We start from the raw sequence: 95,867 nt of genomic DNA on the forward strand, positions 1-95,867 counted from the left end.
GCAAAGTCGGATCGCAGCACAATGCACGAGCGATTTCAAGAATCCGCTGCTGTCCCAACGCGAGACTTCCCGCTTCGTCGTACATGTGCTGCTCGAGTCCGACGCGGCGAATCTGGCGAGCGGCCTCCGCCATCAGGCGCGCTTCTTCCACACTGTTCAAACGCACAACGCTCCGCCAGACGCCCGCATGTCCTCGCAAGTGTCCGCCGATTGCGACGTTCTCGAGCACCGTCATGCCCGGCAGTAACTTGACGTGCTGGAACGTGCGGCCGATTCCCCGTTTGACGATTTCACGTGAACTGAGCGCGTCGATGCGCTCCCCGCGAAAAGTGATCTCGCCGCTAGTGGCTTGCAGCACGCCCGTTACGAGATTGAAGGTAGTCGATTTGCCCGCGCCGTTTGGGCCGATCAATCCGATGATCTGCCCGGCTTTCACGTCGAAGCTGACGTCGTTCACGGCGACAAGACCGCCGAATTGCTTGCGGGCCTTGTTAACCGTGAGCAGGTTCTCGCCGGCCGTCGGCTTGCTGCGTTGCGGCAACGCCTCTGCTTGCTCCGGCAAATGCGCGCGCGGTCCACGTGGGAAGAAGCGCGCGACGAACGGCCAAACGCCTTGCCGCGCGTATTGCAGCAACAGCACCATCAGAAGGCCAAAGACGATCACTTCAAAATTGCCGTTCTCGCCCAGCAGCTTCGGCAGCAGCGTTTGCAGATAGTCCTGCAACACCGTCAAGATCGCCGCGCCCAGCACCGCGCCCCAAACGTGCGATACACCGCCGACCACGGCCATAAACAGAAATTCGATGCCGTGATTCAAACCGAACGGCGTCGGATTCACCGCGCGCTGCAAATGCGCGTATAAAAAGCCCGAAACGGATGCCAGCACCGCCGCGTAGACAAAGATGACGACGCGCATCCACGCCGTATTCACGCCCATCGCTTCGGCCATCATGCCGCCGCCGCGCAGCGCGCGAATCGCCCGCCCGGGGCGGCTGTTAAGCAGATTCTGAAGGGAGACCACCGCGCCGAGCACCACCAGCCAGATCAGGTAATAGATATGGCGGCCGGATTCCAACTCAATGCCAAAAACGTTGAGCACCGGAATCCCGTTGATGCCGTCGTACTTGCCCAGCATTTCGAGGTTGCCGAACAGGTAGAACAGCGCGAGCCCCCACGCGATCGTGCCAAGCGGCAGAAAGTGGCCGGACAGACGCATCGTCACGAGGCCGAGCATCAGCGCGACCAATGCCGTCACCAGCACTCCCGCAATCAACGCAAGCCAGGGCGAGACACCGTAGCGCGTCGTCAGATACGCGGTCGCGTATGCGCCGATGCCCACGAACGCCGCCTGCCCGAAACTCGTCATCCCGCCGATGCCCGTCAGCAGCACGAGCCCGATCGCAACGATCGAATAGAGGCCGATGTAGTTGAGCAGCGTCACCCAGTACTCGGGCACGTGAATCGGCTGCGGCAACACCGGCAACGCGAACAGCACGACGAGGAACAGCCAGAAGAACTTGTTTTTCATGATCCGTTTCATCGCGTCACTCCTCGTCCTCTTCAGCGTGCGGGCTGGCGAGACTGCGCCAGAGCAGCACCGGGATGATCAACGTGAACACGATCACTTCCTTATATGCGCTTGCCCAGAACGACGAGTACGACTCCAGCAGGCCGACGAGAATCGAGCCCGCCGCCGCCAGCGGATAGCTGACGAGCCCGCCGATAATCGCCCCCACGAAGCCCTTCAGACCAATCAGGAAGCCCGAGTCGTAGTAGATGGTGGTCAACGGCGCGACCAGGATGCCGCACAGCGCGCCAAGCCCTGCGGCGAGTGTGAACGCGAGGCGCCCCGCTTGCGTCGTGCCGATACCGACGAGCCGCGCACCGAGCCGGTTCACCGAAGTCGCCCGCAACGCCTTGCCCGAAATGGAGCGGTCGAAGTACAGATACAGCGCGCCGATCAACACAACGGCGGTGCCGACGACCCACAGGCTTTGCCCCGAAATCGACAGGCTGCCGACGTTGAACGTCGCGTCCGAAAATGCCGTGGTGCGCGAGCCTTCCGCGCCGAACATCACGAGGCCCAGGCCGACCATCGCGAAGTGCACCGCCACCGCGACGATCAGCAGCAGCAGTGTGGTCGCCTCCGCGATCGGCTCATACGCGAGCCGGTAGACGAACGGCCCCATCGGAATGACGATCAGGAGCGTCAATGCGATCTGCGCGATCATCGGCAGTGGCTGCAGGAATACGCCCTGGGTGAGCGCATAGACCGCGACTGGAAATAACAGGTATTTGCCGACCAGCAAGGCCAGCGTGCGGGCCGCGTGCCGGCGCCGTTCGGCGTGCCGCGCAAGCCCCGCCAGTTCGACGATAAAGCATGTGGCGCCCATCGCCATCAGCAGCCAGCAGGTGGCAGGAAACTTTTGAGTTTGCAGCGCGGCGAGCGTGAGCGCGCCATACGAAACAAACTCCCCCTGCGGGATGAAGATCACCCGCGTCACGGAGAACACCAGCACCAGCGCGAGCGCGAGCAACGCGTAGATCGCGCCCGTGGTGATGCCGTCCTGCGCGAGGATCGCCGCAATTGATAGATCCATACTTCCTCGTCCTGAAGCGTCGAAATCGAAACTGGAAACGGTCGTGGCGGTGGAACCCCCGCCGTCCATCGACCTGCAATGCCTGAAAGGCAACCGCCGCGCCGGAGCACGGCGCGGCGGTCGGTGCAATTGTCATCGAACAGAATGGCAATGCGGCGTCATGCGCCGCAGTTTGCGAGAGGCGCGTACCGCTTTGTATTAGTCGTTTTGCAGTTTCCACTTGCCGTCGACGATCTGCACGATCACGCGTGCGCGCTTGTCGAGGCCGTTGTGCTCGGTCGTGGTCATGTTCATGATGCCGTGCGACACCGGCAACTCCTTGATGTTTTCGAGCGCCCCGCGCAGTGCGACGCGGAATGCCTCGGTGCCCGGCTGCGCGGTCTTCAGCGCTTCAGGAATCGCACGTTGCAGCATCTGACCGGCGTCCCATGCGTGGCCGCCGAACGTCGATACCGAACCGGCCCCATAGGCCTTCTCGTACGCAGCCTTATAAGCCAGCGACGACTTCTTCACTGCGTTCGAATCGGGCAGTTGATCGGCGACGAGGATCGGACCAGCCGGCAGGATTTCGCCTTCGCAGTCCTTCCCGCACACGCGTAGGAAGTCGTTATTCGCGACGCCGTGCGTCTGATAGACCTTCCCCTTATAGCCGCGCTCCTTTAGCGTCTTGGCCGGCAGCGCCGACGGCGTGCCCGAACCGGCGATCAGCACTGCGTCCGGATTCGCGCCCATGGTCTTCAACACCTGGCCAGTCACTGAAGCGTCCGTGCGGTTGAATCGCTCGTTCGAAACGACCTTCAGATTGTGTGCGTTGGCCGCGGCGGTAAACACGTTGTTCCAGCTATCGCCGTAGGCATCCGCGAAACCGATGAAGCCGACGGTCTTCACGCCGTGATGCTCCATGTAATCGGCAATGGCGTCGGCCATCAGGCTGTCGTTTTGCGGCGGTTTGAAGGCCCATGCGCGCTTCGCATCCATCGGCGAAATGATCGCGGCCGACGCGGCCAGCGAGATCATCGGCGTCTTGCCTTCAGAAGCAGGATCGAGCATGGCAAGCGAATTCGGCGTGACGGTCGAACCGATAATCGCGTCGACGTGATCTTCGTCGATCAGCTTGCGCGTGTTCTGCACGGCTTTGCCCGTGTCGGATGCATCGTCGAGGATGATGTACTGCACCGTCTTGCCGCCAATCTCTTTGGGCAACAGTGCAATCGTGTTCTTTTCAGGAATCCCGAGCGATGCAGCCGGCCCCGTGGTGGATAGCGTCACGCCGATTTTCACCTGTGCGAATGCTGCGCCCGCGCCGCACATCAACGCCATCGCGATGCCCGTGCGTACCCATTGCTTTGTCTTTGTCATTGCAAGTCTCCAAACGCTTCGAAGCGCGTATCTGAAATCCGACTCATGGGCCGGGTGTCTGAATCTAGTTATAGGGTCCGGGTGTGCCAAGCATGGTTTTCCCTGCTCAACGCGAATGCCCTCGCCGTTTTTATCTCACTCCCTGCTGCGTGCCGCCACTGCCTGCTGCTGCGATTCCTTGAGACGCCCTCGTGACCGTTCGCCGTCAAAACACTAACATGTTAGTAGTATTGCGTTGTGCATCATTGACGGTCAATAGCCTGCAACCCAAATGCGGGTTTGTCCTGAAGCCGGACAGCCACACTTTTCGTGCAACACGGGCAATAAAAAAGACGCGTCAACTGCACGCGTCTTTTGTGTGAGATCCCCTATCGCTTCGCCTTTGCTCAGTCGCCGGACAATTTCCACTTGCCGCCGACGATCTCCACCATCACGCGCGCCCGCTGGTCGAGGCCAGCATGGTCGTTCGCGCTCATGTTGAAGATGCCGTGCGACGCAGACAAATCCTTGGTTCCTTCAAGTGCTGCGCGCAGCGCCTCGCGGAACGCGGGTGTGCCCGGCTGACCCTTCTTCAGCGCGAGCGGAATCGCGCGTTGCAGCAGCAAGCCGGCGTCCCATGCGTGACCGCCGAAAGTGGACACCGAGCCGGCACCATATGCGCTTTCGAACGCCCGCTTATAGGCGAGCGCGCTCTTCTTCGCCGGATTCGAATCGGGCAGTTGCTCCGCGACGAGTAACGGGCCGGCCGGCAGATACGTGCCCTCGCAATCCTTGCCGCACACGCGCAGGAAATCATTATTCGCGACGCCATGCGTCTGATAGTACTTGCCCTTGTAGCCGCGCTCCTTGAGCGTCTTCTGCGGCAACGCGGACGGCGTGCCTGCGCCAGCGATCAACACCGCGTCCGGATTCTGCGACATGATCTTCAGCACCTGGCCGGTCACGGAAGCGTCATTACGCGCGAAGCGTTCGTTCGCGACGACCTTGATCTTCGCCAGATCAGCTGCCTTGCCGAATTCCTTGAACCAGCTTTCTCCATAACCGTCCGCGAAACCGATGAACGCCACCGTCTTCACGCCATGATTGGCCATGTGTTGAGCGATGGCCGTGGCCATCAGAATGTCGTTCTGCGGCGTCTTGAAGACCCACGCGCGCTTCGCATCCATCGGCTCGACGATGCCTGCAGCAGCGCCCAGCGAGATCACGGGCGTGGCGCTTTCCACCGCGACGTCCATCATGGCAAGCGAATTCGGCACGACGGTTGAGCCGATCAGCGCGTCGACGTGATCTTCGCTCGTAAGCTTGCGTGTGTTTTTGACGGCCTGGGTCGAATCGGTGGCGTCGTCGAGCACGATGTAATCGATTTTCTGGCCGGCCACTTCCTTGGGCAGCAGCGCGATCGTGTTCTTTTCGGGAATTCCGAGCGATGCCGCCGGCCCCGTTGCGGACACCGTGACGCCGATTTTCACGTCCGCGAATGCATGGCCGCTCCACGCTGCGGATACTCCGGTGGCGACCAATGCCGCGCTGATCCAACGCAATGCCGACTTCATCCCGCTCCTCTATGCCCCGTTAAAACAATTCAATTTAAATTCGTGATTTAAATCCCGACCCAGCGGTCGGTGAATAGGGAGTGTAGCGGACGCAAGCCGCGCGCGGCAAGCATTTTGCGGCACTGCGGGGGAAGAACCGGGACAATTCTCGGCGACATAAAAAGGTCGCGGAGTTAGCAAAGAAATTGAATGGCGCATTTTCAAGAGCGCAAATAAAAAGCGCTGTTGGATATCAATCCAACAGCGCTTCCGTGTGGGCACTTAGTGCCTCATGTCTCCTCGTTCTCCACCTGCAAATTCGTGGTTCATCAGAACTGCATGAAGGTTAAACGAGCACCCCGCATGCTACAACTAGCAATTACCCTAGTGGTGCACTGCGGCACTGAATTGGGGCGGGTTTGATCGACGTTCGCCGGGCTCGCGCAAATAAGGGCCTAAGCCCGGTTTAGTCGTCATACTGCATAGCAGCGCAATTACATCGGACGCCGAAGCAATATCCGATGCGGTTAATCATCAAGCGCGTAATGGCCGCACGCGCGCGACGATCTCGCCGACAATGCCGCGCCGGAACGCGAGCACACATGCGATAAAGATCACGCCCGTCACAATGGTCACCGACTCACCCAGCGAGCGGAACCATTCGACGCCGGTCGTTGACGCCAGCGCGCCACCGATATCGCCGAGACGATCCTCGAGCGCGACGATCAGCGCCGCGCCGAGCAGCGGGCCGAACAAGGTGCCCATGCCGCCAACAAGCGTCATCAGCACGACAAGGCCGGACATCGTCCAGTAGGCATCGCTCAACGTTTCGAAGCCCTGCACCACGACCTTCAGCGAACCCGCGAGTCCCGCAAGGCCGGCCGACAGAATGAACGCAAGCAACTTGAAGCGATCGGTATCGTAGCCGAGCGACACGGCGCGCGGCTCGTTCTCCTTGATCGCGACCAGCACCTGCCCAAACGGCGAATGCACGATCCGCACGATCAACAGGAAGGCCAGCACCATGACCGCCAGCACGACAAAGTACAAGGCGACATCCGACGAAAGGTCCAGCACGCCGAACAGCTTGCCGCGCGGCACGCCTTGGAGCCCGTCTTCGCCATGCGTGAAGGGCGCTTGCAGGAACACGAAATAGACCATCTGCGCGAGTGCGAGCGTGACCATCGCGAAGTAGATGCCCTGGCGTCGAATCGCGAAGATGCCGACAATAAAACCAAGCAGTGTGGCTGCAACGGTGCCCGCAAGCACACCGAGCTCGGGCGAGAAGCCGAGCGTCTGCATCGCATAGCCGGTAACGTAGCCGGCCGAGGCGAGGAACATTGCGTGTCCGAACGAGAGCAGCCCCGTGTAGCCGATCAACAGATTGAACGCTGCGGCGAAGAGCGCGAAGCACATCACTTTCATCACGAAGAGCGGATAGATGCCGAGCACGGGCACCGCAAGGAGCACGAGCAGCAACAAACCGTAGAGCACTTTTCTCTGCATCATTTTTCCTTGCCGAAGAGACCCGCCGGTCGCACGAGCAACACGAGCGCCATGATCACGAACACGACGGTCGCCGACGCTTCGGGATAGAACACGCGCGTCAGTCCCTCAATCACGCCGAGCATCAGCCCGGTGAGAATCGAGCCCATGATCGAACCCATCCCGCCGATCACGACCACCGCGAACACGGTGATGATCATCGGCTGACCCATCAGCGGGGACACCTGGATGACCGGCGCGGCGAGCACGCCGGCGAACGCGGCGAGCGCCACGCCGAAACCGTAAGTGAGCGTGATCATCAGCGGCACGTTGATGCCGAACGCTTCAACGAGCTTCGGATTTTCGGTTCCTGCACGCAGATAGGCACCGAGCCGCGTCTTCTCGATCACGAACCACGTCGCAAAACAAACGACGAGCGAAGCCACTACGACCCACGCGCGATAGTTCGGCAGGAACATGAAGCCGAGATTGGTCGCGCCAGAGAGCGCCGACGGCACGTCGTATGGCTGGCCGGAAGAGCCGTAGATCGAACGGAACACGCCCTCGACGACGAGCGTGAGCCCGAACGTGAGCAACAGCCCGTACAGATGGTCGAGCTTGTAGAGCCAACGCAGCATCGAGCGTTCGATTGCGACGCCGAACAGGCCGACGATCAGCGGCGCGAGCGCCAACATCGCCCAATACGGCACGCCGAAATACGACAGGCCCATCCACGCGAGCATCGCGCCGAGCATGAACAACGCGCCGTGCGCGAAGTTGATCACGTTGAGCAAGCCGAAGATCACAGCAAGACCCAGGCTCAGAATTGCGTAAAACGAGCCGTTCACGAGCCCCAGCAGCAACTGGCTCAGCATCGCGGGAAGCGGAATGCCAAAGATGTCCATTGAAGCCTTAACCCATTGCCAAGGTGAGATCGGTTATGCACGATCCGGCCGGCACGCGACGAGCGCTCATGACGCCTGTCGCGCGCAGCATATGAAACGCCCGGCTGTCCGCCCGCGCGCGGACAGCCAGCCGTCAGGCGTTCAGGCCGCGCTTATTTCCACAGCGCGCAGCGCGTTTCGGCCTTGGTCGTAAACGCCTGGTCGCCGGGGATCGTCGCGGTAATCTTGTAGTAGTCCCACGGCTCTTTCGATTCCGCCGGCGTCTTCACCTGCATCAGGTACATGTCGTGGATCATGCTGCCGTCCTGACGGATGTAGCCCTTCGCGTAGAAGTCGTCGATCTTCGTCTTCTTCAGTTGCGCCATGACCTTGTCGGCGTCCGTGGAGCCGACCGCCTGCACCGCCTTCAGATAATTCATGGTCGCCGAGTAGTCGGCGGCCTGCAGGCTCGACGGCATTTTGCGCATCTTGTCGAAGTAGCGCTGTGCCCACTTGCGCGTGTTCGCGTCCTTGTTCCAGTACCAGCTATCCGTCAGCACGAGGCCTTGCGTCGTTTCGAGACCCAGGCTGTGCACGTCGTTGATGAACATCAGCAACGCGGCGAGCTTCATGCTCTTGGTGATGCCGAATTCTTTCGCGGCCTTGATCGAGTTGATCGTGTCGCCGCCTGCATTGGCAAGACCGAGAACCTGCGCCTTCGACGACTGCGCCTGCAACAGGAATGACGAGAAGTCCGACGCCGACAGCGGATGACGCACTTCGCCCAGCACCTGGCCGCCGCTTGCTTTCACGACGTCCGCCGTGTTCTTTTCGAGCGCCTTGCCGAACGCGTAGTCGGCAGTCAGGAAGTACCACGTCTTGCCGCCCTGCTTCACCACCGCCGAGCCCGTGCCCTTCGCGAGCGCCGTGGTGTCGTACGCATAGTGAATCGTGTACGGCGTGCATTGCTCGTTGGTCAATGTGTCGGCGCCCGCGCCGATACTGATGTACACCTTGTGCTTTTCACCGGCGACGGTGTTCATCGACAGACCAGTTGCCGAGTTCGTACCGCCGATCAGCAGATCGAGGCCCTCGCGATCGAACCATTCGCGTGCGCGCGACGCCGCGATATCCGCCTTGTTCTGGTGATCCGCATACAGCACCGTGATCGGCTTGCCGTTCACCTTGCCGCCGAAATCGGCAACGGCCATGCGGATCGCTTCGAGGCCGCCCTGGCCGTCGATGTCCGCATACAACCCCGACATGTCAGTAACGAAGCCGATCTTTACGGCATCGTCAGCCGCTTGCGCGCTACCCATTGTGACGGCGGCGCCGGCGGCGACCGCGAAACAAATTGAAGCAAGCCGCGCGAGTGGGTTCTTTTTCATTCGTGTCTCCTGGTTCTTCGCTTGTGGTTATCAGAGGCAATCGGGCGCGCGCTCTCTCTATACGCCCAGCAGATCGTGCAACACCGGCATCTTGCTTTCGAGTTCACTTGCCCCGAAGTGCTCGACGATCGTACCGTGCTCCATCACATAGAAGCGATCGGCAAGTGGCGCGGCAAAGCGGAAATTCTGTTCGACCATCACGATCGTGTAGCCGCGCGCCTTCAACGTGATGATCATGCGCGCAAGTGCCTGCACGATGACAGGCGCAAGCCCTTCCGAGATTTCGTCGAGCAGCAGCAAGCTCGCGCCCGTGCGCAGGATACGCGCTACCGCGAGCATCTGCTGTTCGCCGCCCGAAAGCCGCGTGCCCTGGCTCATGCGGCGTTCCTGCAGATTCGGGAACATCGAATAGATTTCTTCGAGCGACATCATGTGCGCCTTGTCGCCGACGGGCGGCGGCAGCAGCAGATTTTCCTCGCATGAGAGGCTCGAAAAAATACCGCGTTCTTCCGGGCAATAACCAATGCCGCAATGCGCGATGCGATGCGTGGCCAGATTGATCGTTTCACGTCCGCCGATGCGGATGGAACCCGTGCGCCGCCCAGTGAGGCCCATGATCGCGCGCAATGTCGTGGTGCGCCCAGCGCCGTTGCGGCCAAGCAGCGTGACGACCTCGCCGCGGTCCACCGTCAGATCGACGCCGTGCAGAATATGGGATTCTCCGTACCAGGCTTGCAGACCCGCAATCTCCAGCGCAGGGGCGCCACTGCCCGTGCCGCTCACTTCGAGGCTTTCGCGCTCGGCAATTGTATTCATGCGTGGGCTCCGGCGAGCGCCGCATCGGCGCTGCCCATGTAGGCTTGCATCACGAGCGGATTCTTCGACACTTCGGCGTAGCTGCCTTCGGCGAGCACCTCGCCACGTTGCAGCACGGTGATGGTGTCCGAGATGCCGGCGATCACATTCATGTTGTGTTCGACCATCAGGATGGTGCGGCCGCTCGATACTTTTTTGATCAATGCCGTGACGCGGTCTACGTCTTCGTGGCCCATGCCCTGCGTCGGTTCGTCGAGCAGCATCAACTCGGGCTCCATCGCGAGTGTGGTGGCAATTTCCAGCGCGCGCTTGCGACCGTATGAGAGTTCGACGGTCAACACATCGGCGAAATCAGTCAGGCCGACTTGCGTGAGCAGGTCCATTGCGCGGTCGTCGAGTTGGCGCAAGGTGCGCTCGCTCTTCCAGAAATGAAAGGCCGTGCCGAGCGAGCGCTGCAAACCGACGCGCACATTCTGCAATGCCGTCAGATGCGGGAATACAGCAGAAATCTGGAATGAGCGGATGATGCCGCGCCGCGCGATCTGCGCCGGCCGCTCATTCGTGATGTCGACGCCATTGAAGACAATCTGGCCCGCGCTCGGTTCAAGGAATTTGGTGAGCAGGTTGAAGCAGGTGGTCTTGCCCGCTCCATTGGGGCCGATCAGCGCATGGATCGAGCCACGGCGCACGCGCAGGTTCACGCCGTTCACAGCAATGAAGCCTTTGAACTCACGAGTGAGGCCGCGCGTTTCGAGAATCGTATCGCCGAGAATCATGTTCCCTTCCATACGGAGTAAGGCGAAGCACTACGATCTTACGCGCGAAGCTCTGCGCGACTTATTTGGACGGCGGCACCCCGTGCACGCTCGTTGGCGTGCTGCACCAATCCGGACGGTAATCCTTGGGGCAACACGCAGCATGGCTGCCATTGTCGCGCCAATGATGCAGCGCATTCATTGGGATTTGCACTTAGTGGAAGATGCCCGTCACATGTCGCATGTCCAAGTCTCGGAATGTAGACATGCATGCACGGGCGGCAGGCGGCGTGTATCGTGCCGCCCGTGCATGTGTCATACGGCCGACATCGAGAGCACCGTGCCAGCTTGCGCGGCCATGCTGCCGGCCACGCGCGCCCGGCGATCCTCGCGGATCATGTCGCTGGCGCGCTCGGCGATCATCAGCGTGGGCGAGTTTGTATTGCCCGACGTGATAGTAGGCATGACCGATGCGTCGACTACGCGCAGTCCGTCAACCCCGATAACTCGTAGCCTGTTGTCGACCACCGCGCCGGGATCGTCGGCGGTGCCCATCCGGCATGTGCCGACCGGATGAAAGATCGTGGTGCCGACGAGGCCCGCGGCGCGTTGCAGTTCTTCCTCGCTCTGATACTCGATGCCCGGCAAAATTTCCCGCGGCCGATAACGCGCCAGTGCGGGCGCCGCCGCAATGCGGCGCGTGAGACGCAATGCGTTTGCGGCGACGTGGCGGTCGTAATCGGTCGAGAGATAGTTGGGCGCGATCAGTGGCGGCGCCGAAGCATCCGCCGATTCGATATGGATGCTGCCGCGCGAAGTGGGCCGCAACTGACACACCGACGCCGTAAAGGCATTGAAGCGATGCAGCGGTTCACCAAAGCGATCCAGCGAAAGCGGCTGCACGTGATACTCAAGGTCCGGGCGCGTGAGCGAGCGATCGTCGGGGTCCGACTTTGCAAATGCGCCGAGTTGCGACGGCGACATCGACATCGGACCACTTTGAAAGAGCGCGTACTGCACGCCGATCATCAGCTTGCCCCACCAATGCGCGGACGCAGTGTTGAGCGTGCGAACTCCGTCAACTTGATAAGCCATTCGCAATTGCAAATGGTCCTGAAGATTTTCACCGACGCCGCGCAGATCGTTGACCACGCCGATACCGAGATTCTGTAGACGCGCACCATTGCCGATGCCGGACAGTTCGAGCAGTTGCGGCGAGTTGACTGCGCCCGAGCTCAGGATCACTTCGCAGCGCGCTTTGGCGATGTAGTCCGTATCGTTGCCGCGATATTCGACGCCTGTGCAGCGGCGTCCTTCGAATACGACACGCTGTGTGTGTGCGCCCGTGATGATGGTGAGATTCGGGCGCTTCATCGCGGGGCGCAAGAATGCCTTGGAAGCATTCCAGCGGATGCCGCGTTTCTGATTGACGTCGAAGTAGCCGACGCCTGTGTTATCACCGCGATTGAAGTCTTCAGTGGCGGGGATGCCGGTCTCTTGCGCGGCCTTTGAAAATTCTTCGAGAACTTTCCATTTGAGGCGTTGTTTTTCGACGCGCCATGGACCGCCCGCGCCATGCGATTCGCTCGCGCCCGCATGGTGATCTTCGCTGCGTTTGAAAATCGGCAGCACCGAGTCCCACGACCACGACGCGTCGTTGGTGACGCGTGCCCATTCGTCGTAATCTTCGCGTTGTCCGCGCATATAGATCATGCCGTTGATCGACGAGCTACCGCCCAATACGCGCCCGCGTGGATATGCAAGCGCTCGGCCGTTCAAGCCTGGCTCCGCCTGCGTTTTATAAAGCCAGTCAGTGCGAGGATTGCCGATGCAGTAGAGGTAACCAACCGGCACGTGAATCCAGTGATAATCGTCCTTGCCGCCGGCTTCGAGTAACAGGACCTGCACGTCCGGATCTTCGGTCAGGCGATTGGCGAGCACGCAGCCCGCCGTTCCGGCACCGACAACGATATAGTCGAATTCGCCTTCGAGACGCCGCCCCGAAGAGGTGGCTTGCGCGTGGCTCATCGTTCAGTCTCCTAATCATTTTTTTCGGCCTATGCACGACCGATTTTTATCGATGCCTTCGGCGCGTCGTGAGGCAAACAGGCAGACACCGCCGAAGGCCAACTCCCCAACTACTTCGCTACCGGCATGGTGAACTCGGCGCCCTTCGCGATACTGTCGGGCCAGCGCTGCATGATGCTCTTGTAGCGCGTGTAAAACCGCACGCCTTCCTCGCCATATGCGTGATGATCGCCGAAAAGCGACTTCTTCCATCCGCCGAACGAATGCCACGCCATGGGCACCGGAATCGGCACGTTGATGCCGACCATGCCGATCTGAATCTGCCGCGAGAAAGCGCGCGCGATGCCGCCGTCGGAAGTGAATAACGACACGCCGTTGGCCAATTCATTGGCGTTGATCAGTTCCACCGCGGACGCGAAGTCCGGCACGCGGACCACGCACAACACCGGCCCAAAAATTTCCTCGCGATAGATCTTCATATCGGTCGAGACATTGTCGAACAACGTACCGCCGAGAAAGAAGCCCTTCTCATGCCCATCCACCTGATGACCCCGACCGTCGACAACCAGCTTCGCGCCCGCCGCGACGCCAGCATCGATATAGCCCACCACTTTCTCGCGATGCGCGGCCGTCACCAACGGTCCCATCTCGGCGGCGGATTCCATGCCGTTCAGAATCTTCAGGCTCTTCACGCGAGGCGTAAGCCGCTCGATCAATTCATCGGCGATATGCCCGACTGCCACAGCGACAGAAATCGCCATGCAGCGCTCGCCGGCCGAACCGTACGCGGCGCCGATCAGGGCGTCAACGGCCTGATCGAGATCGGCGTCGGGCATCACCACGAGGTGATTCTTGGCCCCGCCCAGCGCCTGCACGCGCTTGCCGTGCTTCGTGCCTTCCGCATGGATGTACTCGGCGATCGGCGTAGAACCGACAAACGAAACGGCACTTACGTCGGAATGAACAAGCAGTGCGTCCACCGCGACCTTGTCACCGTGCACGACGTTGAACACGCCGTCGGGCAAGCCCGCTTCCTTCAACAGTTCCGCGAGACGGTTCGATGCCGACGGGTCGCGCTCCGACGGCTTTAGCACGAACGTGTTGCCGCACGCGATCGCGACGGGGAACATCCAGCATGGCACCATCATCGGGAAATTGAATGGCGTAATGCCGGCGACCACGCCGAGCGGCTGGCGCAAATTCCAGTTATCGATGCCGCCGCCGATCTGATCGGTGAAGTCGGTCTTCAACAGGTTCGGAATGCCGCACGCGAACTCGACCACTTCTATGCCGCGCATCACCTCGCCCTTGGCGTCGGAAAACACCTTGCCGTGCTCGCGCGTGATCAGCTCCGCGAGTTCGTCGTGGTGGCGGTCCAGCAATTCCTTAAATTTGAACAGCACGCGCGCCCGCTTGATCGGTGCGGTTTCGCTCCACGCGGGAAACGCGGCATAAGCGGCGGCAACCGCCGCATCCACTTCGGCGACGCTTGCCAGCGGCACGCGCGCGGCGACGTGACCCAATGCGGGATTGAAGACGTCGCCGAAACGGCCGCTCGTTCCGTCAATCTTCTTGCCGTTGATGAAATGGGTCAGCGCCCGGATGCCGGTATCGTTGCGGACGGTGTCGTCCTGATATGTCTCGCTCATGTTCTGCCTCTGCAGTGGGAATCTTCCGCCGACGCAACGGCGTGTTGCCAGCGTACGGCGCTTAGCCCGCTCAGATCAAATGAGTAATGCTCAACTGCACCATAAGGCGCGTTAATATCAGCGGATGGACTTCACTCTGCTGCGCGCGTTCGTCACCGTTGCACGCGAGGGCAACCTCACTCGCGCTGCGGTGCAACTGCATCTGACCCAACCGGCCGTCAGTCTGCAAATCAAGCATTTGCAGGAGACGCTGGGCGTGACGCTGTTCACGCGGACGTCGCACGGGCTCTCGCTCACCCGCGACGGCCAGGCGCTGCTGCCGCACGCGGAACGCGCGCTGGCCGCGGCGAGCGACGTGCAGCGGGCGGCGCAATCACTGCGTCACGAGGTGCGCGGACGCTTGCGCATCGGCACGATTCTCGATCCCGAGTTTCTGCGCCTGGGCGGCTTTCTCAAGCAACTGGTGGAAACGTGGCCGCATATCGAGACGGCTTTGCGGCACGGCATGTCGGGCTGGGTGCTCGACCAAGTCCGCGCGGGCGAGCTGGATGTCGGCTACTACATCGGCGTCCCGTCCGACGACGATACACGCGAAGGGCCCGCTTTCCATACGCTGACGCTCACGCACTTTCAATACCGCGTGCTGGCGCCGGCCGGCTGGAAAGACCGCGTCAAAGGCGCGCGCGACTGGCGCTCGCTCGCCGCGTTTCCCTGGATCTGGACGCCGCCCGCTTCCGCGCATAACCGGCTGTTGTCGCGCTGCTTCAGCGAGGCGGGCGTGAAGCCGGTCAAGGTCGCGGAAGTGGACCAGGAGCCGTCGATGCTTGATCTGGTCAAATCGGGCGTGGGCCTCACGCTCGCGCGCGATGCGATTGCGATTGCCGAGGCGCACGCACATGCATTGACCATCGTCGAAGGCATTACGGTGCCCACGCAACTGAGCTTCATAACGCTCGCCGAACGCAAGGACGATCCCGCGATAGCCGCCGCGTTGAAGTTGATCGAACAGCAGTGGACCACGTGAACACCACGCGCGGCCGCGATATGAGCCGCTCTCATGACAGGCTTCGGGTAATCGCAGCCGAATCCGCACCGACTGAAACCGCACCGTCGCACAGTTTTTGTTAGATTGGCGGTTCGCGCCATGCGCCCAGGCTCATGCGCCGCGCTCACCCGCTTTCCGTTCCAACTGACTCTGTCCTTCCCGGCAGCTTCGCCCCGGTCACGCCGGAAGCCGCCGACCACTCCATTCCTCGACAGGAGCCTGACATGGCACGCAACATCGAAATCAAAGCCCGCGCGCAGCATTTCGAGCAACTGCGCGAACGCGCGGCGCAACTCGCACCGGACACGCCGCTGATCTTTCGCCAGCAGGATTTTTTCTACGATGTGCCGCGCGGACGTCTCAAGCTGCGCCAGTTCGACGACGGCACGCCCGCCGAACTGATCTTCTATCAGCGCGACGACCGTGATGGCCCAAAGGCGTCGTATTACACGCGCAGCCCCGTCACGAACCCGGAAGCCATGCATGCGCTGCTCGCCACGGCGCTGACCACACGCGGCATCGTGACCAAGGAACGGCATGTGTATTTAAGCGGGCGCACGCGCATTCATCTTGATCGCGTCGACGGCTTGGGCGATTTCGTCGAACTCGAAGTGGTGCTCGCGCAAGACGACGACGAACAGGACGGTCACGCGGAAGCTCATGCGATGTTCGCGAGCCTCGGCGTGCCGGAATCGGATCTGGTGGCCGTGGCCTATGTCGATCTGTTGAGCCCGGACAGCGAGCCCAAGCAGGCTGCATAAGCCTGCTCGTTATAACTGGGCGTGCGTCAAACAGCAGCCGTTCCCGGCGACAGATGGCCAAGCGGCAACGGGCCATTGCGCTTGAACGTAGTGAGCACGATGTTCGAGCGCACGCTATCGACGCCCGGCACACGCATCAGTTTCTTCATCACGAACGCGGAAAGGTAATTCAGATCGGGCGCAACGATGCGCAGCAGATAGTCGGCGTCGCCCACCACCGCATGGCATTCCAGCACTTCCGCCAATAGGTCGATCTGTTGCTGGAACTGTTCGATGATCGAATCGCCGTGATGCTTGAGCTTGAGGCTCGTGAAAGCTGTCACGCTCAAGCCGAGCTTCTCCGGCCGCAGCACGACGCGATAGCCGTCCACCACGCCCACCTGCTCGAGCCGCTGCAATCGCCGTCCAATCTGCGAGGGCGACAGCGGCACCTGCTCCGCCAATTGCTGATGCGTTGCGCGCCCGAAACGCTGAAGCACGTCGAGCAGCGCGAGATCGAAGTGATCGAGTTCTAGCATGTAGGATCGAGTGAAGTATTACCGGGCGTTAAAGAATTCGTCGTATCTGAAAGGGCTTTGCAGGCAACGCGGGACTGAAACCTTCAGTTCTACAGGCTATTCTTAAGGTGCACGTAAGAATCCCACGCTTGCCTGGCAACCGCGTCCAAACGATCCCGCGATAGCGTGTTCTGACGCTGTACAATCAGCAACGCATACGGCTTGGAGAGCGCGCTTGCCTCCTTGCACAGAACGAGTTCGTCTCCGCTCGAAGGTGAGCGGGCGCGCCAGAAGTTGATCGCGGCTTCCAGTTCGTGAATGCTTATCTCGGACATGGCTTCGATTACCCGGTGGGCGCAAGCAGGCTACTCGATGATCGCTTCGTGGCCGGTTACGCCAATTCGGCACAGCCACGCCACGCGCGGTCTGAGTAGCAGGTCTGTGCAGCAGGCGCCCCGGCGAACCGCTTGCCCAAACGCCTAAACCCATTGTACTTGAGCGAAATCCATGCGACTCCTTCTGATCGAAGATGACCGTCCCATCGCACGCGGCATCCAAAGCAGTCTCGAACAAGCCGGCTTCACCGTCGACATGGTCCACGACGGCATTTTCGCCGAACAGGCCCTTACGCAAAATCGCCACGAACTGGTGATTCTCGACCTGGGCCTGCCGGGCATCGACGGTATGACGCTGCTCTCGCGCTTCCGTCAGAGCAATCGCCATACGCCGGTAATCATTCTCACCGCGCGCGACGAACTGAACGACCGTGTGCAAGGCCTGAATTCCGGTGCCGACGACTACATGCTGAAGCCATTCGAGCCGACCGAGCTCGAAGCGCGTATTCGCGCGGTGATGCGCCGCAGCGGCCCGCACGGCGATATACCGCGTCCGGAAGTGTCGCTAGGCGGTGTGCGTTTGTCGGGCGTCGATCGCCGCATCTTCAACGACGACAAGCCGCTCGAACTCTCGCCGCGCGAATTCGCCGTGCTCGAAATGCTGCTGCTGCGCCATGGCCGCGTGGTCAGCAAGGCGCAACTGCAAGACCATCTGACGCATTTTGGCGGCGATCTCGGCGACACCGCAATCGAAGTCTATGTGCACCGTGTGCGCAAAAAGCTCGAGAGCTGCCGTGTCGAGATCGTCACCGTGCGCGGCTTCGGTTACCTGTTGCAGGAAATCCGCCAGGCCGCATAATCGTCGTGAGGGCCGCGATTCGCTTGCGGCCCGACGGCGCCGGGCCGGCGCAGCGCACCGCGTGTGCGAATCGCCGGCATCCGGCGAAATCTCACGGCGCGTTGCGCCTGCCTTTTTCCCGCGCGTTCGATCATGCCCCAGCCGGCCGCCAATAGTCTGCGCCGCACGCTGCTGCGGCGCCTAGCTGCTCCCCTTTCGCTGCTCGCGCTGATGAGCGGCCTGATCGCCTACTGGCTCGCGTGGCAGTACACGCAGCATGTGGTCGACCGCTCTCTGGCCGATCTCGCGACCGCCATCTCCAAGCAGATCCAGATTGCGGGCCCTGAAGCACCGATCACCGTGCCGCCGCTCGCCCAAGCCATGTTCTCGGATCCAATGGAGCATCTGGTCTACCGGATCAGCAATGGCGAAACCGAAATCGCCGGCGATAAAACTCTTCCGCTGCAAGGTAACAGCGTGCGGCGCATGCATTACGCGTATGTGTTCGAAACGCAGCACCAGGGCGTGACCGTGCGCGTCGCGCAAGTGCGGGTCGATCAGCCTGTCGGCAACCCTATCGTCGTTGAGGTCGGTCAGCCGGTGCATCACCGCTTTCGCATCGCCGCCGAGTTTCTGGTCGCGATCATGATGCCGCTGCTGTTGCTGCTGCTCGCCGGCTGGGTGATCGTCTGGCGCGTGGTCAATCAGCAACTCAATCCGTTGACCGATCTTGCGGATTCGTTGAACCGGCAAACTCATACGTCGCTCGAACCGGTCGACGAAACCTATGTGCCCGTCGAAATCCGGCCGCTGACCGGTGCGGTGAACGCGCTGCTCGGCCGCCTGAAGACCGCGCTCGACGGACAACGCAAATTTATCGCCGATGCCGCGCATCAATTGCGCACGCCGCTCACGGCCGTCAAGCTGCACGCGGAACAGGCGGCTGTGGCGCGCGATCCCCAGCAGACGCTCGCCGCGGTACGTGAACTGCGCGCAGCGGCCGACCGCGCGGTGCGTCTGTCGAATCAGTTGCTGTCGCTCGCGCGTGCGGAACCGGGCGAGCAGGCCGCACGCTTCGTCAATGTGGATATGGCTGCGCTCGCGTTCGATACCGGCGCGGAATGGGTACCGCGTGCGTTGACTTCGCACATCGACCTGGGCTTTCAGCGACTCGACGATCCGGCCAACGATCAACCGTTGATCGCGCGTGGCAATCCCGTGCTGCTGCACGAAGTGATCGCGAATCTGCTGGATAACGCGCTGAAATATGTGCCGCCGTCGCGCCTCGATGGCGGGCGCATCACGGTCACGGTGTCGCAAACCGTAGTCGACGATGTGCGCATGGCGGAGATCGCGGTGGAAGACAATGGAGCGGGCGTGCCCCACACGCAGCAAGCCGATCTCTTCAAGCGGTTCTTCCGCGGCGACGGTCAAAGCGATGACGGCGTGGATGGCGGCGCCGGTCTCGGCCTCGCGATCGTTCACGACATCATGGCGCTGCATCACGGCAGCGTGCATTACGAAGACGCACCGGAAGGCGGAGCGCGTTTCATTGTGCGCATTCCGCTCGTGCCGGCTGCCGTTCGAAACGACGCGCGCGACGAAGTGCAACGTCACGAAAAAAAACCGGCGCACTCGGCGCCGGTCGATCTATAGCAGTAGTCCTCGTTCGACGGACGCTGCCTGAGCGCCATTCACATGACGAACCCAGGCAGCACGCGCGTTACTTCTTCTTCGCTTTCTTCGCCGTTTTCACAGACCTGGCGGATTTAGCGGACTTCGCTGACTTCGCGGATTTAGCCGCGCCCTTCTCTTTCTCGGGCCGAGCCAGCATCGTGCCGCGGCACTTGCGCGAGCCGCAGCGGCATTCGTATTCCTTCTGAAGCTTCTTCGTCTGTCGCGCGTCGATCACGAGGCCGTAATCGTAAAAAATTTCCTCGCCCTCGGCGATGTCGCGCAGAGCATGCACATACACGTGACCGTCGATCTCTTCAGCTTCGCAGTTCGGCGCGCACGAGTGGTTGATCCAGCGCGCGCTGTTTCCGCCCACCTTGCCGTCGATCACCTTGCCGCTATCCAGCGCGAAGTAGAACGTGTGATTCGGTTCGTCCGGATTATGCGGATGACGGCGCAATGCTTCTTTCCAGGAGATCCGCTCGCCCTTGTATTCGATTAGCCGCTCGCCGGCCGCTATCGGTTCAAGCGCAAACACGCCTTTGCCGTGCACACCTGAACGACGCACGGCGATCCTGCGTGAACTCATTGAATGAATCCTTGTGAAGAACTGGAGATGAAGTCCGGCAGCCGTCGGAAACGCCCGCGTTTGACGCGCTGGGTTTTTCTGGCGCTGATAGCAAACGCGGCGCCCTTCGAGCGCCGCGTCGACCTGTGACGCTCATGCGCCACAACCGGCATCCTACACGCTCAAGACGGCTTCGTTCAACCGTCAAAGACGCGTGCTCGCATGGGGCGCATGCGTCGCTTCATCTTTGCCCGAACGAAATTTCGCCGAACAGCGCCTTCTGCTCGCGCGGTTGCGAACGCCAGTACTGCGGAGGCGCTTCGACCGTCGCGCCAAGTTGCGCGGCGGCGTGCCACGGCCAGCGCGGGTTGTACAACAGCGCTCGAGCCAGCGCGATCAGATCGGCATCGCCCTGTTCGATCAGTTGTTCAGCATGAAGCGGATCGGTGATGAGTCCGACGCCGATAGTTGTGATGCCCGTCGCTTTCTTCACTGCCTTGGCGAACGGAATCTGATAGCCGGGTTCGAGCGGAATTTTCTGCAACGGTGACACACCGCCAGACGATACGTCGATCCAGTCGCAGCCGCGCTTTTTCAACTCGTGCGAGAACGCGATCGTGTCTTCGAGCGTCCAGCCGCCTTCGACCCAATCGGTTGCGGACACGCGCACGCCAACGGGTTTGTCGGCGGGAAACGAAGCACGCACGATGTCGAAAATTTCCAGCGGAAAGCGCATCCGGTTTTCGAGCGAACCACCGTAGTCGTCGTCGCGTTGATTGGCGAGCGGCGAAAGAAACTGATGCAACAAGTAGCCGTGAGCGGCATGCACTTCCAATGCATCCATACCGAGGCGTGCGGCGCGGCGCGCGGAAGCCGCGAACGCTTCGCGAATGCGGTTCAGGCCCGGCGTGTCGATCGCCAACGGCGGTTCTTCGCCCGCCTTGTGCGGCAACGCCGACGGCGCGTGTGGCAGCCAGCCGCCTTGCGATACAGGAATCAATTGCCCGCCTTCCCAGGGCGCATGACTCGACGCCTTGCGACCCGCATGCGCCAATTGCATCGTCACGTTGATAGGCGAGTGCTTGCGAATCGCGGCGAGCACCGGCACGAGCGCGGCTTCGGTGACGTCGTCCCACAAGCCCAGATCGCCTGGCGTAATGCGGCCATCTGGCTCGACGGCCGTCGCTTCGATGCACAACATGCCCGCACCAGATAACGCAAGACCGCCGAGGTGAATCATGTGCCACGCGGTCGCCTCGCCGCGTTCAGCGGAATACTGGCACATCGGTGACACAACGATGCGATTCGGAAGCGTCACGCCACGCAGCGTGAGTGGAGAAAATAGCGCGCTCATGGATCACCGCCCAGAAAAAGCAAGGAGCGAACGAGGATAGCACCGCAGTTCATTTACTGCAGGCAGCCCGCTGTCGACAGCATTGCTGTCAGGGCTTGGCGTCGACCTGATCGAGCCATTCGCCGAACATGCGGCGAGCGGCGGCTTCGAGAGCGGGAGCGAATTGCGCGGTCTCGGCACGCAGCTGACGCGCATCGATGCCGTGGCCGGCGAGCTCGCCGGCATTGCCGATCAGCCAGGGCTCGAAGCGATCGGTGCGAATCTCGGGATGACATTGCAGCGCGAGCACATGGCCGCCCCACGCAAAAGCCTGGTTTTCGCACGCGGGCGTCGATGCAAGACGCGTGGCGTTCGCGGGCAGATCGAAGGTGTCGCCATGCCAATGCAGCATGGATGTCTGCGCACCATCGAGATGACGCACCGGCGATGCGCGGCCGGCATCGGTCAGTGTGAGCGGTGTCCAGCCGAGTTCGGTATGGCCTGCGGGATAGACCCGCGCGCCGAGGGCACGCGCGATGAGTTGTGCGCCGAGACAGATGCCGAGTGTAGGGAGACCCGCCTCGATGCGCTTTTCGATCATCGAGAGCAGCGGCACGAGCGTGGGATACAGCGCGTCGTCGGTTGCGCTGATCGGACCGCCTAGCACGACCATCAACGATGGCGTGACCGGATTCGGCGCCTCGATGCGGGCAAAACCGACATCGAGATAACGGACCGGACGTCCGCGCTCGCCGAGCACCAGTTCGAGACTGCCCAGATCCTCGAAGTGCACGTGGCGAATGGCCAGAACTTCCTGATTCATCAGCCTGTCACCTTCAGATTGACTGGAGACCTGCCGCCAGGCGGCGCGAAACGGCTGACGGGCAGCGAAGGCCGCCTGTCGAAGCCGGTTTGCAGTGTAGCGGATTGTCCGGGAAGCGGCCGCTTTATTGGGCGAAGATCTTCCAGGTCTTCTTCTGGGTGGCGACGTCCGCAGTTTCATGGACCGCGCAATCCAGACGCAGATCCGTATCCGCCATGTTCATGTCGAGCAGCGCGCAATGATGCAGCGTCTTCTTCGGATTCTTGCTCGGCTCAAAGTGCGTGCAGCTCAGGCACATACGGTGCGGCGGAATCTGGCCCTGCGCTTCGAGTTGGCGAACGGTCTTGAGCAGCGTGCGATAGAACATGGCCTGCTCGTCATCGCGCAAGGTACCGACTGCCTTGGCCAGAAAGTCCGGCCACTGCGCGGCACGCTTCGCGGCCGTGCGGCCGCGGGCGGTCAGGCGGACGGCGAGCGCGCGGCCATCGTCGAGAGCGCGGCGCTTTTCGACCAGTCCTTTGGTTTCGAGCGTGCTGACGGCGTCGCTGGTGGTGGCGGCGGTCAACGCCGTTTCACGTGCGATTTCCCCGAGCCGCATCGGGCCCTTCCGCTGCATCAACAACACCAGGATTTCGCCCTGCGTAGGCGTGAGGCCCGCACCCTCCGCCCATTCCCAAGCCTGGCTTCGCATCGCCGTGCTCAGTCGCAAGAGGCTGTGGGTGACTCGCCCGGTTGCCTGTTCTCCGTATACGCCTTCGCTCATAATCTTCGATTGGTTTATTTACAGCTTTTGTGCGGTGCCGGCCGATTGCTTGCCAGGAACGCCCGTAGCCTGTGTGGGGTAGCCCCGCCCAAAACAGGACGAGACGGTTTCAACTATCTCAAAAATCCACCGCCTTGTAAGCCAAAGCGGTTAAGACGACATTCTATGCGAGAGCGGCGAATCGTACAGCTAACTTATCCAACGCAAGCTGTGGATAACCTTGGGACAACACGGGGGAAGACAGGTGCACCGATTCTTGATAAGTATCGACGGCGCCTCGGCACTCCTTAAGTTGTCCTCGTTTACCGTGGCCGGCGCACCCGTCACCGGCCCGCTTATGGTTTACGCAGTGCCTTGACTTTGCAGGGAATTATTCAGTTGTCCACAGCCGGGGCCAATGCTTGTTAACTACTACTACGTGTGTATACGTAAATATTGGAAGAACCTTAAGGGCCCCGAATTGGAAATTTTGATTACGAAAAAAAACCCGCTCGAAGCGGGTTTTCTTACGGCTCAACACAAAGCGGACTCCGTGCTCGCTACGCTCGCCACTTCAGACACTGTTGCCGGACCGCCTCATGCAGCGACTTTTCCTGTTCGACGACGCCCCTTAGCCAGGTCGCATCATTGATCTGACCGCGCGCGATAGCGCCGATTTCCGCGAGCGCATGACCCGAACCCAACGCATCGCCGTGCGGCGCGATCAGATCGAGTGTTTCCAGAATGTCTTCCGAAATGGTCTTGCGTTCGCCCGTCTGCGGATTGATGCAGGTGCCCGCAAGCCCAAAGCGGCATGCTTCGAAGCGGTTGAACGTGTAGACGAGGTAATCGTCTTCGTGCGGCGTGATCGGTTTGTCGAGCAGCAGATGGCGCGCCAGCGTCTGGATATAGCAGGCGATCGCCGCGGCGCGGTCCACGGACAACGGCGTATCCATCACGCGCACTTCGATGGTGCCGAAGCCTGGCTTCGGCCGGATGTCCCAGTAGAAATCTTTCATGCTGTTCACGACGCCGGTATGGACCATCTTCGAGAAATATTCCTCGAAGCTGTCCCACGTCAGCACGAACGGCGCGCGGCCCGACAGCGGAAACGCGAAAACGGAATTCAGGCGTGCCGAATGAAAACCGGTGTCTACGCCTTGAACGAACGGCGACGATGCGGACAACGCAATGAAATGCGGGATGAAGCGCGACATCGAATGCAGCAGGAATAGCGCGCTGTCCGGATCGGGGCAGCCGATATGCACATGCTGGCCGAATACCGTGAACTGCTTCGCGAGATAGCCGTACAACTCGGAAAGATACTGAAAGCGCGGCGTGTCCACGATCTGCCGCTCGCTCCATTGCTGGAACGCGTGCGTGCCGCCGCCGCACAGGCCCACATTCAAGTGATCGGCCGCGGCCACGAGCGTGTCGCGGATCTTGCGCAAATCGGCGACCGCCTGTTCGTGCGATGTACAAATGCCGGTGGACAGCTCGATCATGCTCTCGGTGATTTCAGGCGTGATGTTGCCGGGGATCTTCTGATCCTTGACGAGGCGCAGCAGATCCGAGCCGGCTTTGGTCAGATCATAGTCATGCGTATTGACGATCTGCATCTCGAGTTCGACACCGAAAGTAAACGGCTTCGAATCGATGAAGGGTTCGAGTGACATAGCGTCCCCTGAGTGAGCTCGACCGGGCAGTTATCGGATGCCCGGCCGCTGTTGAAACCAACAAGTGGGATGAAGCGTGCCGTTGAAGCCGAAGCGCTTATTCTTCTCGCCGTTCGGCGACCAGCGCGAGGCTGCGATAAACGAGCCACGGCCCGAGAATCTGCAACACGACGATTGAACACATCATGATCGCGCGGAGTTGCGGATCGAAATTCGGATAGAGGTTGTAGGTATCGTCGACCAGCAGGTAAGCCAGCGCCGACATGGGCGACAACGATAGACCGAGCGCCATGCCCTGCTTCCAGTTCAGACCGCTCGGCTTCGCGAACGCGAGCACGCCCACGAGTTTCGCGACGAGACGCGCAACAATCAGGCCCAGCGCCGCAACGCCGCCAAGCGCGATGTCTTTCCATTCGAACGACGTCAGCGTGAGCACGAACAGAATCACCGTCAACAGCCAGCCAGCGGTGCCGAAATGCTGCGGCCACAACTGCGGCCGTGCTTCGAGATTTTTCACGATGATGCCGGCGGCGAGCAACGCGAGAATCGTCGACAGCTTGAACAGATGCGCGAGCGCGATTGCCAGCAGCACGAGGCCGAACAGCGCGACGAACGAGTGCTCATCCTGCATGTTCAACCGGCGATAAAAGAGCGTGCAGGTGCGCGCAAGCAGATACGCCAGCACCAGCGAGCCGACCAGCAGATAAAGCGGCTGCAAAATCGTCGCAAAAACGTTGCCGTACGCTTCCTGATGCAACCAGCTCGACACGAGCTTTTCGATCACGACCGCATACATGCTGTTCAGCGCAGTCAGTGTCAACAGACGCTGCGTGACCTGGCCTTCCGCGCGCAATTCGGTCTTGAGTTGAATCACCATCGCCGGTGAGGTCGCCATGGCAATCGCGGCGAGCACCGTTGCGACCATCAGCGGCACGTTCAGGAACAGCAGCACCGGCAGGACTAGCGCAAAAGTCAGCGTGGCTTCGGCGACGCTCGACATCACCAGCCACGGATTGCGGCGGATCCAGCGCAAATCGAGCCGGCTGCCGAGTTCGAACAACAGCAAACCGAGCGCGACATCGAGCAAGGGCCGCGCCGCGCTCGCGGCCTGCGCGTCGATCACGCCCGAGCCGGCCGCGCCCGCTATCAGGCCAATGACCGCATATCCGGAAATGCGCGGCAAACGCCACGCGCGATAGCACAGCTCGCCGCACAAGCCTGCGGCAAGCAATGCGAGACCAGCCCAAAAGATGGCGTCGGGCGCGAGCGGCCAGGCTGGAAAAAATGAAAACGCCGAATTCATCGTTATGGGTTCTCCTTTGCAGCAACGGCAGATGACACAAACCAGCGCGTACCGGCGCGGACACCGGCGAGCGGGTGAGCGCACGAAGCGCTCACTGTCGCGATCGCTTCGCGTGACCTGCGTTGCGAGTTTTCAACGATCGGATGATTCGAACGCGCCGTGGTCGTAGCAAACCGGGCGCATTCAAGAGTGCGGCCGTAGCAGCCACCACGGCACGGTGAAAGAACGCCGTCGACGTGGAATCAGATTCTGATTGAACGGCACCGTTCCGTTGCAGCGGGTACCGCTGGAGGCAGGGCACCACGCGGAAAAGAACGGCGATTGTGCCATAGGTTTTTCGGCTTCAAGCGAAAAGACACGAACATGCAGGCAAAACGGTAAAAACATACTTTATCTCCGCGACATGAGGAAAAAGCGACCGTTTTATCGGGCCTTGGTGGGCTCATCTTAGGGACGTTCGCTGTGCGCTCGCCGACTCAGTCTGCACTTGTTCGGTGTGCTTTTCAGGACAGCGCTTCGCCAGTTGGCATCCGCGTTCGGGCAGTGCCAGATCGCAGCGACAGCGCATCGTCTCGCGTTGGCCTTGCTGTTTACAGGTTTGCTGTATGTATACGTAGTAGCAGTTAACAAGCTGCCTCGGTTTCTGTGGATAACAGATGTTTACCGTGGCGAATCAGAGTTTTGCAGACTTCATAACCGGATGCACAGCGTGTGCGGCACCGGCGCGTATACGCTGGCAACTTTTCGTGAATTTCGATGGCGCACAAGTTACCCCGTTTACGTCCACAACGGTTCCACACCAGTTGCGCCAGTAAACAGTGCGGTTATCCACAATTTTCGGTGGATAAGTCCCGCGGCACGCGCAGCGCGTTAACCGACGACGCTCCCCCGCCGCAATGCCTTTAGCAGAAAACGCGCAGGGTCGATGTCTGCGGCGAGGTCGCGTTCCAGTGGCCAAGGCTCGCCTTCTATTTGCGAAGCGATCAGTTCGGCGCCGAGCGCGGCCCACACCAGGCCACGCGAACCGTATGCGAACGCGCTGTACAAGCCTTCGCTGCGCGGTAGATCGAGCGGCCATGCGCCCGCCAGGCGCTGGGCGTCGCGCGCGGCGAGGATTTCGTCGGCGAGATTGCCGATCATCGGCATACGGTCGCTCGTGACGCAGCGGAACGCGACTCGGCCGGCGTACGCTGCCGGGTCCCGGCCTGCCGGATCTGTGCGGGCGGCAACGCGCGCGAAGGCGGGTACCATCTGCGCAACCCGCTCAATATTTTCCAGATGACCATCTGCACGAAGCGACGTGTCCGTGTCGTCGAGTTCATAAGTCGCGCCGGTCAGCGTCACGCCGTCAGGCAGCGGTATCGCATAACCTTCGCCGATCACAGGCAGGCTGAGCGACGGCACTGAGCCCGGCGGCAGCACAGTGAGCTGGCCGCGGATGCTGCGAATCGGCGCATGCTGCAAGCCGGCCATGCGCGCCGCATCGTGAGCGCTTGCGACGATCACGACGGGCGCGCGCGCGAGCGCTGCCCCCGCCGTATCGAACACGGTCCACTGATCGCCCGAACGTTCGATGCGCGCGGCTTCCACGCCGAAGCGCCGTTCGAGCAGATCACCGGCAGCCGCGCACTGCGCGGCACAAAGCGATGCCGGGTCGATCCAGCCGCCGTGCGGGAACAACCAGCCGCCGCGTGCGAGCGGCATGCCGGCGAGCTTTTGCGAGTCGTCGGCGGAAACGGGCGTCACGAATTCCGGCGGATAGCGCAACGCCGCGATGGCTTCGCTCATCGCGCGGGCTTCCTCGTCGTTGTCGGCGATCTGCAGCAGGCCTGGCGCGCCGCGTAACGGCGCGTGGCCAAGCCGTTCCAGCGCGGCCCAGCGCTTGAGCGCATACAGAAAGCCGGCGCGCGTGACGCGTGAGGCGACGCTATCGTCGCGCGAGATCATCGGATGGAATACGCCGGCCGGATTGCCCGACGCGTCTTGCGCGACCGAAGCATGCCGTTCCAGCGACGTTACCCGCCAGCCGCGCGCGCTCAGCCGTTCGATCACCGCGCATCCCGCGAGTCCGGCGCCGATCACTACCGCATGCCGTTCGTCGGGCGCGAGCGGGCCGAGCGGTGCGGGCGGCTCATGACGACGCACACGCCAGCGCGGCGCGAAGTGGCCGACCAGCATCGCGCGCTTCCAGCCGAAGCCTTCCACCTTGCGGTACTCGAAGCCGCACTGCGTCAGCGCGCGCTTGATGTCGCCAGCGCTGCTGTAGGTGGCGAAGGTGGCGCCCTCGCCCGCTAACCGCGCGAGCGACTTGAAGATCGCCGGGGTCCACAGTTCGGGGTTTTTGGCCGGCGCGAAGCCGTCGAGATAAAACGCGTCGGCGCGCAGCCTCAAGGCGGGCAAGCTCTGCAACGCGTCCCCGAAAACCAGCGTGAGCACCACGCGTCCGTTGTCGAACTCGAGCCGGTGCGTGCCGGGCACGAGCATTGGCCATTCGTTGGCGAGGGTTTCAGCGAGCGCCGCGATCGCCGACGCCGAGGGATCGGCAATGCTAACGGCGTACGCCTGGCGCAAATCGGCGAGCGTGAATGGATGTTTTTCGGTCGAGACGAAATGCAGGCGCTCGCAACGCGATGGATCCGCGCGCCATGCGGCCCAGGTCATCAGAAAGTTGATGCCCATGCCGAAGCCGGTTTCCAGCACAGTGAAAATGCGCCGGCCCTGCCAGCGTTCGGGGAGCGCATTGCCGCGCAGAAAAACGTAGTTGGCCTGTTCCAGACCGCCGACAGCGCTGTGATAGATGTCGTCGTAGAAAGGCGAAAAAGGCGTGCCGTTGTCTCGGAATGCGAGGACGGCTGGAATCAATGGATCGGTCATGCGCGACGGAAGTGACGCCCCGAGGAGCGGGTCGAACGTTACCGCCAGCGCGCGCGGCTCGCCGGGCGGCGAAAAAGACGCGCTGAACGTTGGCAAAAGCCAACGTCAAAGCCCCGTCCCTACTGGGTTTCAGGCTTGTGTCGCAAGCCCGACAAGCAAAATGTACCGTTTCCTTGCTGTATCTGTTCTAAAACCGCGTAATTCTTCGAAACCCTTGTCCTGATTGGGTTTGCGCTGCGCTATCATAGCAAGCGCCGCGAAGGGAGCGGCAGCACGGCCGACGGACACTCGCTGTCCGGCGCTTTCGATCCGGAGGGGCTCCGGAGCCGCAGCTGCTCGACGGCGCGGCGCGCGCACGTATAATCGGCGCGTTCGCGCTGTTCGTGTCAACCTAAACTCAGAAAGGAACCTTAATGAACAAACAGGAACTGATCGACGCTGTCGCAGGACAGACGGGCGCCAGCAAGGCTCAAACCGGTGAAACGCTGGACACGTTGCTTGAAGTGATCAAGAAGTCTGTGTCGAAGGGCGATGCGGTCCAGTTGATCGGCTTCGGCAGCTTCGGTTCGGGCAAGCGCGCAGCACGTACGGGTCGTAACCCCAAGACGGGCGAAACCATCAAGATTCCGGCCGCAAAGACCGTCAAGTTTACGGCTGGCAAGGCGTTCAAAGACGCAGTCAACAAGCGCTAAGCAGATTACTGCCTGGCAGTTGACACCCGCCAACGGCGGGTTTTTTTTCGCCCGCGATTTGTGCTCGCGAGCGTTGCGGGCGGTATGCCGCAACGGGTGTCGCGGCTACAACACCGGCAGACGGCGAAGCCGGCTCAGTCGTGACGATGCACGATCTCGCCGTGACCATGACCATGACCATGACCGTGGCCGTCATGGTCATGGTGGTGATGGTCGTGGTCGTCTTCGTCGAAATCCCACGCCGGGAACGGATCGGCAAACTGTTGCCAAGCTGGCGGTCCCAGCGCGTATTCGTCGTCGGTGAGCAGACACGCGTCGAACTTCGCTTTCCATACCAACGGGTCCATGCCCACGCCGATCATCACCAGCTCCTGGCGACGGTCGCCGATACTCGGATCGTCCGGCGCACCGTACCAGTCGGCAGCAATTTCGGCGGCCAGTTCGTCGTCGCCGTCTGGCCACTCGCTGCGATCCTGGGCGGCCCACCACATGCCCGCCGGACCGTGGCGGCAAGCGCCGCCCGCCTGCGACAGCGAACCGGCGATATCGTTACGCGTCGCGAGCCAGAAAAAACCCTTGCTGCGCAAGACGCCCTTCCATTCCTCGTGCAACAGCGCCCACAGACGTTCCGGATGAAACGGCCGGCGCGCGCGGTAAATGAAGTTGCCGATGCCGGACTCGTCCGCTTCGCCTTGATGGCTATGGCCATGCTCGTGGTCGTGCGCATGTTCGTCATTCAGCGACGCGAGCCAGCCGGGCGCACTCGACGCCTCGTCGAAATCGAAGCGCCCCGTGTTCAACACTTGCGCAAGCGGCACGTCGCCGAAGCGGCTCACCACCTGCACCGCGCGCGGATTGATGCGCGCGAGGATGCGTTGCAGGCGCGTGAGTTCGTCGGCGCTCACGAGATCGGCTTTGTTCACCACCAGCACGTCGCAAAATTCAATTTGCTCGATCAGCAGCTCGACCAGCGTGCGGTCGTCTTCGTCGGTCGCGGCGATGCCGCGCTCGGCGAGCGCATCCGCGGAACCGTAATCGCGCAGGAAGTTGAACGCGTCGACCACGGTCACCATCGTATCGAGCCGCGCGACGTCGGACAGCGACGCGCCGTCGTCGTCGACGAACATGAAGGTCTCGGCGATCGGCATTGGCTCGGCGACGCCGGTGGACTCGATCAGAATCGCGTCGAAGCGCCTTTCGGCGGCCAGCCGTTTGATTTCGACCAGCAAGTCGTCGCGCAGCGTGCAGCAGATGCAGCCGTTCGACAACTCGACGAGATCCTCTTCGACATGCGAGAGCGCAGCGGCGTCGCGCACGAGCGTCGCGTCGATATTGACGGCGGCCAGATCGTTGACGATCACGGCCACGCGCAACCCGGCGCGATTCGCGAGGATGTGATTGAGGAGCGTGGTCTTGCCGGCGCCCAGAAAACCGGAGAGCACGGTGACGGGCAATAGCGGCTGGTTCATCGCAGTACGGAAAACGAGAGAATTGGAAGGCGTGCCGGGCTTTACGTCGGACGATTGCGCAAGTGGAACGACGCTCGAGACGGTCGCGCCTCGGCGGCAGCACGAAGCCGCATTGTGCATCAAAACGGAAAGCGACCGGGCGACGCGCCTGTTAGCGCGCGGCCGGCATCAGGTTCCACTTGCGTAGAATGGCGGCGATCTGCTGCGCGTACTTGTCGCGCAACGCGGGCGTTTCGGAGTGGTAAGAGCCGATGGCTTGCCACGTGTTGCCGTACTTGTTCATCTGACGGCGCAGGTGCCATGCAGCGATGTAGACGTTCTTGCACGGCTCCATTAGTGTGCCTTGCGAGATGCCGTATTGAGCGAGCGTGGGCAGGTGGATGGAGTTGATCTGCATCACGCCGTAGTCGGTCGAACCGTTCGCGTTCCTGTGCTGCGCGTCCGGCCGGTTATGCGATTCCTGCCAGGCGATAGCACGCAGAATCAGCGGATTGACCTTCTGATACTTCGCCGCTTCGTCAAAGCAATCGGCGCGCGCCGACCCGGCTGCAGCCAATACGGTAAATCCTGCCAGAACGGTGACGAAGGTTCGTTTCATCGGTCAAGACGACTAAGCAAACCGCAAGGGTAAGGGTTAGTAAGGCCTCGTATCGGCCATTGTTCAGCCGCAGGGAGCCGCGAAGTGCACTCTCGCCGGGGCGTTGACGGATCATCGGGGAAAACCCGCGTCGGCAACATCGAACCGGCGGCTTGAACGGCTCGTATGATACCGGCAGGCCGACACCCGTCAAGTTGGCTAACAGACATAAGCGCGACATTAGCCCCGCATAAGTGCGCGAAAACGTGAGGCTATGCGTGCGTCGCCGCCCTCTGCATCGGCTTTCAATTGCTTGACGGTCGGGCCAGTTCCTCGAGGAATCGCACAAAGCCTTTCCTTTTGTGACAAATCAGACATGAAAAACTGTTACTGTTCATTTTTTTCGGACATCGGACGGCCAGCACTTTTGGGCGGTCTTCGCCCACCTGGCCCGCCGGCAGACCGACAGAACGGCGGCCTGCTCCGCTGTCCGGATTGCATGACCGCTGGCGGCTGGGGCTGCCGGCATCGACATTACATTCCATGAGAAGAAATCGTATGGCTTTGCGTCGCGTCGCAACGGCGTTGCTGGTGGCTGGATTGATCACCGCACAGACGGCACAGGCACAGGTGACCCTCAACTTCGTCAACGCCGATATTGATCAGGTGGCCAAGGCGATCGGCGCGGCGACCGGCAAGACGATCATCGTCGACCCGCGCGTGAAAGGTCAGTTGAATCTCGTGTCGGAAAATGCAGTGCCTGAGGACCAGGCGCTGAAGACGTTGCAATCCGCGCTGCGCATGCAGGGCTTTGCCCTGGTCCAGGATCACGGCGTACTGAAAGTCGTGCCCGAAGCCGACGCCAAATTGCAGGGCGTGCCGACCTACGTCGGCAACACGCCGACCGCCCGGGGTGACCAGGTGGTCACACAGGTGTTCGTGCTGAAGAACGAATCGGCGAACAATCTGTTGCCGGTGCTGCGCCCGCTGATCTCGCCGAACAATACCGTGGCCGCCTACCCGGCCAACAACACGATCGTCGTGACTGACTACGCGGACAATGTGCGGCGTATCGCGCAGATCATCGCCGGCGTGGATACGGCGGCGGGTCAGTCGGTGTCGGTCGTGCAACTGAAAAATGCGAACGCGCTCGACATCGCCACGCAACTGAACAAGATGCTGGACCCCGGCGCGATCGGCAGCACCGACGCCACGCTGAAAGTGTCGATCACCGCCGACCCGCGCACCAATTCGCTGCTGATCCGCGCGTCGAACGGCGCGCGTCTCGCCGCCGCAAGGACGCTCGCGCGCGAACTGGACGCGCCGACCAACATGCCTGGCAACATGCACGTTGTGCCGCTGCGCAACGCCGAGGCGACGAAGCTCGCGAAGACCTTGCGCGGCATGCTCGGCAAAGGCGGCGAAACGGGCTCGTCGGGTGGCTCGAACGAAGCGAACTCGTTCAACCAGACCGGCGCCGGTGCGCTCGGCGGCAACAACTCGACCGGCACATCCGGTACGCCGCCGCTGCCGTCGGGCGGAATGAGCAGCAGTTCGATGTCCTCGCCGATGGGCGGCGCCGGCGCCGGCGCGGGCGGATACGGTTCGAACAACGCGGCTTCTTCGGGCGGCCTGCTCGGCAGCGACAAGGAGAAGACCGACGAAAATCAGCCGGGCGGCATGATCCAGGCGGACTCCGCGACCAACTCCCTGATCATCACGGCGTCCGAGCCGGTGTACCGCAATCTGCGTGCAGTCATCGACCAGCTCGACGCGCGCCGCGCGCAGGTTTATATCGAGGCGCTGATCGTCGAGCTGAATTCGAACACGAGCGGCAACTTGGGCATTCAGTGGCAGGTCGCGAACAATTCGCTGTTTGCCGGCACCAATCTCGCCACCGGTTCCAGCAACAGCATCATCAACCTGACGGCGGCGGCCGCGGCGGCCGGCACCACCGGCGGTCTCGCCACGGCGCTCGGCTCGGGTCTCCAGCAGGGGCTGAACGTCGGCTGGATTCACAACATTTTCGGCGTGCAGGGACTCGGCGCGCTGCTGCAGGCGCTCTCGCAGAGTGCCGACGCGAACGTGCTGTCCACGCCTAACCTGATCACGCTCGACAATGAGGAAGCGAAGATCGTCGTCGGTACGAACGTGCCTATCCAGACGGGCTCGTATTCGAATCTGACGAGCGGCACGGCGAGCGCGGCGTTCAACACGTACGACCGCGTCGACGTGGGCTTGACGCTGCACGTCAAACCGCAGATCACCGACGGCGGCATCCTGAAGCTGCAGCTTTACACAGAAGACTCCGCGATCGTGAACGGCACGACCAACGCGACGACCAACCCAGCCGGCCCGCAGTTCACCAAGCGTTCGATTCAGTCGACAGTGCTCGCCGATAACGGCGAGATCATCGTGCTTGGCGGCCTGATGCAGGACAACTACCAGGTCAGCAACAGCAAGGTGCCGCTGCTAGGCGACATCCCGTGGATAGGTCAGTTGTTCCGTTCCGAACAGAAGAACCGCAACAAGACCAACCTGATGGTGTTTCTGCGCCCTGTGATCATTAACGACCGCGATACCGCGCAGGCTGTCACGTCGAATCGTTACGACTATATTCAAGGTGTGCAGGGGGCGTACCGGCAGGACAACAACCTGATGAAGGACAAGGACGATCCGGTGGTTCCGCCGATGCCCGTCGGCCCGAGCCAGGGCGGTTCGCCGTTGAATCTGTTCGATCTCGATCAGATGCGTCGTCAGCAGATGCAGCCGCCTCAGGCTCAGCCGCGCTCGTCCACCCCGCAACCGAACGGAGCGCCGACGATGACGCCCGGTACAGTGCCCGCCGCGCCCGCGGTGAACGGCGGCGTCCAGAGCAATCCGGTGCCGGCCGCGCCGTCTACCGCATCACGAGGAGTTCAGCCGTGAATACGCCGTCCATGCCGCCGTCAGCCTCAACGTCGCCGGCATCCGCGCGGGCTGCCGGGCTCCCGCCGGCGGCAATGGCAGAGCACGCGCAGCAGGCCGAACGCGCAGCGCCGTCGGCCATCGCCGCCCGGCTCGTGCCGTATGGCTTTGCGCGCAGCGGCCAGATTCTGGTCGCGCACCAGCACGTCGACAGCCTTGAAGTCTGGATCAGCGAGCGCACCAGTGAAGCCGCGCTCGCCGAAGTCACGCGCAACTTCGGCGCGGTGTCGGTGGTGCGTTTGCCCGCCGACGAGCTCGCCCAGGCCATCAACCAGGCGTATGCGCGCCACGATGGCAGCGCGGCGCAAGTGGTCGGCGAAGTGGAAGGCGAAGTCGATCTGTCGCGTTTGATGCAGGACATTCCCGAAGTCGAAGACCTGCTGGAATCGGAAGACGACGCGCCGATTATCCGCATGATCAACGCGCTGCTCACCCAAGCGGCACGCGAACAGGCGTCGGACATTCACATCGAGCCATTCGAAACATCGTCGGTGGTGCGGTTTCGGGTCGACGGTACGCTGCGCGACGTCGTGCGTCCAAAGAAAGCGCTGCACGGCGCGCTGATTTCGCGGATCAAGATCATGGCGCAGCTCGATATCGCCGAGAAGCGTCTGCCGCAAGACGGCCGTATCACGCTGCGCGTGGGCGGGCGTCCGGTCGACGTGCGCGTATCGACGCTGCCGACCGGCCACGGCGAGCGCGCGGTGTTGCGTCTGCTGGAAAAGGATGCAACGCGCCTGAACCTCGAAGCGCTCGGCATGGGTTCGGACACGCTTGCCAGGTTCGACAAGCTGATCGGCAGGCCGCACGGCATCGTGCTGGTGACGGGTCCGACCGGCTCGGGCAAGACGACCACGCTGTACGCATCGATGTCGCGGCTCGAAACGGCGACCACCAACATCATGACGGTGGAAGACCCGATCGAATACGACCTGTCGGGCATTGGTCAGACCCAGGTCAACGAGCGGATCGGCATGAGCTTTGCGCGCGCGCTACGTTCGATTCTGCGGCAGGATCCGGACATCATCATGATCGGTGAAATCCGCGACCTCGAAACCGCGCAGATCGCGGTGCAGGCTTCGCTCACCGGCCACCTCGTGCTGGCCACGCTGCATACCAACGACGCGGCATCCGCCGTCACGCGTTTGACCGACATGGGCGTCGAGCCGTATCTGCTCGCGTCGTCGTTGCTCGGCGTGCTGGCGCAACGGCTCGTGCGGCGCCTGTGTCCGGTGTGCCGCGAACAGCGTGTCGAAGAAGACGGCCGCGTGCATTGGCATCCGGTAGGTTGCGACAAGTGCGGTCAGTCCGGCTATGCGGGCCGGCGCGGCGTGTACGAACTGCTGCTTATCGACGACGAAATCCGCACGCTGATTCACCGCAATGCGTCCGATGCGGAAATCCTCACGGCAGGCCGTGCGCAAGGCATGCTCACGCTGCGTGAAGACGCGGAGCGCTGGCTCGCGTCGGGGCTGACGTCGCTTGAAGAAGTGATCCGCGTGACGGGCGGAGCATAAGCGCATGCCGGCATTTCGTTTTGAAGCGATCGACGCAGCGGGCAAGGCGCAGAAAGGCGTGCTCGATGCCGACAGCGCGCGCGGCGCCCGCACCAATCTGCGTTCGCAGGGGCTTACGCCGCTCGTCGTCGAACCGGCGGCCACGCGCACGCGCGGCGAGCGCAATCAACGGCTGTCGTTGGGGCGGCGGTTGTCACAGCGCGAGCAGGCGATTCTCACGCGTCAGCTGGCCAGCCTGCTGATTGCCGGCCTGCCGCTCGACGAAGCGCTCTCCGTGCTCACCGAGCAATCGGAACGCGACTACATTCGCGAGCTGATGGCCTCGATTCGCGCGGAAGTGCTCGGCGGTCATTCGCTCGCGAATGCACTGACGCAGCATCCGAAAGACTTCCCCGAGATTTATCGCGCGCTGGTTGCGGCTGGGGAACATACCGGCAAGCTAGGACTCGTGCTGTCGCGTCTTGCCGACTACATCGAGCAACGCAACGCGCTCAAGCAGAAGATCGTGCTCGCGTTCACGTACCCAACCATCGTCACGATCATCGCGCTCGGCATCGTCACATTTCTGTTGAGCTATGTGGTGCCGCAAGTGGTCAACGTATTCGCGAGCACCAAGCAGCAACTGCCCTTTCTCACGATCATGATGATGGCGCTGTCCGGTTTCGTGCGGAATTGGTGGTGGGCGGTGCTGATCGCAGTGGCGATACTTTCTTATGCGGTGCGCTCGACGCTAAGACAAACCGGCCCGCGCCTCGCCTTCGACCGCTGGCTTCTCACCGCCCCGCTGCTCGGCAAACTCGTGCGCGGCTACAACACCGTGCGCTTTGCAAGCACGCTCGGCATTCTGACGGCGGCCGGCGTGCCGATTCTGCGCGCGCTGCAGGCCGCAGCCGAAACACTCAGCAACACGGCGATGCGCGGCAACATCGACGATGCGATCGTGCGCGTGCGCGAAGGCACGTCGCTGTCGCGCGCGCTCGGCAATACGAAGACGTTCCCGCCGGTGCTGGTTCACCTGATCCGTTCCGGCGAAGCGACGGGCGACGTGACGACCATGCTCGACCGCGCGGCCGACGGCGAAGCGCGCGAACTCGAGCGCCGCACGATGTTCCTGACGAGTCTGCTGGAGCCGCTGCTGATTCTGGCGATGGGCGGCGTGGTGCTGGTGATCGTGCTGGCGGTGATGCTGCCGATCATCGAATTGAACAACCTGGTGCAGTGACGCGAGATTACGCGGGAGCCGCGCTGTCGGCCGACAGCGAAGCAACATGCACTTGGCTTGGCTTGGCTTGGCTTGGCTTCAGCGAACGTAGATCGTAGGACCCGCGGCGTTGGCCGGCAGGAACACTTCGGAATGCGCGCCATTGCGATCGATGACGATCGAGCGCGCACGAACTTCGGAGAGTTTGGCGCCTTGCATCAGCGCGCTGCCGAGCGACACCGCACGCGGCGGTTCGCCGCCCACGCTGACGATGGCCGCCGCGCCTTTACGCAGAGCGAGGATGCCGAACAGATGCACGTCCTGGTTGGCGCTGCGCGTGAGCTGCCCGCCGAACAGCGTCGCGGCCTGATCGGTCGAGACTTGCGCGTGCGCGGCCGCTGCGGGCAACGGGGCGCCGGACATCGTGGTGAGCGTGATGATCCAGTAGGTCAGCGTCGCGCAGAACACGGCGAAAAGCGCTAGCGACAGAAGGCGGATTTGGATGGCGTTCATGCGCATCATTGTACGGACTATTGTGAAAATTGCGTTGAGTTCAAAGCCTTCAACTGCATGACATTAAAATGACCGGCCGGGCGCGTTTCATGGCACCGAAAGTGTCAGGCGCGAATCCCGCCCAGTCGAAAATTCACCCGAAAAGAGGTAGCAAGCTATGCAACTGTCGACCACTCGCCGCACAGAAATCGCGGGTCCGCGCAGCCGTCGTCAACGCGGCTTCACGCTGATCGAAATCATGGTCGTGATTGCGATTCTCGGCATTCTGGCCGCGTTGATCGTGCCGAAAATCATGAGCCGTCCAGACGAAGCGCGGCGCGTTGCCGCGAAGCAGGACATCGGCACCGTGATGCAAGCGCTCAAGCTTTATCGTCTGGACAACGGCCGTTATCCGACTCAGGAGCAAGGCCTGCGCGCGTTGATCGAAAAACCGGCGACCGATCCGGTGCCGAACAACTGGAAGGACGGCGGCTACCTCGAACGTCTGCCGAACGATCCGTGGGGCAACGGCTATCAGTATCTGAATCCAGGCGTGCATGGAGAGATCGACGTGTTCAGTTATGGCGCAGACGGCAAGGCGGGCGGCGAAGGCAATGACGCCGATGTGGGCTCGTGGCAATAGACGATAGGAATGTGTGGGCAAGTACGAACCCGCCGCCGCGTGCGGCGGCCGCGGCTGCGCGCGTGCGTGGCCGCGGCAGCCTGAGCACAAGCAAGGGCCGTCGACGTGCGGCGGGCTTCACGCTGCTGGAGATGATGGTGGTGCTGGTGATTGCGGGCTTGCTCGTATCCCTGACCGCATTGACGATGACGCGCAATCCACGCACCGATCTGAACGAGGAAGCGCAGCGTCTCGCGCTGCTGTTCGAATCGGCCGGCGACGAAGCGCAGGTGCGCGCGCGTCCAATCGCGTGGCAACCGACCGAAGGCGGCTTTCGTTTCGACATGCGTACAGAAGACGGCTGGCGTCCGTTGCGCGACGATCTGCTCAAGCCTCGTCCATGGGAAGGCGGCGTAACGGGCGTGACGATCGACTATCCCGGTTCGAACTCACAGGCGAGCCGCGTCGTATTCGGCACAGAAGCGATCGACGTGCCGGTGCGCATCACGCTGTTCTCCACTGCGGGGCGCGCGACCATCGTTGGCACCGGCAATGGCCGCTACGAGGTGCACTGACATGCGTCGTTGCAGCAGCACGGTGGTTCGCGAAACCGCCAGCCGCGGCGAGCGCGGTTTTACGATGATCGAAGTGCTCGTCGCGCTGGCGATCATCGCGGTGGCGTTGGCCGCATCGTTGCGCGCGGTCGGCAGTCTCGCGAGCGGCGAGGCCGATCTTCATCGGCGCTTGCTGGCCGGCTGGAGCGCTGACAACACACTCGCGCAATTGCGTCTGACGCACGCGTGGCCCAACGTCGGCTCCACGAGTTTTGATTGTTCGCAAGGCAATTTGCAGTTGATCTGTACCGAGCATGTGACGGCGACCCCGAACCCGGTGTTTCGTCGAGTGGAAGTGATGGTGACGATGCCGGGCCGTTCCGGCAATCTCGCCCAGATGGTTACGGTGGTCGCGAATGAAAACAACCGTTCGCTCTAAGCGCCGGCGCCGCGCGGGCGTGCACGGCTTCACGCTGATCGAACTGCTGGTCGCGATTGCGATCATGGCGGTAATCGCGGTGCTGTCGTGGCGCGGACTCGACCAGATCATTCGCGGCCGGCAGACCATCACGAACGCGATGGAAGACGAGCGTGTCTTCGCGCAATTGTTCGACCAGATGCGCATCGACGTGCGTCAGGCGGCGTCGGACGACGAATCCGGCCAAGCCGCCGTATCGCTATTGGGCGGCGCCCTGCAGATTGTGCGTCAGATGAGGTTGCCGGGGTCCGCGCCGCGCTTGCAGGTGGTGCGTTACCGCGTGTCCGAAGGGCGCGTGGTTCGCTATGCGTCGCCGCCGCTCGCCAATCTCGGCGATTTGCGCGCGGCATTGCGCGGCGGCGAAGGCGAAGGATGGTCCGCGTTGCCGTTGATGGGCGGCGTCGGTGCCATTTCGGCGCGCCTCTATGTGCCGAGAGTCGGCTGGACCGCGCAGATGAAAGACGTGCAAGGCGCGATCACGGAGGCGGACAATAACCTGAAGGTGCCGCAGCTTGGCAATGGGCCGCTGCCGCGGTCGGTGACCGGACTCGAGGTGAGCGTCGGCGCGACGTCGCTGGCGCGGCCGGTCACGCGGGTTTTTCTCGTCGGAGAATGAAATGAGAAAGGCGCAACGCAAAGCCGGGCGCGGCGCACAGCGAGGCGCGGCCATCATCAGCGCGTTGCTGGTGGTCGCGCTGTCGGCGATTCTCGTGTCCGGCATGCTGTGGCGTCAGCAGGTGCAAATTCGCCGGATCGAGAACCAGCGCCTGCTTGCCCAGGCGCAATGGGTCGCACGCGGCGCATTGGACTGGACCCGTCTGATTCTTCGCTCGGAAGGCGATACGTCGGCGGGCATCACGTATCTTGGCGGCGTGTGGGGCGTGCCGATCGCGAAAACACGTCTATCGGATTTTCTCGGCCAGATCGGCGAGGTGCGAGCGCAGCAAGGCGCGGCAACCTATCTGTCGGGATCGATTGAAGACGCTCAGGCCAAATTCAATCTTCGCAATCTGGTGGCGAGCCCCGCGCCCGGCGTCATGCAACTCGACATGGAGCAGATCGGCGCCTATCAGCGCCTGCTCGTGTCGCTTGGCGTGAACAGCCAGCTCGCGAAGAACACGGCGGTTCAGGTGCGCGCGAGCCTCGCGCAATCGGCAACGCGTTTTCAGACCGTCACGTCGACCTCCGGCACGACTTCGACGCCGGCCATCCAGGGCGGCGCAACCGGCGGCGGCTTTACTGACAAACCCGGCATCGAAGACGGCGACGACAGCGCCGCCCACGCGCCCTTGCAAATGACAAGCGTGGATTCGCTGCTCGACGTTCCCGGCTATACGCCGGAGATGGTCGCGCGCTTGCGGCCCTTCGTCACCGTGTTACCGACGGTCTCGGCGGTCAACATGAATACGGCTTCCGCCGAAGTGATCGCCGCCGTCGTGCCGGGCATGAGTTTGTCCTCCGCACAGGCGTTCGTCGCGCGCCGGCAGACGGTGTTTTTCCATAACGTCAGCGATGTGCAGCTCGCGTTGCGCGGCGCGGGCGTGCAGTCCGTTTCGATCGATCCGAACGAGCTCGACGTCAACACGAACTACTTTTTGATCCACGGCCGCGTGCAGCACGAACGCGCCGAAGTGGACCGCACGACGCTCGTCTATCGCGATGCTTTGACTCACACTACACGTATCGTGCGGGTGCAAGACCAACTATGAATAACGCCTTTCCCAGAGAGAGTGGCCTTTGAGCACGCTGATCGTCTTATTGCCGCCGCGTGATCCGGCGGTGCCGTCGCAGGAATGGCAACTGCCCGACTTGCCGTTCGTGCTGCTCGACAAGTCGGGACGCACGCAGCGCGCCGGGCGCTCCGCGCTTGCGCTGCTGCCTCGCGCCGCGTCGACGGTGCTGATGGTCGCCGCGCGGGACCTGCTGATGATGCCCGCCACGCTGCCGCCGCTGCGCGGGCCGAAGCTGCGCCAGGCGCTGCCCAACATCGTCGAGGATCAACTGATCCAGGACCCGCAAACCTGCCATATCGCCGTCGATCCGCAACCGGTCGGGGCAGGGCGGCAGGTGCTGGCGATCATCGATCGCGGCTGGTTCCGCTTTATCTGCGAAGCCTTTTCCGCGGCCGGTCACCGTAGCCTGCGTGCGGTGCCGGTCACGCGCTGCCTGCCGGACGCCGCTGTGCCCGAGGCGCCGGTTGAAGTCGCCGAGACGGTGAGCGCGGGCGAGCCGGCGCTGGCGGGCGCAGGCGCGTCGCCGCGGGACGCCGCTCGCGCGGACAGCGCGGCCAATGTTTTAGCGGGCGCTGCGCCGGAAGTCGTGCCGATGGTTGCGGCGGTGCTCGGCGCCGTCGTGCAGACCGCGCCCGCGATGCTGCTCGAAGGCGCTGTCGGGAGCGGCATGCCGCGTGTCGAGCTGGCGATTGCGCGAGGCGCGCAAGGTGAAGGGCTGGCAGTGCCCGCCAATGCGGTGAACGCGACGCTCGGCGCGCTCGCCGGCGCGGCGCGGGTTTCCTTGTACATGCTGACCGAGGTGCCGGGCAACGAGCCGAGTCTCGGCGCGAGCAGCCCAGCCGGGCTCGCGGCGCATGTGCACGGCGCAAGTCCGCTGCCCTTCGAGCAACTCGCGCGCCGCGCGCTGGCGTGCCGCTTCGATCTCTGCCAGTTCGAGTTCGCGTCGCAGCCGTGGCGGCTCGACCGAGCGACGCTGCGCCGCTTGCGCTTGCCGGTGCTGCTGGCGGTCGGCGCGCTGGTGGTCGCGACCATCGGCGCGAATGTGCAGTGGTTGATGCTTTCGCGCCAGCGCGACGCAATCAGCACGCAGATGACCGAACTGCTGCTGAACGCCTTCCCGAAGACGACGGTCGTGCTGGATGCGCCCGATCAGATGTCGCGTCAATTGCAGCAGTTGCGCGTGGCTGCCGGTGAGCTTTCGCCCGACGACTTCCTTTCGCTCGCCGATGGCCTTGCACGGTCGCTCCCGCCTGTGCCGGTCAACGGCATCGCCGCGCTCGATTATCACGACCGGCGGCTCGACGTCACCTTCAAGCCCGAGGTCAAGCTCGATCCCGATTTCGCCAAGCGCCTCGCGCGCAACGGACTCACGGGCGCAATCGACAGCAATACCGGCAAGTGGACCATCAGGAACGGACAATGAAAGCTGAACTCGCTCAAACCTGGGCAGGCTTCTGGGACCAGCGAACCGACCGCGAAAAGGCGTTGCTGACGTGGGGCGGCGGTGTGCTCGCCGTGGTGATCGCGTGGTCGGTGCTATGGGCGCCGGCGCAGGAGGGGCGCGCGCGTCTGCATGAATCGCTGCCCACCTTGCAGCGGCAACTCGCGCAGATGACCGCGCAAGCCAACGAAGCGCGCCAACTGTCGGCGGCGGTTCAAGGCGTCGCGCCGACCGGCGCCGCGCTGAAGGACGCCCTCTCCGCGTCGCTCAGCGACCATGGCCTCGCGGCGACGCAGGTCCAGGTGATCGGCAACGCGGTGCAGGTGCAACTGAAGAACGCGTCGTTTCCCGCATGGACGGCCTGGGTCGACGACGTGCGCCGCCAGTTCAAGGTGCAGGTGGCCGAAGCGCACGTGACCGCGCTCAAGGACGATGGCCAGGTGGATCTCACTGCGTCGTTGCAGCCATCCACGGTCAAGTAACCGCGCTGTCACGGGATCTCGCATGACTTACTGGATGCGGCGCCTGCGCGCCGCGCTGCCCTGGCTGCTTGTCGCGCTGTTTGCGAGCGCGGCCGTGCTGCTCGCGTTGTTGCCGGCCGCGTGGATCACGCCGCAATTCGCCCGTCAAAGCGGCGGTCACGTGAACCTCGTCGACCCGGCCGGTTCTCTGTGGCACGGCTCCGCGACACTGATGCTGGCCGCCGGCTCCGACATGAGCGCCGCGACGCTGCTGCCGGGACGGATCGAATGGCGCACCGCGTTCTGGCCGCTCTTCACCGGCCGTGTGCGCATGACCATGCGGCATAGCGAGGCAATGCCGGACCCCATCACCATCGACGCGACGCCGCGCAGCGCCAACGTCACGCCCGGCACGATCGCCGTACCGGCCTCGCTGCTGAGCGGTCTCGGTGCGCCTTTCAACACCCTCGACCTTCAGGGCGATGTGCGGCTGTCGTGGTCCGACTGGCGCAGTTTCAACCGCGAAGCGTTCGGTCAGTTGACGGTGGCGCTGAACGACGTCAGTTCGCGCGTCTCGCCGGTGAAGCCGCTCGGCTCGTATCAACTCGTGTTTCAGGCCCAGGGCGTCTCGTCCACGCTCGATCTGCGGACCGTCAAGGGTCCACTGATGCTGAACGGCCGCGGCATCGTATCCGAGGCTTCCACGTCGTTTCGCGGAACGGCCAGTGCCGCGCCCGAGGCGCGGGACAATCTCGCGGGACTGTTAAACCTGTTGGGACGGCCAAGCGGACCGGACACCGTTACCTTGTCGTTTGCGCATTGAGCGCAGCGCGTACGCCGAAAAGCGCGTTCATGCGCCATGAAAAAGAGGCATGACCGGTGCGATTGCCCGGTCATGCCTCTTTTGTTTTTGGAACGCAGCGGCTGTCGGGTCCGCTGCGCGCCCTACTTGCCTTGCAACTGCGCGTCCAACGGCGGCGTCGCTGCGCTCTGTGAGACTGCCGTGGGCGATGCCGCCGGCAACGGGGCGGGCGCGACCACGTCTCCGGTTTCGCGGTTCATCTGCGACACGTCCCAGCCGCCGCCGAGCGCCTTCACCAGCCCGACTGACGACACCATCCGCTGTCCCGCGATGGTCTGAAGTTTCTGCTCGGCCGTGAAGGCCGTGGTCTGCGCGGTCAGCACGTTGACATAGCCGACCGTGCCCGCCTTGTATTCGTTCGTCACGATGGCGAGCGCCTGGCGCGCCGAGTCTACCGCCTGCTGCTGCACCACGATCTCCCGTTCGAGGATGCGCTGCGAAGCGAGGTTGTCCTCGACGTCCTGGAACGCGGCGAGCACCGTTTGGCGGTAAGTCGCGACGTTCTGGTCGTAGGCGGCGCGAGCGGCTTCGGTTTGCGCGCGGCGCAGGCCGGCGTCGAACAAGGTGGCCGCGAGTTGCGGGCCGAGCGTCCAGAAGCGCGACGGCGCGCTCAGCAATTGCGAAAGCACCGAATTTTCAAAACCGCCGCTCGCCGACAAAGTGAGCGACGGGAAGAACGCGGCAATCGCGACGCCGATCTGCTCATTGGCAGCCGCGGCCTTGCGTTCCGCCGACGCGATGTCCGGCCGCCGCTCCAGCAGCGCCGATGGCATTTGCGCGGGCACGGCGGGCGGCGTCGCGGTGAGCGGCATCGGCGGGATGGAGAAGGTCGACGCCGGTTCGCCCACGAGCACCGCGATGGCGTGTTCGTCCTGAGCGCGCTGTACGCCGTTATCGATCGCGGATGCCTGCGCCGATTGCAACTGCGTTTGCGCCTGAATGACGTCGGAACGCGCGGCGACGCCCGCGGCGTACTGGTTTTGCGTGAGTTGCAGCGAGCGCGCGTAAGCGGCAACGGTTTCGTCGAGCAGCTTCTGGTTCGCATCGAGCGCGCGCAGTGCGAAATAGGTCTGGGCGAGCGTGGCTTGCGCGGACAGCCGCGCGTTGGCCAGGTCCGCCGCGGCGCCTTGCTCGCCGGCTTTCCGCGAGTTGACCGAGCGGGTGACCGAGCCCCACAGGTCGGGCTCCCAGCTCGCGTCGAGTTGAACATTGAAACTGTTGCTGATGAGCGAGCGGCTGCTGCCGGTCGTCAATGTCCTACTCGACGAAGCACCATTGCCCGAGCGCGTAGCGCCCGCCGACAAGCCGACGGTCGGAAAATACGCTGCCCGTGCCTCGCCGACTAGCGCCCGAGCCTGGCGATACGCGGCAGCGTATTGGGCGACGGTCTGATTCGCCGTGTTCAGCTTGTCTTCCAGCGCGTTGAGCTGGGGGTCCTGATAGACGGTCCACCACGGGCCGCGGTCCTGCTGATCCGCCGGTTGCGCGACTTTCCAGCCGGGCGCGGCTTCCTTGTAGGAGGCGGGAATCTCGGCGGCGGGGCGCTTGTAGTCGGGGCCGACGGCGCAAGCAGCGACGAGCGCCGCGACGCATGCCGCAACCGCGATGGTCAGGACGCGAGGCGCAAAGGTCCGCGCGGACGAGATTCGATCACACTGCATGCATTGAATTCCTTCTGGACGCCCGCGTGCCGCTGATGACGGCGCTGCCGGCCGGTATGGTTTGCCGGCATGTTAGCGTATGAGCCCGCTGGGCGCGGGAAACAGAAAGGTTAATGCGGTATGCGATGGAGGTGTGTTACCGACGGTGTCGCGAAGGTTACGCGCTGTTACCGGCGGAGCATCGGGGCATCAGGCCCGCGGCTCGACCCGCGACTCGGAAGTCGTCTTGCGAGCCAGTCTGCCGGCCGCCGCGCGGCACGGCGCTTCGCCACGCGACTGGCAGGCGCTTGCGGCGCCTTCCACCGCCGCCGCGCTTTGCGCCGCCTTCACGCTCTTGCGCCCTCGCCGATGTTCGGCCCACGCCAATACCGCGACACCCACCGACCCGCCGGGCACTACGAATAGCGCGGCAAACAACGCGAGTTTCCACCAGCGATGCGGACCCCGGAAGCTGTGCAGAGCGGAATCGGTCAGGGAGCGGCTCAGGCCGCCGAGGGTATTTTTCAGGTACAGCATGAGAGGGACATCCTTGGGTGACGCCGGGTCGGCGGCGTACAGAAGCGGTCAGAACATGGTCTCGGGCGGCGCGGATCGCGTAACTCGTTGCTGAATATAATATTGACTATGCAAGTAAATTTCAAGATACTGTCGCAGCGCGTGGGGGCGCCGTTGTTTTTAGGCGGCTCACACGACAAGAACTTGCAATTGGACCTTCCCGCTCAGCAGCTAAAATTCGCCTGCTTGCGATGTCCCCGGATACAAGATGACTGACGGTCCCTACAAAGCGGATGAGATCCGGCTCGATTCGAGCCTTGGCTACTATCTGTCGAAAGCCCGCAATGTGCTGGTCGAGCGCACCGACCGCGCGGTCAAGCCGTTGGGGCTGACCGCTCAGCAGATCGGCGTGATTCTGATGTTGGCCGCAGGTCGCGCAAGTACGCCGTTCGAGTTGTCGCGGGTGATGTCTTATGACAGCGGTTCGATGACGCGTCTGCTGGACCGCCTTGAAAAGAAAGGCTTTGTATTGCGCACGCGCAGCGACGCCGATCGCCGGATGGTCAAGCTTGAGTTGACGCCGCAAGGCCATGAAGCGGCGCGCCAGTTGCCGGCCATCGGCGCGGCCGTGTTGAATCAACAGTTGCGCGGCTTCTCGACCGCCGAGCTGGCGACGTTGATCGCACTGCTCGATCGCTTTATTGCCAACGGTATGGACCCCGGTTCTAACGTTGGATGCGGGCTGAGTGAGCAAGGCGAATCATTGGACGAAATGCCCGACGCGTCATCGCCGGAAGGCGGCGAGCAATAAGCACGACGCGCATTTTTAAGGCGCCGTTCTATCCCGATATCTGTCTGGGCAGAGTGTGACGGAACATGTATGCGTGCAGTAGGAGCGACGCGGCAAACCTGGCACGACAACTTTCCCGCTGAGGAGAAAAACACATGGACGCTACGGCTTCCCTCGCTGCTGAACCGGCGGCCCTACCTGCGACGCCACCAGCCGCGGAACCGGCGCCGCTCAAAGGCGGCGCGCTCGCCTTGCTTACGGTCGGTCTCGCGCTCGGCACCTTCATGGAGGTGCTGGATACGTCGATTGCGAACGTCGCCGTGCCGACGATCTCCGGCAGTCTCGGCGTGGCGACCAGCCAGGGCACATGGGTGATTTCGTCGTATTCGGTCGCGTCGGCGATTGCGGTGCCCCTGACGGGCTGGCTCGCGCGGCGCGTCGGCGAAGTCCGGCTCTTCACGCTGTCCGTGCTGCTCTTCACGATCGCCTCCGCGCTGTGCGGTTTCGCGCACAACTTTGAGTCGCTGATCTTCTTTCGTCTCGTTCAAGGGCTCGTGTCCGGGCCGATGGTGCCGCTGTCGCAGACGATTCTGATGCGCTCGTATCCGGCCGAGAAACGTGGGCTCGCGCTCGGCCTATGGGCGATGACCGTGATTTGCGCGCCGATCTTCGGGCCAGTGATGGGCGGCTACATCACCGACAACTACACGTGGCCGTGGATCTTCTATATCAACGTGCCGATCGGGCTCTTCTCCGCGGCGTGCGCATTCGTGCTGCTGCGTGGACGCGAAACAAAAACGACGCAGCAGCGTATCGATGCCGTCGGTCTGACGTTGCTCGTGATCGGCGTGGCGTGCCTGCAGATGGTGCTCGACCTCGGCAAGGATCGCGACTGGTTCAACTCGACGTTTATCGTGACGCTCGCGGTGATCGCGGTGGTGTCGATCGCGTTCATGCTGGTGTGGGAGATGACCGAGACAGAGCCGGTCGTCGACCTTTCGCTGTTCAAGGACCGCAACTTTGCGCTCGGCGTCGTTATCGTCTCGTTCGGCTTCATGGCCTTCTTCGGCTCAGTGGTGATCTTCCCGTTGTGGCTGCAAACCGTGATGGGTTACACCGCCGGCCTCGCGGGTCTCGCGACCGCGCCGGTCGGCTTGCTTGCGCTTTTCCTCTCGCCGATGATCGGCAAGAACATGCATCGGCTGAACCTGCGCGTAATCGCGAGCTTCGCGTTCATCGTGTTCGCGTTCGTGTCGTTCTGGAACTCCACTTTCACGCTCGACGTGCCGTTCAATCACGTGATCTGGCCGCGTCTGGTGCAAGGTATCGGCGTGGCCTGCTTCTTCGTGCCGATGACGACGATCACGCTGTCGAGCGTATCCGACGAACGGCTGGCGAGTGCGTCCGGCCTGTCGAATTTCTTCCGCACGTTGTCGGGGGCGATCGGCACCGCGATCAGTACGACTTATTGGGAGAACGATACGATCCGCCATCACGCGATGCTGGTCGACAATGTCAGCGTCTATGCCGCGAACACCAACGCATACACCAATGCGCTCGCCGGCGTCGGCCTGTCCGGCGACAGCATTACCGCACAGCTCAATCAGGTGGTGACCGCGCAGGCTTATATGCTGGCCACGAACGATTTCTTCCGAATTTCGTGCGCGGGGTTCCTGGTGCTCGCGGTGCTGGTGTGGGTCACCAAACCGCGCAAAGGCGTCGGGCCTTCGATGGGGCACTGAACGGCGCGTCACACTCCGCTCATTGACTCACGGCTTCGCCGTTCGACCGGGGGACCGACTGCCCTTGCAGCGCGTCCCGATGCATCGCCGTGGACGCGGGTTGCGGCGGCTTCAGGTCGGTTCTTTGTGCGCCTGGCGCCGCGCCTCGCACGTATTCCTTGAAGTCGGCGCCCGCTTCCCATGGATTCGGCGTGCAGCCAAGCGACCCGTCGCAATGCGCGGCAAAGCCGATTGTCGCGGTGCCGTCGGGATTTGCCGTGCGGGTGATCTGATACGCCAGCGCGCGCTTGCCGCCATCGGGGCCGGCGGTCTGGATCAGCGTGTCGGTCGCGGATTCCACCTGGTAGGTCGAGTTGTTCGTCACCCATGTTTGCGCACGTTGCCACCAGAGGTCGCATTCGGCTTTGTTCGAACACGTCAACGGCGTGGTTGCAATCTGCATCACGTCGGGATCGACTTGCCCTTGCGTCGAACATGCCGCCGCGGCAACGCACAATACGGCCAACAGACCTTTCTTCATCACGTTGATCCTCCCTCTTGCGAGCGTGTCGTATCAGTTTGGACCGCGACGTGAAGAGCGTGTTTCATCTGCATCGGAGAAACGTGAAGCCCGCGAACAATTTGCCGATGAGCTCATGCGCGGCGGGTTTTGTGTAGCCATTACTTGCGCGCGAAAAAAAGCGGCCACGTGGGCCGCTTTCCGTGCTGCGCGCTCTGTACCGCTGTTTCTTCGTTAAACGCTGAAGCGGTTCAACGTGTACGCCCGATAAGCCGCGACGAACGCATCGAACGAGCCGACTTCCTCGCGCTCGAGCTTCGCCTGTTCCTGGAGCGATTGCTCGGCCAGTTCGGCAAACGCTTTTGCCTCGCTTGCGTCCAGCGGACGGGCGCGGAAATGCGCGGCGTGCGCTTCGCTTTGTTCCAGGCCGAATTTGAGGAAGCTCTGCCGCTTGTCGCGCATTGTCTGCAATACGCGCGCCGACGGCGTCAGCGATGCATCGGTGAGCTTCGCGCGCTGAACCGCGACCGAGCGCGCGTGCGCGTCGCCACCTTGCAAGGCGTCGAGTGTCGCGGCCGCCGCGTCGATCTTGACGAACAGCTCGTCGGCCCATTCGGTCATCGCGATCGGCTGGCCGTCGCGCGTGAGTTGCAGGCCGGGCTTGCGCCCTTCCGTCGTCACGCGCGCGAAATTCTGATTGGCCTCGGCATAAGCGTCCGGCGGCAACGGCGCGCTGTCGTCGAGCGCGCAAACCAGCAGATAAGCGTCGAGAAAGCGCGACGTTTCGAGCGAAATACCGGTGGGCTCGAACGGATCGATGTCCATGCAGCGCACTTCGACGTATTGCACGCCGCGCGCGGCCAGCGCATGCAGCGGCCGCTCGCCCGGATGCGTGACGCGCTTCGGACGGATCGTCGAGTAAAACTCGTTTTCGATCTGCAGCACGTTCGTGTTGATCTGCACCCACTCGCCGTCGCGCTGCGTGCCGATTGCCTCGTACGCGGGATACGGCTGGCTCACGGCCTTCGCGAGCGCGTCGAGATAACCGGGCAGCGTGTCGTAGTCGGCGTGCAGCGCGGCCTGCGCGGTCGTGTTCGAGTAGCCGAGATCGCTCATGCGCAGACTTGTCGCGTACGGACGGTACAGCGTGTCGGCGTCCAACGTTTCCAGGGTATGTTTGCGATCACGCAGAAAGCGGCGATCGAGCGCTGGCGACGCGCCGAACAGATACATCAGCAGCCAGTTGGTGCGGCGGAAATTGCGGATCAGCGCGAGATAACGATCGGACTGGAAATCCACAGCGGTCGCGGTGGATCGCTGGTCGACCTGCAACAGCCGCCACACTTCTTCGTTCAGCGAATAGTTGTAGTGGATGCCCGCAATGCACTGCATTGTGCGGCCGTAGCGCAGCGCAAGGCCGATGCGGTACACGTACTTCAGCTTGCCGATGTTCGACGCGCCGTAGTTCGCGATCGGAATGCCTTCGTCGGTGTCGGGAAGCAGGCCCGGCATCGACTGGTTCCAGAGAATTTCGTCGCCGAGTTCCGCGTAGACAAAACGGTGCAGTCTATCGAGCTTGTCGAGGGTGACGGCGACGTCCTGCTCGGCCGGCGTAATCAATTCCAGCAGCGCTTCGGAATAATCGGTAGTCAGCGACGGATGCGTGAGCGCCGAACCGAGTGCGCGCGGATGCGGCGTCAAGGCGAGCTGGCCGTCGCGCGTCACGCGCAGGCTTTCCTTTTCGATGCCGCGCAGGCCGCGTATCAGCGCGTCGCGCTGCGGGCCTGAACTCAGCACGGACAGGCGGTGCAGGAACGCGTCGGTCGTGCGGGATGTTGTCGTGTTTGGCATTGATGCGAGTCGGGCGTTGTCGGCCGCCATGTGCCGCTTCGCTGCTCGCTGGCAGCGTGGTGCGGTCGACAACGTTCGGCGGAATTTTCAGTAGCGGGCACTTTAACATCTCGCCACGGCGGCTGCTTGAGGCCGCCCCGGCGGGCGGTTTTCGCCTGCCGGCCCGTCTGTTTTCACGCCGAATCTGCGAGTTTAGCCACTCGCCTTCAGGGTTATCGCGGAGGTTTTGCAGAGGAGCGTTGGCGTGTGCGGGTTAGCCCGCGCCGGACCGCGGACCTACCACCCGACTTCCGGGTGATGGCGGGGACGGACAGCGCGACGCCCGCTCATGCAGCCAAGCCGCGGGAGTTCAGCCGCCGCGCGCCGCGCCTGCCCGGTCCGCCACCTCGTTCCACAGATGCATCGCCGCGTAAGCGCGCCAGGGCCGCCATGCGTCGGTGCGCGTGCGCTGCTGCGTGGGCCGCACGAGCGAGGGATCGCGCGCGCAAATCGACTGCATCAACACGAGGTCCCATGCGGGCCACGCGTCGGGGTCACGCCACGCGCGCATCGCGACATACTCGACGGTCCACGGACCGATGCCCGGCAACGCGAGCAATGCGGCACGCAAACTGGCGGCGTCGGCGGCCGCGTTGTCGAGCGGTACATCGCCGCTCGCAACGGCACGCGCGAAACCCTGCAACGCTGCTACCCGTTTGCCCGGCATGCCGATTTGCACGAGATCGACGTTGGCCAACGCGTCGGGCGTGGGAAAACGCCACGCCGTGTTTTCATGCGGATGCCCTTCGATGCGTTCGCCCGCGCGCTGCACCAATCGTCCGATGATGGTGGTCGCCGCCTTCACGCTGACCTGTTGGCCAACGATTGCGCGCACCACCAGTTCGAAGCCCGACCACGCGCCCGGCACGCGCAAACCTGGCGCCGCGTCGATCAGCGGCGCAAGCCACGGGTCCGTGGCCAGATCGGCGCCGATCTTCTTCGGATCGGCGTGCAGGTCGAAAATCCTGGCAATCGGAGCGGCGAGCGCGTCGGCGTGACGGCCCACCGGCCCTTCGATGTTCGCGACAAGACAGCGCTTGCGCGGATGCTGGCGCACGCTAAGCGTGCCGCTGTCACCGGCCCATTCGATTGCACGGCGATAGGCGCCGTCCTCTACGGTCTCCACGCCGGGCGTCGCGCGTCCGCCGAAAAAGCGCAGCAGGCGCGGCCAGTCGAACGGCGTTTTATACGGCAATTCCAGGGTTACGACGTCGTCAAGCGTGCTCACGCGGCGTGGTCCAGTTTGGTGGTGATGTTTTGGGCAAGCGCGGTCGGTTCGCGGCGAGGTTCGTCGGGTGAAACGTGGCGGGCATACTGCGCCTCGTTGTCGAGCAGCGCGGCCTTGCGCGGCAAACCCCAACGATAGCCGGCAAGCGCTCCGCCCTTTTGCACGACGCGATGACACGGAATGGCCAGCGCAACGGGATTCGTCGCGCAGGCGCTCGCCACCGCGCGCACGGCACGCGGCGCGCCGACCGCTTCGGCGATGTCCGTATAGCTGCGAGTCTCGCCATACGGAATGCGCCGCAGCGCGTCCCACACACGTTGGCGGAAGGCTGTCGCGGCAATGTCCAGCGGCAGATCGAAATCCTGACGAGTGCCGTGCAAGTACGCGTCGATCTGAGCGATGAACGGAGCGAGCCGCTTCGCGTCTTCAATCACGTCGGCGTTGGCGAATTCGCTGTGCAGTTCGTCGACGAGGAAAGCGGCGTCATCGCCGAAACCGAGCTTGCAGATGCCTTTGTCCGTCGCCGCCACGAGCACGAAGCCGAGTGAGGTCGGCGCGCTGGCGTAGCGCACCGTGAGCCCGGCGCCCTTGCGGCGGTACACGGACGGCGCCATGCCCAGTTCCGCCGATGCGCTGTCGTACATCCGCGACGGCGAGCCGAAGCCGGCGTCGAGCGTGGCGCGCGTGACGTCGGAGCCGCTCTGAAGCGCGTCGCGCAACGCGGCGCCACGCTGCGCGGCCTGGTATTGACGCGGCGAAACCCCCACCACGCGCTTGAACAGGCGCTGGAGATGGAACGGGCTGACATGCACGACGTCGCTCAACTGCGCGAGGGTGAGACGCTGTTGCGGATCGGCGTCGAGCGCGGCGCATGCGCGGTTCACGATCTCGAGCTCGCGCGGCAGGCCGCCCGGCTGGCAGCGCTTGCAATCGCGAAAGCCGGCGGCGCGCGCGGCATCAGCGTCGGCGAAAAAGGCAATGTTCTCACGACGCGGTTGGCGCGACGGGCAGGACGGGCGGCAGAACACGCCCGTCGTCTTCACGCCGTAGAAGAATGCGCCGTCGGCGAGCGGGTCGCGGCGGGTGACGGCTTCCCAGCGTTCGTCGTCGGAATTCCAGACGGCGGTATCGGTGGTATCGGTGGTGTCGGCGGTGAGGTCGGTGTCTGCCGGACGGATGGCGCGGTTCATGATGGTTCCGGATAGGTGCTGTCGATGCTCACCAATGTAGGCCGCATGCCGACACAGTACGCTCCGGTTCTTGCTCTGTCATTGCGGTTCCTCGTAGACCGCCGGCGGCGAAAGCCCCGCCAGGCGCTCGTTTTGCCTTCAAGGTGCGACAATTTCGCCCGATATCGGGTTTTCCCTTAAAAAGTTATTGCGTCGCACCAACCCGATGTGTATATTAGTACCTGTCTCCTCCATGTCTCCTCCTGATATGGATTCAGCCCGCTCCACATAGAGCGGGCTTTTTTTCGCCTTTTTTTCGCGTATATATTCCGCATCTGGCCCTCCAAGGGCCTGCTCCCGCTCTCGCAACGCCGTCGCTTTCTTCTAAACTGGCTGTCTAATCTGCTGTGCAAGCCGGGCCAAAAGGAGGCGTTCAATATGAAGATTCATATTCGCGAAATCGACCATGTGGTGATCCGGGCGTCGAACGTGGAGGCGATGGCGCGCTTTTACTGTGACGTACTTGGTTGCAGTCTGGAGAAGGAACAGCGTGAACTCGGTCTCACGCAATTGCGGGCGGGACGCTCGCTGATCGACCTGCTGCAGGTGGGCGCGGGCCTCGATCACGCCGAAAACGGCGTGCCCGGCACGGGCCGCAACATGGACCACGTGTGTTTGCGCGTCGAACCGTTCGACGCCGAAGCGCTCAAGGCGCATCTGAGCGAACATGGCGCGCGGCTTGGCGAGCAAGCGTTGCGCTATGGCGCGGACGGCTACGGGCCGTCGCTGTATCTGTTCGACCCGGAGGGCAACATGGTCGAACTCAAGGGACCGCCGGAAGCGGCGCGGATTACGTCGATCTGAGCGCCTGCCGTCAGCCGCCCCAGATTTCAGGCGTTGGCGGGCGCTTTCAACACCGTCCACTCGATTTTCACCGCGTCGGCTTCGGCGCTGCCGAGCCATGCTTCGCCATCCTGGACGGTGCATTGCAGGCGCATCGTGCGCTCCGCGAGGGAGCCGAGCTGCGCCGCGACGTCTTCGCCGAGCGACCAGACCGTCACATTGCGCATGCGCTCGACCTTGTTGCGCACGCCTTGCCACCAGATGTCTGAAGTACGGCCGCCGTAAGCAATCACGATGACTTCGTTCGACCGGCCGCTCGCCTTCGCGATGCGCCGCTCGTCCGGCTGGCCGACTTCAATCCACGTTTCGATCGCGCCCGTCAGATCTTTTTGCCAGAGATCCGGTTCGTCGACATCTGATAAACCTTTGCAGAATTCGAGCCGTTCCTGCGCGAACAGCGCGAAAGCCGCGACGCGGACCATCATCCGCTCGTCCGTTTCCGACGGATGGCGCGCAATGGTGAGCGAGTGATCGGCGTAGTAATGCCGGTCCATATTGGCGATCTGCAACTCCGCCTTGTAAATCGTAGATTTGAGAGCCATGCCGTTGCTAAACCAGACGCTCGCCCCAGCGGAGCGAACGGAAAATGAATCGTCGACGGCGCGTTGCCGTCTTCCGTGTTTGTTGTACATGTTGTGTCCTCCCGCGCCGTCATCCGGCTACCTCATGAACGGGAAGAAGCATTTATCGAGCCACAGCTTGGTCCGCGGGGGCGCCGTAGACTTCGCCCGCCGCCTCGCGTAACGCCTCAAGCACCACTGCGGCCGCCGGCGACAGCAGATGCGACTGGCGCGTGATGATACCGAATGTATCCATCCTGCACGGCAAATCGATCGGCAGGCGCTTCAGTACGCCGTACTGTTGGTACTGACGCGCCACCTCATCGGGCAATACCGCCAACATGTCGCTCTGGAGCAGCAGGCTCGAAATTGCCAGAAAGTTGTTGGTGTTGACGACGTTTTGCGGCGGATTCAGCCCGATCTGCGAAAACATCAGATCGAAGCGATGCCGCAAAACGCTGCCCGGCGGGTGCAGTACCCAGCTCGCGTTGACGATGCCTCGCAGCGTCAAACCTGTCTCATTTTCGAGAGGATGACCGGGGCGCGCGACCACGCAAAGCGGCTCGTCGGCGAGCGGTTCATAGCGCACTTCGGTCTTGAACTGGTTTTGCCGCTCGAGTACGCGGCCAATCATGATGTCGAGTTCGCCTTCAGCGAGTCGCGGCAGCATCACGTCAGACGTTTCGACTTCCGCCCAGATTTGCAACTGCGGATAGCGTTCTTTCACGCTCGCAATGGCGCGGGGCACCATCGTCGCTGCGGCCGCTGCAATCACGCCGATGCGCACCTGCCCCGCGAGACCTGCGCGCAACGCCGAGATCTCGTCGTGCGCATGGCTCAGATTCGACAGTACCATCCGCGCGTGACGGATCATCACCTCACCGTACAGCGTGGCGTGCATGCCGTGCGGCGTGCGGTCGAACAGGCTCACGCCCAGCATGTCTTCGAGTTCTTTCAGGAGACGTGAAGCCGCCGGCTGCGTCATGCCGAGCACGTCGGCTGCGCGCCGCACGTTGCCCTCTTCCTCCATCGCCGCGAGCAGCAGCAACTGCCGCGTTTTCAGCCGCGCACGCACGAACCAGTTCGAGTAGCTACGCGTCATGGCTTGTCTCCAGATTTGGCCCGTGCAAGATGGCGCTTGCCGGTTTTGTCAGTGGCCTCAATAATGCCATACCGAAATTGTTATCGGGATAGCCCAAAAAGGGATTGGAAAGTTATTGGGCAGGCTCATACCATTCGTGGACTTTCCAGCTTCTCATGTGGCGCCATTCCGTCGATGAACCGCGATCCGCTCGTCCCACTCGTTGCCAGCCCGCTGCGCCATTACATCAATGGCGGTTGGGAGACGGGCGCGACCACGGGCGTCTCGCTGAATCCGTCGGATCTGGACGACCCCGTCGGCGAATATGTCCGCGCCGATGTCCGGCAGACGGATAGCGCGATCGAGGCAGCAAGCGCCGCCTTCCGCGAATGGTCGCTCAGTTCGGCGCAACGGCGCGCGGACGCGCTCGATGCGATCGGCAGCGAAATGCTTGCGCGCCGCGATGAACTCAGCCGGCTGCTCGCGCGTGAAGTCGGCAAGACCTTGCCCGAGGCGTTGGCCGAAACCATGCGCGCGGGCCAGATTTTCAAGCTGCTCGCCGCGGATGCGCAGCGCGCGTACGCCGAGCCCGTCGCGTCGGCGCGTGCCGGCGTCGAAATCGACATGACGCGCGAGCCGCTCGGCGTGGTCGGCATCATCTCGCCGTGGAGCGCGCCGCTCGCGATCGCCGCGGCCAAAATCGGCGCGGCGCTGGCGCATGGCAATTGCGTCGTCTACAAGCCGGCCGAATCTACACCGGCTTGCGCGGCGGCGCTGGCGTCGATCGTCAGCCGCGCGGGTCTGCCCGCGGGCGTTTTCAATCTCGTGATGGGCAGCGGCCGGCAGGTCGGCGCGCGGATCGTCGCCCATCCGCTCGTTGCGGCGATCAGCTTCAGCGGCTCGGCGGAAACCGGCACCCGCGTGCTGCGAGCCGCTGCGGCCCGCCAGGCGCGCGTGCAACTGGAGATGGGCGGCAAGAACCCGTTTGTCGTGCTGGCGGACGCCGATCTCGACAGCGCCGTCGATGCCGCGTTGACCGGCGCGTACGGCTCGACCGGCCAGCGCAGCACGGCGGCGGCCAGGCTAATCGTGGAACGCGCGATGTTCGAGCCGTTTGTCGATGCATTGCAGGTGAAGTTGGCCAAACTCACCATCGACCACGCGCTGAAGCATGGCACGGACATGGGTCCCGTCGCGAACGCCGCGCAACTCGAACGCAATCTCGATTACGTGCGCATCGGTCAGCAGGAAGGCGCGCAATTGCTGCATGGCGGCCGGCGACTGGAGCGCGCGACGCGCGGCTACTTTTTCGAGCCGGCGCTTTTCGCCGGCGAGGCCGAGCATCGTATTGCGCGCGAAGAGATTTTCGGCCCACTTGCGGTGGTGCTGCGCGCCGACGATTACGACGACGCGCTGCATCTAGCGAACGACACCGCTTATGGTCTGTGCGCCGGCATCTGCACGCGCTCGCTGAGCCGCGCGCGGCATTTTCGCCGTCACGTGCATAGCGGCCTCGTCACGATCAATCTGCCGACGACGGCAGTCGAGCATCACGCGCCTGGCGGCGGCCGCAAGGCGTCCGCGTACGGCTCGACCGATGCAGCGTTCTGGACGGCCGTGAAAACGGCCTACGTCGCGGGCTGATCGTGATGACGCACACGCATCTTCACTTCGCCGACCGCGGGCCCGCGATTGCGACCGTAGTTGCGACCGTATTTGCCCCCGGAATCGCCCAGATAGATTTACGCCCCGGCTAACGCCGCTGTGTATCGCCTCGCTGCACATAAACGAAATCAATGCAGCTTTTTAAACCCCAGGAGACAGACATGACCAGCAAGCTTCGCCGTTTGACCCTCACCGCAATCGCCGCCGCCGCGATCGCCGCACCCTTTGCCGCACAACTCTCCGCGCACGCGGATCAGCCGCTGAAAGTCGGCTTCCTCGTGAAGATGCCGGAGCAGGCATGGTTCATCAACGAGCAGAAAGCCGCGACCGCGCTCGGCCAGAAGGACGGCTTTTCGGTGGTGAACATTGGCACGCCGGACGGCGAAAAAGTGCTGTCCGCAATCGACAACCTCGGCGCGCAAGGCGCGAAGGGCTTCGTGATCTGCGCGCCCGACGTGCGTCTCGGACCGGCGATTCAGGCGCGTGCGAAGCGCTACAACATGAAGTTCGTCACCGTCGACGATCAGTTGGTCGACTCGACCGGCAAGCCGCTGCCGAACGTGCCGCATCTGGGCATGTCCGCATTCAAGATCGGCAATCAGGTCGGTCAGGCCATCTCCGAAGAAATGAAGCGCCGCGGCTGGAAGCCCGAGGAAGTCGGCGCGCTGCGCATCACGAACTATGAACTGCCGACCGCGAAGCTGCGCACCGACGGCGCGACAGAGTCGCTGCTCGCCGGCGGCTTCAAGAAGGAAAACATTTTTGACGCCCCGCAAAAGACGACCGATGACGAAGGCGGCTTCAACGCGTCCTCGCCGGTGCTCGCGAAGCATCCGAATATCAAGAAGTGGGTGATCTTCGCGCTCAACGAAGAAAGCGTGCTGGGCGGCGTGCGCGCCACCGAGCAGTTGCATATTCCGGCGGCGGATGTGATCGGCGTGGGCATCAACGGTGCGGGCGAGGCCTTTGCCGAATTCCAGAAGAAAGAGCCGACCGGCTTCTACGGCACGATCGCCGTCAGCTCGACGATGCACGGCAAGGAAAGCACGGAGAACCTCGTGGAGTGGATCAAGGACGGCAAACAGCCGCCCGCCGATACCCAGACCACCGGCAAGCTGATGGTCCGCGGCAATTGGCAGGACGTGCGTAAAGAACTCGGCATTTAAGCCGGGTTCGAGTTTGCACGCAGCGGGCCGCGCTTTTCGCGTCCGGCATTGCGCTTGATGCGCGAGCGGCCCGCACAGGTTGTCCACCATTGAGGTTTTTTCGATGACGTCCTCACACACTGCGTCTTCCATCGGCGCTGCAGCCGCGCCGGTGGCAGTGCCCTCGCCCGCGCTCGCTTCGACTGAGCCCTATCTGCAACTCGACGGCATCACCGTGCGCTTTCCCGGCGTGCTCGCGCTCGATCAGGTCTCGCTCGAAGTACGGCGCGGCGAAGTGCACGGCCTGATGGGCGAAAACGGCGCCGGCAAGTCGACGTTGCTGAAGGTGCTGTCCGGCGTCAATCAGCCGGCGGCGGGCACGTTGTCGCTCGATGGCGCCGAGCAGCAGTTCACCACGACGAAGGCGGCGATCGCGGCGGGCGTCGCGATCATTTATCAGGAACTGCATCTGGTGCCGGAGCTGACGGTCGCCGAAAACCTGATGCTCGGCGCGCTGCCCAATCGCTTCGGTGTGCTGGACGAAAAGGCGCTGGTTGCGCGCGCGGTGCGTGAGCTCGAACGGCTTGGTGAAAAAATCGACCCGTCGCAGCAGGTGAAGAATCTGTCGATCGGTCAGCGCCAGATGATCGAAATCGGCAAGGCGTTGATGCGCGACGCGCGCGTGATTGCGTTCGACGAACCGACCAGTTCGTTGTCGTCGCGCGAGACGACGCAGCTGTTCCGGATCATTCGCGCGTTGCGGGCTGAAGGCCGCGCGATTATCTACGTGACGCATCGGATGGATGAGGTGTACGAGCTATGCGATCGCGTGACCGTGTTTCGCGACGGTCGCCGCATCGATACGTTCGACGCCGGCGAAGGACTCGACCGCGATCGTCTGATTAGCTGCATGGTCGGCCGCTCGATCGCCGACGTGTACGGCTATCGCACGCGCGAAGTCGGTGACGTGCAGCTCGACGTCAAAGGATTGATGGGCCCCGGGCTGCGTGAGCCCGCTTCTTTCTCGGCGCGCAAAGGCGAGATCGTCGGCTTCTTCGGACTCGTCGGCGCGGGGCGCTCCGAGTTGATGAAGCTGATCTACGGCGCGGTCAAACCCACGGCCGGCGAGATCACGCTCAAAGGCAAGCAGGTGCGCTTCGCCACGCCGCGCGATGCGGTTCGCGCGGGCGTCGCGCTATGCCCCGAAGATCGCAAGCAGGAAGGCATCGTCGCTATCGCTTCGGTTTCGGACAACCTCAACATCAGCTGCCGCCGGCACTTCAGCCGCTTCAACGTGCTCAACGGCCGCAAGGAAGCGCAGACCGCGAAGGAGTTCATCGGCAAGCTCGCGATCAAGACGCGCAACGGCGAGACGCCGATCGGCACGCTCTCCGGCGGCAATCAGCAGAAGGTGATCCTGTCGCGCTGGCTCGCCGAAGACATCGACGTGTTTCTGATGGACGAGCCTACGCGCGGCATCGACGTCGGCGCGCGCAGCGAAATTTACGGACTGCTGTACGGGCTTGCGGACGCGGGCCGCACGGTGATCGTCGTCTCGAGCGATCTGGCCGAAGTGATCGGCGTGACGGATCGCGTGATCGTGATGAAGGAAGGCCGCCTGGTTGGCAATCTGCCGAAAGCTGAGGCCACGCCCGATGCGCTCATCAAGCTTGCCCTGCCTCGTTAGGCTTGCATGCTCACCGCGCTCATCACATTTAACAGACAAACGAAGGCAACTGAATCGCGCCGCTGAAGCAGCATTGAAAACGGCACTGAAACGGCATTAAAACGGAACACACATCATGCATACACCTTCAACCGACTCCTCCACGCCGGCCGTCGCTTCCGCGGGCTTGAGCGCGCGCGCCGCGCGCACCTGGGATCTGATCAACAAGTCCGGCATCGTGATGGTGTTCGTCATTCTGTTCGCGGCGCTGTCGTTCACCGTGCCCGACTTTTTGAGTTCGCGAAACATTCAGGGCTTGCTGCTCTCCGTCACGCTGATCGGTTCAATTTCGGTGACGATGATGTTCGTTCTCGCGCTCGGCGAAGTCGATCTGTCGGTCGCGTCGATCGTGGCGTTCGCGGGCGTCGTGGCCTCCACGTTGATCACGGTGACGCATAGCGTGCTGCTCGGCGTCGCTGCCGGCGTGCTTGCGGGCGGCGCGGTTGGCCTCGTCAACGGTGTGCTGGTCGCGCGCTACAAGATCAACTCGCTAATCGTCACGCTCGCAATGATGGAAGTGGTGCGTGGCCTCGCGTTCATCACGTCGAACGGCGACGCGGTGATGATCTCCGAAGAGAGCTTCTTCGACTTGGGCGGCGGCTCGTTCCTCGGCATTTCGTATCCGATCTGGAGCAACATCATTGGCTTCGTGCTGTTCGGTTTCCTGCTGAAGAAGACCGTGTTCGGCAAGAACGTGCTGGCCGTCGGCGGCAATGGCGAGGCGGCGTTGCTGGCGGGTCTGCCCGTCATGCGTATCAAGATTACGGTGTTCGTGCTGCAAGGGCTCGTCACCGGCTTTGCGGGCGTCATGCTGGCGTCCCGTATGAGTCTCGGCGATCCGAAAACGTCGGTTGGTCTCGAACTCGGCGTGATCTCCGCGTGCGTGCTCGGCGGCGTGTCGCTCACGGGCGGCGTCGCGACGATTTCCGGCGTGCTCGTGGGCGTGCTGATCATGGGTTCCGTGCAGGACGCAATGAGCCTGATGAACGTGCCGACTTTCTATCAATACCTGATTCGCGGCGGGATTTTGCTGCTCGCGGTGCTGTTCGATCAGTTCCGCCGCAGCAAGCGCGTGCATTAAGCGTGCGCTGACACGCGCCCTACCCTACATGTTTGCCAACAGGAGATTTCATGGCTGATTCGAACGAGACTAAAAAGCCGCTGCGCAGCCAGGCGTGGTTCGGCCTCAAGGACCGCGACGGTTTTCTGCATCGATCGTGGATGAAGAACCAGGGCATTCCGCACGATGAATTCGACGGACGTCCCGTCATTGGCATCTGTAATACGTGGTCGGAACTCACGCCCTGCAACGCGCACTTCCGCGAACTCGCTGAGTACGTGAAAAAAGGCGTGCACGAAGCCGGCGGCTTGCCGCTCGAGTTTCCGGTGATGTCGCTTGGCGAAACGAATTTGCGGCCCACGGCGATGCTGTTCCGCAACCTCGCTTCGATGGACGTCGAGGAATCGATCCGCGGTAATCCGATGGATGGCGTGATCCTGCTCGTCGGCTGCGACAAGACGACGCCGGCGCTGCTGATGGGCGCGGCGTCGTGCAATCTGCCGTCGCTCGCGGTGTCGGGTGGACCGATGCTCAACGGCCGGTTCCGCGGCAAGCATATCGGCTCGGGCACGGGTGTCTGGCAGATGTCCGAGGAAGTGCGCGCCGGTTCGATGACGCAGGAGGAATTCACCGAAGCCGAGTCGTGCATGAACCGCTCGCGTGGCCATTGCATGACGATGGGCACGGCGTCGACGATGGCTTCGATGGTCGAATCGCTCGGCATGGGCTTGCCGCAGAACGCGGCGATTCCCGCAGTCGACGCGCGCCGTCAGGTGCTCGCGCATCTGGCGGGCCGGCGCATCGTCGACATGGTTCGCGAAGACCTGACGATGGACAAAATTCTCACCCGCCAGGCGTTCGAAAACGCGATTCGCACGAATGCGGCGATTGGTGGCTCGACCAACGCGGTCGTACATCTGATCGCGCTTGCGAAGCGTATTGGCGTGGAGCTTTCGCTAGAGGACTGGGAGCTGGGCTCGAATGTGCCGTGTCTCGTGAATCTGCAACCGTCAGGCGAATACCTGATGGAAGATTTTTACTACGCGGGCGGTTTGCCGGCGGTGCTCAAGCAACTCGGTGAGCAAGGGCTGCTGCATCGCGAGGCGCTCACGGTGAACGGCAAGACGATCTGGGACAACGTGCGCAACGCGCCGAATCACGACGAGAAGGTCATTACCACGTTCGCCGAGCCGTTCAAGCCGAAGGCGGGCATCGCGGTTCTCAAGGGCAATCTCGCGCCGAATGGCGCGGTGATCAAACCGTCGGCGGCTACTGCGGAACTGCTCAAGCATCGCGGCCGCGCGGTCGTGTTCGAAAACATCGAGGAACTGCACGCGAAGATCGACGACGAGGCGCTCGACATCGACGAGAACTGCATCATGGTGCTCAAGGGCGCGGGGCCGAAGGGTTATCCGGGCTTTGCCGAGGTGGGCAACATGCCGTTGCCGAAAAAGGTGCTGCAAAAAGGCATTACGGACATGGTGCGCATTTCGGATGGACGCATGAGCGGCACGGCGTACGGCGCGGTGGTGCTCCACGTGTCGCCGGAAGCGGCCGCGGGCGGTCCGCTCGCGTTCGTGCAGACCGGCGACATGATCGAGCTGGATGTCGAAGCGCGGCGCCTGCATCTCGACGTCACCGACGAAGAACTCGCGCGCCGGCGCGCCACATGGCAGGCGCCCGAGGCGCCGAAGCGTGGCTACTACAAGCTCTATGTCGAGCACGTGCTGCAAGCGGATCAGGGCGCGGATCTCGACTTCCTGGTCGGATCGAGCGGCGCGCCGGTGCCGCGCGATTCTCACTAACCGGCGCGTGTCGCGCTAACGAGTCAAACGGTTGTTCCCTGCGCTTTGCGAGAAGGCGTACTGCCGATGCGGATAGACATACCGCATCGGCTTTTTTTTCGCCGGTTCTTTAAACGCACCGCACGCCGTGCGCCGAATAATAAAAAACCGGCTCGACATTCAAGATGTCCAGCCGGTTTTTTTCAATCACAAGTTCACCGTCTCCGGCTTTTAAAGTCAGAGAGTCCGCATATGCGCACTCCGTTCCGGCGCATTGCCGGAACGCCCGCGCATTCAGCGTTTTACTGCGTTATTGCTTGATGAATCGATCGTTCGCCCAAAGGCCTTGCGTGTCGCTATTGCCGGAATTCACGAATTCGATGTCATGACCGACCACCCGCACCACGCGGAAGCTCGAATTCTCGGGCGTCGAAACGCATTGATATCCGGAGAAGAACTCCTGCATTTTTTGCTGTTCGCCGGCTTGCGCGTGCAGGTCGACGGCGTCGAGTTTGTCCTTTGACAGACAGCCATACGCGTTGGCCTTGAACTGGATGGTTTGCTGCGGCTTGATCATGACGTCTTGCGCCTGAACGGTCGCGGCAGCCAAACTTGCAATAGCGAAAACAAGGGCGATTCGAGTTTTCATGTATTCCTCCGGTGCGGGCCGATTGCTCAGGTTAGCTATGTATTTAACTCCCACGTCTGACCCGCACCTTGCACTTTAGGAGAACGCGGTAGAACAACAAGCACATCTTGTGTGCGGTCGCAACAGCGGCGAATTGTCGCACCATGCGCGGCACCTGCTTAAAGCTTCGGCAGCGCCCGAAACGGTGGAAATTGCAAGGGATAACAAGAAAAGGAACTGCACGCGCGGCTTTAACCCGTAATGCTTTGGGGTGGTGGGTTGGCGTAAACGCGATATCCGTTTTAAGCGATTTACTACAATCTAAGATCGGTTTGGTGCATTGCACACAAAGTCATTCGGCCGACTGGGTAAAACGAGATAAATAACGGTGTAGATGCAGAAGATAAAAGATGCCAGGTAGCGCTCCCCCTTATACGTCGGAGTTAACCGCACGATGGCCGCAAGTACGGGTACGAGCGGTGCTCTACAATAAAAACCATGCTTGTGCGAACGGAGGCCGCCGTGGTCGAGAATTTGATATTGGGCGTTTTCCTGGTCCTTCCGCTGCTTATCGTCGCGTTTCTTTTCTCCGACGAATTGTGGCAAGAACACCGGCATCTGCACGACATGCGTCCCATGCATGCGAAACCCCGGCGTCACGACTGGCGCCATCCGCTGCGCCGCTCGCGGGATCGGGTATAAAGCGCGGCTCATGCAGATTCGCTAGCACTCGAGCGGGCTTAGTAACTCAATCCGCTCGCCAATGCGCGCGAATGCGCTTGGCGAGTGCTTCGAGCGTGTCGGCATCCGCCACGTCGCGGGCATGCATGCGCAACGGTTGACCTTCCCAGCGCGGAATGACGTGAAAGTGCACATGCGGCACGGTTTGGCCGGCAGCCGCGCCGTTGAATTGCCCGATGAACACGCCGTCCGGACGCAAGGCCGCGCGCACAGCGATGGCGAGCTTCTGCGTCATACGCATGCAAGCCACCGTCGCTGCATCCGACAAGTCGAAAATTTCAGCCACCGCTTCTTTCGGCACGACCAGCAAGTGCCCGTCGGCTTGCGGCATCAGGTCCATGAAGGCCAGTGCCGCGTCGGTTTCCGCCACTTTGATGCAGGGTAATTCGCCACGCAGAATTTTTGCGAAGGGATTGTGGTCGTCGTAGGTCATCGCGTTGTTTCTCCTGATTGCAAGCTCGTCATGGGAAGCGGTTGCCGCTTTACGGCGATTGTCCATCACATCTATCACAGCGCGCGGCGCGCGAATGCGCAGACACGCCTCGGCGCGAGCGGGCCGCGACGCCGTTCGGGTCGGTCAGCGTCAATCGCGACGCGCGCAGACGTCGGCGGTCAGTTCCGGAGTTTTTCCGCGAACGACGGCGCGTGCAACCCGGAACGCTTGTTCCGACAGAAGCTGGAACTGGCGGCGCTCGCCACGCAATTGAGCGACGAGTATATCGACCGTCTGCGCCGCGGCGGCCACGACGAGGGGCTTCTCTCCCGCCGATGTCCTCCCGGGCCATTTCACGCTCGGCTCCGACCACGTGCATTGAGAACTGCCGGTGGCCGTTACACAGGTAATCTGTCGTTACCACTTGCAGCATCTATTTCCGCGCGCGTGGTCGACAATTCGTTCCATGCCTTAACGGCGGGAGCGCAAAATGAAAAAGTTAGCAGTGGCGTTGGTGATGGTGGGCAGCTTGAGCGTCGCGGGACAAGCGTCGGCTCATGGTCATGGTGGCGGCAATGGCGGCGAGGTGATCGGTGCGCTGATCGGCGGGGCATTGTTGGGCGCCGTGGTGACATCGGCATTGAATCCGGCGCCGGTCGTGGCTTATCAGCAGCCCGTTTATGCGCAGCCGGTGTATCAGCCGGCGCCGGCGTACGCGGGTCCGCCGCCGGGATACTGCTACGACCAATACCAGCGCGCGTATGTGGCGTGCGGAGCGCCGCAGCAGGAATACGGGTATCCGGAACCTGCGCCGAGGTGGTAAGCCCAGGGCGCGCGGGAGAACGGCGGGCTACAGACAGCAAGGCCGTCGCTGACCGCGACGGCCTTTTCTTTTTTGCGCACCGCTTAATGCCTGTGATGCAGCCACTCGGCGTAATGCGTGTCGAGCCAACGCTCGAGCTTTTGCGGTCCCGTCTTGTGGTGATAGCGGGACGCCGCCCAGATTGCCGCGCCGACCAGCAGCATCACGGTCGGCCCGAGCAGGTAAGCCAGCAACGATTCGGACATGGCAGCCTCCCTGAAAAAGGTTGCATCGTTGCTCCAGTGTAGGCGATCCATTGCAGGAGAAAAGCGCCGCGTGAAGCTTTGTTCTGGCTCTGCGCGTCGGTTGAAAATGCACTGTTTCGTAACCTATCGGATGTGCAGGTTTTCTGTTGTTCTGCAGTGACTTGTGGCGTTGAAGTGTGGTGTTGTGTACCAACGAGGTTGGCGTGTGGATGCTCCGCCTTGCGGCTCGTTCACTACTGCGAAGTCAGGCTGCGCCGCCCGCTCTCTTGCGTGCTGCGTCGAGCTGCGCTTCGACGAAGTCCGCCCAACGCTGTGCGATTCGGCGCCGTGCCGCCGCATCGTTTGCGGGCTCGTCTCGTGATGCGTTTTGTCGCGATTGCGCTGAAGTTTTGTCCCGTTCCGCATGCTCTGTTATCTCGCGCAGATGCGCCGAGGCGGTTCGCCGGAAGTCGTGAAGGACGAAATGCTCGACCTGGAGGCCGAGCGCCTTGACGGCCTGATTGAGCGTGCTTTTCGCGATCGGCTGATCGTTGCCCCTGACACTCGGAAAGACAAACGTCCGGCTCGCTCTCGTGCGATGCAGCTCGCGCAACATTGTCACCGCCTGCTGCGGCAGGTGCACGAGCTGATCCGCGTCCTTCTTCAAACGCGCAGCGGATATGCGCCACAACGCGTTGTCGAGATCGAATTCACCCCACGTCGATTCGACCAGGTCGGATTTGCGCACCATCGTCAGCACGAGCAGATGCAGCGCCAGCTTGAGCGGCCGACGGATACTCGATGCTTCGATTGAATACAGCATCTCGCCCATCTCGTCGCCGGAAAGCACACGAGTGCGGCTGTCAAACGTGGCGATGGAGCGCGCCGGCACTACTTCGGCTGGATTGCTGGCCGCGAGTTGGCGGGCGATCAGGTACTCGTAGAGGCGCTTTATCACGTTGCGCGTGTGCAGCGCCATTTTTGGCGAGCCGCGGCTTTTGATTCGCTCGCAGATATCGACGACGTCTTGCGCGGTGACCGCCTTGATGGCCATGCCGCCGATAGCGGGCAACACGTCCTTGTGGAGCGCGCGCCGCGTCGTGCGTCGATACTCGTCCGATTTGCCGGCCATTTCGGTCGCCATATACAGTTCGGCGGCTTCGCGCAGCACGTCCGCCTTGACTTCCGCGCCGCGGTCGCGCCGCGCGGTGGCGACCGGCGAAATGCCTTGTGCGACCATTTCCGCGTACTTCTGCGCCTTGGCCCGCGCGACTCGCAGCGAAATCATCCGGTAATCGCCGATGGTGGCGAGCGGCTGCCGCTTGCCGTTCAGCGAGTAGCGAAAGCGCCAGACCTTGGTGCCGGTCGTCATGACTTCGATCACGAGACCGTTGCCGTCGGCGACGCTATAACGGGTGGCGCGCGGTTCGAGCGCGCGAATCTGCGATTCGGTGAGGGGAGCGGCCAGGCGGGGCATGCTTGAATTGCTTGGAACGGGACAGCGCGAGTTTAAACTGTTTGCCGTTGTGTACCAAACAATTGCGGCGGGTTTGGTCTACAGACCCGGTTTGAACGGTTAGGACAGAAAGCGCGAAATTCGGCTATAAGCTGTGCAGAATGGACGATTTGGCGCATCCCTCGGGCGTTCCTCTACTTGCCGATGCAGAACCTGCTAAAAATCACTCCCAGCAGGTCGTCCGAACTGAATTCGCCGGTGATCGAGTTGAGTTGATCCTGTGCGAGCCGCAGTTCTTCGGCGAAAAGATCCAGTGCCTGCGAATTCTGATCGGCATGCGCGGCGGCCGTCGCGAGATGCTCCTGCGCCGCGCGCAGCGCTATCAGATGACGCTCGCGTGCGAGATAGACGCTCTCCGCACCCGCTTGCCAGCCGGCGATGCGCAGCAACTCGTCGCGCAACAGGCTTACGCCGTCGCCCTGTTTCGCCGAGAGCCGCACTTCACTGAGATCGAGGTCTGCGTCGAGTGCTTTGGTCTCCGGCGCGAGGCCGACCAGGTCCGTCTTGTTCAGCACCCGCACGACCGGCACGCCGGCCGGAAAGCGCCTCGCGATAATTTCGTCTTGAGCCGTCATGCCGGTGCGCGCATCCAGCAGATGCAGCACCACGTCCGCGCGTTCGATCTCGTTCCACGTGCGCGCAATGCCGATCTTTTCGACTTCGTCCTCGGTATCGCGCAAACCGGCCGTGTCGATCACGTGCAGCGGAATGCCTTCGATCTGGATGGTTTGCGCGACCTTGTCGCGTGTCGTGCCGGCAATCGGTGTGACGATGGCGAGTTCCGCGCCCGCGAGCGCATTCAGCAGCGACGATTTGCCGACGTTCGGCTGTCCCGCCAGCACGACCGACAGACCCTCGCGCAACAGCGCGCCTTGCCGCGCTTCGCTCAGCACATGCGCGAGGCGCTCCAGAATCCGCGCGAGCTTGCCGAGGGCGTCGGCGGCTTCGAGAAAGTCGATCTCTTCTTCGGGGAAATCGAGCGTCGCTTCAACCAGCATGCGCAGCGTGATGACGTCTTCGACCAAAGCGTGGATGTCGCGCGAAAACGCGCCGTCGAGCGAACGGCTCGCCGAGCGCGCGGCGGCTTCGGTGCTCGCCTCGATCAGATCGGCGACCGCTTCGGCTTGCGCGAGATCCAGCTTGTCGTTGAGAAACGCGCGGCGCGTGAATTCGCCCGGTTCGGCCAGTCGCAAGCCAAATGGGCGGCCCGCGTCGATGCAACGTTGCAGCACGAGTTGGAGGACAACCGGACCGCCGTGGCCTTGCAGTTCGAGCACATGTTCGCCGGTGTACGAATGCGGCGCAGGAAAGTACAGCGTGATGCCGCGATCGAGCGCGTTACCGCTATCGTCGAGAAATGGCACGTAGCTCGCATGACGAGGGGCGAGGAGCGCCTGGCCGGTGAGCGTCTGCATCAACGGTTGCGCCGCGGCTTCGCCCGCGCGTCCAAACGAAATCCGCACGACCCCGATGCCTCCTCGGCCGGGCGCGGTGGCAATAGCGACGATCGGATCGGAATCGGTGGTCAGCATGAGAGAGGCGGCAAAAAACGGAAGAGAAGGGCAGGGCGGCGCTGACGTGTGCGCGGCGCGGGCATTGTAACGCGGGGTCATGTGCGGGCCGGCCGATGACGCCCGTCGCGATCGTTGCACACGTTTTCGCATCCCAAACAAGATTGATCTTAATCAAGCGAGGATTGTTACTGCGTCGCTAAGACAAACCGAGACTCGACAAGACGCATGGGTTCTTGAAAACGCGTGCCGGGCATAGAAAAGTCACAAAAATTGACATCCCGCTGAATCGCCGCGTCACCGCGGAGTTCAGGCTAAATTTATCTCAAATACGCTAAACACGAGCTTGGCCAGTTGTCAATTGGGAGGACGCTGAATTGCACAATCTGGCCCATGCCGACCCCCAAAGAAAAAGCCGCCTTCGCCAAAAGGCTGAAGGACACACTGGAGCCGCTGAAGATTCGCGGCGGGACCAAGCTTGCCGAGCAGTTCAATCTTCGCTATCGCGGCGACCGTCCGGTCACGCCGCAAACCGCGCACAAGTGGCTCACGGGTACGACGATTCCCAAGCCCGACAAGTTGCGCACGTTAGCCGAATGGTTGAACGTCAAGGAGCACTGGCTCCACTATGGACCCTCGCCCGGTGCCAGCGCCAGACCCATGGCGCGGGGTGAGAAATATCCGCCGTCGCAGGAGACGATTGAACTCGCTTCGAAGATCGAGTCGTTAACGCCGAAGGACCGCTTTCTCGTCGAAGAAATGATTGTGCGCTTCTACGGTGAGGATGCCGAAGAAGAGTAATGGACGTGCCGTCCCGGCGCGCAACGGTCACAAAAAAAGCCGCCCGGTTCGTTTGAACCGGGCGGCTTCGTTTTACGGCTGGGTTTGCCACGCGCAACAAGCGCTGGAGCTGCGTGCGGCGCAAAGGCTCGCACGCCTTTTCAGACCAGCATCAGCCCGACATCAGGCCGGCTTCGCCTTCGACTGACCCATCATGCGCGTGATGTAGTACTGCTGCGCGATCGACAGCACGTTGTTCACCACGTAGTACAGCACGAGACCGGCGGGGAAGAAGAAGAACATGACCGAGAACGCGATCGGCATGAACATCATCATCTTGGCTTGAACCGGGTCCGGCGGCGTCGGGTTGAGCTTCGTCTGCAGGAACATCGAAACAGCCATCAGCACCGGCAGGATGAAGAACGGGTCCTGTTGCGACAGATCGTGAATCCACAGAATCCACGGCGCGCCGCGCATTTCGACCGACGACAGCAGCACCCAGTACAGCGAGATGAACACTGGAATCTGGATCACGACCGGCAGACAGCCGCCGAACGGATTCACCTTCTCGGTTTTGTACAACTCCATCAGCGCGGCGTTCATTTTCTGCGGATCGCCCTTGAAGCGTTCGCGCAACGCCTGCATGCGCGGCGTGATCGCCTTCATGCGCGCCATCGACTTGTAGCTCGCGGCCGACAGCGGGAAGAACACCGCCTTGATCAGCAGCGTGAGCAGCACGATCGCCCAGCCCCAGTTGCCGACATAGCCGTGGATCTTCTCCAGCAGCCAGAAGAGCGGCTTGGCGATGATCGTCACATAGCCGTAGTCCTTCACCAGCTCCAGACCCGGCGCGATGCCTTCGAGCATGCGCTCTTCTTCGGGACCGGCGAACAGACGCGATGACACGTCGACCGTTTGGCCCGGCGCAATGGCGCCGACCGGTTGCTGCACGCCGACGCGATACAGCTTCGGATCGATTTTCTCGACGTAGATCTTGCGCTTCGCGCCTTGCTGCGGAAGCCATGCCGACGCGAAGTAGTGCTGCACCATTGCGATCCAGCCGTTGTCGGCCGAGTCCGCGAAGCTCGCCTTGTTCTTGTCGATGTCGCTGAAGTCGATTTTCTGGAAGTGGTGCTGCTCGGTGTAGACAGCCGGCCCGATGAACGTGTGCGAGAAGCGCGGCGTTTCCACCGGCTGGTCGTCACGCACCAGTTCCATATAAACCGACGGGCTCACCGGCGTGGTGCCGACGTTCTGGATCTTCGTATCGACGCCGATCACATAGCTGCCGCGCGTGAACGTATAGGTCTTGATGACCTTCACGCCACCCTTGACCGGCGACTCGAAGCTGAGCTGGAACGACTTGGCGTCGCCCGTCAGATCGTGCGGCTGGTTCGGCACCGGCGTGTAGATGTCGTTGTGATTCGGGAAATCGCCGCCGAGCAGACCCGTGCGCGCCAGATACGTGTGATTGGCGGTGCGGTCGAACAGCGTGATCATAAGATCCGGCTGCTTGCCGTCGCCTTGCTTGACGAGCGACAGCTTCGACAGTGTGCCGCCGCGGGTGTCGATTTCGCCGTTATAGACGTCGGTGCTGAACTTGACGAGTTGCGATTGCGTGGCCGCCGGCGTGTTGGCCGGCGCCGCTGCGTTGGTGGCCGGCAAATCGGCGGGCTGGGTTCCCGGCGTCGTGGTTCCCGGTGCCGCGCTGCCGACGGTCTTGGTCGGTGTGGCGCTCGGGAAGAACATCGACGGGCGTCCGTGGTCGCGTTGCCAGTTGTCGAACAGCATGACCGCTGACATGAAGAAAATGACCCATAGGACGGTGCGTTTGATATCCATGCGTTGTCTCAGTGTCGATGGAACGGCGCGTCAGCGCTTTTCAGAAGTGGGAGGCGGGACGAGATCGATGCCGCCCGCGGAAAACGGGTGGCAGCGGCAAATACGCCTGGCCGCGAGATAAGTCCCGCGCGCGGCGCCATGATACTGGATTGCTTCGCGCGCGTAATCAGAGCAGGAAGGGAAAAAACGGCACCGGCTGCCGAGCATTGGGCTCACGGCAAGCTTGTAAAAACGCAATAAAGCGATGAGTACCGTTTGCATGGCTGATGCGGCCGGACGGCGCCGCGCAACGTAGAGTACCGGACGACGCCCGCGGGCCAAGGCTGCCGAAGCTACGGCGGCCCGAACGAAAAAGCGGGCGGTCACTTGAGCGTCATTCCGTCGCGGGCGCTTCCGCAGGCGGCGCCTGACGACGGGCAATTTCGCGCGCTGCCTTGTCGAGCAGCGCCTCGATTTCACTGCGGCACAGCGCCTTCAACGGCGGCGACGAAGCGCTCGGCAAAGCCTTTTTGTCGAAACGCTTGTGCAAACGCAGCAGCACATCCCAACCGCCGAATTCCGCACGACGCAGCCGGAAGGCTTCACGCGCGATTCGACGTACCAGATTACGCGTGGCCGCGCGCGGCGCATACTTCTTGCCGATGACGAGGCCGAGGCGCGCGTCATTGCCGGTAGGCCGGCCGTACACCACGAAGTGTGCGGTGCGGCGCCACGGGCGCAAACGAAAAACGGATGAAAATTCATCCGTTTTCAGTAGCCTTGCGGCTTTCGGGAAGGCGGCTTGCGCTCGCAACGGTATCGAGCCCTGCTGCGGCGCCTCTGCCGGTCCCGCTTCACCACGGCTGTCGCCTGCTGGCACAGATAGGCCTGGCACGGACAGAACGCGCAATCCGCTTGCCTGCCTTAGATGGCGAGGCGCTTGCGGCCCTTCGCGCGACGTGCGTTGATGACCTTGCGGCCACCAGCGGTCTTCATGCGAACGCGAAAGCCGTGGGTGCGCTTGCGACGGGTAACGGAAGGTTGGTAAGTACGTTTCATGTTGCTCTCACTTGATCGAAAAATAACCGCGCGATCATCGCTGAAAGCGCAATGGCCGGAGGTTTGCTGAATTGGTTTTCGCGGAACCCGCTATTTAAACCGGTTTTCCGTTGACCGTCAATAGTTTAGCCGGTGCCGTTCGTGGTCGCCGTCCGTCTCGCGAGATGATCGGTCCCTGTGGATAACTCCCCTTGCGCCTCCGATTTGGCGTTAGAATCTCGCCTTACTTCCCAAAAATGATGCACGCCGCTCCGGCTCGCTTGCCCCGCAAACCCTTGTGGCACAGGCGCCTGGGGCTGTTACGCCTGGCTGCTCCGGGCCTTGTTGCGTGCGCGCGACGGGGGCAGCGGCGAGCCCGTGCACACCATAACGACAGCAACTCGATGAACGAATTCTGGCAACACTGTTCCGCATTGCTGGAGCGTGAGCTCACGCCCCAGCAATACGTGACGTGGATCAAACCGTTGGCCCCGGTCGCCTTCGACGCCGCTGCGAACACGCTCAGCATTGCTGCGCCCAACCGCTTCAAGCTCGACTGGGTCAAGAGCCAGTTCTCCGGCCGCATCGCGGATATGGCCCGCGATTTCTGGCAGACCCCGGTCGACGTGCAATTCGTCCTGGACCCGAAAGCCGGCATGCGCGCTCCCGCCGCAGCCGCGCCGGCTCCGGCGCGTCCCGCTTCCGCGCCTCATTCGATGGGCGGTAGCGCGGGCAATGGCGCTGCCGTGGACGCGGCCGTTGGCGCGGTGCAAGCGGCGCAGGCCGCGCGCGCGAACGGCGCCAACAGCGCCAACAGCGCGATGGCAAACCTCAACGCGAACGCCCGCGCGGCAGCTGAGCACAACGCAAACGCCCGCGCCGCGGCTGAAGATGCCGCCGACCTCGATCTGCCCAGCCTCGACGCGAACGAAGCAGCGGCGGCGCGCCGCACGTGGCGGCCGGGCCAGAGCGCCAGCTCGAACGGCAACGGCGACAACGACTCGATGTACGAGCGCTCCAAGCTGAACCCGGTCTTGACGTTCGACAATTTCGTGACCGGTAAGGCCAACCAGTTGGCGCGCGCCGCGGCGATCCAGGTCGCGGACAACCCCGGCATTTCCTACAACCCGCTGTTCCTGTATGGCGGCGTAGGTCTCGGCAAGACTCACCTGATCCACGCAATCGGCAACCAGCTTTTGATGGACAAGGCCCGCGCGCGGATTCGCTACATCCACGCGGAACAGTACGTGTCCGACGTGGTGAAGGCGTACCAGCGCAAGGCATTCGACGACTTCAAGCGCTACTACCACTCGCTTGATCTACTGCTGATCGACGATATTCAGTTCTTTTCCGGCAAGTCCCGCACGCAGGAAGAGTTCTTCTACGCGTTCGAGGCGCTGGTCGCGAACAAGGCGCAGGTGATCATTACCAGCGACACGTATCCGAAGGAGATTTCGGGTATCGACGATCGTCTGATCTCGCGCTTCGACTCCGGCCTGACGGTGGCGATCGAGCCGCCCGAACTCGAGATGCGTGTCGCCATTCTGATGCGCAAGGCCCAGTCGGAATTCGTGAGTCTGAGTGAAGACGTCGCATTCTTCGTCGCCAAGCACTTGCGCTCGAACGTGCGTGAACTTGAAGGCGCGCTGCGCAAGATTCTTGCGTATTCCAAGTTCCATGGACGCGAGATCACGATTGAACTGACGAAAGAAGCGCTGAAAGATCTGCTGACGGTGCAGAACCGGCAGATCTCCGTGGAGAACATTCAGAAGACCGTGGCTGACTTTTACAGCATCAAGGTCGCGGACATGTATTCGAAGAAACGTCCGGCGAACATTGCGCGGCCGCGGCAGATCGCGATGTATCTCGCGAAGGAACTCACGCAGAAAAGTCTGCCGGAAATCGGCGAGCTATTCGGCGGCCGCGACCACACCACGGTGCTGCACGCAGTGCGAAAAATCGCCGACGAACGCAGCAAGGACGCGCAGCTGAACCACGAATTGCACGTGCTGGAGCAGACGCTGAAGGGTTGAGCGGCCGGAACAGGGAAGCGGCGGAAAAATCGACCTGTTTATTTCCAGACTCGCCCCCATTTTAGTGAGGCGGTTCCGTTTTCAGGCACAATACAGGTTTAACCGCCCGGCGCGGCCGCGGGCGGATTTCACGCCGTGACGGGCGCTGCGTGGCGCCGGCGGGGAGCCACGGCTGCGTGCTGGAAAGGCCGCAAAGGCTGAAAGGCGCACAGGCCGTTATATCAACGAAGGAACTCTATGCAACTGGTCAAGACCGAACGCGATAACCTCCTCAGGCCGCTGCAAACCGTGAGCGGCATCGTCGAACGCCGCCATACGTTGCCGATCCTCGCCAATTTGCTGATTACCAAGAACGGCCCGGACGTGTCGTTCCTGTCGACCGACCTCGAGTTGCAGATCACCACGCGCGCCGATTTCGGCGTGGGCGGCGATTCGGTGGCGACCACGGTGGCAGCGAGAAAGCTCCTCGATATCCTGCGCGCCATGCCCGACGGCCAGGTCACGCTCACGCTGAATGACAAGCGCTTGACAGTGCAATCCGGCAAGAGCCGCTTCGCACTGCAAACGCTCGCCGCGGACGAGTTCCCGACGGTCGCGCAAGCTAAAGACTACGGCGCGAGCCTGGTGGTTCCGCAAAAGACGTTCCGCCAGTTGCTTGGCATGGTCCATTTTTCGATGGCCCAGCAGGACATCCGCTACTACCTGAACGGCATGCTGCTGGTAGTGGACGGCGACCAGTTGATGGCGGTCGCAACGGACGGCCACCGCCTCGCGTTTTCGTCGATGAAGATCGAGGGCTCGTTCGCGCGCCAGGAAGTGATCATTCCGCGTAAGACGATTCTGGAATTGCAGCGCCTGCTGGAAGACATTGACGACACGCTGAAGATTGACATCGCGCAAACGCAGGTCAAGTTCACGTTCGGTCAGGTCGAACTGGTGTCGAAGCTGGTGGAAGGAAAATTCCCCGACTTCCAGCGCGTGATTCCGAAGTCGCATAAGAATCAGTTCGTGATCGGCCGTGAAGAACTGCAGCGTTCGCTGCAACGCGCCGCGATTCTGACATCCGACAAATTCAAGGGCGTGCGCTGCATCATCGAGCCGGGCCAGTTGAAGATCATGTCGACCAACGCCGATCAGGAAGAGGCGCAAGAAGAACTGGAAATCGCGTACGACGGCGACAGCGTCGATATCGGGTTCAACGTCACGTATCTGCTCGACGTGCTCGCGAACCTGAAGGTCGACATGTTGCAAGTGAGCCTTGGCGACGCCAGCTCCAGCGCGTTGATCACGATTCCCGAGAACGACGAATTCAAATACGTCGTGATGCCGATGCGCATCTAACGCGTCCAAAAACCAGGAACACACCAAGGGGCGCAGCGCCCCTTTGGCGTTTTTATGGCATTTTGAAAAGTCCCGAGCAGCAACCCAGCAGTAATGCAGAACCGGAAAAAATCCATGACTGAAACGAACAATACGCAACCCGACAACAGCTACGGCGCCTCGTCCATTCAGATCCTCGAAGGTCTGGAGGCGGTGCGCAAGCGGCCGGGGATGTACATCGGGGATACATCGGATGGCACCGGTTTGCACCACCTCGTGTTCGAAGTGCTCGACAACTCGATCGACGAAGCGTTGGCCGGGTACTGCAACGACATCCAGGTGATCATTCACGCCGACAACTCCATCTCGATCACCGACAACGGCCGCGGCGTGCCGACCGGTCTGAAGATGGACGACAAGCACGAGCCGAAGCGCAGCGCCGCCGAAATCGTGATGACCGAGCTGCATGCCGGCGGCAAGTTCGACCAGAACAGCTACAAGGTATCGGGCGGCCTGCACGGCGTGGGCGTGTCTTGCGTGAACGCGCTGTCGGCATGGCTGCGCCTCACGGTTCGCCGCGACGGCAAGAAGCACTTCATGGAATTCCACCGTGGCGTGCCGCAGAACCGCGTGATCGAAGAGATCGGCGGCGTGGCAGTTTCGCCGATTCAAGTTGTGGGCGAGACCGAAAATCGCGGCACCGAAGTGCATTTCATGGCTGACGAGACGATCTTCGGCAATGTCGAATATCACTACGACATTCTGGCCAAGCGGATTCGCGAACTGTCGTTCCTGAATAACGGCGTGCGGATTCGCCTGACAGATCAGCGCTCGGGCAAGGAAGACGATTTCGCGTTTGTCGGCGGGGTAAAGGGTTTTGTCGAGTACATCAACAAGACCAAGAGCGTGCTGCACCCGACCATTTTCCACGTCAACGGCGAGAAAGATGGCGTGGGTGTGGAAGTGGCGATGCAGTGGAACGACAGCTACAACGAAAACGTGCTGTGCTTCACGAACAACATTCCGCAGCGCGACGGCGGCACGCACTTGACCGGCTTGCGTGCGGCAATGACGCGTGTGTTGAACAAGTACATTGCCGATCACGAAGTCGCGAAGAAGGCAAAAGTCGAGACGTCCGGCGACGACATGCGCGAAGGGCTTTCGTGCGTGCTGTCGGTGAAGGTGCCGGAGCCGAAGTTCAGCGCGCAGACGAAGGACAAGCTGGTGTCGTCGGAAGTGCGCGCGCCGGTGGAGGATGTGGTCGCGAAGGCGCTCGAAGAATTCCTGCTGGAAACGCCGAACGACGCGAAGATCATTTGCAGCAAGATCGTCGATGCAGCGCGCGCGCGTGATGCGGCTCGCAAGGCGCGCGAGATGACGCGGCGTAAGGGCGTGCTCGATGGCGTTGGTCTGCCTGGGAAGCTGGCGGATTGCCAGGAGAAGGATCCGGCGAAGTCGGAGATTTACATCGTCGAGGGTGATTCGGCAGGCGGGTCGGCAAAGCAGGGGCGCGATCGGAAGTTTCAGGCGATCTTGCCGCTGCGCGGCAAGGTGCTGAATGTGGAGAAGGCACGCTATGACAAGCTGCTTTCTTCGGAACAGATCGTGACGCTGATTACCGCGTTGGGTTGCGGTATTGGCAAGGAAGATTACAACCTCGACAAGCTGCGTTATCACCGCATCATCATCATGACCGATGCTGACGTGGACGGTGCTCACATTCGGACGCTACTGCTGACGTTCTTCTATCGGCAAATGCCGGAGATGATCGAGCGCGGGTATATCTATATCGCGCAGCCGCCGCTGTACAAGATCAAGGCGGGTAAGGACGAGCGGTATTTGAAGGACGAGAATGAGGTCAATGCTCACATTCTGAAGCTGGCGTTGCAGGGCTCGGAATTGTTGCCTTCTGAGAATGGGACGGCGATTACCGGCGATGCGTTGGGTGAATTGGCTCGGGCTTATTTGCTTGCGCAGGCGGTGGTTAATCGGTTGAGCCGGTTGTATGACGCTGGCGCGCTCGAGGCTGTGATGGATGGGGTTGTTATTGATCTCTCTAGCGAAGATGCGGCTGAGGCTTCGGCTAAAGCGCTTGAGGCTAAGCTGCGGGATGATGCTTTGAAGCCGGAGGTCACCGTCACGACGATGTATGACCCCGTGCGTGAGCTACGCTCGCTGCGCGTTGCACGGACGCATCATGGCAATCAGAAGGTTTCGGTGCTGGATGAAGAGTTTCAGCTGACGGCTGACTACCAACAGTTGGTTAATACCGCTAATACCTTTAAAGGATTGATTGGTGCGGGTGCTGTAATCAAGCGTGGCGAGCGGAGTATGGCTGTTAACGACTTCAAGTCTGCGATGAAGTGGTTGCTGGCCGATGCTGAGCGGAATGTTTCCAAGCAGCGATATAAGGGACTGGGGGAGATGAATCCTGGACAGCTTTGGGAAACGACTATGGATCCGACTGTGCGTCGTTTGCTGAGAGTGCAGATTGAGGATGCGATTGCGGCTGATGGAATCTTTACTACGCTTATGGGGGATGACGTGGAGCCGCGTAGGGCTTTCATTGAGTCTAATGCTTTGAGGGCGGGGAATATTGATGTTTGATTTTTTGTCACGTGCGTAGGGCGCCAGAGTAAGTGCGACTGGCGCCGCAGTTTTGCGACTGTGGGACAGAGTTACTGTGACTGGCCTACCGCGATGAGGCAGAAGAAAGGTGCAGGGAAACGGAAATCATTGGATTTAACGTTCAGTGCTGTCTGATTACAAGCGCGAAAATCTAATCATTTCCGTACATTCGAGTTCAGCTAACCTAGCGTCAGGTCCGCGTCGCATGTTTTGACGGTTTTGAGGCGGCCGTGGTTGGCTGGAATTGCTCGAAGGGTTGGTGAATGGCCTGTAACCCTTTTCGCACTTGGGTGTGGCCATCACTATGGAGGAGGGTTTCATGACTTCTTCATGTGCGATTGTCGCGCCCGGATCGTCAATCACCTCCCGCACCTGCGCACCCTACCATCAGTTGTAGGTGGCGGCACTCGCATGCGTGACCTTCAGTGCCTGGGCGCGGTCAGGCTGGCTTGGCCGCCCACAGCGAACTTTGCCCCGCCGCCGGGCTTCGAGCGAAGACCGGCCAGTCGGCGGGCGAGTTCGCGAATCACCTCCAGCGCCGTGGCCGGGTTGCGAAGGCCTGTGGACGCCGGTTGTTCGACGTCACGAGCACCGCCACACCCGCCGTGTGGGTTTCCAGTTCGTTGTAAAGGCGCTATCTTCGGCCTTCAGGATGGCGGAGGACGCCACCTGCCTAGGCAGCGGCGGTCGCCCGGGAAACGTCGAGCTTTTCATGGGATGACCTATAAGTGATCTAGGCACGGTTAACGATGTATCGTGGCTGGATCATTTGTCGATCGTGACGGCCATTTGACGTAACGCCCCGTCGCGCCTCGACACGCATCGGAACGCTGCGTTGAGCGCCTTACTAAAGTTTTAAAAGACGCTGCCGAAATATAGGACATCAATTATTGGAGCTATATTTTTAGTCCAGCGCCAGCAGCTTTGCGGTATGGCACAGCAACCACGGCGACTGTCATGGCAACTGTACGGGTGGCTTGGTGCGAGAGTTTCATGGTGGAGAAGGGGAGGATCGAACTCCCGACCTTCGCATTGCGAATGATAGATGCCGTCGATAAACTCGTGTTTGATCTTAGAGTTCAGTGAATAAAGGCAGCAAATCCTGATCGACCAGTCGCTCTTCAATAGCATTGGCGACCTTTACGTGTTCCGGATTCGAAGCAGAGAAAGGTTCACCGATAACACTGACGATGAGGGTGCCTATCCGCTGCTTACAATCCATGACGGGGACCAACGCGCGAGCCTCTGGCACTTGTTGCGCGGTGAGAACTCTCGGCAAATAAAGCATCCAACCGGCGCCGGGCCGTTTTTCGAAGACCTGCTGCCGCGAAAAATACTTGAATGGCCCGACCTGAACGCTCGACGCGGACCAGATGCGCGCCGCTTCCGAAACAACGTCCGTCACCAGTGTTGCGTGCTGAAATCCGACAATGCCTTCCACCTGGAAGGTCACCGAGCACACACTATCAATGCCTTGGGAGTCGGAAAAAGCAGCGCCACCGTCTCCCTCTAAGCCATTCCATACCCCGAGCGACCTGACGCTAGTGCCATTGGATAGAGCGGAACTCTTCGCCATGGTAATCGCCGCGCTGGTCGGTCCCTTGGCATCGAAAGCAGCGTCTAACCGTGACGCCTTTTCGGAATCCGCAGCTGGATACCATTTGTCGACGGGTAAGCCGGCTCGCGTCAGGACGTTCGCAAACTGCCAAAGTCGGTTGTATTCCGACTCGATGGTCGGCAATTGCGGGTAAGCTACGCGATAGGTGACATCAATGTTCAAATGAAAGCCCATTCGACAGAGGTTTCCCAAATTCGCCGATAGTCTCGCTTAAAGTTCCGGATACAGCGGAAGCAGATCCTGATCGACAAGTCTCTTTTCGATAGCGTTCGCGACGGCCACGTGTTCCTTGTTCGTCGCAGAGAACGGCTCATCAATCACACTGACGATGATGGTGCCCCTCTGTCGCTTGCCGTCCATCACAGGAATAAGATCACGTGCCTCCGGAATTTGCGCGGCGGTGAGGACGCGCGGCAAATAGAGCATCCATCCAGCGCCCGGGCGCTTTTCAAAAACTCTGTATTGCGATGAATATCGGAACGATCCGACTTCAACACTCAGCGCCGGCCAGATATGGGTCGCTTCAGTCACGATATCTGCCACGACATCACATTTTGCAAGAGACATGACACCTTTAGTCTGCAGGCTTAAGACGCACAAACCATTCACAGAGAGTTGGTCCGTGAAAGCCGCGCCCCCATTGCCCTCGATCCCGTTCCACGCGCCAAACGAGCGTACGTGCGGATACGCCTGCCTTTCGGCCTTTGCCATCGCTATGGCAGCTGTCGTCGGTCCGCTGGAATCGAAAGCCCGGTTGAGAAGTGACGCTTTCACGTTGTCCGCTGGCGGAAACCAGCCATCGATCGGAAAACCCGCGACTTGCAATGCGCTCGCAAATTGCCACAGCCGGTGATACTCGGTTTCGATCGTCGGCAATTCGGGCGCAGACAGACGGAAAGTCAATTCGAGGTTCAGACTGTAATTCATGATGTCGTCAATTCCAGTTCACAGAAGCGGGCGCAGCTCAGTTCGAATAAGTGGAGCGGCGAGCGTGAAAGCTCGCGTGAAATACCGGTAACTCAATCGCTGCATGAAATACCAGTGAAGCTGGGTGGGTGGATTGCCAACCACGATGTCGTTCTGGGTAGACGCCTGGTCGACTATTTTTCGGACCCCGGAAACTCTGAAAAAGAATTTCGGCTCACCCGTCTCCGGATCAAAAAACTGATCATAATTTGCCTTAGCCTCTTCCAGTTGACACAGCGAAGCACGAAACCCATCGAAGTCGAGCCCGCTAAAACTCCACTCCGTATTCGGCGCGAAGCCCGTCACCTGCGCCTGATACGTGCGCGAGGTGTCCGACATATTCCAGTTACGCGTCACGAGGTTACCCGCATCCGGTGGACACTTCTTGCACGCTTCGTCCGTCTTCGGCATGGTCCGCGCGACCGGTTGAGTCTTGCTCTTATCCTGCGCCTGATCGCCGGATAGCGACAGGATTCCCGCCGCGGCGGTCCCGCCTAACAAAGCGGGGAATGCTTCGGCGAGCAACGCGCCCGCTCCTTCGACGAGCGGAATTGCCAACACAGCCATCACCGCTTCTCCCTATCCCGATCAATCAACTTCCGCCGCGTCACCGCCAGCAGATCTTCAAACCGCTCTTCGACCGGTCGTCCCGGCTTGGCGAGCCAGGCCGCGATCCCCGGCTTGCGATAAAACTCCGGGACATCCGCCTCGATATAAAGAAACTCCACCAACTTCTTGTCCTGCTGAAACCCCATGCGCTTCGCGTCTCGATACGCCCGCACCAGCCGGTCGAGCAAGGTCGGATCGTCGGCGTAACGCGGGGCGTCGCGCACGATATCGTCACGAATCGTCGCGACAAAATTGCGTTCGTCGCTCGCGCACAAAGCGGCCCATTGTTCTGCGGTCAGTTCAAGCATGGTGAGAGACGTGAAAGCGTTTGCCGTCCGCGAGGCCGTGCCACTCCTCCACATCGCCGAAATAAGCGCGACGTCCTTCGGTGTCGAGCGCATTGAAGAGCGGCACGAAAACACGCGGATCCCAGAACCGGAGCAACGCAATCTTGCCATTCGGCAGTTTGCTGTTGAGCTTGCGCTGCAGTGTCCGCACGAGCGACTCGATATCCTGCGTGCTGAACAACCACATCACACCAGGCCGCGCTGTTTCCAGTTCATTGAGTGAAGCCACCACGTCGGCATCGGGTTGCGCGATGTCGACAAGCCATGGTCCAGCGGATGCCAATGGCTCGTCTTCTGTTCCGGCGAAAAGCGTGTGCACAGTGCCCCAGCGGCGCCGCAAGCTGCGGCCGAAATGCTGTTCGTACTGCAGGCCATCGATCAGCGCATACGCACGCAGTGCCGGCGCTTCCGCACGCAAAAGCTCCAGCCGCTCCGCGAGACTCGTCGGGATCATGAGCGCACGACAGTGGAAGCGCCCGTTTCTGCGGCATGAGCGAGGCACTCGCGACACAAGGTCGGCGCGACTGTGGACTCCGCCGCCCCGGCCGTCGTGCCCTGCATCGACGCAGGTACATTGCCGGTGGTCTCGGATTGCTCGGCGATTAACACCGCACCGCACGAGGTCTTGTCGCCATGAAAAGCGAGCGGCACGCCTTCCACGGTCATTGCCGGATTCTGCGAGGTCACAATCGGAAACGTGCCGTCGCATTTCGGACAATGGACGAGGTCACCGAGCCGGGCGGCGCGCCGTCCGCTGTCGCCGACGCCGATGGTCGCCGAAGCGGAAACGATCTTGCCGCCGTGCGACGTGCTATCGCCTTCACATGCGATCGAAGTCATAAGTCACCTGCCATCAATCTCGAATGTCGAATCACGTTCAAAGCTAGGTCCGTTTGCTGCGGCGCCCACCGCTGAAGTCGACGGTGCTGATAAAGAACACACCAACGGCGAAGAACGGCAAGCCGATGACAACGAGGATGGCAGGCAGTCCCCAGTGCTCCCAGAAGCTGTCGATCATCGCGCGATCGGGCGTGTTCGCGTCGTAGAGAACCCTGACCTCGTCACCGCTGCCGAGATCGTTATGCGATGACGACGACCCCTGCGCAAAGGTGACTTCTTTCCCCGTCGCGGTTTTGAACGCGACAATCGCCGAGTACATGTGTGAGCGCGGCTGATAAGGCCGCTCGGCTTCCTGCACTTCGACGACTTTGCCAGTCGTGCGCGTATAGCTTCCAATGATCTGCCGTTCGCGCATTGCCGAAGCGGCAGCGCCCAGCAGAAATCCCGCACCGATGACAATCGGAATCAGGCAGATCAGTAGATTCTGTCGGCCGCGTTTGCGCCTCGCCTGCGAGTACGACGAAGGCGCGACATGTTTAACCTTGCCGAGCTCGATTATGAACATCACCGCGCCAATCGCTGAAAACACCACGCTGAGCAACATCACTACACCGACAGGAAACCAGCGCTGCCCAAAATCGTCGATGATCGCCGAGAGTGCGGGGTTCGCAGGGTCGTAGAACACGCGCAACGTTTGGCCGATATTGTAGGCCGGCTGCGTCGACGACGTCTGGCCCGTGATCTGTTCGCGCTCGCCGCGTGCGGTCGTGAAGACGATCACGGGTTGATACGAACGCCAGTTCCGGCCGCCCTGGTCGTAACTCACCACGGTTCCTTCGGCGACCGTCATGCGATGCGTGGCGATCAGCGAAGACACGAGCCAGCACAGCGAAAAAAGCAGCGCGCCGAGACTGAGCGTCAGGATGACGAGCGTGCTCCGACTGTGTGGCGACGGGGCGGCGGGTGAATTCATCATGAGCGGGCGGTCACAGCATGCATGCGCATCTCATTGTTGTCGTGGATCACTCATTGCAAAACCGGTTCGCTCCGGTTGAGTACGCAGCGAAAGCCCACGTCGGATTTCGCGCTGTCAGGCGCCACGCCGACCCGGTCGATCACGAGATGAATTCGACTATCCGTTGCATAACGAACGCTGCGGAGGGTACCCGTCGTCGGACCGTGCGGATTGCGAGATGGACTGTGACTGTAGTAGTTCGCATCGAACCAGTCATAGGTCCACTCCTTGCCATAGCCGAACACGTCCGACATGCCTAGTTTGTTGTCGCCGTAAGTCCCCACGGGTCGGCTGAATTCCGGCGCCGGGCTAGTTCCTTTGCCCTTCGCCGTGATCAGCTGGTCCATCTGGGTCACGTCATATTTGCCGTCAACGACCGGCACTTCCGTGCTCGGAATCACCCACTTCTCGCCACGTGAGCGCGCCGCGTATTCCCATTGCGCTTCCGTGGGGAGATCCAGCGGCAAGCCGGCGACATCGCCCGCCCATTTGCAGAAGTCGCGCGACTGCTGCCACGTCACGAACGCCGCGGGGAAGTCCGGAAAGCGATACTGCAGATCTAAGGCCTCGCGAATTCCAACCGGCGGCAAATGTTTGGCACGTGTATAGAGATCGAAATCGGCGAACGTCACCCGATGTTTCAGGATCGAGTAACTATCCAGACCCACGTCGTGTGCTGGTGCGGCACCGTCATTGGCGGAGTAGGGGAGTTTTTCGGGAGAAGACTGAGGGCCGAAGTCGCCCATCACGAACTCACCCCCTTTCACATAGAGGAGTTCCTTGCGAAGGCGGTCCTTCAAGGCGGTCAGTTCGTCGGCGTTGGGTGGCGGCAAGGTTTTGAAATAGTCCTGCAGGATGCGCACCGTGTCGTCGTACGGTTTTCCATGAGCCCAGCTCAACACGACATTGATATGTTCCCATACGCTTTTGGGCGGCGATGACGTCGTAATTTCGCGAATCAGGCGGTTCCTGTCGGCCGGCGCATTCGCGTCGATCTTGTCTGCAAGAGCGGCGCGTGACAGAAGTAGCATGGCCACGGCCGCCACTAGTTTCAATGGCTTCACCGACACGCGGTAAGACAGATGACTCATGAAACGCAACTCCTCTTGTTCGTTATTTCGACTGTCACCGACTGTCAAGCTGTCTGGGTATCAGTGCCCGCGGTGCGAGTCGGATCGAGCCATGCGACATTCGTTCCTTCCTGCATGGCATACCTGGGCGTATCGTTGAATGCAAAGCGAAAGCCGGGGGCGGGTGCGTCGCGAGGCTGGCTCTCGAGCATCGCCAACTGATCCATGCCGATGAACCGACCGATCTCGGCACGCGCAAACTGCGCATCGCCCTGTCGACTGAAGTCAGGCGAGGTCGATTGATAAACATTCTTGACTTCGTTCTTCACCTGCGCGGCCGCGATGATACGGCTGATCGCCGACGCGGCTTCGAGGCGAAGCTCTTCGAATTCATCGCCGATCGCCTTTAGTGCGTAGACCAGATAGCCCTTCACTTCCGCGAGACTGTTGAGCAACGCATCGTTCGCGTTGTGAATGGCCTCGATAAATTGCCTCGGCTTGGTTCGGACGAATTCCTGCAATGCCGACATGAGTTCGCGCTCCTGCTGGCCGACGTAGTTGCCGATTTCACGGCCGGTGACGATGGCCAGCGTGCACATGGCACAGAACGTCTTGAACGCGGTGTCGGCAAAGTACTTGAGATTCCGGTCTCCGGCGTAGGCAACCTGCGTCTTGGCCCACCACACGAATTCGCCCATATAGACGACATCGACCACCGCTTCGATATCGCCTTTCAAACCGACGCCGGCGCAGAGTCCCGCTTTCATCAGGATGCGGAACTTGCCGTCGTATGTGATATGGAATGCGGCCTGCGCGCCCGCGCCGGCTTGTGCGCTGGCGCCGGGCTTGATGGACGCGAAGGCGGTCCATTTATCCCTTTTCTCCTCGGGGCGCCGCCACTGAAACGCGCCTTCGATCGATGCTTCGGCCTCGACGCCTACAAACGCCTTGAGGTCTCCGCCGGCGTCGGTTTTATCCTCGACCTTCGTGACGTCGACCTTGGCGGTCTTCATTTGCGCCAGGTCTCGCTTGGCACGCGTGCCTCGCACTTGCTGGGTCTTGCCGTCACGACCCAGCTTGAATTCAATGCCGCCCTCAGCAAGCAGACTGGCGCCGCACGAAGCGCCGGCCTTCAGCGTGGCGGCCAGACGAAAGAAGCCCAGATCGGTATCCGGTGTGTGGGTCCACGAGTATGCGCCGGAAGCCTCTTGCGTCGGCGCGGGAATCCAGAGTTGCAGGCCCGCTTTCGATGGCAGGAAGAACTTGGCCTGAAGATTGCCGTCGGCGAGGACCGCGCCAATTTCACCTTTCCCTTTGGCAGACACGGCAATTTCGCCGCGCAGGTGCAATGCGTCGTCGAACGATTTGACTGTGCTCTCGACCTTCGCGCTCGCACCGGCTCCCGCGAAAAGCCGCAACATTTGCGCACCACCGGAAAACTCGCTCATCGCGTCGGGATCGTCCGGCGACTTGAAATTGGCGTTCTTATTGAACGCAGCCGTCATTTGCAATGTCCAGTCGCAACCTAACGGATCCGTCTTCCACTCGTGATACTTCGTCTTCTTCAACGCCGAGTTGATCTTGTCATTCATCTTGTCGTGGTCGAGTTCGTACTTTCCGGTCGACGGGTCTTTCTTGAGAAATGACTTGAGCTGCGGCTTATCCGAATCCAGCTTGTAGCGGCGGAAATGACTCGCGACCTTCGACGAGCGAACATAAGTCAAGCGTTGACCCACATAGGCTTCATTGCCGGATTTGAATTTCTTGAGCGGCATGAGTTCCCATACGCCATCCTTATTGAATGCCGGCGTATCGGTCAATTCCTTATGGACGGCCTGGGTTGCGGCTTCTTCCTTTTGCATCGCGGCCTTGAGGCTCGCTTCGAGTTGCGGCCGGAGGGCGGCGTTGCCTTGCTGATCGAGCCAGTTGGCATGGGCCGCACCAAGTTGCTGACGAGCTTCGATGAGGTCTTCGGACAATTTACTCATCAACGCGATTTCGTTCGCGACGGGCTCGATCGATTCGACCGGACATTCGAAAAGCTCGGCCGTCTCGGGGTAGAAGAAGTAAAGCGGTACCTGTTGCGCTTTGGCATCCGCAACGCTCCCCGTCTGGTCGTTGGTGCAACTCTGCCCCGCGACTTTCTGTTCACTCATGGTCTCTACTCGCCCGTTATGTGGATGTGTTCCTAGACCCAGTCGTCCTCATGGAACATCTTCAACTCCTGTTCCTGAGTACCGGTGAAGACCCGCACGGTTTTGCCCTCGGCGTCGGTAATGCCCCGAGCCAGCACCTGACCATCGCCGCTTTCGATGCGGTAAGGCGCGAGCGGCATCACGTTGCCGGTGGTCTCGTCCTTCAGGATGAATTGCTGGTCGTTGACCACACTCTTGGGCAATGCCGCGGGTTGCCCGTCGTAGCGCGTCGGGCCGGTGAACGAATGTTCGGAGCCTTTGATATCCACTTGGCCCGGCGCGTGAACCTGAATGTTTCCGCCGCTGATGCGGATATAGGCGCCGCCCGACGTGAGCAGAATTTCTTTTTCCGCGCTCAACTGGATGGCATCGGTGGAAGATGAAATCTTGATGCCTTTGCTTGCAAGAACGTCGATGCCGTCGGTCTGCGCCTGAATCTCGAGCTTGCCGCGCGCGGCGATCAGTTTCATGCCGAGCTTGTATGCGAACAGGCTGATCTTATCGACTGCATTTGCGACGAGACTCTTGCCGATCGCAACGTTGATATCGGTGTTCGCGGATATCGTCGCGTTCTCGCCCGCGTGAATATGGACGCTTTCCGGCGTGGTGATCCCTACGCCTTTGGGAGAAGCGAGCAACAGCACGGGATCGCTGAAGCCGTTGGCTTGGCCAGTGCCGCCCGACGTCTCCTGTCTCTGCGCGGAGGAAGCCGACGAGGCAGGCGAAGCGCTTCCGCCGTAGCTGGATTGGGTGGCATTTGTGAACGTCTTCAGCGAGTCGATCGCTTGCATATCGGCTGCACCGTGTTGTTGCGCAGTGTCCGCCGTTGCGCTCAACAACTGCTGACCTGCGGCTAACTGACCGCGCGCCTCGGTGGCGTCGAGTTGCTCACCGCTCGCAGCCGGACGGCCAAACGTGCTGATGTAGAGCCCTTTCTGGGAGCGGATCGCGCCGTAGGCGTCGGTGGCAAGTTCGAAGCCGGTGCCGCGGAATGCGCCACGCGTGTTGTCGGTTTGCGAGACCAGATAGCCGAGATTCAGCTGTGCTGCGGTTTGCGTGCTGTAAAGCTGCGCGCGATTCTGACCGGTGGAATCGTCGAGTACTAGCTGGTTATACCCCGAGCCTTTATGTTCCTTTGACTTATAGCCGGACAACTGACCTTGGGTGTGCCACTGCGGCGAGCTTGCGGAGTTATAGACGCGGCCTGTAATGAGCGGCCGGTCAGGATCGCCGTCAATGTAAGTGACGATGACTTCCTGACCGATACGCGGCACGAAGACCCCGCCCCAGTTGCTGCCGGCATTCGGGTATGACACGCGCACCCAGCAGGATGCCTTTTCGTCGCCGCTATTGACCCGGTCCCAGTGCATGCGGACCTTCACGCGATTCAACGAGTCCGTAAAGACTTCTTCACCCGGGGGACCGACGACCGTTGCGGTCTGCGTCGGCATGACGGGTTTGTGATGCTCCAACGGGCTGCGGAACGGAATGCTGCGCCGCTGAGCCTCAATGGTCGCCATGAAAAAGCCGGTGCTGCCGTCACCACTCGGAATCAGCGCGGACGGCTGCGCAGGGCCGAAATTGGCGCGCGTCGTGTTGACCTTGGTCTGGAGACTATGGGGAAAATCGGCACCGCTACGTGATACCGGCAGATTGTTCTCGATCACCCACTCCACTGCTAGCACAGCGAACTGCCGCTCCTGCTCGTTGCCGTCTGAATGATTCGGATGATCGCGGAGTTCAAACCACTGCCCCGCATCGAGTCGCCGCACTGCGCCTACGCCATAGAAACGCTTGGCGCGCGACTCCCACTCCTCCATGCGGATCTTGGAAAGCGCATCGCCACGGTCCTGCTCGCGATACGTGTACGCACCGGAATATTCGTAGACTTCCGCTTGCGAAGGTAACGAACCCTGATTGGCGACCGTCGGGATATTGGTGCCTTTCGCATATTGCGGCGATTTATAATCGAACGTACTCGTGACAAGCGAGGTGCTTTGCAGCGTTCGGGTACCGGACCATTGAACGAGCGCGTCGGTTTCGCTGTTAGTGCCCGCCCGATAGAACGCCACGCTTTGCGGCGACGCGGGGTTGAACGAATCCAGATTGTCCGTCACCACCAACTTGTGCGATTGTCCGTCGTCGGCCTGTTCAAAATAGGTGTACCAGCCTTCAGCTTCCATCAAACGATTGACGAAATTCCAGTCGTCTTCGTATTGAACACAGAATGACCGCGGCTGCAGCGGCTTATTCAGCGCAAAACGAAATGCGCCTTGGGCTTGAGGATGCTGATTGAATACGTTGGTAATGATTTCATCAACCGTGACGTCCTGCCAGATGCGCGCATCACGCCTGAAGCGCAGAAAATGCAACCAGCATGCAAATGCGATTTGATAGCTGGTCAGCCCGCCATCCGAGCCGAGCCGGCGAGCGGTGTGAACAAAGCCGTGCACTGGCCGATACGATTTGTCGATTTGCTGGATCCATAGCGTAACGGGCTGCGCGATAAGCCTTTTGAGTTCGATGTTTTCGTCTGTAGACGCGATGTCGACGGTAAATGCGTATTCGCGACCTATGCGACTCGTTCCCACTACCCGCTGGACGAGCAACGCATTCGCACCGATAGGTGTATCCAGTTTGAGCAAACGCTCATTCTGGAAGATTCCCGAACGAATTTGTTCGATCAGGTCAGCTGCGCCCATTTTTTGTACCCCGTCTTGTCACGTATTGTTTCCCGCCGGCAGATTTTAAGTCTGATGATAGAGGATAGTAAACGTTCTTTATTCGTTTCTCGTAAAGGCGGCGGCGACGAGAAATGCGTCGGGATCAAATTGTTAAATCCCGCAAATCGGAAATATTTTCCTTGACATGTGCGCGTTCCTGTAATTGGCTTCCAATTGGAAGAATGGGATTCGTGACAATGAGTTTGCCTTGGAAAACGAATCCTTTGCCGAGCAGAGATACACAAGCAAGGGAGCAGAAGATAACCGCTCGATTTATAAGTGGTTACGGGTGGCACTTGCGATGCGATTCATGGGGTTGCGCTTGCTGGCGGTTGCGAACGCGATAGCTTACCGTGGGCGAATATGTGCCGTCTCCCGTTCGCGCTCGGGAAAACAGCGTCATCCGTCCAACGAACATCATCGACATCTAGCCTGTCGCTCACCGATAAAACAACGGGCGGATGCTTCCGAAAGTCATACATGGACACCGATGCGGGGTCGGAAGAACCGCCATTAAAGTCCTCAATAATGATCCGGCCGACAGGCTTACCCCTCACAGCGGAATCAGCGTAGTAAGCGTAGCGAGAGCCATAGCATTGATCAAAGTGCGCGCCATTCAACGCAACGTTAAACGTGACGCCGTCTGTTTGCACCGGCGTCACGTTGGCGATCGATAGCGCGCCGGCGAGAGTTCGAACGACTACTTGATCTGCTCCGGACGTCTGTGCCTGAGAGTGCACAGCAGCGCATGCCACAAAAACGGAAAAGATAGATGACAACTTGAGCAAACGAAGTCACGATGCCATCGCATACAATCCGGCATCCCTGCAATTGCGTGAGTCGGCGGAATCGCTAGTAGAGTGCTTGGCTATACGCCGAGGCTTTCAAAGTAGAATGACCAACCCTAATGCGTTGTTGATGATAAAGGTATGTTGTTGGAGTTGGTGCTGGATGAATTCGTAACGTTGGCGATCTGAATTATTGCTGCGGATGGGAATCTTTGCCTTTCTTTCAACGGAGCCTAGCCATTCCATGCTGCCGGGATCAGGCCCGTGTCCCTGCCCATCCGAGATATCAAAATAATGTTGACTCAGGTATGACAGCCACTCATCGCTGCCGTGCCTCGATTCAGGTGGGTTCGGAATATTCGTATTGATGGCCAGCCATGCAGCTACGATCAAGGCAACAACGTAAAAAGTCTTCTTCATCGAAAATTTGTCTCTACAAGGACTTTGCCGAACTTGATGCGCTACTCCGTAGCTAGGAATTCACGCATTGGGTATATACGATTCTCTTTGGGGATGCGGATGATGTGGGCAATAGACAGAGAATATTATCGACAACGGAGCGAACTTTTCAACACTAACTCACAGCACACTGAACTGCTGTTGATCGAGCGAAATCGTTTCAACAATCGTTTAGAACTCTGCGAGAAGGTCCGGCTGCCGCTGCCGCAGATATTGAGTTATCCGTTCGTTCCCCAGGAGCCTGGCGAGGTAGCCCTTTGCCAGCACCAGATTCAACACGTCCTGTCCGTATGTCTGCTCTACCAGTTTGTATTGGCTCTGGAGGTTACTCATCTCCCGCTCCATCTTCGCCATCTGTTCCGGTGTGACGCCGGTCAGCTTGCGTAGTTTTTGCCTTCTACCAGGTGCGCAGCAGGTGTCGCAACCAGCAGCGCTTCGGCGTACCGCACTGTCACGTTGTTTGCCGCGATCATCGGTTCGACGCATGCGACCTGTCGCGTCGGTTTCATTTTCCGGAGTGCGCGAGCGAGCGCCACCGAGAACTGGCGATCTCCCAGGAGTTCGGGGCCTCAAGACATATGCCGTCCAGCAGTGACAGCTTCTTGAGAATGTGCGACACGTCCATCGCCAAGGCCTTAGCCAGCCTCTCCGGCGATACACCCCGTTGGACGACGCGCCGGATCATGTAGTGTTCCTGGATCGTGGACAGCCGGTTGACACGGTTGTTGCAGGCGTATCGCGAATATTGAGGATGTGGCGGCTAGTTTCCCCTTTTAGGCGCTCGCGCTCGAAGCCCCATTTCTCTGTTCTTCAGCTTCTACGGACTGCAAAGCGACCGCCGAATGGCCGGCTTGGGCACCGACGAATGACGGCACCGTGTCAGTTCATGCCTTTTGCATGCGCACACGGCCGAGATGAGCGTCGCGTTCGGTCATGGGACGCTGATCGGCCACTTCCCGACATTGTGTCGGCGGTACTCACTTGACGACAATCTGGCAAACTTCGCGAAACACCGACACATGGAGCGCGCTGGTGTCCATCAATGTAAGCGGCACGGAAGGTTATGCGGAGAATGCACAATCCCTCATCGGGCAATGGCAAGACATATCGTTTGCGGAACACCATGAGCCCATCATGCATCTCGTTCCGACGTCCCCATCCTGCATTCTCGACGTTGGAGCCGGTATCGGAACCGACGCTGCTGCGTTTGCGGCGATGGGACATACAGTCGTAGCCGTCGAACCGGTGGACCCGTTGCGCGTTGCAGGAATCAGGCAGCATCAGTCTCCTCGGATCGAATGGCTGGACGATAGCCTGCCGGATCTCGCGATCCTGCGTTCGAGACGAAAAGAATTTGACTTCGTGATGCTGTCGGCCGTTTGGATGCACCTTGACGAACATGAGCGTTGTCGGGCGATCCCGAACGTCAGCGCTCTCCTGTGCGACGGGGCCATGCTGGTCATGTCCTTGCGTCACGGCCCGGTTCCGCGAGGACGACGGATGTTCGACGTTTCGGCGGAAGAGACAATTCAACTCGCAAATGCTCATGGCTTGCGAACTGTACTGAACGCCCAGACCGAATCCTTCCAGCGCGGAAATCGGCGTATGGGCGTGACGTGGAGCCGACTAGCTTTCGTAAAAGACGCCGCACAGGGCTAGCTTCGGACGAAGCTCGGGACAAGGGAACTTCGAGCGAGCGCGCGTATGGATCGACTAGCGTTCGTTCTCGGAGAAAGCAAGATCCACGCGGCGTTAGCCTCGGCCGCCCGCATCAGGCGGCAGTCGGCCAATTCCGGCCGCTCGACGCCGGTGCGTATATCGTCAACAATCCATGCACAACTGTTAGGGTGCGTGGCGCCCAAAACCGCGGAGCCACTGCGTGAGGAAGTCAAGGGGAGTCATTTCAATGGTATTCAAGGGGGAGCCGGCGCGTTTTCAAAGTCCCTTGTTAGCGTGAACGCACTTGCCCAGCTGCAGGAGCTCAGCAATTGGCGCGCGGGACGGCTCTGCCTGGTCGAAGCAGTCAGGGCGGACAATATCGTGTTGCGGGTCGCGCATGACGTTAGGCGTGGAAATGGCACGCGGTTTCAAGGGCGTTTGCTAATAGACGCCGGGGGGGCGTCACTCGTTGGAACGTTCAAGTCCTCCGCAGTCAGCCGCATTTTTGCGGCAATATCCTTGCTCTTCCTCGGCGTCATGCTGTGCGGCGGAGTGCTCGGAGGTATTCGCCTAGCGTTCACTCCGGGACCGGACCTGCTTGATCCGCTGCGATACATCGCATTCCTGTCGTTATGGTCGGGAGCAGTTTGTCTGATTGGCTGGCTGGTGATTTGGAATGCTTCCCCGGTGCGTAGCGACGTTATAGCGATCTCTGCAGTTATCCGGCAGGCGCTACTGCGGCAGGAACGCGAAAGCTAATTCATCCACGACACCATCAGGCGCAACGGTTCGCTTCCCGTCAACGGTAGCGGGCGACGAAAGTCAGCATCGGATCGATGTATCGGGCGAATGTCGGCCAGTTTCTCACATTCGACATTGCTGGCTGGATCGTCGACAATTCCATCGAATTCTTTCAATCCGACCGCGCCGCGGCGACAGCTACGACAATGCACTGTCAAATATCTTGGCCGTCATCAAAAGCCTCTCGGGGGACGAAAATGATTTGCAGGCGAAACCTGATGCGACTGGCCATCCTGCCGGTGTTATGCGCGTTCGCTGGTTCGGTGCACGCTGGTCGTGTGACGGAGTCATTTCGCGAACGTAGCGAAGGCCCTCAGAATCGAGGCATCGACAGACCCAGCATAAACCCGACTCCGCACAAGACGCTATTGCTGGTTGGCCACAAGGATCCTCGCATAGAAGTCTGGTTCAAGGTAACGTATATCACCCGAAACGAGGCGTGTCGGAGTCAGACGGTTGTTGGTCGCCTTGCTGGTGCGCCCGAGGTCCCGCAGTCGATAAATGACTCGGTCCGGGTACCAGCCGGGCAATCGAAGTTCGCTATCCCTCTGTTTCTGGATCGATATATTCCGGGCCGATGCGGGTGGTACCCTGTTGGGGTGCTTCACGCAGAATTCGAACCGGGCGTTAATATTGGACCCGCCGATACCAGCGGCGTCGCTCCGATCCGGGCCGAGGGAAAACGCAGTGTCGGATTGACATGGATTTGTCGACAAACAATGGAGTCCCCGCAATCACAAGAAAAGCCGCAACTCCGTTGTGATGCAGTGGATTATTCCGTCAGTGATACGATCGTCTCGGCCGAAGGTGGAACTATTACAGTCGATTTTTCGATGACTTCCGCAAGCGGCGAATAATGACGACGGCTCGTCGATACGTACGGGCGGCTCGCCAAATTTTTTCCTGCGCAAGCGATGTCAACGGACCCGGTCGACGGCGTCGCTTGAATCGCTGACAATTTGAGCAAACAACTTCCGGGGCGATGATGAGCGCCAACCAGAAAGAGAAGAAACGCAGCGACTTACGCGAGGCATTGGGTCGCGTTGTCGATGAACGGTCCTTTGTTAATTTTCTGCAGATGCTTGCATGCGACTGGTCGGCGGCGTCTGACCCGTCAGGCTGGGAAAATGGATCGATTGGCGCATTCCTCGATGCGGCTGCTGGGTGGCCAGAAGCATCCAAAAAGGGACTCCGGTTTTACGATGTCCCATCGAACCCGTGGCGCCGTGGCGCGGACATGCTTATCGCCGGCAAGGAATACGAGGAAGGTAGCCACTATGAAACTGCCGTGCTCGCTGCCACTGCGGCTGATGCTGCCGGCAGCGGATGCGATTTTTGAATCAAGGCGAACAATGGTTGACGGCAAATCGCGTGCCGGAAGCGTGGCAATTGGCGTTTTGAAGGCGCTTCACCTTCTAGACGCCGAGAATCACCCGACGACGCTCGATGCGATCTGTGATTGGCTCGCCACATCCGAAAATTTTTACTACGACGACTGGTTGACCTTCGGTGGGCGCAGCGCCAAGGAATATATCGCCGACATTCTTGAGGACCTGCGCGAACTCGGCGTCGTTTGCACAGTCAGGCACCGGCCGGGAGTTCACGCCCCAAGCGTCTATTGAATGGCGTCCGTGCCTTCAGCCGTCTGCCTAAGCAGTGCACAGGTGACGTCATTCATTCACCGGTCCCACTGACTGAACGTCTGCTTTGGAGAGAACTGGATGCCCGCTTCACGCCCTGAGGCGGTCAGTCAAGGTTTTTCCGAGGGCATGCGCAGCCCACATCCTTGACCTTGTAGCCTCGGGCGTCGCTCATTCATGAAACGGCGGATGTCGAAGAAACGTCGTGCGCT

At 61.4% G+C, this 95,867-nt stretch carries 86 protein-coding genes and 1 pseudogene (1 of these 87 only partly in view); 34 read left to right on the forward strand and 53 right to left on the reverse strand.

Features of this window, described 5'->3' with window-relative positions; translation table 11 throughout:
* The 11 genes from C0Z16_RS22625 to C0Z16_RS22675 form a co-directional block, all read right to left on the reverse strand.
* Positions 1-1,540, reverse strand: the 5' portion of a protein-coding gene (locus C0Z16_RS22625) for a branched-chain amino acid ABC transporter ATP-binding protein/permease (RefSeq protein ID WP_102634314.1). Its footprint begins 245 nt before the window's first position; the window shows 1,540 of its 1,785 coding nt (coding positions 1-1,540); the start codon lies at positions 1,538-1,540; the stop codon falls past the left edge of the window.
* A gap of 4 nt (positions 1,541-1,544) precedes the next feature.
* A complete protein-coding gene (locus tag C0Z16_RS22630; RefSeq protein WP_102634315.1) occupies positions 1,545-2,600 on the reverse strand; it encodes a branched-chain amino acid ABC transporter permease in 1,056 nt (351 codons plus the stop codon).
* Positions 2,601-2,798: 198 nt separating this feature from the next.
* A complete protein-coding gene (locus tag C0Z16_RS22635; RefSeq protein ID WP_102634316.1) occupies positions 2,799-3,959 on the reverse strand; it encodes an ABC transporter substrate-binding protein in 1,161 nt (386 codons plus the stop codon).
* Positions 3,960-4,345: 386 nt separating this feature from the next.
* Positions 4,346-5,512, reverse strand: coding sequence for an ABC transporter substrate-binding protein (locus C0Z16_RS22640; RefSeq protein WP_102634317.1), 1,167 nt, complete (start codon positions 5,510-5,512; stop codon positions 4,346-4,348).
* Between the two features lie 513 nt (positions 5,513-6,025).
* Positions 6,026-6,997, reverse strand: coding sequence for a branched-chain amino acid ABC transporter permease (locus C0Z16_RS22645; protein WP_167403554.1), 972 nt, complete (start codon positions 6,995-6,997; stop codon positions 6,026-6,028).
* Positions 6,997-7,881, reverse strand: coding sequence for a branched-chain amino acid ABC transporter permease (locus C0Z16_RS22650; protein ID WP_102634319.1), 885 nt, complete (start codon positions 7,879-7,881; stop codon positions 6,997-6,999). Before C0Z16_RS22650 ends, C0Z16_RS22645 begins: the two co-directional genes overlap by 1 nt.
* Before the next feature lie 152 nt (positions 7,882-8,033).
* Positions 8,034-9,248 carry an ABC transporter substrate-binding protein gene (locus tag C0Z16_RS22655; protein ID WP_102634320.1) on the reverse strand — a complete coding sequence of 405 codons (1,215 nt, stop codon included), beginning with the start codon at positions 9,246-9,248 and terminating at the stop codon, positions 8,034-8,036.
* Positions 9,249-9,305: 57 nt separating this feature from the next.
* The gene (locus C0Z16_RS22660; protein WP_102634321.1) at positions 9,306-10,064 is read right to left on the reverse strand and encodes an ABC transporter ATP-binding protein; all 759 of its coding nucleotides are present in this window, start codon (positions 10,062-10,064) and stop codon (positions 9,306-9,308) included.
* A complete protein-coding gene (locus C0Z16_RS22665) occupies positions 10,061-10,840 on the reverse strand; it encodes an ABC transporter ATP-binding protein (RefSeq protein ID WP_102634322.1) in 780 nt (259 codons plus the stop codon). Before C0Z16_RS22665 ends, C0Z16_RS22660 begins: the two co-directional genes overlap by 4 nt.
* A gap of 294 nt (positions 10,841-11,134) precedes the next feature.
* Complete coding sequence (locus tag C0Z16_RS22670) at positions 11,135-12,847, reverse strand: GMC family oxidoreductase (RefSeq protein ID WP_102634323.1); 1,713 nt, start codon at positions 12,845-12,847, stop codon at positions 11,135-11,137.
* Between the two features lie 110 nt (positions 12,848-12,957).
* Positions 12,958-14,496, reverse strand: coding sequence for a CoA-acylating methylmalonate-semialdehyde dehydrogenase (locus C0Z16_RS22675; RefSeq protein ID WP_102634324.1), 1,539 nt, complete (start codon positions 14,494-14,496; stop codon positions 12,958-12,960).
* Between the two features lie 124 nt (positions 14,497-14,620).
* On the opposite strand from C0Z16_RS22675, the gene C0Z16_RS22680 reads away from it, so the two are divergent.
* Together C0Z16_RS22680 and C0Z16_RS22685 are read left to right on the forward strand one after the other, a co-directional pair.
* The gene (locus tag C0Z16_RS22680; protein WP_102634325.1) at positions 14,621-15,520 is read left to right on the forward strand and encodes a LysR family transcriptional regulator; all 900 of its coding nucleotides are present in this window, start codon (positions 14,621-14,623) and stop codon (positions 15,518-15,520) included.
* A gap of 245 nt (positions 15,521-15,765) precedes the next feature.
* Positions 15,766-16,302, forward strand: a complete 537-nt coding sequence (locus tag C0Z16_RS22685; RefSeq protein WP_102634326.1) for a class IV adenylate cyclase — start codon at positions 15,766-15,768, stop codon at positions 16,300-16,302.
* A gap of 26 nt (positions 16,303-16,328) precedes the next feature.
* Here C0Z16_RS22685 and C0Z16_RS22690 read toward each other — a convergent pair whose 3' ends face one another.
* Together C0Z16_RS22690 and C0Z16_RS22695 are read right to left on the reverse strand one after the other, a co-directional pair.
* A complete protein-coding gene (locus C0Z16_RS22690) occupies positions 16,329-16,820 on the reverse strand; it encodes an Lrp/AsnC family transcriptional regulator (RefSeq protein ID WP_102634327.1) in 492 nt (163 codons plus the stop codon).
* A gap of 89 nt (positions 16,821-16,909) precedes the next feature.
* On the reverse strand, positions 16,910-17,134 hold the full coding sequence (locus tag C0Z16_RS22695) for a DUF3717 domain-containing protein (RefSeq protein WP_102634328.1): 225 nt from the start codon (positions 17,132-17,134) through the stop codon (positions 16,910-16,912).
* Positions 17,135-17,306: 172 nt separating this feature from the next.
* On the opposite strand from C0Z16_RS22695, the gene C0Z16_RS22700 reads away from it, so the two are divergent.
* Entirely contained in the window at positions 17,307-17,993 is a 687-nt protein-coding gene (locus tag C0Z16_RS22700; RefSeq protein ID WP_102634329.1) for a response regulator, read from the forward strand.
* 132 nt (positions 17,994-18,125) lie between these two features.
* Complete coding sequence (locus tag C0Z16_RS22705) at positions 18,126-19,628, forward strand: sensor histidine kinase (protein WP_102634386.1); 1,503 nt, start codon at positions 18,126-18,128, stop codon at positions 19,626-19,628.
* A 67-nt stretch (positions 19,629-19,695) separates the two neighbouring features.
* On the opposite strand, the gene C0Z16_RS22710 is transcribed toward C0Z16_RS22705, so the two are convergent.
* The 7 genes from C0Z16_RS22710 to mnmC form a co-directional block, all read right to left on the reverse strand.
* Complete coding sequence (locus tag C0Z16_RS22710) at positions 19,696-20,235, reverse strand: SET domain-containing protein (protein WP_102634330.1); 540 nt, start codon at positions 20,233-20,235, stop codon at positions 19,696-19,698.
* Positions 20,236-20,455: 220 nt separating this feature from the next.
* A complete protein-coding gene (locus C0Z16_RS22715; RefSeq protein WP_102634331.1) occupies positions 20,456-21,568 on the reverse strand; it encodes an NADH:flavin oxidoreductase/NADH oxidase in 1,113 nt (370 codons plus the stop codon).
* 88 nt (positions 21,569-21,656) lie between these two features.
* Positions 21,657-22,370, reverse strand: a complete 714-nt coding sequence (locus C0Z16_RS22720) for a glutamine amidotransferase (protein WP_102634332.1) — start codon at positions 22,368-22,370, stop codon at positions 21,657-21,659.
* Positions 22,371-22,494: 124 nt separating this feature from the next.
* Positions 22,495-23,133 (reverse strand): MarR family winged helix-turn-helix transcriptional regulator, encoded by a 639-nt coding sequence (locus tag C0Z16_RS22725; RefSeq protein WP_102634333.1) that lies wholly within the window; start codon positions 23,131-23,133, stop codon positions 22,495-22,497.
* Between the two features lie 539 nt (positions 23,134-23,672).
* The gene (locus C0Z16_RS22730; RefSeq protein ID WP_102634334.1) at positions 23,673-24,788 is read right to left on the reverse strand and encodes a YbdK family carboxylate-amine ligase; all 1,116 of its coding nucleotides are present in this window, start codon (positions 24,786-24,788) and stop codon (positions 23,673-23,675) included.
* 97 nt (positions 24,789-24,885) lie between these two features.
* Positions 24,886-26,091, reverse strand: coding sequence for a cation:proton antiporter (locus C0Z16_RS22735; RefSeq protein ID WP_102634335.1), 1,206 nt, complete (start codon positions 26,089-26,091; stop codon positions 24,886-24,888).
* Positions 26,092-26,961: 870 nt separating this feature from the next.
* Positions 26,962-28,965 (reverse strand): bifunctional tRNA (5-methylaminomethyl-2-thiouridine)(34)-methyltransferase MnmD/FAD-dependent 5-carboxymethylaminomethyl-2-thiouridine(34) oxidoreductase MnmC, encoded by a 2,004-nt coding sequence (gene mnmC / locus C0Z16_RS22740; protein WP_102634387.1) that lies wholly within the window; start codon positions 28,963-28,965, stop codon positions 26,962-26,964.
* 413 nt (positions 28,966-29,378) lie between these two features.
* Between mnmC and C0Z16_RS22745 the strand changes: the two genes are divergently transcribed.
* Positions 29,379-29,657: an HU family DNA-binding protein gene (locus C0Z16_RS22745; protein ID WP_006050811.1), complete on the forward strand. Its 279-nt coding sequence runs from the start codon at positions 29,379-29,381 to the stop codon at positions 29,655-29,657.
* Between the two features lie 134 nt (positions 29,658-29,791).
* Here the strand turns inward: C0Z16_RS22745 and C0Z16_RS22750 are convergent, their stop codons facing one another.
* Both C0Z16_RS22750 and C0Z16_RS22755 read right to left on the reverse strand, forming a co-directional pair.
* The gene (locus tag C0Z16_RS22750) at positions 29,792-31,126 is read right to left on the reverse strand and encodes a GTP-binding protein (protein ID WP_102634388.1); all 1,335 of its coding nucleotides are present in this window, start codon (positions 31,124-31,126) and stop codon (positions 29,792-29,794) included.
* A gap of 151 nt (positions 31,127-31,277) precedes the next feature.
* Complete coding sequence (locus C0Z16_RS22755) at positions 31,278-31,724, reverse strand: lytic transglycosylase domain-containing protein (RefSeq protein ID WP_102634336.1); 447 nt, start codon at positions 31,722-31,724, stop codon at positions 31,278-31,280.
* Positions 31,725-32,261: 537 nt separating this feature from the next.
* Between C0Z16_RS22755 and gspD the strand changes: the two genes are divergently transcribed.
* Genes gspD through gspF form a run of 3 tightly spaced genes read left to right on the forward strand, consistent with a single transcriptional unit; the run spans position 32,262 to position 37,409 of the window.
* Positions 32,262-34,631, forward strand: a complete 2,370-nt coding sequence (gene gspD / locus C0Z16_RS22760; protein WP_102634337.1) for a type II secretion system secretin GspD — start codon at positions 32,262-32,264, stop codon at positions 34,629-34,631.
* Entirely contained in the window at positions 34,628-36,187 is a 1,560-nt protein-coding gene (gspE, locus tag C0Z16_RS22765; RefSeq protein WP_102634338.1) for a type II secretion system ATPase GspE, read from the forward strand. Before gspD ends, gspE begins: the two co-directional genes overlap by 4 nt.
* 4 nt (positions 36,188-36,191) lie before the next feature.
* Complete coding sequence (gene gspF, locus C0Z16_RS22770; RefSeq protein WP_102634339.1) at positions 36,192-37,409, forward strand: type II secretion system inner membrane protein GspF; 1,218 nt, start codon at positions 36,192-36,194, stop codon at positions 37,407-37,409.
* A gap of 78 nt (positions 37,410-37,487) precedes the next feature.
* On the opposite strand, the gene C0Z16_RS22775 is transcribed toward gspF, so the two are convergent.
* Positions 37,488-37,901 (reverse strand): type II secretion system protein N, encoded by a 414-nt coding sequence (locus tag C0Z16_RS22775; protein ID WP_102634389.1) that lies wholly within the window; start codon positions 37,899-37,901, stop codon positions 37,488-37,490.
* A 157-nt stretch (positions 37,902-38,058) separates the two neighbouring features.
* On the opposite strand from C0Z16_RS22775, the gene gspG reads away from it, so the two are divergent.
* The 8 genes from gspG to C0Z16_RS22815 are packed head-to-tail and all read left to right on the forward strand — an operon-like array spanning position 38,059 to position 43,992.
* A complete protein-coding gene (gspG, locus tag C0Z16_RS22780) occupies positions 38,059-38,523 on the forward strand; it encodes a type II secretion system major pseudopilin GspG (protein ID WP_102634340.1) in 465 nt (154 codons plus the stop codon).
* The gene (locus C0Z16_RS22785) at positions 38,514-39,077 is read left to right on the forward strand and encodes a GspH/FimT family pseudopilin (RefSeq protein WP_102634341.1); all 564 of its coding nucleotides are present in this window, start codon (positions 38,514-38,516) and stop codon (positions 39,075-39,077) included. Before gspG ends, C0Z16_RS22785 begins: the two co-directional genes overlap by 10 nt.
* Position 39,078: 1 nt before the next feature.
* Entirely contained in the window at positions 39,079-39,495 is a 417-nt protein-coding gene (gene gspI / locus C0Z16_RS22790) for a type II secretion system minor pseudopilin GspI (protein WP_102634342.1), read from the forward strand.
* A complete protein-coding gene (locus tag C0Z16_RS22795) occupies positions 39,473-40,150 on the forward strand; it encodes a PulJ/GspJ family protein (protein ID WP_102634343.1) in 678 nt (225 codons plus the stop codon). Before gspI ends, C0Z16_RS22795 begins: the two co-directional genes overlap by 23 nt.
* A gap of 1 nt (position 40,151) precedes the next feature.
* Entirely contained in the window at positions 40,152-41,243 is a 1,092-nt protein-coding gene (gene gspK / locus C0Z16_RS22800) for a type II secretion system minor pseudopilin GspK (protein WP_102634344.1), read from the forward strand.
* Positions 41,244-41,271: 28 nt separating this feature from the next.
* On the forward strand, positions 41,272-42,690 hold the full coding sequence (gspL, locus tag C0Z16_RS22805) for a type II secretion system protein GspL (protein ID WP_102634345.1): 1,419 nt from the start codon (positions 41,272-41,274) through the stop codon (positions 42,688-42,690).
* Positions 42,687-43,190 (forward strand): type II secretion system protein M, encoded by a 504-nt coding sequence (locus tag C0Z16_RS22810; RefSeq protein ID WP_102634346.1) that lies wholly within the window; start codon positions 42,687-42,689, stop codon positions 43,188-43,190. Before gspL ends, C0Z16_RS22810 begins: the two co-directional genes overlap by 4 nt.
* Before the next feature lie 22 nt (positions 43,191-43,212).
* Positions 43,213-43,992 carry a type II secretion system protein N gene (locus tag C0Z16_RS22815; protein WP_102634347.1) on the forward strand — a complete coding sequence of 260 codons (780 nt, stop codon included), beginning with the start codon at positions 43,213-43,215 and terminating at the stop codon, positions 43,990-43,992.
* 122 nt (positions 43,993-44,114) lie between these two features.
* On the opposite strand, the gene C0Z16_RS22820 is transcribed toward C0Z16_RS22815, so the two are convergent.
* Both C0Z16_RS22820 and C0Z16_RS22825 read right to left on the reverse strand, forming a co-directional pair.
* Positions 44,115-45,692, reverse strand: a complete 1,578-nt coding sequence (locus C0Z16_RS22820; protein WP_102634348.1) for an efflux transporter outer membrane subunit — start codon at positions 45,690-45,692, stop codon at positions 44,115-44,117.
* A 189-nt stretch (positions 45,693-45,881) separates the two neighbouring features.
* The gene (locus C0Z16_RS22825) at positions 45,882-46,208 is read right to left on the reverse strand and encodes a hypothetical protein (RefSeq protein WP_102634349.1); all 327 of its coding nucleotides are present in this window, start codon (positions 46,206-46,208) and stop codon (positions 45,882-45,884) included.
* A gap of 247 nt (positions 46,209-46,455) precedes the next feature.
* Here C0Z16_RS22825 and C0Z16_RS22830 point away from each other — a divergent pair, with 247 nt between their 5' ends.
* Positions 46,456-46,998, forward strand: coding sequence for a MarR family winged helix-turn-helix transcriptional regulator (locus tag C0Z16_RS22830; protein WP_102634350.1), 543 nt, complete (start codon positions 46,456-46,458; stop codon positions 46,996-46,998).
* Between the two features lie 134 nt (positions 46,999-47,132).
* Positions 47,133-48,719, forward strand: coding sequence for a DHA2 family efflux MFS transporter permease subunit (locus C0Z16_RS22835; RefSeq protein WP_102634351.1), 1,587 nt, complete (start codon positions 47,133-47,135; stop codon positions 48,717-48,719).
* A 19-nt stretch (positions 48,720-48,738) separates the two neighbouring features.
* Here the strand turns inward: C0Z16_RS22835 and C0Z16_RS22840 are convergent, their stop codons facing one another.
* From C0Z16_RS22840 to ada, 4 genes are all read right to left on the reverse strand, one after another.
* Positions 48,739-49,239 (reverse strand): hypothetical protein, encoded by a 501-nt coding sequence (locus C0Z16_RS22840; protein ID WP_175130701.1) that lies wholly within the window; start codon positions 49,237-49,239, stop codon positions 48,739-48,741.
* Positions 49,240-49,452: 213 nt separating this feature from the next.
* Positions 49,453-51,069, reverse strand: coding sequence for a glutamate--cysteine ligase (gshA, locus tag C0Z16_RS22845; RefSeq protein WP_102634390.1), 1,617 nt, complete (start codon positions 51,067-51,069; stop codon positions 49,453-49,455).
* A gap of 349 nt (positions 51,070-51,418) precedes the next feature.
* Positions 51,419-52,336, reverse strand: a complete 918-nt coding sequence (locus tag C0Z16_RS22850) for a DNA-3-methyladenine glycosylase family protein (protein ID WP_102634353.1) — start codon at positions 52,334-52,336, stop codon at positions 51,419-51,421.
* Positions 52,333-53,526 (reverse strand): bifunctional DNA-binding transcriptional regulator/O6-methylguanine-DNA methyltransferase Ada, encoded by a 1,194-nt coding sequence (ada, locus tag C0Z16_RS22855; RefSeq protein WP_102634354.1) that lies wholly within the window; start codon positions 53,524-53,526, stop codon positions 52,333-52,335. The genes C0Z16_RS22850 and ada overlap by 4 nt, the downstream gene beginning before the upstream one ends.
* 417 nt (positions 53,527-53,943) lie before the next feature.
* Between ada and C0Z16_RS22860 the strand changes: the two genes are divergently transcribed.
* The gene (locus tag C0Z16_RS22860; protein WP_102634355.1) at positions 53,944-54,369 is read left to right on the forward strand and encodes a VOC family protein; all 426 of its coding nucleotides are present in this window, start codon (positions 53,944-53,946) and stop codon (positions 54,367-54,369) included.
* 26 nt (positions 54,370-54,395) lie between these two features.
* Here the strand turns inward: C0Z16_RS22860 and C0Z16_RS22865 are convergent, their stop codons facing one another.
* Both C0Z16_RS22865 and C0Z16_RS22870 read right to left on the reverse strand, forming a co-directional pair.
* Positions 54,396-54,950 carry a YaeQ family protein gene (locus tag C0Z16_RS22865; protein ID WP_102634391.1) on the reverse strand — a complete coding sequence of 185 codons (555 nt, stop codon included), beginning with the start codon at positions 54,948-54,950 and terminating at the stop codon, positions 54,396-54,398.
* A 142-nt stretch (positions 54,951-55,092) separates the two neighbouring features.
* Positions 55,093-56,070: a LysR family transcriptional regulator gene (locus C0Z16_RS22870; protein ID WP_102634356.1), complete on the reverse strand. Its 978-nt coding sequence runs from the start codon at positions 56,068-56,070 to the stop codon at positions 55,093-55,095.
* 174 nt (positions 56,071-56,244) lie between these two features.
* Between C0Z16_RS22870 and C0Z16_RS22875 the strand changes: the two genes are divergently transcribed.
* The 5 genes from C0Z16_RS22875 (at position 56,245) to C0Z16_RS22895 (ending at position 63,450) form a co-directional block, all read left to right on the forward strand.
* The gene (locus C0Z16_RS22875) at positions 56,245-57,693 is read left to right on the forward strand and encodes an aldehyde dehydrogenase family protein (protein ID WP_102634357.1); all 1,449 of its coding nucleotides are present in this window, start codon (positions 56,245-56,247) and stop codon (positions 57,691-57,693) included.
* 182 nt (positions 57,694-57,875) lie between these two features.
* Positions 57,876-58,880, forward strand: coding sequence for an arabinose ABC transporter substrate-binding protein (locus tag C0Z16_RS22880; RefSeq protein ID WP_102634358.1), 1,005 nt, complete (start codon positions 57,876-57,878; stop codon positions 58,878-58,880).
* A 103-nt stretch (positions 58,881-58,983) separates the two neighbouring features.
* Positions 58,984-60,546 (forward strand): L-arabinose ABC transporter ATP-binding protein AraG, encoded by a 1,563-nt coding sequence (gene araG / locus C0Z16_RS22885; protein WP_102634359.1) that lies wholly within the window; start codon positions 58,984-58,986, stop codon positions 60,544-60,546.
* A 115-nt stretch (positions 60,547-60,661) separates the two neighbouring features.
* A complete protein-coding gene (gene araH / locus C0Z16_RS22890; protein ID WP_102634360.1) occupies positions 60,662-61,666 on the forward strand; it encodes an L-arabinose ABC transporter permease AraH in 1,005 nt (334 codons plus the stop codon).
* Positions 61,667-61,716: 50 nt separating this feature from the next.
* On the forward strand, positions 61,717-63,450 hold the full coding sequence (locus tag C0Z16_RS22895) for an IlvD/Edd family dehydratase (RefSeq protein ID WP_102634361.1): 1,734 nt from the start codon (positions 61,717-61,719) through the stop codon (positions 63,448-63,450).
* 289 nt (positions 63,451-63,739) lie between these two features.
* Here C0Z16_RS22895 and sap1 read toward each other — a convergent pair whose 3' ends face one another.
* Positions 63,740-64,078 carry a surface attachment protein Sap1 gene (gene sap1 / locus C0Z16_RS22900; protein WP_102634362.1) on the reverse strand — a complete coding sequence of 113 codons (339 nt, stop codon included), beginning with the start codon at positions 64,076-64,078 and terminating at the stop codon, positions 63,740-63,742.
* 501 nt (positions 64,079-64,579) lie between these two features.
* On the opposite strand from sap1, the gene C0Z16_RS38900 reads away from it, so the two are divergent.
* A complete protein-coding gene (locus C0Z16_RS38900; RefSeq protein WP_102634392.1) occupies positions 64,580-64,759 on the forward strand; it encodes a hypothetical protein in 180 nt (59 codons plus the stop codon).
* 46 nt (positions 64,760-64,805) lie between these two features.
* Here C0Z16_RS38900 and C0Z16_RS22910 read toward each other — a convergent pair whose 3' ends face one another.
* Entirely contained in the window at positions 64,806-65,231 is a 426-nt protein-coding gene (locus C0Z16_RS22910; RefSeq protein ID WP_102634363.1) for an HIT family protein, read from the reverse strand.
* A 150-nt stretch (positions 65,232-65,381) separates the two neighbouring features.
* Positions 65,382-65,588 (reverse strand): hypothetical protein, encoded by a 207-nt coding sequence (locus C0Z16_RS37475; RefSeq protein ID WP_146014337.1) that lies wholly within the window; start codon positions 65,586-65,588, stop codon positions 65,382-65,384.
* Between the two features lie 133 nt (positions 65,589-65,721).
* On the opposite strand from C0Z16_RS37475, the gene C0Z16_RS22915 reads away from it, so the two are divergent.
* Positions 65,722-66,054, forward strand: a complete 333-nt coding sequence (locus tag C0Z16_RS22915; RefSeq protein WP_102634364.1) for an ecotin precursor — start codon at positions 65,722-65,724, stop codon at positions 66,052-66,054.
* Between the two features lie 83 nt (positions 66,055-66,137).
* On the opposite strand, the gene C0Z16_RS38240 is transcribed toward C0Z16_RS22915, so the two are convergent.
* The 3 genes from C0Z16_RS38240 to mnmE form a co-directional block, all read right to left on the reverse strand.
* On the reverse strand, positions 66,138-66,299 hold the full coding sequence (locus C0Z16_RS38240; RefSeq protein ID WP_167403553.1) for a hypothetical protein: 162 nt from the start codon (positions 66,297-66,299) through the stop codon (positions 66,138-66,140).
* Between the two features lie 244 nt (positions 66,300-66,543).
* On the reverse strand, positions 66,544-67,755 hold the full coding sequence (locus tag C0Z16_RS22920; RefSeq protein WP_102634365.1) for a tyrosine-type recombinase/integrase: 1,212 nt from the start codon (positions 67,753-67,755) through the stop codon (positions 66,544-66,546).
* Between the two features lie 173 nt (positions 67,756-67,928).
* Entirely contained in the window at positions 67,929-69,326 is a 1,398-nt protein-coding gene (gene mnmE, locus C0Z16_RS22925; protein ID WP_102634366.1) for a tRNA uridine-5-carboxymethylaminomethyl(34) synthesis GTPase MnmE, read from the reverse strand.
* Positions 69,327-69,698: 372 nt separating this feature from the next.
* Here mnmE and C0Z16_RS22930 point away from each other — a divergent pair, with 372 nt between their 5' ends.
* Positions 69,699-70,106, forward strand: coding sequence for a transcriptional regulator (locus tag C0Z16_RS22930; RefSeq protein ID WP_102634367.1), 408 nt, complete (start codon positions 69,699-69,701; stop codon positions 70,104-70,106).
* A 162-nt stretch (positions 70,107-70,268) separates the two neighbouring features.
* Here C0Z16_RS22930 and yidC read toward each other — a convergent pair whose 3' ends face one another.
* The 4 genes from yidC to rpmH form a co-directional block, all read right to left on the reverse strand.
* Complete coding sequence (gene yidC / locus C0Z16_RS22935; protein WP_102634368.1) at positions 70,269-71,927, reverse strand: membrane protein insertase YidC; 1,659 nt, start codon at positions 71,925-71,927, stop codon at positions 70,269-70,271.
* A 30-nt stretch (positions 71,928-71,957) separates the two neighbouring features.
* Complete coding sequence (gene yidD, locus C0Z16_RS22940) at positions 71,958-72,188, reverse strand: membrane protein insertion efficiency factor YidD (RefSeq protein WP_102634369.1); 231 nt, start codon at positions 72,186-72,188, stop codon at positions 71,958-71,960.
* A 112-nt stretch (positions 72,189-72,300) separates the two neighbouring features.
* Complete coding sequence (locus C0Z16_RS22945) at positions 72,301-72,816, reverse strand: ribonuclease P protein component (protein WP_407070695.1); 516 nt, start codon at positions 72,814-72,816, stop codon at positions 72,301-72,303.
* Between the two features lie 14 nt (positions 72,817-72,830).
* Positions 72,831-72,965, reverse strand: coding sequence for a 50S ribosomal protein L34 (rpmH, locus tag C0Z16_RS22950; protein WP_004198824.1), 135 nt, complete (start codon positions 72,963-72,965; stop codon positions 72,831-72,833).
* Positions 72,966-73,348: 383 nt separating this feature from the next.
* On the opposite strand from rpmH, the gene dnaA reads away from it, so the two are divergent.
* The 3 genes from dnaA (at position 73,349) to gyrB (ending at position 78,904) form a co-directional block, all read left to right on the forward strand.
* Positions 73,349-74,977 carry a chromosomal replication initiator protein DnaA gene (gene dnaA, locus C0Z16_RS22955; protein WP_102634370.1) on the forward strand — a complete coding sequence of 543 codons (1,629 nt, stop codon included), beginning with the start codon at positions 73,349-73,351 and terminating at the stop codon, positions 74,975-74,977.
* Between the two features lie 237 nt (positions 74,978-75,214).
* On the forward strand, positions 75,215-76,318 hold the full coding sequence (gene dnaN / locus C0Z16_RS22960; RefSeq protein WP_102634371.1) for a DNA polymerase III subunit beta: 1,104 nt from the start codon (positions 75,215-75,217) through the stop codon (positions 76,316-76,318).
* 114 nt (positions 76,319-76,432) lie between these two features.
* Complete coding sequence (gene gyrB / locus C0Z16_RS22965) at positions 76,433-78,904, forward strand: DNA topoisomerase (ATP-hydrolyzing) subunit B (protein ID WP_102634372.1); 2,472 nt, start codon at positions 76,433-76,435, stop codon at positions 78,902-78,904.
* A gap of 1,093 nt (positions 78,905-79,997) precedes the next feature.
* On the opposite strand, the gene C0Z16_RS22975 is transcribed toward gyrB, so the two are convergent.
* The 12 genes and pseudogenes from C0Z16_RS22975 to C0Z16_RS23035 form a co-directional block, all read right to left on the reverse strand.
* Complete coding sequence (locus C0Z16_RS22975) at positions 79,998-80,717, reverse strand: immunity 52 family protein (protein WP_102634373.1); 720 nt, start codon at positions 80,715-80,717, stop codon at positions 79,998-80,000.
* 36 nt (positions 80,718-80,753) lie between these two features.
* Positions 80,754-81,470 carry an Imm52 family immunity protein gene (locus C0Z16_RS22980; RefSeq protein ID WP_102634374.1) on the reverse strand — a complete coding sequence of 239 codons (717 nt, stop codon included), beginning with the start codon at positions 81,468-81,470 and terminating at the stop codon, positions 80,754-80,756.
* Between the two features lie 18 nt (positions 81,471-81,488).
* Positions 81,489-82,067, reverse strand: coding sequence for a restriction endonuclease fold toxin 5 domain-containing protein (locus tag C0Z16_RS22985; RefSeq protein ID WP_455430267.1), 579 nt, complete (start codon positions 82,065-82,067; stop codon positions 81,489-81,491).
* 8 nt (positions 82,068-82,075) lie between these two features.
* Complete coding sequence (locus C0Z16_RS22990; protein ID WP_102634376.1) at positions 82,076-82,426, reverse strand: hypothetical protein; 351 nt, start codon at positions 82,424-82,426, stop codon at positions 82,076-82,078.
* On the reverse strand, positions 82,419-82,919 hold the full coding sequence (locus C0Z16_RS22995) for a DUF4123 domain-containing protein (protein ID WP_158244514.1): 501 nt from the start codon (positions 82,917-82,919) through the stop codon (positions 82,419-82,421). Before C0Z16_RS22995 ends, C0Z16_RS22990 begins: the two co-directional genes overlap by 8 nt.
* Positions 82,916-83,305, reverse strand: a complete 390-nt coding sequence (locus tag C0Z16_RS23000; RefSeq protein ID WP_102634377.1) for a PAAR domain-containing protein — start codon at positions 83,303-83,305, stop codon at positions 82,916-82,918. The genes C0Z16_RS22995 and C0Z16_RS23000 overlap by 4 nt, the downstream gene beginning before the upstream one ends.
* Before the next feature lie 43 nt (positions 83,306-83,348).
* Positions 83,349-84,281 carry a DUF3592 domain-containing protein gene (locus C0Z16_RS23005; protein WP_102634378.1) on the reverse strand — a complete coding sequence of 311 codons (933 nt, stop codon included), beginning with the start codon at positions 84,279-84,281 and terminating at the stop codon, positions 83,349-83,351.
* Between the two features lie 50 nt (positions 84,282-84,331).
* Positions 84,332-85,459, reverse strand: coding sequence for a formylglycine-generating enzyme family protein (locus C0Z16_RS23010; RefSeq protein ID WP_146014338.1), 1,128 nt, complete (start codon positions 85,457-85,459; stop codon positions 84,332-84,334).
* Entirely contained in the window at positions 85,456-87,546 is a 2,091-nt protein-coding gene (locus C0Z16_RS23015) for a hypothetical protein (RefSeq protein ID WP_102634380.1), read from the reverse strand. The genes C0Z16_RS23010 and C0Z16_RS23015 overlap by 4 nt, the downstream gene beginning before the upstream one ends.
* Positions 87,547-87,578: 32 nt before the next feature.
* Positions 87,579-90,287, reverse strand: a complete 2,709-nt coding sequence (locus tag C0Z16_RS23020) for a type VI secretion system Vgr family protein (RefSeq protein WP_102634381.1) — start codon at positions 90,285-90,287, stop codon at positions 87,579-87,581.
* 905 nt (positions 90,288-91,192) lie between these two features.
* Positions 91,193-91,516, reverse strand: a complete 324-nt coding sequence (locus C0Z16_RS23030) for a hypothetical protein (protein WP_102634382.1) — start codon at positions 91,514-91,516, stop codon at positions 91,193-91,195.
* Between the two features lie 210 nt (positions 91,517-91,726).
* Positions 91,727-92,291 (reverse strand): annotated as a pseudogene (locus tag C0Z16_RS23035) (plasmid partitioning protein RepB C-terminal domain-containing protein); the annotation flags it as partial.
* Between the two features lie 296 nt (positions 92,292-92,587).
* Here C0Z16_RS23035 and C0Z16_RS23040 point away from each other — a divergent pair.
* The 4 genes from C0Z16_RS23040 (at position 92,588) to C0Z16_RS23055 (ending at position 95,637) form a co-directional block, all read left to right on the forward strand.
* Complete coding sequence (locus tag C0Z16_RS23040; protein ID WP_102634383.1) at positions 92,588-93,214, forward strand: class I SAM-dependent methyltransferase; 627 nt, start codon at positions 92,588-92,590, stop codon at positions 93,212-93,214.
* A 45-nt stretch (positions 93,215-93,259) separates the two neighbouring features.
* A complete protein-coding gene (locus C0Z16_RS23045; RefSeq protein WP_102634384.1) occupies positions 93,260-93,973 on the forward strand; it encodes a hypothetical protein in 714 nt (237 codons plus the stop codon).
* 1,027 nt (positions 93,974-95,000) lie between these two features.
* Positions 95,001-95,354 carry a DUF7660 family protein gene (locus tag C0Z16_RS23050; RefSeq protein ID WP_244201324.1) on the forward strand — a complete coding sequence of 118 codons (354 nt, stop codon included), beginning with the start codon at positions 95,001-95,003 and terminating at the stop codon, positions 95,352-95,354.
* A 13-nt stretch (positions 95,355-95,367) separates the two neighbouring features.
* A complete protein-coding gene (locus C0Z16_RS23055; RefSeq protein WP_244201325.1) occupies positions 95,368-95,637 on the forward strand; it encodes a hypothetical protein in 270 nt (89 codons plus the stop codon).
* The last annotated feature ends 230 nt before the right edge of the window (positions 95,638-95,867 follow it).

It is taken from the genome of Paraburkholderia rhynchosiae, assembly GCF_002879865.1.
Lineage (GTDB): Bacteria > Pseudomonadota > Gammaproteobacteria > Burkholderiales > Burkholderiaceae > Paraburkholderia > Paraburkholderia rhynchosiae.

Excerpts from the sequence above, each read along its gene's own strand:
- C0Z16_RS22820 (WP_102634348.1), bottom strand. The coding sequence starts at position 45,692 with ATGCAGTGTGATCGAATCTCGTCCGCGCGGACCTTTGCGCCTCGCGTC.
- C0Z16_RS22810 (WP_102634346.1), top strand. The coding sequence starts at position 42,687 with ATGAAAGCTGAACTCGCTCAAACCTGGGCAGGCTTCTGGGACCAGCGA.
- C0Z16_RS38240 (WP_167403553.1), bottom strand. The coding sequence starts at position 66,299 with ATGTCCGAATCGTTGCTGGCTTACCTGCTCGGGCCGACCGTGATGCTG.
- C0Z16_RS22690 (WP_102634327.1), bottom strand. The coding sequence starts at position 16,820 with ATGCTAGAACTCGATCACTTCGATCTCGCGCTGCTCGACGTGCTTCAG.
- C0Z16_RS22735 (WP_102634335.1), bottom strand. The coding sequence starts at position 26,091 with ATGAATTCGGCGTTTTCATTTTTTCCAGCCTGGCCGCTCGCGCCCGAC.
- C0Z16_RS22875 (WP_102634357.1), top strand. The coding sequence starts at position 56,245 with ATGAACCGCGATCCGCTCGTCCCACTCGTTGCCAGCCCGCTGCGCCAT.
- C0Z16_RS22640 (WP_102634317.1), bottom strand. The coding sequence starts at position 5,512 with ATGAAGTCGGCATTGCGTTGGATCAGCGCGGCATTGGTCGCCACCGGA.
- C0Z16_RS23045 (WP_102634384.1), top strand. The coding sequence starts at position 93,260 with ATGGATCGACTAGCGTTCGTTCTCGGAGAAAGCAAGATCCACGCGGCG.
- C0Z16_RS22660 (WP_102634321.1), bottom strand. The coding sequence starts at position 10,064 with ATGAATACAATTGCCGAGCGCGAAAGCCTCGAAGTGAGCGGCACGGGC.
- C0Z16_RS23015 (WP_102634380.1), bottom strand. The coding sequence starts at position 87,546 with ATGAGTGAACAGAAAGTCGCGGGGCAGAGTTGCACCAACGACCAGACG.
- C0Z16_RS22700 (WP_102634329.1), top strand. The coding sequence starts at position 17,307 with ATGCGACTCCTTCTGATCGAAGATGACCGTCCCATCGCACGCGGCATC.
- C0Z16_RS22755 (WP_102634336.1), bottom strand. The coding sequence starts at position 31,724 with ATGAAACGAACCTTCGTCACCGTTCTGGCAGGATTTACCGTATTGGCT.
- C0Z16_RS22870 (WP_102634356.1), bottom strand. The coding sequence starts at position 56,070 with ATGACGCGTAGCTACTCGAACTGGTTCGTGCGTGCGCGGCTGAAAACG.
- C0Z16_RS22835 (WP_102634351.1), top strand. The coding sequence starts at position 47,133 with ATGGACGCTACGGCTTCCCTCGCTGCTGAACCGGCGGCCCTACCTGCG.
- C0Z16_RS22685 (WP_102634326.1), top strand. The coding sequence starts at position 15,766 with ATGGCACGCAACATCGAAATCAAAGCCCGCGCGCAGCATTTCGAGCAA.
- C0Z16_RS22645 (WP_167403554.1), bottom strand. The coding sequence starts at position 6,997 with ATGCAGAGAAAAGTGCTCTACGGTTTGTTGCTGCTCGTGCTCCTTGCG.
- C0Z16_RS22990 (WP_102634376.1), bottom strand. The coding sequence starts at position 82,426 with ATGCTTGAACTGACCGCAGAACAATGGGCCGCTTTGTGCGCGAGCGAC.
- C0Z16_RS22675 (WP_102634324.1), bottom strand. The coding sequence starts at position 14,496 with ATGAGCGAGACATATCAGGACGACACCGTCCGCAACGATACCGGCATC.
- C0Z16_RS22730 (WP_102634334.1), bottom strand. The coding sequence starts at position 24,788 with ATGTCACTCGAACCCTTCATCGATTCGAAGCCGTTTACTTTCGGTGTC.
- C0Z16_RS22775 (WP_102634389.1), bottom strand. The coding sequence starts at position 37,901 with ATGAACGCCATCCAAATCCGCCTTCTGTCGCTAGCGCTTTTCGCCGTG.
- C0Z16_RS22915 (WP_102634364.1), top strand. The coding sequence starts at position 65,722 with ATGAAAAAGTTAGCAGTGGCGTTGGTGATGGTGGGCAGCTTGAGCGTC.
- yidD (WP_102634369.1), bottom strand. The coding sequence starts at position 72,188 with ATGCAAACGGTACTCATCGCTTTATTGCGTTTTTACAAGCTTGCCGTG.
- C0Z16_RS23005 (WP_102634378.1), bottom strand. The coding sequence starts at position 84,281 with ATGATGAATTCACCCGCCGCCCCGTCGCCACACAGTCGGAGCACGCTC.
- gspG (WP_102634340.1), top strand. The coding sequence starts at position 38,059 with ATGCAACTGTCGACCACTCGCCGCACAGAAATCGCGGGTCCGCGCAGC.
- C0Z16_RS23055 (WP_244201325.1), top strand. The coding sequence starts at position 95,368 with ATGGTTGACGGCAAATCGCGTGCCGGAAGCGTGGCAATTGGCGTTTTG.
- C0Z16_RS23050 (WP_244201324.1), top strand. The coding sequence starts at position 95,001 with ATGAGCGCCAACCAGAAAGAGAAGAAACGCAGCGACTTACGCGAGGCA.
- rpmH (WP_004198824.1), bottom strand. The coding sequence starts at position 72,965 with ATGAAACGTACTTACCAACCTTCCGTTACCCGTCGCAAGCGCACCCAC.
- gspF (WP_102634339.1), top strand. The coding sequence starts at position 36,192 with ATGCCGGCATTTCGTTTTGAAGCGATCGACGCAGCGGGCAAGGCGCAG.
- yidC (WP_102634368.1), bottom strand. The coding sequence starts at position 71,927 with ATGGATATCAAACGCACCGTCCTATGGGTCATTTTCTTCATGTCAGCG.
- C0Z16_RS22705 (WP_102634386.1), top strand. The coding sequence starts at position 18,126 with ATGCCCCAGCCGGCCGCCAATAGTCTGCGCCGCACGCTGCTGCGGCGC.
- gyrB (WP_102634372.1), top strand. The coding sequence starts at position 76,433 with ATGACTGAAACGAACAATACGCAACCCGACAACAGCTACGGCGCCTCG.
- C0Z16_RS23020 (WP_102634381.1), bottom strand. The coding sequence starts at position 90,287 with ATGGGCGCAGCTGACCTGATCGAACAAATTCGTTCGGGAATCTTCCAG.
- C0Z16_RS22695 (WP_102634328.1), bottom strand. The coding sequence starts at position 17,134 with ATGTCCGAGATAAGCATTCACGAACTGGAAGCCGCGATCAACTTCTGG.
- gspD (WP_102634337.1), top strand. The coding sequence starts at position 32,262 with ATGGCTTTGCGTCGCGTCGCAACGGCGTTGCTGGTGGCTGGATTGATC.
- C0Z16_RS23030 (WP_102634382.1), bottom strand. The coding sequence starts at position 91,516 with ATGAAGAAGACTTTTTACGTTGTTGCCTTGATCGTAGCTGCATGGCTG.
- C0Z16_RS22630 (WP_102634315.1), bottom strand. The coding sequence starts at position 2,600 with ATGGATCTATCAATTGCGGCGATCCTCGCGCAGGACGGCATCACCACG.
- gspI (WP_102634342.1), top strand. The coding sequence starts at position 39,079 with ATGCGTCGTTGCAGCAGCACGGTGGTTCGCGAAACCGCCAGCCGCGGC.
- C0Z16_RS22880 (WP_102634358.1), top strand. The coding sequence starts at position 57,876 with ATGACCAGCAAGCTTCGCCGTTTGACCCTCACCGCAATCGCCGCCGCC.
- C0Z16_RS22895 (WP_102634361.1), top strand. The coding sequence starts at position 61,717 with ATGGCTGATTCGAACGAGACTAAAAAGCCGCTGCGCAGCCAGGCGTGG.
- araG (WP_102634359.1), top strand. The coding sequence starts at position 58,984 with ATGACGTCCTCACACACTGCGTCTTCCATCGGCGCTGCAGCCGCGCCG.
- C0Z16_RS22825 (WP_102634349.1), bottom strand. The coding sequence starts at position 46,208 with ATGCTGTACCTGAAAAATACCCTCGGCGGCCTGAGCCGCTCCCTGACC.
- araH (WP_102634360.1), top strand. The coding sequence starts at position 60,662 with ATGCATACACCTTCAACCGACTCCTCCACGCCGGCCGTCGCTTCCGCG.
- C0Z16_RS22745 (WP_006050811.1), top strand. The coding sequence starts at position 29,379 with ATGAACAAACAGGAACTGATCGACGCTGTCGCAGGACAGACGGGCGCC.
- C0Z16_RS22665 (WP_102634322.1), bottom strand. The coding sequence starts at position 10,840 with ATGATTCTCGGCGATACGATTCTCGAAACGCGCGGCCTCACTCGTGAG.
- gshA (WP_102634390.1), bottom strand. The coding sequence starts at position 51,069 with ATGCCAAACACGACAACATCCCGCACGACCGACGCGTTCCTGCACCGC.
- C0Z16_RS22795 (WP_102634343.1), top strand. The coding sequence starts at position 39,473 with ATGAAAACAACCGTTCGCTCTAAGCGCCGGCGCCGCGCGGGCGTGCAC.
- C0Z16_RS22815 (WP_102634347.1), top strand. The coding sequence starts at position 43,213 with ATGACTTACTGGATGCGGCGCCTGCGCGCCGCGCTGCCCTGGCTGCTT.
- C0Z16_RS22975 (WP_102634373.1), bottom strand. The coding sequence starts at position 80,717 with ATGGGCTTTCATTTGAACATTGATGTCACCTATCGCGTAGCTTACCCG.
- C0Z16_RS22865 (WP_102634391.1), bottom strand. The coding sequence starts at position 54,950 with ATGGCTCTCAAATCTACGATTTACAAGGCGGAGTTGCAGATCGCCAAT.
- dnaN (WP_102634371.1), top strand. The coding sequence starts at position 75,215 with ATGCAACTGGTCAAGACCGAACGCGATAACCTCCTCAGGCCGCTGCAA.
- C0Z16_RS22910 (WP_102634363.1), bottom strand. The coding sequence starts at position 65,231 with ATGACCTACGACGACCACAATCCCTTCGCAAAAATTCTGCGTGGCGAA.
- dnaA (WP_102634370.1), top strand. The coding sequence starts at position 73,349 with ATGAACGAATTCTGGCAACACTGTTCCGCATTGCTGGAGCGTGAGCTC.
- C0Z16_RS22860 (WP_102634355.1), top strand. The coding sequence starts at position 53,944 with ATGAAGATTCATATTCGCGAAATCGACCATGTGGTGATCCGGGCGTCG.
- C0Z16_RS22995 (WP_158244514.1), bottom strand. The coding sequence starts at position 82,919 with ATGATCCCGACGAGTCTCGCGGAGCGGCTGGAGCTTTTGCGTGCGGAA.
- C0Z16_RS22655 (WP_102634320.1), bottom strand. The coding sequence starts at position 9,248 with ATGAAAAAGAACCCACTCGCGCGGCTTGCTTCAATTTGTTTCGCGGTC.
- C0Z16_RS23000 (WP_102634377.1), bottom strand. The coding sequence starts at position 83,305 with ATGACTTCGATCGCATGTGAAGGCGATAGCACGTCGCACGGCGGCAAG.
- C0Z16_RS22670 (WP_102634323.1), bottom strand. The coding sequence starts at position 12,847 with ATGAGCCACGCGCAAGCCACCTCTTCGGGGCGGCGTCTCGAAGGCGAA.
- C0Z16_RS22980 (WP_102634374.1), bottom strand. The coding sequence starts at position 81,470 with ATGAATTACAGTCTGAACCTCGAATTGACTTTCCGTCTGTCTGCGCCC.
- C0Z16_RS22830 (WP_102634350.1), top strand. The coding sequence starts at position 46,456 with ATGACTGACGGTCCCTACAAAGCGGATGAGATCCGGCTCGATTCGAGC.
- mnmC (WP_102634387.1), bottom strand. The coding sequence starts at position 28,965 with ATGACCGATCCATTGATTCCAGCCGTCCTCGCATTCCGAGACAACGGC.
- C0Z16_RS22680 (WP_102634325.1), top strand. The coding sequence starts at position 14,621 with ATGGACTTCACTCTGCTGCGCGCGTTCGTCACCGTTGCACGCGAGGGC.
- C0Z16_RS22920 (WP_102634365.1), bottom strand. The coding sequence starts at position 67,755 with ATGCCCCGCCTGGCCGCTCCCCTCACCGAATCGCAGATTCGCGCGCTC.
- C0Z16_RS22750 (WP_102634388.1), bottom strand. The coding sequence starts at position 31,126 with ATGAACCAGCCGCTATTGCCCGTCACCGTGCTCTCCGGTTTTCTGGGC.
- ada (WP_102634354.1), bottom strand. The coding sequence starts at position 53,526 with ATGAACCGCGCCATCCGTCCGGCAGACACCGACCTCACCGCCGACACC.
- C0Z16_RS22635 (WP_102634316.1), bottom strand. The coding sequence starts at position 3,959 with ATGACAAAGACAAAGCAATGGGTACGCACGGGCATCGCGATGGCGTTG.
- C0Z16_RS22840 (WP_175130701.1), bottom strand. The coding sequence starts at position 49,239 with ATGAAGAAAGGTCTGTTGGCCGTATTGTGCGTTGCCGCGGCGGCATGT.
- sap1 (WP_102634362.1), bottom strand. The coding sequence starts at position 64,078 with ATGAAAACTCGAATCGCCCTTGTTTTCGCTATTGCAAGTTTGGCTGCC.
- C0Z16_RS22710 (WP_102634330.1), bottom strand. The coding sequence starts at position 20,235 with ATGAGTTCACGCAGGATCGCCGTGCGTCGTTCAGGTGTGCACGGCAAA.
- C0Z16_RS22650 (WP_102634319.1), bottom strand. The coding sequence starts at position 7,881 with ATGGACATCTTTGGCATTCCGCTTCCCGCGATGCTGAGCCAGTTGCTG.
- C0Z16_RS22725 (WP_102634333.1), bottom strand. The coding sequence starts at position 23,133 with ATGAGCGAAGGCGTATACGGAGAACAGGCAACCGGGCGAGTCACCCAC.
- gspK (WP_102634344.1), top strand. The coding sequence starts at position 40,152 with ATGAGAAAGGCGCAACGCAAAGCCGGGCGCGGCGCACAGCGAGGCGCG.
- C0Z16_RS22715 (WP_102634331.1), bottom strand. The coding sequence starts at position 21,568 with ATGAGCGCGCTATTTTCTCCACTCACGCTGCGTGGCGTGACGCTTCCG.
- mnmE (WP_102634366.1), bottom strand. The coding sequence starts at position 69,326 with ATGCTGACCACCGATTCCGATCCGATCGTCGCTATTGCCACCGCGCCC.
- C0Z16_RS22720 (WP_102634332.1), bottom strand. The coding sequence starts at position 22,370 with ATGAATCAGGAAGTTCTGGCCATTCGCCACGTGCACTTCGAGGATCTG.
- C0Z16_RS22930 (WP_102634367.1), top strand. The coding sequence starts at position 69,699 with ATGCCGACCCCCAAAGAAAAAGCCGCCTTCGCCAAAAGGCTGAAGGAC.